At 60.2% G+C, this 92,665-nt stretch carries 83 protein-coding genes, 1 tRNA gene and 1 pseudogene; 39 read left to right on the top strand and 46 right to left on the bottom strand.

The window, feature by feature from the left end; all coding sequences use genetic code 11:
• Positions 1 to 511: 511 nt before the first annotated feature.
• Positions 512 to 1,069 (top strand): methyltransferase domain-containing protein, encoded by a 558-nt coding sequence (locus EDD52_RS24410; RefSeq protein ID WP_132247556.1) that lies wholly within the window; start codon positions 512 to 514, stop codon positions 1,067 to 1,069.
• Here EDD52_RS24410 and EDD52_RS18010 read toward each other — a convergent pair.
• Positions 1,066 to 2,478, bottom strand: a complete 1,413-nt coding sequence (locus EDD52_RS18010) for a hybrid sensor histidine kinase/response regulator (RefSeq protein WP_132247554.1) — start codon at positions 2,476 to 2,478, stop codon at positions 1,066 to 1,068. The genes EDD52_RS24410 and EDD52_RS18010 overlap by 4 nt on opposite strands.
• Positions 2,453 to 3,079 carry a hypothetical protein gene (locus tag EDD52_RS18005; protein WP_132247552.1) on the bottom strand — a complete coding sequence of 209 codons (627 nt, stop codon included), beginning with the start codon at positions 3,077 to 3,079 and terminating at the stop codon, positions 2,453 to 2,455. Before EDD52_RS18005 ends, EDD52_RS18010 begins: the two co-directional genes overlap by 26 nt.
• 271 nt (positions 3,080 to 3,350) lie before the next feature.
• On the opposite strand from EDD52_RS18005, the gene EDD52_RS18000 reads away from it, so the two are divergent.
• From EDD52_RS18000 to EDD52_RS17985, 4 genes are all read left to right on the top strand, one after another.
• A complete protein-coding gene (locus EDD52_RS18000) occupies positions 3,351 to 4,544 on the top strand; it encodes a tyrosine-type recombinase/integrase (RefSeq protein ID WP_132247550.1) in 1,194 nt (397 codons plus the stop codon).
• Entirely contained in the window at positions 4,483 to 5,181 is a 699-nt protein-coding gene (locus EDD52_RS17995) for a hypothetical protein (RefSeq protein ID WP_132247548.1), read from the top strand. The genes EDD52_RS18000 and EDD52_RS17995 overlap by 62 nt, the downstream gene beginning before the upstream one ends.
• A gap of 123 nt (positions 5,182 to 5,304) precedes the next feature.
• Positions 5,305 to 5,529 (top strand): helix-turn-helix transcriptional regulator, encoded by a 225-nt coding sequence (locus EDD52_RS17990; protein WP_132247546.1) that lies wholly within the window; start codon positions 5,305 to 5,307, stop codon positions 5,527 to 5,529.
• A gap of 22 nt (positions 5,530 to 5,551) precedes the next feature.
• Positions 5,552 to 7,324 carry a bifunctional DNA primase/polymerase gene (locus EDD52_RS17985; RefSeq protein WP_165907576.1) on the top strand — a complete coding sequence of 591 codons (1,773 nt, stop codon included), beginning with the start codon at positions 5,552 to 5,554 and terminating at the stop codon, positions 7,322 to 7,324.
• A 757-nt stretch (positions 7,325 to 8,081) separates the two neighbouring features.
• Here EDD52_RS17985 and EDD52_RS17980 read toward each other — a convergent pair.
• Complete coding sequence (locus EDD52_RS17980) at positions 8,082 to 8,312, bottom strand: hypothetical protein (protein ID WP_132247542.1); 231 nt, start codon at positions 8,310 to 8,312, stop codon at positions 8,082 to 8,084.
• Between the two features lie 419 nt (positions 8,313 to 8,731).
• On the opposite strand from EDD52_RS17980, the gene EDD52_RS17975 reads away from it, so the two are divergent.
• The 5 genes from EDD52_RS17975 to EDD52_RS17955 all read left to right on the top strand — a co-directional run bounded on the left by EDD52_RS17975 (position 8,732) and on the right by EDD52_RS17955 (position 12,496).
• Positions 8,732 to 9,307 carry a hypothetical protein gene (locus EDD52_RS17975; protein ID WP_132247540.1) on the top strand — a complete coding sequence of 192 codons (576 nt, stop codon included), beginning with the start codon at positions 8,732 to 8,734 and terminating at the stop codon, positions 9,305 to 9,307.
• Complete coding sequence (locus EDD52_RS17970) at positions 9,253 to 9,903, top strand: hypothetical protein (RefSeq protein ID WP_165907575.1); 651 nt, start codon at positions 9,253 to 9,255, stop codon at positions 9,901 to 9,903. The genes EDD52_RS17975 and EDD52_RS17970 overlap by 55 nt, the downstream gene beginning before the upstream one ends.
• 131 nt (positions 9,904 to 10,034) lie before the next feature.
• The gene (locus EDD52_RS17965) at positions 10,035 to 10,235 is read left to right on the top strand and encodes a hypothetical protein (protein WP_132247536.1); all 201 of its coding nucleotides are present in this window, start codon (positions 10,035 to 10,037) and stop codon (positions 10,233 to 10,235) included.
• A 103-nt stretch (positions 10,236 to 10,338) separates the two neighbouring features.
• Complete coding sequence (locus EDD52_RS17960; protein ID WP_243651999.1) at positions 10,339 to 11,412, top strand: DUF3800 domain-containing protein; 1,074 nt, start codon at positions 10,339 to 10,341, stop codon at positions 11,410 to 11,412.
• 289 nt (positions 11,413 to 11,701) lie between these two features.
• Positions 11,702 to 12,496, top strand: a complete 795-nt coding sequence (locus EDD52_RS17955; RefSeq protein WP_132247534.1) for a pPIWI-associating nuclease domain-containing protein — start codon at positions 11,702 to 11,704, stop codon at positions 12,494 to 12,496.
• A gap of 19 nt (positions 12,497 to 12,515) precedes the next feature.
• On the opposite strand, the gene EDD52_RS17950 is transcribed toward EDD52_RS17955, so the two are convergent.
• On the bottom strand, positions 12,516 to 14,525 hold the full coding sequence (locus EDD52_RS17950) for an ATP-binding protein (RefSeq protein ID WP_132247532.1): 2,010 nt from the start codon (positions 14,523 to 14,525) through the stop codon (positions 12,516 to 12,518).
• A 293-nt stretch (positions 14,526 to 14,818) separates the two neighbouring features.
• Positions 14,819 to 14,893, bottom strand: a tRNA-Phe gene (locus EDD52_RS17945).
• Between the two features lie 193 nt (positions 14,894 to 15,086).
• Here EDD52_RS17945 and mnmH point away from each other — a divergent pair.
• The gene (gene mnmH / locus EDD52_RS17940) at positions 15,087 to 16,163 is read left to right on the top strand and encodes a tRNA 2-selenouridine(34) synthase MnmH (RefSeq protein ID WP_132247530.1); all 1,077 of its coding nucleotides are present in this window, start codon (positions 15,087 to 15,089) and stop codon (positions 16,161 to 16,163) included.
• A gap of 6 nt (positions 16,164 to 16,169) precedes the next feature.
• Here mnmH and selD read toward each other — a convergent pair whose 3' ends face one another.
• From selD to EDD52_RS17885, 11 genes are all read right to left on the bottom strand, one after another.
• On the bottom strand, positions 16,170 to 18,332 hold the full coding sequence (selD, locus tag EDD52_RS17935) for a selenide, water dikinase SelD (protein WP_132247528.1): 2,163 nt from the start codon (positions 18,330 to 18,332) through the stop codon (positions 16,170 to 16,172).
• 66 nt (positions 18,333 to 18,398) lie between these two features.
• A complete protein-coding gene (locus EDD52_RS17930) occupies positions 18,399 to 18,593 on the bottom strand; it encodes a DNA gyrase inhibitor YacG (protein WP_132247526.1) in 195 nt (64 codons plus the stop codon).
• Complete coding sequence (locus EDD52_RS17925; RefSeq protein WP_132247524.1) at positions 18,594 to 19,610, bottom strand: ribonuclease E/G; 1,017 nt, start codon at positions 19,608 to 19,610, stop codon at positions 18,594 to 18,596. It abuts the gene before it with no gap.
• A complete protein-coding gene (locus tag EDD52_RS17920; RefSeq protein WP_132247523.1) occupies positions 19,607 to 20,185 on the bottom strand; it encodes a Maf family protein in 579 nt (192 codons plus the stop codon). The genes EDD52_RS17925 and EDD52_RS17920 overlap by 4 nt, the downstream gene beginning before the upstream one ends.
• Positions 20,186 to 20,196: 11 nt before the next feature.
• Positions 20,197 to 20,415 (bottom strand): translation initiation factor IF-1, encoded by a 219-nt coding sequence (infA, locus tag EDD52_RS17915; RefSeq protein ID WP_005978431.1) that lies wholly within the window; start codon positions 20,413 to 20,415, stop codon positions 20,197 to 20,199.
• 83 nt (positions 20,416 to 20,498) lie between these two features.
• On the bottom strand, positions 20,499 to 21,383 hold the full coding sequence (locus EDD52_RS17910) for a carbon-nitrogen hydrolase family protein (RefSeq protein ID WP_132247521.1): 885 nt from the start codon (positions 21,381 to 21,383) through the stop codon (positions 20,499 to 20,501).
• Between the two features lie 36 nt (positions 21,384 to 21,419).
• Positions 21,420 to 21,872: an arsenate-mycothiol transferase ArsC gene (locus EDD52_RS17905; protein WP_132247519.1), complete on the bottom strand. Its 453-nt coding sequence runs from the start codon at positions 21,870 to 21,872 to the stop codon at positions 21,420 to 21,422.
• A gap of 6 nt (positions 21,873 to 21,878) precedes the next feature.
• Complete coding sequence (locus tag EDD52_RS17900) at positions 21,879 to 22,358, bottom strand: UPF0262 family protein (protein WP_132247517.1); 480 nt, start codon at positions 22,356 to 22,358, stop codon at positions 21,879 to 21,881.
• Positions 22,359 to 22,548: 190 nt separating this feature from the next.
• Positions 22,549 to 23,853: a histidinol dehydrogenase gene (hisD, locus tag EDD52_RS17895; RefSeq protein ID WP_132247515.1), complete on the bottom strand. Its 1,305-nt coding sequence runs from the start codon at positions 23,851 to 23,853 to the stop codon at positions 22,549 to 22,551.
• Between the two features lie 221 nt (positions 23,854 to 24,074).
• Complete coding sequence (locus tag EDD52_RS17890; protein WP_132247513.1) at positions 24,075 to 26,102, bottom strand: S8/S53 family peptidase; 2,028 nt, start codon at positions 26,100 to 26,102, stop codon at positions 24,075 to 24,077.
• A 3-nt stretch (positions 26,103 to 26,105) separates the two neighbouring features.
• Positions 26,106 to 27,275, bottom strand: a complete 1,170-nt coding sequence (locus EDD52_RS17885) for a phosphatase PAP2 family protein (RefSeq protein ID WP_132247511.1) — start codon at positions 27,273 to 27,275, stop codon at positions 26,106 to 26,108.
• A gap of 201 nt (positions 27,276 to 27,476) precedes the next feature.
• Here EDD52_RS17885 and EDD52_RS17880 point away from each other — a divergent pair, with 201 nt between their 5' ends.
• Positions 27,477 to 29,105 carry an AfsR/SARP family transcriptional regulator gene (locus EDD52_RS17880; protein WP_132247509.1) on the top strand — a complete coding sequence of 543 codons (1,629 nt, stop codon included), beginning with the start codon at positions 27,477 to 27,479 and terminating at the stop codon, positions 29,103 to 29,105.
• A gap of 263 nt (positions 29,106 to 29,368) precedes the next feature.
• Here EDD52_RS17880 and EDD52_RS17875 read toward each other — a convergent pair whose 3' ends face one another.
• From EDD52_RS17875 to EDD52_RS17865, 3 genes are all read right to left on the bottom strand, one after another.
• On the bottom strand, positions 29,369 to 32,308 hold the full coding sequence (locus EDD52_RS17875; protein WP_132247507.1) for a beta strand repeat-containing protein: 2,940 nt from the start codon (positions 32,306 to 32,308) through the stop codon (positions 29,369 to 29,371).
• A 250-nt stretch (positions 32,309 to 32,558) separates the two neighbouring features.
• A complete protein-coding gene (gene scpB / locus EDD52_RS17870) occupies positions 32,559 to 33,155 on the bottom strand; it encodes an SMC-Scp complex subunit ScpB (RefSeq protein ID WP_132247505.1) in 597 nt (198 codons plus the stop codon).
• A 1-nt stretch (position 33,156) separates the two neighbouring features.
• Complete coding sequence (locus tag EDD52_RS17865) at positions 33,157 to 34,065, bottom strand: DUF1403 family protein (protein ID WP_132247503.1); 909 nt, start codon at positions 34,063 to 34,065, stop codon at positions 33,157 to 33,159.
• 227 nt (positions 34,066 to 34,292) lie between these two features.
• On the opposite strand from EDD52_RS17865, the gene EDD52_RS17860 reads away from it, so the two are divergent.
• On the top strand, positions 34,293 to 35,159 hold the full coding sequence (locus tag EDD52_RS17860) for a glutathione S-transferase family protein (RefSeq protein WP_132247501.1): 867 nt from the start codon (positions 34,293 to 34,295) through the stop codon (positions 35,157 to 35,159).
• Positions 35,160 to 35,234: 75 nt separating this feature from the next.
• Positions 35,235 to 36,749: a YifB family Mg chelatase-like AAA ATPase gene (locus EDD52_RS17855; protein ID WP_132247499.1), complete on the top strand. Its 1,515-nt coding sequence runs from the start codon at positions 35,235 to 35,237 to the stop codon at positions 36,747 to 36,749.
• On the opposite strand, the gene EDD52_RS17850 is transcribed toward EDD52_RS17855, so the two are convergent.
• The 4 genes from EDD52_RS17850 to rsmI form a co-directional block, all read right to left on the bottom strand.
• Entirely contained in the window at positions 36,715 to 37,629 is a 915-nt protein-coding gene (locus EDD52_RS17850) for an alpha/beta hydrolase (RefSeq protein WP_132247497.1), read from the bottom strand. The two genes, EDD52_RS17855 and EDD52_RS17850, sit on opposite strands and share 35 nt — an antisense overlap.
• Entirely contained in the window at positions 37,626 to 38,561 is a 936-nt protein-coding gene (gshB, locus tag EDD52_RS17845; RefSeq protein WP_132247495.1) for a glutathione synthase, read from the bottom strand. Before gshB ends, EDD52_RS17850 begins: the two co-directional genes overlap by 4 nt.
• A 75-nt stretch (positions 38,562 to 38,636) precedes the next feature.
• Positions 38,637 to 39,002 carry a YraN family protein gene (locus tag EDD52_RS17840; RefSeq protein WP_132247493.1) on the bottom strand — a complete coding sequence of 122 codons (366 nt, stop codon included), beginning with the start codon at positions 39,000 to 39,002 and terminating at the stop codon, positions 38,637 to 38,639.
• Entirely contained in the window at positions 38,980 to 39,858 is an 879-nt protein-coding gene (rsmI, locus tag EDD52_RS17835) for a 16S rRNA (cytidine(1402)-2'-O)-methyltransferase (protein WP_132247492.1), read from the bottom strand. Before rsmI ends, EDD52_RS17840 begins: the two co-directional genes overlap by 23 nt.
• Positions 39,859 to 39,951: 93 nt before the next feature.
• Here rsmI and EDD52_RS17830 point away from each other — a divergent pair, with 93 nt between their 5' ends.
• The 4 genes from EDD52_RS17830 to EDD52_RS17815 all read left to right on the top strand — a co-directional run bounded on the left by EDD52_RS17830 (position 39,952) and on the right by EDD52_RS17815 (position 47,036).
• On the top strand, positions 39,952 to 41,136 hold the full coding sequence (locus EDD52_RS17830) for a penicillin-binding protein activator (protein ID WP_132247490.1): 1,185 nt from the start codon (positions 39,952 to 39,954) through the stop codon (positions 41,134 to 41,136).
• A complete protein-coding gene (locus EDD52_RS17825) occupies positions 41,096 to 43,909 on the top strand; it encodes a [protein-PII] uridylyltransferase (protein ID WP_132247488.1) in 2,814 nt (937 codons plus the stop codon). Before EDD52_RS17830 ends, EDD52_RS17825 begins: the two co-directional genes overlap by 41 nt.
• 86 nt (positions 43,910 to 43,995) lie before the next feature.
• A complete protein-coding gene (gene murJ, locus EDD52_RS17820) occupies positions 43,996 to 45,540 on the top strand; it encodes a murein biosynthesis integral membrane protein MurJ (RefSeq protein WP_132247486.1) in 1,545 nt (514 codons plus the stop codon).
• Positions 45,541 to 45,548: 8 nt separating this feature from the next.
• The gene (locus tag EDD52_RS17815; protein ID WP_132247484.1) at positions 45,549 to 47,036 is read left to right on the top strand and encodes a phospholipase D family protein; all 1,488 of its coding nucleotides are present in this window, start codon (positions 45,549 to 45,551) and stop codon (positions 47,034 to 47,036) included.
• A 6-nt stretch (positions 47,037 to 47,042) separates the two neighbouring features.
• Here EDD52_RS17815 and EDD52_RS17810 read toward each other — a convergent pair whose 3' ends face one another.
• On the bottom strand, positions 47,043 to 47,732 hold the full coding sequence (locus EDD52_RS17810) for a rhomboid family intramembrane serine protease (protein WP_132247482.1): 690 nt from the start codon (positions 47,730 to 47,732) through the stop codon (positions 47,043 to 47,045).
• A 78-nt stretch (positions 47,733 to 47,810) separates the two neighbouring features.
• Between EDD52_RS17810 and trpS the strand changes: the two genes are divergently transcribed.
• The 3 genes from trpS (at position 47,811) to EDD52_RS17795 (ending at position 50,575) form a co-directional block, all read left to right on the top strand.
• Positions 47,811 to 48,857, top strand: a complete 1,047-nt coding sequence (gene trpS, locus EDD52_RS17805; protein WP_132247480.1) for a tryptophan--tRNA ligase — start codon at positions 47,811 to 47,813, stop codon at positions 48,855 to 48,857.
• A gap of 295 nt (positions 48,858 to 49,152) precedes the next feature.
• On the top strand, positions 49,153 to 50,019 hold the full coding sequence (locus tag EDD52_RS17800) for a branched-chain amino acid aminotransferase (RefSeq protein ID WP_132247478.1): 867 nt from the start codon (positions 49,153 to 49,155) through the stop codon (positions 50,017 to 50,019).
• Between the two features lie 100 nt (positions 50,020 to 50,119).
• On the top strand, positions 50,120 to 50,575 hold the full coding sequence (locus EDD52_RS17795; protein WP_132247476.1) for a universal stress protein: 456 nt from the start codon (positions 50,120 to 50,122) through the stop codon (positions 50,573 to 50,575).
• A gap of 395 nt (positions 50,576 to 50,970) precedes the next feature.
• On the opposite strand, the gene EDD52_RS23735 is transcribed toward EDD52_RS17795, so the two are convergent.
• From EDD52_RS23735 to EDD52_RS17740, 11 genes are all read right to left on the bottom strand, one after another.
• Positions 50,971 to 51,126: a hypothetical protein gene (locus tag EDD52_RS23735; protein WP_165907574.1), complete on the bottom strand. Its 156-nt coding sequence runs from the start codon at positions 51,124 to 51,126 to the stop codon at positions 50,971 to 50,973.
• Positions 51,127 to 51,267: 141 nt separating this feature from the next.
• Positions 51,268 to 53,103 (bottom strand): calcium-binding protein, encoded by a 1,836-nt coding sequence (locus EDD52_RS17785; protein WP_132247472.1) that lies wholly within the window; start codon positions 53,101 to 53,103, stop codon positions 51,268 to 51,270.
• A 58-nt stretch (positions 53,104 to 53,161) separates the two neighbouring features.
• Positions 53,162 to 53,941 (bottom strand): succinate dehydrogenase iron-sulfur subunit, encoded by a 780-nt coding sequence (locus tag EDD52_RS17780; protein ID WP_132247470.1) that lies wholly within the window; start codon positions 53,939 to 53,941, stop codon positions 53,162 to 53,164.
• 174 nt (positions 53,942 to 54,115) lie between these two features.
• Entirely contained in the window at positions 54,116 to 54,433 is a 318-nt protein-coding gene (locus EDD52_RS17775) for a succinate dehydrogenase (protein ID WP_132247468.1), read from the bottom strand.
• Complete coding sequence (gene sdhA, locus EDD52_RS17770; protein WP_132247466.1) at positions 54,433 to 56,241, bottom strand: succinate dehydrogenase flavoprotein subunit; 1,809 nt, start codon at positions 56,239 to 56,241, stop codon at positions 54,433 to 54,435. Before sdhA ends, EDD52_RS17775 begins: the two co-directional genes overlap by 1 nt.
• 22 nt (positions 56,242 to 56,263) lie before the next feature.
• Positions 56,264 to 56,635 carry a succinate dehydrogenase, hydrophobic membrane anchor protein gene (gene sdhD, locus EDD52_RS17765; RefSeq protein ID WP_132247464.1) on the bottom strand — a complete coding sequence of 124 codons (372 nt, stop codon included), beginning with the start codon at positions 56,633 to 56,635 and terminating at the stop codon, positions 56,264 to 56,266.
• Positions 56,636 to 56,646: 11 nt separating this feature from the next.
• Positions 56,647 to 57,036, bottom strand: coding sequence for a succinate dehydrogenase, cytochrome b556 subunit (sdhC, locus tag EDD52_RS17760; RefSeq protein ID WP_132247462.1), 390 nt, complete (start codon positions 57,034 to 57,036; stop codon positions 56,647 to 56,649).
• A gap of 220 nt (positions 57,037 to 57,256) precedes the next feature.
• Complete coding sequence (locus tag EDD52_RS17755) at positions 57,257 to 58,288, bottom strand: MaoC family dehydratase (RefSeq protein ID WP_132247460.1); 1,032 nt, start codon at positions 58,286 to 58,288, stop codon at positions 57,257 to 57,259.
• Positions 58,288 to 58,491, bottom strand: a complete 204-nt coding sequence (locus tag EDD52_RS17750; RefSeq protein ID WP_132247458.1) for a DUF1737 domain-containing protein — start codon at positions 58,489 to 58,491, stop codon at positions 58,288 to 58,290. The genes EDD52_RS17755 and EDD52_RS17750 overlap by 1 nt, the downstream gene beginning before the upstream one ends.
• A gap of 4 nt (positions 58,492 to 58,495) precedes the next feature.
• On the bottom strand, positions 58,496 to 59,041 hold the full coding sequence (locus tag EDD52_RS17745) for an NnrU family protein (protein ID WP_132247456.1): 546 nt from the start codon (positions 59,039 to 59,041) through the stop codon (positions 58,496 to 58,498).
• 35 nt (positions 59,042 to 59,076) lie between these two features.
• Positions 59,077 to 59,928, bottom strand: a complete 852-nt coding sequence (locus EDD52_RS17740; protein ID WP_132247454.1) for an HpcH/HpaI aldolase/citrate lyase family protein — start codon at positions 59,926 to 59,928, stop codon at positions 59,077 to 59,079.
• 269 nt (positions 59,929 to 60,197) lie between these two features.
• On the opposite strand from EDD52_RS17740, the gene EDD52_RS17735 reads away from it, so the two are divergent.
• The 11 genes from EDD52_RS17735 to EDD52_RS17685 all read left to right on the top strand — a co-directional run bounded on the left by EDD52_RS17735 (position 60,198) and on the right by EDD52_RS17685 (position 74,013).
• A complete protein-coding gene (locus EDD52_RS17735; RefSeq protein WP_207906049.1) occupies positions 60,198 to 60,512 on the top strand; it encodes a hypothetical protein in 315 nt (104 codons plus the stop codon).
• 265 nt (positions 60,513 to 60,777) lie between these two features.
• Entirely contained in the window at positions 60,778 to 61,740 is a 963-nt protein-coding gene (gene mdh / locus EDD52_RS17730) for a malate dehydrogenase (RefSeq protein ID WP_132247452.1), read from the top strand.
• 196 nt (positions 61,741 to 61,936) lie between these two features.
• Entirely contained in the window at positions 61,937 to 62,977 is a 1,041-nt protein-coding gene (locus EDD52_RS17725) for a glycosyltransferase family 2 protein (protein ID WP_132247450.1), read from the top strand.
• Positions 62,978 to 63,178: 201 nt separating this feature from the next.
• Positions 63,179 to 64,372 carry an ADP-forming succinate--CoA ligase subunit beta gene (gene sucC, locus EDD52_RS17720; RefSeq protein ID WP_132247448.1) on the top strand — a complete coding sequence of 398 codons (1,194 nt, stop codon included), beginning with the start codon at positions 63,179 to 63,181 and terminating at the stop codon, positions 64,370 to 64,372.
• Between the two features lie 628 nt (positions 64,373 to 65,000).
• A complete protein-coding gene (gene sucD / locus EDD52_RS17715) occupies positions 65,001 to 65,888 on the top strand; it encodes a succinate--CoA ligase subunit alpha (protein WP_132247446.1) in 888 nt (295 codons plus the stop codon).
• A gap of 74 nt (positions 65,889 to 65,962) precedes the next feature.
• Complete coding sequence (locus EDD52_RS17710) at positions 65,963 to 66,487, top strand: DUF805 domain-containing protein (protein ID WP_132247444.1); 525 nt, start codon at positions 65,963 to 65,965, stop codon at positions 66,485 to 66,487.
• The gene (locus tag EDD52_RS17705; RefSeq protein ID WP_132247442.1) at positions 66,484 to 69,447 is read left to right on the top strand and encodes a 2-oxoglutarate dehydrogenase E1 component; all 2,964 of its coding nucleotides are present in this window, start codon (positions 66,484 to 66,486) and stop codon (positions 69,445 to 69,447) included. The genes EDD52_RS17710 and EDD52_RS17705 overlap by 4 nt, the downstream gene beginning before the upstream one ends.
• A gap of 3 nt (positions 69,448 to 69,450) precedes the next feature.
• Positions 69,451 to 70,956: a 2-oxoglutarate dehydrogenase complex dihydrolipoyllysine-residue succinyltransferase gene (odhB, locus tag EDD52_RS17700; RefSeq protein ID WP_132247440.1), complete on the top strand. Its 1,506-nt coding sequence runs from the start codon at positions 69,451 to 69,453 to the stop codon at positions 70,954 to 70,956.
• Positions 70,957 to 71,530: 574 nt separating this feature from the next.
• Entirely contained in the window at positions 71,531 to 71,920 is a 390-nt protein-coding gene (locus EDD52_RS17695; RefSeq protein WP_132247438.1) for an MAPEG family protein, read from the top strand.
• 132 nt (positions 71,921 to 72,052) lie between these two features.
• The gene (gene lpdA / locus EDD52_RS17690; protein WP_132247436.1) at positions 72,053 to 73,441 is read left to right on the top strand and encodes a dihydrolipoyl dehydrogenase; all 1,389 of its coding nucleotides are present in this window, start codon (positions 72,053 to 72,055) and stop codon (positions 73,439 to 73,441) included.
• A 56-nt stretch (positions 73,442 to 73,497) separates the two neighbouring features.
• On the top strand, positions 73,498 to 74,013 hold the full coding sequence (locus EDD52_RS17685) for a hypothetical protein (RefSeq protein WP_132247434.1): 516 nt from the start codon (positions 73,498 to 73,500) through the stop codon (positions 74,011 to 74,013).
• 49 nt (positions 74,014 to 74,062) lie between these two features.
• Here the strand turns inward: EDD52_RS17685 and EDD52_RS17680 are convergent, their stop codons facing one another.
• Genes EDD52_RS17680 through EDD52_RS17665 form a run of 4 tightly spaced genes read right to left on the bottom strand, consistent with a single transcriptional unit; the run spans position 74,063 to position 76,976 of the window.
• Entirely contained in the window at positions 74,063 to 74,674 is a 612-nt protein-coding gene (locus EDD52_RS17680; protein WP_132247432.1) for a pyridoxamine 5'-phosphate oxidase family protein, read from the bottom strand.
• The gene (locus tag EDD52_RS17675) at positions 74,634 to 75,395 is read right to left on the bottom strand and encodes a lysophospholipid acyltransferase family protein (protein ID WP_132247430.1); all 762 of its coding nucleotides are present in this window, start codon (positions 75,393 to 75,395) and stop codon (positions 74,634 to 74,636) included. Before EDD52_RS17675 ends, EDD52_RS17680 begins: the two co-directional genes overlap by 41 nt.
• Position 75,396: 1 nt before the next feature.
• Positions 75,397 to 76,302 carry a cell division protein FtsX gene (locus EDD52_RS17670; RefSeq protein WP_132247428.1) on the bottom strand — a complete coding sequence of 302 codons (906 nt, stop codon included), beginning with the start codon at positions 76,300 to 76,302 and terminating at the stop codon, positions 75,397 to 75,399.
• Positions 76,299 to 76,976, bottom strand: a complete 678-nt coding sequence (locus tag EDD52_RS17665; protein WP_132247426.1) for a cell division ATP-binding protein FtsE — start codon at positions 76,974 to 76,976, stop codon at positions 76,299 to 76,301. Before EDD52_RS17665 ends, EDD52_RS17670 begins: the two co-directional genes overlap by 4 nt.
• Positions 76,977 to 77,134: 158 nt before the next feature.
• Between EDD52_RS17665 and EDD52_RS17660 the strand changes: the two genes are divergently transcribed.
• Positions 77,135 to 78,022 (top strand): zinc-ribbon domain-containing protein, encoded by an 888-nt coding sequence (locus EDD52_RS17660; RefSeq protein WP_132247424.1) that lies wholly within the window; start codon positions 77,135 to 77,137, stop codon positions 78,020 to 78,022.
• 52 nt (positions 78,023 to 78,074) lie between these two features.
• On the opposite strand, the gene EDD52_RS17655 is transcribed toward EDD52_RS17660, so the two are convergent.
• From EDD52_RS17655 to EDD52_RS17640, 4 genes are all read right to left on the bottom strand, one after another.
• Positions 78,075 to 79,346: a glycerate kinase type-2 family protein gene (locus tag EDD52_RS17655; protein WP_132247422.1), complete on the bottom strand. Its 1,272-nt coding sequence runs from the start codon at positions 79,344 to 79,346 to the stop codon at positions 78,075 to 78,077.
• Positions 79,347 to 79,350: 4 nt separating this feature from the next.
• On the bottom strand, positions 79,351 to 80,616 hold the full coding sequence (locus tag EDD52_RS17650) for an ABC transporter permease (RefSeq protein ID WP_132247420.1): 1,266 nt from the start codon (positions 80,614 to 80,616) through the stop codon (positions 79,351 to 79,353).
• Positions 80,613 to 81,419, bottom strand: a complete 807-nt coding sequence (locus EDD52_RS17645; RefSeq protein ID WP_132247418.1) for a taurine ABC transporter ATP-binding protein — start codon at positions 81,417 to 81,419, stop codon at positions 80,613 to 80,615. The genes EDD52_RS17650 and EDD52_RS17645 overlap by 4 nt, the downstream gene beginning before the upstream one ends.
• A 128-nt stretch (positions 81,420 to 81,547) precedes the next feature.
• Positions 81,548 to 82,555 (bottom strand): taurine ABC transporter substrate-binding protein, encoded by a 1,008-nt coding sequence (locus EDD52_RS17640; RefSeq protein ID WP_132247416.1) that lies wholly within the window; start codon positions 82,553 to 82,555, stop codon positions 81,548 to 81,550.
• 405 nt (positions 82,556 to 82,960) lie between these two features.
• Between EDD52_RS17640 and EDD52_RS17635 the strand changes: the two genes are divergently transcribed.
• Together EDD52_RS17635 and pdxR are read left to right on the top strand one after the other, a co-directional pair.
• Entirely contained in the window at positions 82,961 to 84,340 is a 1,380-nt protein-coding gene (locus EDD52_RS17635) for an aminotransferase family protein (protein ID WP_132247564.1), read from the top strand.
• A 111-nt stretch (positions 84,341 to 84,451) separates the two neighbouring features.
• Complete coding sequence (gene pdxR / locus EDD52_RS17630; RefSeq protein ID WP_132247414.1) at positions 84,452 to 85,906, top strand: MocR-like pyridoxine biosynthesis transcription factor PdxR; 1,455 nt, start codon at positions 84,452 to 84,454, stop codon at positions 85,904 to 85,906.
• A gap of 85 nt (positions 85,907 to 85,991) precedes the next feature.
• Here pdxR and EDD52_RS17625 read toward each other — a convergent pair whose 3' ends face one another.
• Positions 85,992 to 87,020, bottom strand: coding sequence for an NAD(P)/FAD-dependent oxidoreductase (locus tag EDD52_RS17625; RefSeq protein WP_132247562.1), 1,029 nt, complete (start codon positions 87,018 to 87,020; stop codon positions 85,992 to 85,994).
• A gap of 61 nt (positions 87,021 to 87,081) precedes the next feature.
• Between EDD52_RS17625 and mnmC2 the strand changes: the two genes are divergently transcribed.
• Together mnmC2 and EDD52_RS17615 are read left to right on the top strand one after the other, a co-directional pair.
• Entirely contained in the window at positions 87,082 to 87,780 is a 699-nt protein-coding gene (gene mnmC2, locus EDD52_RS17620) for a tRNA (5-methylaminomethyl-2-thiouridine)(34)-methyltransferase MnmC2 (RefSeq protein WP_243651998.1), read from the top strand.
• Positions 87,777 to 88,643, top strand: coding sequence for a DMT family transporter (locus tag EDD52_RS17615; protein ID WP_132247412.1), 867 nt, complete (start codon positions 87,777 to 87,779; stop codon positions 88,641 to 88,643). The genes mnmC2 and EDD52_RS17615 overlap by 4 nt, the downstream gene beginning before the upstream one ends.
• Here the strand turns inward: EDD52_RS17615 and EDD52_RS17610 are convergent.
• The gene (locus tag EDD52_RS17610; protein ID WP_132247410.1) at positions 88,608 to 90,569 is read right to left on the bottom strand and encodes a lytic transglycosylase domain-containing protein; all 1,962 of its coding nucleotides are present in this window, start codon (positions 90,567 to 90,569) and stop codon (positions 88,608 to 88,610) included. The genes EDD52_RS17615 and EDD52_RS17610 overlap by 36 nt on opposite strands.
• A 142-nt stretch (positions 90,570 to 90,711) precedes the next feature.
• Here EDD52_RS17610 and dapA point away from each other — a divergent pair, with 142 nt between their 5' ends.
• Complete coding sequence (dapA, locus tag EDD52_RS17605) at positions 90,712 to 91,587, top strand: 4-hydroxy-tetrahydrodipicolinate synthase (protein WP_132247558.1); 876 nt, start codon at positions 90,712 to 90,714, stop codon at positions 91,585 to 91,587.
• Positions 91,588 to 91,702: 115 nt separating this feature from the next.
• On the opposite strand, the gene EDD52_RS17600 is transcribed toward dapA, so the two are convergent.
• A complete protein-coding gene (locus tag EDD52_RS17600; protein ID WP_132247408.1) occupies positions 91,703 to 92,533 on the bottom strand; it encodes a VPLPA-CTERM sorting domain-containing protein in 831 nt (276 codons plus the stop codon).
• Between EDD52_RS17600 and EDD52_RS17595 the strand changes: the two are divergent.
• Positions 92,507 to 92,665 (top strand): annotated as a pseudogene (locus tag EDD52_RS17595) (IS5/IS1182 family transposase); the annotation flags it as partial. The gene EDD52_RS17600 and the pseudogene EDD52_RS17595 sit on opposite strands and share 27 nt — an antisense overlap.

The following is a 92,665-nucleotide window of genomic DNA, read 5'->3' as shown; positions in this document are numbered from 1 at the left end:
CCAAAACATTGACCGCGTCATAGACCACGACGCATAATTGAGAGTGGGTCAATTCTCGGTGAAAATACCGGGTCAGTTCTCAGTGACAATCAACAGTTAAGTGAACTGCACCGGGTGGACCCTAAGATATTGATTTTTATGGTGCCCGGGGGCGGAATCGAACCACCGACACGAGGATTTTCAATTAGTCTTGTGATCCGCACACGCCGTCTCAGGATCGCTCAACCCGTAACGTAGCGGCTTGATAACCTTGATCTTTGCGCATGGCAGATCGTCTCGGCGGGTCTCGTGCCGAAGCATTCAAGCAGGCCGCTCCTGCTACCCCAGCGATACCCAGCGAGAGGTGGGCGTTAAAAAACAAAAGGTCCAAAGAATTGGAGAGTGCGAACTTGACCTCCCGCCAACAGTAACCGAACATTCCCGTTCGGGGTAGAAGGCACAGGAATTGAGGGAAAATTGCTGCAAGGCAAGGGCCAAGCGGTAAAAAAGGAACTTGTTGAGAAGGTAGGGTTTGTTGTTAGGCAACATTGAATTGGATATCGGCTGCGGGAGGGGCACGTTTATTGCAAGAATTGCACGAGAAAAGCCAAACACGGTTTTTGTTGGCATCGACATAAACGAAGACAACGCCAATGCGTCCCAAGAGAGAATTGCCCGAGATTGCTTGAGCAATGCAATAATCGCCCATGACGAAGCAGAGAATTTCATAACACGTAATGTACAAGACGATTCACTAGCAGCGGCTCACATCTACTTTCCCACGCCTTACGTAACGGGGATTAAGCGGACAAACATCTTAGGATCACATCTATCTGGGTGGCTACTAACAGAGAGGTTTTTGTTACAACTTCACACAAAGTGTCGAGCAGGAGCCATACTACGCATAGTAACGGACCATCGTAGCTATTTCAAAAACATCGCGTCCTCAGTGGCGAGTTCGTCATTCGTAGAAACGCCTTGGGTGAATCCCATTCGGAGTTCGACATTCGACAACTTGGTGGGGACCGGCCTCGAAAAACGACAACGTTCTCGGGGGAAGTATATCTACTTTCTACAAGCGGTGGCCTAGGTAGTCGGTGTTGAAAGTCTTACAGTAAAAATATCCCGAGGACGCCTCGAATTCCCCGCCTCGCGAATTGAAATTGTCAGTTTGCCTCCCATTTCTTCCATGTGCTGTTTCGCAATTGACAATCCCATCCCAAAACCAAGCCTCTTAGCATTGCTCCCTCGGAAACCATTTGAGATCAAGTAGTCGCGCTCGTTACTAGGGAGTGGATCCCCCCAACTTTCCACTTCAACAACGACCATTTGATCGTCTTCAAACAACCTTACATCCACCCAAGCCCTTTTTCGACCTATTTCTCCGTTATATTTTACGGCGTTAGATAGAACATTGTAGAATGCCGAACGGAAACGGTTCAAATGCTCCCCTTGCAACATTTGGTCTGACCGAAGTTCCAACCTGACCTCCAAATTTCGGCTCGCAGCTTCGATTTGAAGGCTCTTTGCTTCGGCTTGGATGACAAAACGGAAAGCATCGTGTTTTTCATCCTTTCTTGGTACGCCGAGTAAGCTTGCTGTGTAGACTAGGTCACTAGCCTGTTGAGATATTGTTGCATAATTGAATAGATGAAGGATCCTATCTAAAGACGGTCCTATCACTGAACACTGTGGCATATTGGAGCGCCGGCAGGTTTTTGCGGCCTCAAACACTGCTTCTACGACCATCGTTTGACTGGCTACTAACCCATTTTTTTCAGCCTGACCTGCTATGCTGAGTAGGTCCTCGATGTTGTCAATGAACTCTGCGTGCTCATACGCATCGATTTCATCAAGCGTCCGAGATACTAGTGCAAATTCATTTCTGATGCATTTCTCGAAGTCTATGTCTATGGGGTTTTCAGCGCCCGAAATGCCAAGCATTCGGCTTGCAGATTGCGTCACACTTGCGATAACATTTGCCAATTGCAGCAAGCGTGTGCGCACATCATGAACTTTCTGACTATCCACCCCCAACTCAACCGAAGATCCCACTCTTTGAGAACTTGAATTAGCCAAGCCGAGCTCTGAAGCGAAGTTTTGTGGGCTAAGCAAAATAAGCGACTTGTTGACGTATTGATAAGCAACTTCGGCTCCCAGTGTTTGCGTAACAAAATCTGGGGCGTGCCCCGAACAGACAAATAGTCTAGGGCTTCCAAACTCCTCTTTCTTTTCGGACATGTACCTAAAAACAGCCGATCCAGCATACTTTGCATTCCCCACGCGGCACAAAAGCTCGTCTGGGTAATCGCACCCGGCTGACATTGGAACTCCAATATCGATCAGCATTAGTCCGTACTTTTCGCGTGTCGCTGCCTCCAAAAATTCCTCTATGGTAGGTTTAATCGTGACCCGTGCATTGAATTGCTTCTCCATAAAGTGGGCAATCGAGTGGAGCGTTTCTGGTTCGTCGTCAAGCCAGAGTAGTGAGTTTGACATCTTCAATTTCCGCCTCTCTTGTTGCTCTGTTCTGAAGGACAATATCGCGCAACTCCGATTGAGCGTCTTGCCCCTCCTCTAAAAGCTCAAGAATCCTTGAACGTAGCTCATTAATATCAACGTTTGAATTGTCATCGTCAAATAGCTCCAGCAGCGACGGTTGAGAACGTTGAGCGGCCCTTTTGAACGCGTGCAAGGTGGAAAAGTCATATGATTCAAGAAATTGCGAGAATACCGATTTGTGTGCGTCTTCAACTCTCGTCACGGCACTGTTCACTTGTGCCCCAAGATTGGGCGTTTCGTAGGTCCCAGCATCAGCGATGATAGCGTTTATTCTACGCAGCAGGTTCCGATGATCTTGAATGCTTTGTATTGCACCAGTCAAGGTATTGGTTTCCTCGTCGAGTCGCTTGTTGAGCAAAACAGCCTCATCACCCGTGCTCTTCAGGAAAGACTCGATTTGCTTCAATCTGGCTTGCGACTCGAAGTCCCCCATTGTTTTCTCCCGTTGGAGTACGCGAGAAGTGCGCCATGAGATCGCCGCAACAATTATTGCTACTGACGAGGCGAGTAACGGTATCCAAGTTGCAACAAACTCCATTTGCCTTTCCCCCAAGAAAAATATAGCACTGTCTAAGCGTAGCTGTTCAATGCTTCTTCGCAAAGAGCCTCAGGCACAATGAAAGAATTTCTGCGTGTCTTGAGTGAAATACGCATGGAAATGACAGCGCGTCATTCGCTCTTCAGGGTGGCATAGAAGACCACGCGTGTAAGCATAAGTGATTGAGAGTCGACACAGACCGATCCAAAATCCCGTGAACCGTCTAGACTTGTCCCTGACGAAGGATCGCCTGGTCTCTTATCATGACCTCATGACACATAAACTCACCACCAAGTTCATCGATACCAGAAATCCAAACCCAGCCAAGCGGGAAGACTATCGTGACACGGTGGTTCCCGGCTTGGTCCTTCGTGTGAACAAGTCCGGCACCAAGACATTCAGCTTTCACAAGCGCATAAACGGGAAAATGAAGCGACTGACCATCGGCCAGTTTGGGCCGTTTTCCCTTAACGACGCCCGGGAACGAGCGCGGCAAATCCTTTATGAAGTGGAAACAGGCAAGTTCGAACAGAACACCGGCATAGAAGTCAAGACGAAACCGACGCTAGGCGACGTGATCCCTGACTATATTGAGAAGTATGCCAAGGTTCACAACCGCGACTTCGAGCGCAAAGAAGCTCAGTTGGCTAAGTTCACGACCCTGCATGGAAAATGGATCAACGAGATCAAACGCGCAGATGTCGTGAAAGCATGCGACACAATTCAAGAGTCCGCGCCAATCGGCGTGAACCGTGCATTGGCCCATCTCAAGCATCTGATGGGCTGGAGTGTCGAGCGCGGCATTATCGACGCTTCTCCCATTGCCGGAATGAAACCTCCGTCGAAAGAAAAGCCCCGTGAGCGCGTGCTGTCGGACGATGAGCTAGGTGTGCTGTGGCAGGCCAGTGACGACGAAGGCTACCCATTTGGGGATTGCATGAAGCTGTTGATCCTAAGTGGCCAAAGGCGCGCCGAAGTCGCCGAGATGCGCTGGTCTGAACTCGACCTCGAAAATCGCCTTTGGACCCTGCCTTCGACGCGGGCAAAAAACGGCAGGCAGCATACCGTGCCGATCACCGACGCGATGCTGAATGTGTTGCACAGAATACCGAAGTTTATCGGTTCTGATTTCGTGTTCACTACGAAGGGAACTACGCCAATTTCTGGGTTTGGCCGGTTGAAAAAACGTCTCGATAAATCGCTTCCTAAGGATGCCGAACCTTGGACCCCCCATGATCTGCGCCGCACGATGTCTACCAACATGGCCCAACTCGGCGTGCCACAACCCGTGACCGAGGCTTTGCTCAACCACAAGACGGGTGTGGTCTCAGGTGTAGCTGCAATCTACAATGTCTATTCATATGCGGATGAAAAGCGCGACGCTCTTGAGCAATGGAATAGCCATGTCGGACAACTCACCAAACCAGCCCTACTACCTGAAATACCTCGAATTGGGTTGGCTTGAGAGGCAACTGCCGCCAGCGCCCGATTTTTTCTCTGAAAAGCTGATTGATAAAATTTGCCGAAGAGTTGGTAGCGAAAAGAAAATTGATCAAATGGCATTGGCCAAGGAACTGCGAGTCATTGCCGAGGCGTATTGGATTGCAGCGATGTCTTCGCCTCTTGGCATAGGCGATGGGCCAATACTACAGGGATCGGATGTTCGTAAGCGAACGATCCAAAGCTCGGTGCTGCACCCGGCCCAAAAACTTGCCGCAGCGCTTTCGGATGAAAATCTAGCCTTGCTTTCTGAGTGGCCAGACGGAGCAGTTTCCGCACCGCCTGATCGGAAAAAATTACTCAGAGAGCTTGAATTACTGGTTGGCCGCGTAACCGATTTGATAGCCGCAATGGAAGGGCGTACCCGCCGAGGCTCACCACTTTCGAACGAATTCAAAATAGATTTGGCGGAAGTTCTGACCGAGGTATTTCGTCAGTATTTTCCTGACGTGCCTGCGCGGCGCGGTGGATACGACCGGACAAAAACCGCCAGTAGCGAGTACACAAAGTTCATGGAAGCATGTGGTCTCGAGATATTCGGGCCTAGCTTTTCGTTTTCAGGGCAGGTGCTGGATGCCGCCACTTTGCCGCCAGAAAAGTAGGTATTGATAGTTACGCAAAACCTGCGCGGCCTTAGCTACGCCTCTGATATCAAACAGTTTCGCTCTGCCATATGCTGTCCTCACTTGGGGTCGACCCCTTCATTTAACAAATGGAGGCCCACTATGAATATCGAAGAAAACAACCCGCGACTTGCGACCCGTGATGACCTGAAGCGCATGGGCATAAAAGTCTCAAACACCACGAAATTGCGTTGGGAAGCCCAAGGGCGGTTCCCGAGGCGCATCCGTATGGGCGGCACCACCGTTGCTTGGTTCATGTCCGAGATTGAGGACTGGCTAACGGAACGCGATGCTGAACGTGCCCGGACTTTTTACGCAGACTACTGATCATCCAGAAAAGGAGAACGAGATGCCCAAAGCATTTCGCTTTGAGGATGACATGAAGTCGTCTTCTGCCACTAAAGCTGCGCTCGCATGGGCGCGGCAGGGTGCAAAAATTATTGCTCTACACGGTATCGGTGAAAACGGTGCATGCACGTGCGGTAAGCGCCAGTGCAGTAGCCCCGGCAAGCACCCAATCGCCGATCTTTTCCCAAAGGGTCAGCACAGTGCCACGAGTAATGCCGTCAAGATTCGTCGTGCATTCAAATCGTACCCAAACGCAAATCTGGGGGTGATCCTGCCACGCGGGTTGATAGCGCTTGATGTCGACGGCCCCGAGGGTGAGGAAACCTTTGACGGCTTGGACTTAAAGCCAACCTTGGCGGTTCAAACCGGCAGGGGTGCGCACCACTACTATCGGGCATCAGAGGCGCTGCCCAAGAAAAAAGTGCCCCTTGTAGGCATAGATATCAAAGATGCCGACAGCGGCTACATCGTCGTGCCTCCAAGTAGGCATCACAGCGGAAAGCCATATCGGTGGCGCAGGAACAGAAAAACGGCCGCTCGATTGCCCGCATCGTTTGTGCGGTCGCTAGAGCGCAAGGCCACCCGCACCGCCTGCTTTGAAAACGAGGCGGCATTCAAAGCCGGTGGTCGTAACAACGAGCTAACCAAAATTGCGGGTTCTCTCAGGTTCCGCGGCCTTGGCGAGACGGCGATTGCCGCAGCGCTTCGTGCCATCAACGGTGCGGCGTGCAGCCCTCCGCTTGACGGGGACGAAGTTGATCGCATTGCCGAGAGTGTCAGTAAATATGAAGCGAACCACGAGGAGGTGTTTGGCTGGCTTGATGATGTCGAGGAATCCGAACCGCAATTCCTTGCTTATCCCTACATCGTCAAGGGCGCGATCACTGTTCTTGATGGTAATATGGGCCAAGGGAAATCCACCTTCACTTGTGCCATTGCCGCCGCCGTCACGACTGGCGAACCGCCTCCCTTTGTCGATGAAATCGAACAGGGAACGGTGTTGTTCATGTCGGCGGAAGACGACCCCTCTAGGGTTCTAAAACCCCGGTTAATGAAGGCCGGAGCGGACGTGTCGAAGGTACGATATCAGGATGAGCCCTTCACACTTGATGAGCGCGGTCTGGCACTTGTCCGGCGCGAACTGACTGCCAACACTCCGGCGCTGGTCATCATCGATCCAATCATTGCGTTCATGCAGGAAGGTGCCAACGGCAACAACGCAACCGAGACCATGCACTTTATGATCGAGCTGGATCAACTGGCGCGGGATTTCGACACTGCGATCCTGATTGTAAGGCACCTGCGAAAGGCACGAGCTGACCATGCCATGCACCAAGGTATCGGATCGATTTCGATATCCGCACGGGTGCGCTCCGGGCTGATACTCGCGCCGCATCCCGATGATCCGCGCAAGCGCGCCATCGTACATGCGAAGTCAAACTATTCCGAAACGGGCCCGGCGATTGTCTTCGAAATGGAGAGCGAAGGGCCTCGTTCGCATCCCAAACTCGTCTGGGACCCGTGCGAACCGGATCTCACGGCAGCAGATATTCTCGCGCCACCTGAGGTAGAGCGTGGTCGCCCACCCAAGGCACGAGACACGGCAACGGCGTGGCTGGAATCCGTTTTGCGTCGAGGCCCGACCAAAAAGAAAATTCTGGACGGGATGGCCGAGGCAAACGGGATCACAATGGCCACCCTACGCCGTGCCGGGGACACGCTCGGGATCATCAAGTCGAAAGACGGGAAGGAGTCTGTTTGGTCTCTGCCATGAGGCCGCAGGCAACACATCATTCACTTGCTCAGAATTCGCACACGTATGTGATTATTGAGCAAGTGATCATCCGAAAGTCGGTTCAGCTCGACGCCAGATGCACGTCTGCGCCGAGGCTCGCTATAAACAAAAATGGAGAAATCACATGGAAGATCACGCCAAAATGCAAAACCGCCTAAAGTCCAAAATCAACAATGCGATACTGGACTGCGGCAAAGTCTAGGGGAGCGATGATATCGTCCTCACCAATACCGATGTCGTCGAGGCTCTCCTTGAAGTCACCGGGGTCTACGCATCGATCCACGGTTTCGAAACCTATACGCCGACCGATCTCGCCTTCAAACACGCGATGACCATCCAGCGGCACATCGAACAGTTTCGGGAGATGCGGAAGAAAGGGAAACTTCCCATGAAAGTCATCCCGCGCAACAAGGTGAACTGACCCAACGGCCAGTGGGGGTGGTGCAAGGCAGCGGCTAGAGGCCGAAAACCTCGGAAGTATGCATGACCACTTGTCTGCCCGCGAGACACGCGCCGTTAACAAAAAACACCTCCCCCCACCCCTCCGGCGTCAGCACCTCCGTGGGTGTCCAGCAGCCCCGTCTCGGGTGACACGAGGACTATGTATCAGACTGTCGGGGTTGCCTCGGAGCCAATTTGCTGAACCTTTTCATGCGGTCCGCAATAGCGCTGGGTTTCAGTGCCGCCCATCGGGTCTCACTCGGGTAGCAATCTACATGGTTGGACGCTCCGTGGATCATTCTTGAACCCAACCCTTCTTGTGGAAGTGTCGCGTGACGATAGCGCGATTGTAAAGTGGGAAGCCAATCCACAGGCCATTGGCTGTGATCAGCGACAAGATCGACCACAGGAACATCCCCTTGAACAAGTAGTACAGCGGACCGAACAGTAGGCACCACAGCCTGTGCCAGTTGCTGAGAATGACCTTTTCCTGCCCGTTAAACTTCCATGTTGCCCGAATGACCATTGTGGTCTCCTTTGCTGGTTGCGGCTGCAAAAGCGCAATAAGATCGAGCAGTGAGGGGCGTCAGGGTAAATCCTAGGTCATTGAATGTCTGCGCGGCACACAGGGGCCAGCATTGGCGTCAGCGGCTCTTTCGTCGCAACACTTCGTCGTCACGACAACGATGCCTTCTGGCTCAATGTAACGCCGCCGCGCGCGCCCTAGGCTCTCCGTCCTCGGGGTTAGTTACAGGTCACCGTGCAATCATTCAAAGACACACTGCAGGTGCTGCTTCCCGGTCCGCTACGACCTCATGACTAGATGCCAGATGGCAGAGGCAACCGAGAATGACATCGCAATAGTGCCAGCATAGAGTGCTACTTGAGTATTGATCAGGATCCAGAAGTCGCATTGAGCTCTCAAAGCGATACAGAAAGGCAAACATGCAGAAATCGGTGAAACTAGCGCTCAATAAATTCCCTGCGGTACCGGCATCTCTTGAGGACCCAGCAAAGCCCGGCAGCGCGGTGCCCGAAGTAACAGTCGAGCTTGCAGACCTCTACCATCATTATTATCTGCAGAGTTTCGATATTGCACCACCCGATCCTGATCCGGCACATTTCGAGCATGTACGACTTTTGGAGCCGATTACACCGTTTCGCTTTCAACACAATGGTCTCGGTGCAAATAAGACTAAGAAGCAAAACAACTCCAACGAACTGGGTGAAGCTTTCTGCCGCTGGTTTCTCGACAGGCATCTGGACATCAGTCATGTGGCCCGCATCGAAGACGTTCGAGATCATGGCGCGTTGGCTATGGCGCACGGTGTTTCAGTTGAAAAGGACACGACCGAGGAAGGGGACGCGCCCGACTACTTCTGTGTCGATTCCACTGGAGAGGTGTCTCTAGCAGAGGCAAAGGGCTCTATCGCCTCAGTAGGTTTCAATACGGTGCAATTCGCAAAATGGCGCAAACAATTGATCGCGTTCGTGTGCTGGATTCATCGGGCGACCCCATGAGCGTAAAGGGGTATATTGTTGCCATGCGGTGGGCGATTCACACGCACAGTGACAAGATATTTACGAAACTTTCGGCCGAGGACCCCCAGACTCCGGGTGAACGCCGGTTCTTTGACGAAAGCGGCGCTTTTTCTACCGCAGTGCGATCATTGCACTACGCGCCTAGCCTTGCGAAGCTGCGTCAACCCGTGCTTTCAGCGGCTCTTCAAACGGGTACGCTCGTTAGTCCTGAACTTGGTTTCTCAATTACCATTTGGGAGTGCTTGTTACCGGCAATGAAAGGGCTTCGTTTTATCGGTGGCTATTTTCCCTCTAACCATAACGGAACACTGCCTTATGATTTCGACAACGATAAGGTAATCATGAAGCCTAAGAACCCCTTCCGGCTCGATCAGACTTCTGGGACTTTTTTTGGCATCGAGGAGCAAGTTTTCCGACGCCTAGTCGATACATCACGTCAAGGGCCGGAGGTTCTAAGGGAGTTTCGCCGTTCAGAGCGCACGACCACAGGATACAGCGGTGTCAGTTACTTGCCCGACGGTCATATTCTCGGGCAGATCGAGTTGTTTCGTCCTGTTGCAACTGACATTGTTTAAGAGGGCCTTAGGATCCACCGAAACAAAATATTGAGCCACGGTCTAGCTACCTATTCGTAGGGCAAAGATTGTCCCTGACATGCCTGCTAGGCTCGTCTTATCGATCTGCATCAGCAACTTAGGAGATCGAAATGACCGATATCGTGACGCTCAAGGCCATCTGCGACGAACTCAAGATTGACCCGCGCGATGCTCGCGAACGCCTGCGCGCTGCGGCCAGCGACGCCAAGGCGAACCCTGAATTGGCGAAGGCAAGGAAGCCGCGCACCCCGTGGCAATGGGTGAAGGGGTCAGCCGCCGAGAAGGAAGCACGGAACGTTTTGAAGAAATAGGCATAGAATAAATACTGTATTTTGACGGGACCGTTTTTTGCGGCACTTTCTAATTGAAAATTGGTCGCTGTCCTGCAAGCACCGATCTGATAAAGTACTGCGTATGACAGATGACTTAGCGATGGAATGCTTTCGGATCGACGAGAGCGGCTACACAGGGTTCGACTTGCTCAACGCTGATCAGCGTTTTCAAGGAGCGGCGGCAATTGCTATCAGCGAGGACGACGCCGAGCGATTGATCAAGCAGCATTTTCCGAAGCTGAAAGCGCCTGAACTCAAGTATCGTGCGCTGTCTAAGCGAGCAAACAACCACCCCCGTCTGCTAGGGCTAATGCGCGACCTTCTCACCGATTTCAAATGTGTGACCTACGTCTGTGACAAGCGGTTCATGCTGACACTCATGTTCGTCGATTACGCTGTGGAGCCCTACTATTATCAGCGCAATATTGACTTTTACGCTGATGGCCAGAACTATGCGATGGCCTCAATGCTGCACATGGCTGGGCCAGCGATACTAGGTAAGCCACAGTTCATGGCGCTTATGGTTTCCTTTCAAAATGCGATGAAAGAGAAAACAGTTGAATCACTGAACGGATTGGTTGCAGCCGCGCAAGCGACGAACTGGGAGCAAATCCCGGAAGCTCTTGGGCCACTTGCAAAGTACGCCGCACCTGAGTGCCTGAACGCGATTGCAACCCCGGGACTAAGTACCGATGTTGCAATAATCGTTCTGCAGTCGCTTATCACCCGCATGGAAGTGATGGCAGATGGCCCTTATCAGGTAGAGCATGACCAATCCAAGAACCTCGCGACCTACAACGAACTTATCCAGCGGTTTATCGACCACACCGACACTGCGCGTTTCCGTTCGACCGAGATCACGACACTTAGCTTCCCTTTAAATCTTTCAAGCGTTAGCCAAGTGGATTCAAAGCAAAGCTCAGCGGTGCAGCTTGCAGACGTAATGATTGGAGCTGCTATCGAAGCTGGGAACAATCTGGCAGGATTGCGAACGGGTGGCCTCGACCCAGAGAAGCTACTGGCACTGTACGCCGACGAACAATTCATCCACATGCTGCCGTCTATCGATTTTGAAGAACAGCGAAGGTTTCGGCAGGGTACTCAAACGGGTGAGCTGATCGACTACTTTGCTACTAAGCTCATGGGACCGCCTTGAAAGCTCCTGTTATGTTCTTCAACGGAAGATCCTTTGATAGACGCTTCGCTTTAGTTGTGCTCCGCAGTCTGAAAGAATGGGCGCGAGGAGGTGCCAGGTCATGCCGCACTGAACGCAAATTTTCCTCAATATGCGCATTGTTCGATGTTGGGTCTGCGAAATATCAAGCGACTAGAAGTAATCTGGATCGCCAGCCTCTTTTCTGCAATAAAAACCTCAAATCATTGCACCTTTTAAAGGTTCGGCATCATTTATTGCCAACCTCCCCATTTATTTACAAGGAAATCTAGTGGCAATCGAGGATCGCCTTCCAGATCAGTTTTCCCGAAATCTGCTCTCCGGCAGCCTTATGGTTGCGAATGATAGCAGTAATCCGGTTCGGTTGCACCTTGCAGCAGCGGGGTTGCGGGAGCTGTTTGGCCATATCTTGCATTCAAACGCGCCAGATGAAGCCGTTCGCGCATGCTCATGGTTCAAGCAAGACCCAAACACGAGAACGGTAACGCGCCGCCAAAAAGCCATCTACTCTACCCAAGGCGGATTATCCGACGCGTTCGTGGAACAGCTAGGACTCGATGTCGAGGATTTGCACAAAGCCGCAATCCGCTCGATCGAGGTCCTGAACAAAGCGACGCATGTGCGGCCCGCAACGCTTGTAAGTGATGACAAAACTATACAGGCGTTTATCGATGAAGCCGTTACTGCACTCGATGGGCTTTTGGAGTCTTTTTACCACGGACGAAATGCCGTCAAAAACGCTTTGGTGGATGACGTGTACCGCGCAATGTCGGATGCTCTGATAGAACGTACCTTCGACGACATCGATATTCTTGCTGGAAAAGGATACGAAATTGACCCTTGGATCGATGACGCAGAAATTGAAGTCGAAGCGCTGTTGTCGGAATCTCTAGTCGTTCGATTTTCAGGTGTCGCGCATGTGACCTTACACTATGGCTCCAAACATGACGCCGCAGAAGTTCAACACGATTTTCCGTTTTGGCTAAGGTTTGAGGCACCGATCGATAAGCCCGCTAAGCTAGCTCTCATCGGCCATCGTTTTGATGACACTTCGTGGTACAGTTAGTAGCCGATACTATCAGCAATCATTCTGCAGCGACTTCTTCTTCCGAATCCATTGTCGAAATGCGTTCTTTGACTTCGTCGCTGAGGTAGTCGACGTTAATTGTGCGCAGGTATCGAAGCGCCTCCTTGTCGTTGGCCTGATACTCAAGGCGACGTTTGTAAAAGGTCAGCCGTCCTTCTGCTTCTTGGATGATCTCACCCCAAGTCTTTGCCCAAACACGGATTTTGATTGGATCATCAAGTTCGAGCACCAAGCCGCGTGGCTTGCCGGATTGTCGCGCTTCAAGCTCGGCGTCGTTAGTGAAACGGTTAGCAACGGCCACAAAGTCCCATTCGACACTTGAGTGCTTAAATCGATCATCGAGTGCGACAGCCTTGGCATATTTCTTGATCTGGTTGATCACATCTTCGTTGAGGCTCTGGCTCGGCCTTTTCAGTTCGACAACGAGATGTTTGCGTTCTTCGTCGGTCGCTGTCGGAACTCGGCAGGATAGCATCAGGTCAACGATTGCAGCTTTTCCGTTTGCGTCTAAGACAGGCTCTTTCGGCGCAAGCGAATCTCGTGGGGTGCTATCGTCGTTATCGCTCCCAAGCAACTTGAGATGACTGCGTAGAACAGCCGACAAATCTTCGTCGTCGTTCAATAGGTTAAACTGCTCGCCGAAAATCCACGTCTCTTGGGCAATGATACGGTGAAGTTGGGAGCGTTCGAGCAATTGGCGTTTGGAGTTTGGCTCAAACACCAGAATTTGTAGGGCGCGCAAAAACTCGAGGCGATCAGTTACACTCTTCGCTGCATTGATGATGGAAGTCAGCGAAGTTTTCCGGAGAAGCTCAGCTAGTTCCTCTTGCTTGGCCTTTGGAAGATCGACGACACTTTCAAGAATAGCTGGCAGAGCGCCGGGGCCGGACTCAATTGCTGCTTTGACGAGCTGAAGGATTAATTTCTGCTGTTTCGATGGAGCCTTCTCGAAGTCAGGGCTGTAGTCGGCCAGATTCAGAGCGACGACATCGAAGACCTGTCGCTCATTCATCTCGATGTGATCAGAAGGCTTACCCTCGTAGGGATAGATTTTATCTTCCTTCCATTCGTGAATCTTGCCACGGGAGCGCTCTGCTTCCCGTTCGCGGAAGTGTTCCCGCAACTTCGCTTTCGATGCCTCTACGAGTGCCATTGACGGCGGGTCGAGTTCAACCAGCCCTTCGGTGTTGTCGTCTGCGAGTGATTGGAAATGGTCGGCAGTCAAATAGGCAGTGAAGTCGAAACCACGCGCATGAATGCCCGGAGCAATTTCATTGAAACTAAAGCGGCCGGGAAGACAAAGCATTAGTTTCCGTTCAACTTTTCTCTTCCATTCGATGACTTCTAATGTCGCCTTGCATTCGTGACCGTCTTCGGTGATCGCAGTTACCTCATAGGGTGTCACATCTCTGATGGCTTCCCGTGCGTCGATATCCTCACCGTCATAGATGATACGAAAACTGGGGTCGTCAAAGAGTTGAAGTGCGAATACATCGCGCACCTGCTCAGCGAAACCGTCTTCGGTCCAAATCTCAAAATCGCGAACAACATTCTTAATCTCGACAGTGCAGCCTGAGTTTGTTGCTGGTACAGTTTCGGAAATCGAGAACCGTTTTAAGTTCGACTTGTCGCCGCTAATCGAGAATTTCTTTCCCGCATTGTGCGATATCCAAGTCACTCGCTCACCGAGAGCAAATGCTTTGAAGCGGCCCTGACCCTTTTCACCGTGGATCGATCGGCCACTACTGGTCTTGACCGCGCGTTTTTTCCACGAGCCGCCTAGCGACTGGAAGAACGTTTCTACTTCGTCTGCAGGAATTCCCGTCCCGTCATCGACAATTCGGATTAAGCCTAGCTTGGTAAGTTGCCCCTCTTCGAGTTCAACTTTTACTTCGCGCGCATCGGCATCATAGGCATTCCAAATGAGTTCTGAAATGGCGGCAAGCGGTTTTGCGGTGGTAATCCGCTGAATATGATCGTTTTCAACTTTAACTTCTATTTGCTGCACGGATGTTGCCTCGGTGAGCTTTCAATTCTTGGATTAGTCCCATGCACAGCAGACGTTTTCAACTGGAAAGGGTGCCTTGTCGGGTACCGCATGGAGATTATCACACTTCAAGCCATCGTTTCTGCGCGCTACTGGCCATCGCGAACAGACAACGAGCCTGAGCGGATGGCGCATCGCCTAGCATCAACGGAAATCGGCATACGAAACGCTACCCCAATGATACCCACAGCAAACCAAGCCAACGATACGCTATCACACGAACGTCGCAATCTTTTGTTTTCATTAAGTTTAAATGGTGCCCGGGGGCGGAATCGAACCACCGACACGAGGATTTTCAATCCACTGCTCTACCCCTGAGCTACCCGGGCATGGGGAACGTCTCGACGTTCGGGTGCACGCCTTCTAGACCTGTGAAACAGGCGTGTCCAGAGGGGAAGCGCGAAAAAACGGGCTCTAATGACAATGCCGCTTGGGAAGGTGCCTGTTGTTGCCCGAAACGGTGCTATGTTCTCAGGAAACTTCGGCCTTTCAGTGGCGTGGCATCTCGATATGATGCCGACTATGACGCAACAGTTCCATGATATTTCAGCATTTCTCCGGCACGGGTTCGATGACGTGATCGATGTGCGCAGCCCGGCAGAGTTTGCCGAGGACCACGTGCCGGGCGCGATCAACCTTCCCGTGCTTGATAACGAAGAGCGCGCGCGGGTTGGCACGATCTATGTGCAAGAGAGCCGCTTTCGGGCCCGCAGGGTCGGGGCTGCGCTGGTCTTCAGGAATGCGGCGCACCACATCGAGGGGCCACTGGCAGACCGGGGCCGCGATTGGCGGCCGCTCGTCTATTGCTGGCGCGGCGGGCAGAGATCAGGTTCTTTCGCCTGGATGCTGCGGCAGATCGGCTGGCAGGCGGAAACCGTGGATGGCGGGTATCGCAGCTATCGCAGGGCGGTGAACCAGATGCTGCACATCGATCCGCTGCCCTTCCCTGCGGTGCTGCTGGGCGGATTTACCGGCACTGCCAAGACGGAATTGCTGCACCGGCTTGAGGGGCGCGGGGTGCAAGTGCTCGACCTTGAGGGGCTCGCACAGCATCGCGGCTCCCTTCTAGGTGAAATGGCAGCTCCGCAGCCCAGCCAAAAGGGGTTCGAGACCCGTATCGCACAGGTCCTTTCGGGCTTTGACCCGGGCCGACCGGTGGTGATCGAGGCGGAGTCGAGCAAGGTCGGCGAGCGACTGGTGCCGCCAAGCCTTTGGGCCATGATGCGCGCAGCGCCTTGGATCGAAGTAACCGCACCGATTGAAGCCCGCGCAGCCTATCTGGACCGCGCCTATGACGATATCCTATCCAACACCAGCCGGTTGCGTGAGCGGTTGGCGCCGCTGAAGACCTTTCGCGGGCGCGAGACTGTCGAGAGCTGGTTCAGCATGATCGACGTCGGGGACAGGCTGGCACTGACGCGCGCGCTGATGGAACAGCATTACGATCCCGCCTATGCCAAGTCGCGCAGAGCCATCAACCCGCTGGTATTGGCAGAGGTCGCGATGGCGTCCCTCGATAGCGCAGCGCTTGACGACGCAGCAGCCCGGATTGAGGCGACGGTCCAAGACTGGAGCCTCTCTGGCGTGACGCCGGGATGACTCGGCCTAGCCGGAAATGAATCGGATAATCGGCGTGCCGGGGACCAATTGCCCGACGCGTACGGCCGGAAACCCTGCGGCCCGCAACTCCTGCAACACGGCAGCCACCTGCCCTTCCGGCACTGCGGCGAGCAGCCCACCCGCGGTCTGTGGGTCAAGCATGAGGTCAGTCAACGGCCCACTCTCCAGCCCTGGATGCATGGCGGCGTTTTGCGGATAAAGCGTGGAGCGTATGCCAGCGCGCGCCAGGTCGAGCGCGCCGGGCAGCAGCGGAACATGGCCTGTGAGCAATTCGGCAGCACAGCCAGAGGCCTGACATATATTCAACAGGTGCCCGGCCAGACCAAAGCCTGTCACATCGGTCATTGCATGCGCATTTCGTAAAACCCCCGAGGCTTCGCCCTGGGGGATCTGCATTTGGCGCAGGCATTCGGCCACCCAGGCCCCCTTTGCCTTCATCTGCATTTCCGCCGCCATGACCGTGCCGCTGCCAATCGGCTTGGTCAGGATCAAGACGTCCCCCGGGCGCCCGCCGCCCAGCGTGACAGGGTTTTCGCAAAGGCCGGTGATGGAATAACCGATCGTCAGGGCCGTCCCGACAGAGCTGTGGCCTCCGACGATATCCGCCTTGGCCGCTCGGATGGTTTCGGACGCGCCGGTCATGATCTCGGACAGGGTGCGCGTGGTCAGCGGTTCGGACAGGCGCGGAAGGATGACGGAGACAGTGGCGGCCTGCGGCTCCGCACCCATCGCCCAGATATCGCCCAAGGCATGGATGGCGGCAATCCGCGCCATCGCATAGGGATCATTCGTCAGGCTGGACAGATGGTCGGAGCTAAGAACCTGCTGTTGCCCCCCGACCACCAGCAGCGCAGCATCATCGCCGGGGAGCGCCTGAATGTCGCCCCGTGAGGGCGGCGGCAGGGTGTCCAGAACCCCGCGCAGCACGCCCCTGCCCAGTTTGGAACCGCAGCCACCGCAAAGCGGCTTTGGGCCCAACGCCTCGGCCATGTCAGCCACCCGATCTTTCGGCAACGGCGGCGGCGCCATCGGAGAAAGGTCACGAAACTGGTTCATGAACTTCTGGTCGATATAATCCTTCCAGCGCCACATCATCCGCCCTGACAAGGCAAACCCACCGCGTTCGGCAAGCGCGCGTTGCTCGCCCATGGAGACCAGCTTCAGGTAGTCCTTCTGAGGGCGGTACATGCTCAGGGGCTTGCCCTGCAGGCTGGCCCTCAGGTTGTGAACCAGAACCGGCGCCTGACGCACCGCGTAGACACCGGCTTTCGGGCGCGGATTGCGGGACATATGCGCACAATCCCCCACGGCAAAGACATCGGGGGACGAGGTTTGCAGCGCCGGGTTGACCTGAAGAAACCCGTCGGAGCAGTACAACCCGGTGCGGGACAGCCATTCGTAGGGTCGCGCACCCGCCGCACCGGCGGTGAAGTCGCTTGCCACGTGCCGTCCATCGGACAGGACAAGGTGATCGGCCTCCACGCGGGCGACCTCTGCCTTCTCTATGACAGTGACGCCATGCGCCTTCAGCGCCGCACGCATTTTCGAAACCGTCGCGCCGGCCATCCCCTTCAGGATCTCGCCCCGGTCGATCAGATGTGCCTGCGTCTCGCGCCCGCGGGACAGCAGCGCATGGGTCATCGCCAGGACAAGCTCGACCCCGGCGATACCGCCCCCGATAACCGCGATGCGTGCGGGCCCGTCAGCGTCGCGAAACTGCTGCCACCGCGCGGCAAAATCCGACAATGGCTTTGCGGGAATACCATGCTGCGCGAAGCCGGGAAGATCCGGCATTGCCGAGGTGATCCCGATATCGATCGAACACAGGTCATAGCCAATCGGCGGCCGTCCGGGCACATGTATCTGGCGTTGTTCGCAATCCAGATGATCCGCCGCCCCAAGGATCAGTCGCGCCCCGGCAAAGCGGGCGAGTTGGACAAGGTCGATATCCAGATCGTCCCGGGCGTAATGCCCGGCGACGAAACCCGGCAGCATTCCGGAATAGGCGGCGGTGGGATCGGGATTGATCAGTGTAAGGCGTGCACCTGCAACGGGCTTCATCCCCCACATGCGCAATGCCAGCGCATGGGTATGACCCCCGCCAATCAGGACGACATCGCGCGTCTGGATTAACGCATTTTCCTGCATGAGCCGCCCTCCTGAAGCATCCTAACGCCTAGGCTGCAATCGGTCGCCGGGCAAGGCCGCAGCCGCTTAATGCGGCTTTGGACCACGCTCCTCTTCGGCGTTTTCCAGCGCATCCTGCAACTCGTCAAAGTCGTCAGGATCGGTGGAAGGGATCGCATAGGCCCCCGTCAGCCACTTGGCCAGATCCAGATCTGCACAGCGCTTCGAACAGAAGGGCCTGTACTTGGGATCGGTCGGCTTTTCGCAAATCGGGCAGCCCATCTAGACCGTCCAATTCAGCGGCGCGCGGCCTCTTTGGCGTTGAAGCTCATAATTGCCAAGCGGCGTCCACCCGACCAGCGCAGTCTCGACACTATCCGCCCTGAAAGCTTTGCGGAGCGCCGCCTCGAACCCGCGGCGGTCTTTCTTAGGCATCGGGGCAAGGTCCAGAACGATCTGCCCGCCAAGGCCCCGCAGCCGCAAGGCACGCGGCAGCAGGCGCGCTGCGGCCATGTTCGCCTTCAACCCTGCAGCAGGCGAGGTATCGCCGCCAGTATTCACATCCACCGCGATCAGCGCGCGCGTGGGTTCTACATACATCTCGGCCCCGCCCCCAAGCGGGACACCGGGGCTGGCCAGCCGGTCGATCTGATCAAGCACATCCAACCGTTCGAACCCGCCGGGGTCGGTCTCGACATCCGCCGGGTCGGTCCAGTCGCGCCATGCAAGGGAATGCGGCCCGTCGCCCTCGACCAACAGCTCTGCCGGCCCGTCGATATCCGCCATGACCTGCGTTGAAAGTGCCAGAACCGACGCGATATCCTCGCCAATCTCTTCGGGGTCCGCATGCTCGCAGGCAGAGCGCAGGATCAGGCCATACGGCCCGTCCATCACCTCATGCGCGACTTCCAGGATCCCAACGCGCGCGTCTTCGTCGCGAATGCTGCGCGACAGGTTGATGCCCGGCGCGTCTGGCGTGACGATGGCGTAGCGGCTCTTGAACAGGATGCGCTGCGTCACTGGCAAAGCTTTGCCCGGCTCGGGGAAACCTGTCAGTTGTACCAGAACCGGCTGGCCTTGTCGCAGGCCCGATCCCTTGCGCAGGAAGGCCATGCCGTCAGGCGTTTTCAGGAACATCCCACCCATGCCCTTCACGGGCCGGTCGGCAATCGCGCGGTAGATCGTGCCGGGGCGTGGGCCTTCGGGTTCGACGAGCAGGTCGTCAAGAACGCCGTCCACGAGCAGCGCCGCCGCCTCGCGGTCGCCCAAAGTATCGAGGATGATCTGTCGGCCCTTCATGGCGCTTCCTTGAATAGGGGGTATCCGGCCGCCTGAAGCAGCCCGGCGGTTTCCGCCAGCGGCAATCCGACAACGGCCGAAAAGCTGCCAGAAATCCATGGGATGAACGCCTGCGCGGGCCCCTGGATGCCGTAACCGCCAGCCTTGCCGCGCCATTCGCCGGTCTGCAGGTAAAAGTTCAGCTCCAGATCGGAAATAGCCTTCATGCGGACCTGCGTGACCACGTCCTTTTCCCAGACACGGTCGCCGCGCCGGACGGCAACAGCGGTGATGACCCGGTGTCGCCTGCCCGACATGGCAAGCAGAAACTCGGCCGCTTCGCCTGCATCCCCGGGCTTGCCAAGAATGCGCCGCCCCAGCGCCACGGTCGTATCGGCGCACAGCACCAGATCGTCCGGATCCGCCTTTACGGCGCGCACTTTTTCGACCGCCATGCGCGCGCAATAGGGGCGCGGCAGCTCTGCTTTCAAAGGGGTCTCATCGATATCGGGCGGGCGAACGTCATCTGGCGTCAGCCCCAACTGCGCAAGCAGCTCCAACCGTCGCGGGCTGCCCGATCCGAGGATAAATTTCACTTCAAGTACAGTTACTTGAAGCGATAGTTGATACGACCCTTTGTCAGGTCGTAAGGTGTCATTTCCACCTGTACCTTGTCGCCTGCGAGGACACGGATGCGGTTTTTGCGCATCTTTCCTGCCGTATGTGCGATGATCTCATGGCCGTTTTCAAGCTCGACCCGGAACGTCGCATTAGGCAGGAGTTCCTTCACGACACCGGGAAATTCGAGCGTATCTTCCTTGGCCATGGTCTCTCCTGAGTAAACGACTCCGCCATTGTGCGAAGCGCGCTCTTAAATGGGCGCAAACCCCCAGATTTTCAAGGGCTATATCAGCGCAACTGTTCGATTGTGATAGATGCGTCGCGTCCGGCCTGCTCGGGCCAGTGGGCGCGGTTCAGTACAACGCCGTCCCGGCGGACATGAGCGATGGCAGCGGGGTCGACCTCGGCATAGGTCCATCCGGGATGATCCAACACGCCTTCGGAAATCTCTCCCGTTTCCGGAAACCCCACATCTGGCGGGCCGAAAACACCGCCCTTTCCGACACTTACATCCACCAGATCCGACCACGGAGCTTCACCAACAACGCAGGACAGGACCGAGACGCATTGCGATTCGAGCGCACGTGCCATGGCGCCGATACGCACGCGGGAATGACCGGAAAGCGCCTCTGTGCACGACGGCACCAAAAGGAGATCGGCTTCGGCGAGTGCCCGTCCCAGAAGGGGAAATTCCGCGTCATAGCAGATCAGGATGCCGATTCGCCCCAATCCCGTTTCAAACAGCCGTAAGGGACGACCGGGGATGATGTCCGCGACTTCGCGCTCATAGCGGGTCATGATCTGCTTGTCCTGCGCCGCCATGGCACCCGAGGGGGCAAAGAACCGCGCGCGGTTTACCGGACGGTTGCCCAATTCGGGGTCAAAGACGGGCGCAGACCCCGCCACGATATACACACCGTGCCGCCGCGCGAGATCACTGTGCAACGCATCCGCCTTGGGAACGAAATCTGACGCGGTCCGCAATGATGTCTCGAGATCCTTCAAACCTTCGGGTCCGGCCAAGGTGGCAAGCTCCATCCCGCCATATTCGGGAAAGACCAGCAACTCCGCGCCAGCCGCGACCGCCTTTTCGACCCAGCCAGTCAGCTTGGCGGCATAGGCATCCCACCCATCCAGCAGGTCCAGCGGGTAAGCGGCTGTGGCAATCTTCACGACATATCCTTGTGTAAAAGTATGGCGAGGCGTGGCCTAGTAACGCGGCGGGCCCCACTTGCGTTGCAACTGCTCCACGATCTGGTCGCGGGTCTGGCGGTAGGCGTTCAACTTTGCGTCGCGGGTTTCACCGATACCGGTCGGGTCCAACACAGGCCAGTATTCCACGGTCAGGTGATAGAACCGCGTCAGATCCAGCGCCCGCTTCTGCGACGCCGGCGACAGTGCCACGATGACATCGAAGGAGGAAAGCGTGTCGCCCATCTGCTCCATCTCGTCGAAACTCCGCGACCGATGGCGTGACAGTTCCACACCGATCTCGGCGCAAGCGGCGATGGCGAACCCGTCGATTTCCAGGTCATTCACAACGCCCACGGACTGGACATAAACATCCTGACCGTAGAATTGTTTCATGACCCCTTCGGCCATGGGAGAGCGGACCGCATTGTGGTCGCAGCAGAACAGCACAGATTGCGGCAGCTTCGGCATGCGCCGTCAGCCCCCGAAATGCAGGACGCAGATCAGTGTGAACAGGCGGCGTGCCGTGTCGGCATCCACCTCCGCCTTGCCCTCCAGACGTTCTTCCAGAATTCGGGCGCCTTCGTTGTGAATGCCGCGCCGCGCCATGTCGATCGTCTCGATCTGGCTGGGCGGCAGGGATTTCACCGCATCGAAGTAGCTTTTGCAGATCTGGAAGTAGTCTTTGACCACCTGACGAAAGGGCGACAGCGACAGATGAAACTCTGCGGCCCGCTCGTGTTGTTCCGTGTCCACGTCGAATACCAGCCGCTTGTCCCGGATCGACAGCCCGACATGATAGGGGCCAGCGGGTACGGGGCGGTCATCACGCGGTGGCAGGACAAACCGGTTGCTTTCAAGCAAATCGAACATGGCCACGCGACGCTCCTGCTCGATCTCCGGTGTGGGAGGCGGCAGATTGGCGTCATCCAGTTCAAGGTGACTGATGCGGGACATGGGCGCGTTTCCTGAAAAGTACGAGGGAAACAATATCAATTGCTGCGCTGCAGCACAATGCCACCAAGGAAGTAGCGCCGCGTCAGCCATAGGGTGTGACAAAATTCTTGCGGCGCCGTTTGCGGCGGAAATTGACGATTTTCCACGGCGATTTAACGCCTTACCCGACCGCACCCCATATGCGGACGCATCAGCCGTCGTTCAGCTTTTTCAGCCGCGCAGTGACCGACAGGCCATGCGCTTCGAGCGATTCAGACGTCGCGAGCCGTTCAGCGGCGGGTCCGATTGCGCGCAAGGCAGAGGGCGTCATCTTGGCCAGCGTCGTGCGTTTGATGAAATCCATCACCGACAGGCCGGATGAAAACCGCGCCGAGCGGGCCGTGGGAAGGACGTGGTTCGGCCCGCCCACGTAGTCCCCGATGGCCTCTGGCGTCCACTGACCCAGGAAAATCGCGCCGGCATGTGTGACCTTTTCGGACAACGCCTCTGGATTGGCCACGCAGAGCTCAAGATGTTCCGGCGCAATGCGGTCGGACAATGCGGCGGCCTCATCCAGATCCCGCACGACGATCACGGCACCGAAATCGCGCCAGCTTGTCCCCGCGATGGCCCGCCGTTCAAGCGTCTGGAGCCGGGTTTCCACCGCCTCTGCCACGCGCTGACCAAAGGCGGCATTGTCGGTGATCAGGATCGACTGCGCGCTTTCGTCATGTTCGGCCTGGCTCATCAGGTCGAGCGCGATCCAGTCGGGATCGTTCTCGGCATCTGCAATGACAAGGATTTCGGACGGGCCCGCGATCATGTCGATCCCGACCTTGCCGAACACACGGCGCTTGGCGGCGGCAACAAAGGCGTTGCCGGGCCCTGTAATCTTGTCCACCGGGGCGATGGTATCCGTGCCATAGGCCAGGGCGGCAATCGCCTGCGCGCCGCCGATCCGGTAGACCTCATCCACCCCGGCAAGCCTTGCGGCACACAGAACCAAAGGGTTCACGATGCCATCGGGCGTGGGCACGGTGATGGCCAGCCGCGACACCCCCGCCACCTTGGCAGGGATGGCGTTCATCAGGACAGAGGACGGATAGCTGGCAAGGCCGCCCGGCACATAAAGACCCGCAGCAGAGACCGGCGTCCAGCGCCAGCCAAGCGTGGCACCTTCGGGGTCTGTCCATTGCGCATCCTCGGGGATCTGGCGAACGTGATAGGCGCGGATGCGTTCGGCTGCGATTTCCAGCGCGCGGCGATCCTCGGGCGACACCTTGGCGCATTCCGCCTCGACCTCGTCCGGCGTGAAGGCCAGCCTGTCGGCTGTCAGCTCCAACCGGTCGAACTTTGCGGTCAGTTCCAGCACGGCCGCGTCCCCGCGCGCGCGCACATCTGCAATGATTGCCGCGACCACGTCATCGACATCCGGGCTGTCTTCGCGCTTTGCAGCAAGCACCGCGGCAAAGCGCGCTTCGAAATCCGGCTGTGTGGTATCTAGAAAAACGGGCATGACGGCTCCTGCGGACGGTTCCGGGCAGACATATCCGTCTGCGCGCAGAGCCTCAAGCGCCACACGTGCCGCAGATCAGAGGTTTGGCTTGGCGATCCGCTGCAACCACTGCCGGATCGACACAAAAGCGCCTGTCGGGCGTATGGGAACGCGCGCTTCGGCAGGGGATGCCGCCCCAATGCGATGGGCCAGCCTGCGCATGGGCCGAGCGTGTCGACAGGTCAGGACGCTCCGGATGCGAGTGCCGAACTGCCCGAAGTGGATTTTTCCCAATAGCGCTCCGGCGTGGATTCCCCCACCGGCAGGACAGGCGGCGGAATGGTATCATCGGGCGACCGCCGCAACAGGGGAACGCCACTCAGCTTCGGGCGCTCGTTCATCGGCCGCATCGCCTTTGCCAGCTCTCGTGACATGACCGGTGCCGCGATGGATGTACCCCCGACCCCGACGCGGCTGCCGCTGCGCGATCCTGCGGCGGAAATGAAGGCCCGCATACGCCGCATAGATGACGGCGCACTTGCATCCACGGCCCGCAGGCCCAGACCCTCCAGGCCGCCTTCGCCGGAATAATCCACCGGTTCCAGAGTATCCGCGTAGCACCCGCCCACGACCACGACCTCTGGCGCAGAGGCGAAGGCGTTGATGGTTCCAGCGCGCCGGACATGGGAATACGACCCGTCCGGGCCGGGTGCGTCCCGTGTCACGGTGACGCCTCGGTCATCCACCCGCGTGTATCGCGCATCGCGCAGGAAGGATTGCCGCCCCCCGCCGCGATATCCGGGGATCATGTCATCCCTTTGCACCACGAGATCGAGCGGCCAGCCCGCATCCGAGACATCGGCCATTTCGGACGTGATCAGCAGACGCCATGCCCCCGGTGTCGCGCAGGGGCGGCCCGGCTGGCCCGGCACAGTGGGCGGCAACGCCAGCGTCACGCGCACGCGTCCGGCAGAGGCAGGCCTGTCACTCCGTTGCGGAACCCATTGCGTATAACAGCGCGCAATCTGACGCCCCTCGTCAGTGAACAGATCGAAAACGCCATCAAGCGGCACCGTTTCCAACGCGGCGGCTATAGCGTGACCCGAGGGCTGAATGGCGACGTCAAAAGGCACATGCTGCGGCCTTTCGCGCAGAGGTGACGACCAGATTTCCAGAAAGCTGGGGGTGCGATCGTCGGGCAGGATCTGCCAGAAAAGCGGCGGCGCTGCCTCATCCAGCGGCGCTTCCAACACGGCATGCACCTGCGCTTGCCGAAAATTCCCGGCGGGCAGCACAAAGCGGATCGGGACCCGGTCGCGTGGGCGCTCAGCCTCTATCGCGGCGATGAACCTGTCCAGAAGGCTGGACCCGTCCCGTGGCCCGGCGGTCAGCCCAAGGCTGATATTGATGACAAGCGGATAGTCCCGCCCCTCGCGCTGGCTCCGCTGCTCTGCATGATCGACAAGGCGCAGGATGCCGAGGATGATGAATATCTCGGCGAAGGTTCCGGACGTGTCCATCACCAACCGCTCCGGCAGCGAGACGATGGCCAGATCGAACGCATCCGGCGCAATCTCCATGAGGTTTCGGGAAGGCTGCGGCGCCGCGTCGGCGGGGACATGTGCGGCGCTGAACCCACCCGCAAGGTCGGCGACAGCCGTTCCGTGACTTGCAGCGCGGGCAAGCGACTGAGGCGTCCCGCGCCCCATATCGAGCGCCCCGGCCGCACGGTAGAGGCCCTCTTCGTCGACGATTTCACCGCTTCGCCCCCTGCGAGATCGGTCGATCAGCTCTTCGACACCATGCCTGTCGAACTCCTTGCCAAAGGGGGTGGCGCGCTTACCCGGATCATGCGGCGCGCTTTGCAGCCAAAGATAGTCGACCCGGCTCTGCCCGTCCGGCAGTCTGAAACGTTCATGCGCAAAGGCGGTCGCGTCATCAATGATGCCTAAAATAACCGTATCCGTCGCCACGGGAATGCGGTGCACGACCCCGGGGGTTTCCTCCTGCGCTGCGCCTTCGGTCTTTTCCGTGGACGGAAGGGCGTGATGCGGCAGGACGTTGTGCAACAGCCGGGCCCAGGGCTCCGCCGCATCGCCAAGCGATTTGCGGATGGCACGGGCCAGCCACGGGCAATCCGTCTGCAACAGATCCTGCGCGGCAAGCGCGTCCCCCATATGCGACCACGCGGATGTCCAGTGAATATACGGAGAGATGCGCCCTCCCGGCGGCAGCGATTCGATATGCGTCCATTCGGCGTGTCGTGTCATGGCTCAACCTCCCGATGGCAGATGCTCTGCCGCCGCCTTCTTCCACAGTCTGGACCACAGGTCATCCGGCGCGCGCAGCGCATCGTCCTTGCCCCGTGTCACCGCCGGATCCTTGCCGGATGACGCGGCCTGCGCGAAATCCGATACGACACCGTGATGAAAATCCCTGTTGTCCCAGGCGGTGCCATCAAAGCGCCAATTGCCCGGCGCGGGCCCGTCAACCCCGGCCACGGCCGCCAGATGCTCCCCAAGAGCCAGGCCAAGAACGGAGCCTGCGGCGCTATCGATAGGGAAATGCACACCGGCCACTGTCCGGTTCGCGGCGATCCGGGCGGCAAGGCGAAAGCGCTGCGCCATATCTGCCGCGGCGCTTGTTGGATCGCCGCCCCGCAGAAGCGTCAGGATAGCGGCCATCATGAAGGCCTCCGTCGCATGCCCGCTTGGCAATGTCCCATGCGTCGGCGTGGCGATGATCGGCTGGACCTGCATCGAAAACTGAACGGGGCGCGGCGCATCGAAACCCAGCTTGATGCGCTGGATGAGCCCGCCCGCGAAGCCGGTCGCGGCATCAAGCAGCAACAGCGTGTAAGGCGTGCGCTCCGTATCAAGCAGGTCGCCGGACGCGAAAAAGGAAAGGATGTCGCCAAGCTGTACGATGATCTCTGGCATACGTTCGTCGCGCAGATCGGCATAGCTTTGGACGAAGGGCACTTGTTCGGCCAGATCGTCGATGTCCGGGCAGGTCATCTGCATGAACGGCTCGCCCGAAAACCCCTCGGCCAGCGCGCCGCCCTTGCCGGAAACCCGCGCGTGCAGGCTCGCCTTTCCCTCGCCAAGATCGACCCGGGTGGACTGGATAAGCCCCGATACGACCGACTGAAGAAAATACGGATCGGCGGGCCGTCGTGGCAGCTCGCTGTCGTCGGAGGCAAGCAATCCGTGCAGATCGGTGCGGGCCGATTTCAACAGCGCGCTCTTGTGCTCGATCTCGGCGAAATCCAGAACCTCGGTCGCCGCGATACCGTCATGGCTGGTTGCAAGCGCCGCCGACAAAAGCGGGTTGGCGTCGCCTGTGACGACCCCCCTCGCCTGAGTGGATTGCGTGGACTGAGTCGACTGGGTCGACTGAGTGGATTGGGTTGAAACGAGCGTCTGGACTGATTGAACCGACATGGGAATATCCTGCCTTTTTCAAAGGTATACTATATATCTTCTGGTTATTCTTGGTCTGAATCCGAACCACGTCAATGCTGGTATCCCTGCCCATGTGGCGGGTGGGAGCTATGGAATTCCTTACTTTCGCCCCCATTCAACAAGGGCTAGGCTCAAATCCATATCACGTAAATTTACATATATGGGTGGTCACGAAAAATGATGTCATCCTCCCACGATTTCATTCTCAAACTGGCCGGGCCGGTGCGCCTGATCCGGTCCGACGGGCTGGACATCACACCGAAAGCGGCCAAGTTGAAAGCGCTGCTCGTGCTCATTGGCACGGGCACCAGCATGTGCCGTCCACGGGCGTTTCTTCAGGACATGCTGTGGAGCAGATCCGACCCCGAACGTGGCGGCGCCAGCCTGCGGCAGGCGCTGAGCGCGGCGCGCAAACTGCCCGGAAGCGTTCCGGACCTGTTGATCATCGATAACGGCTCTGCCGCGCTGAATCCGGCGCGCATCAGGATCGACCTTGCCTTGCCCCGCAACTGCATCGAGATCCCTGAATTCGCGGAAGGGCTGGACGTGGCCGATCCGGAATTCGAAGACTGGCTGCGCGACCGCCGGTCCGAATTCGCGGATGCCTGCGAAAAACTGCCTGCATCGGCATCGGCCATGCAGGTTCTTGCAGAACGCGTTGCCCCACCCAAGGTGATCGAGGCGGCGCGCCCTGCCATAGTGATCTGCCCGCCGGTTTGCGATGATCCGTCTGTCCGCGCCCATGCGGAAATTCTGTCGGCCGATGTCGCGACCCATATCGCACAGATTGGCGACGCCGACGTGCTGCTGGACCACAGAACACCGGGCCACGGAAAGCGGCTCGCCGTCAAGGTGCGGGCCATGCGGCAGGGACCGGGCATGAGTTTTCAGGTCCAGCTTTCCGAGGTTGACGTGCCCAGAGCCATCTGGTTCGGCGATGTTGCCTGCCGGAACGCGCCCGGCGTGAACCAGAATCCGCAGTTTGACCGGCTCCTGATCGAGGCCGCGGCGGCGTCCAGCGCCTATTTCGGCCAGCTCGGCCCTGAAGGCGAGCCCGATGACGCGATGCTGGCCTATCAGATGTACGCGCATTTTCCATTTCAGGCCGGGCCCAAGCTGGAACGGTTCGAAGCATGGTTCAGCCGGCATGCCGACACTGCGCAGACCCGCGCCATTCAACTTGCCTGGCGCGCCCGCCTGCGGCTTGTGTCCCTGTTGGAAAACGCGCGGCCGGACAATAATGCCTTTGGCGAGGCGACCGAGTTCAGCCGGGCCGCGATTTCGCTGTCCACGGACGACCCCGTCGTCTCGGCCATCGCGGCAGAAGTGGCGCTGCATGTCGAAGGCAAGGTCGAGCTGGCGGGTGAGCTGGCACGGCTTAGCGCCGAGAGACGGCCCAGAAATCCGTTCATTCAGGCGATCTATGCGCAGGCGCTTGCCCGCAGCAACCGCCCGAAGCAAGGCTACGCCGTTGCGCAACGGGCGCTGCATCTCGCCGCCGGGCAACCCAACCTGAGCTGGTGGCACGCCATCTGTGCCTCGACCGCCATTCAGCTGCACCGGTTTTCCGAAGCTCGCAAACATGCAGAGCTTTCGCATTTTCTGGCCCCGACCTTCAGGCCACCGCTGCGCTTTCTCAGCGCGCTGCGGTTCCATGACGGGGACGAGATAGGCGCGGCGCGGGCGTTGTGCACGCTCCAATCGCTGGAGCCCGGTTTCAGCCTGCAACGCATGGCCGACAGGAGCTATCCCGTGGCATCGCTGCGAGGCACGAAATTGCTGGCGGTGACCGAAAGCGGCCTGCTCTAGGGTTTGCATCGGGTCGCGGCGCACATCGCCGCGTCCCACCCAAGCAACTGACAAGCACCCCTTCACCACATCTAAAACTTCATAGGATGCCGACGGGACGCCCCTCAGGCCCCTCGCCGGTGCAAGATCGGCAGTGCCCGTGTGAACTGGCGACGCCGGGTGGCGCGATCTGCAACCCGGGCAACGGGCTTCGGGGGACGGCGATTGCTCGCCGCCCCCCTGTTTTTTCTCCTCGAGACGAGGATCTATGGCACACGCCATGATCATAGGACGAAGTCGCCACCCCAGTAGTCGCTCGCGACGGTCGCGCCGTCCTGAATGCGGATGGCCAGTTCCCATGTCGCGTCGGCATCGGTGTTCCCGATCACCCAGGTCTCTGTACCGACATTGATCACGCCAAGCTGCCCGGCAGACAGGGTCGAATCGACGCCCTGCCACGAGAAGGCCTGATTGCCCGCAACCAACGTGTTGGCATCGATTCCGGACAGGTCGATCTTGTCTTCGGTCGCAAAGGTGAACTGGATACCGGCCCCGTCGAAGCCCTGGATGATATCGCGGTTCGCACCACCGGACTCGGATGTCGAGTAGTAGACAAACGTGTCTTCACCGCTTCCGCCGACCAACAGATCCGCACCGTTACCGCCGCGCAACCGGTCATCACCGGAGTCGCCGATCAGGGTGTCGTTGCCGTTGTTACCAGAGAGGTAATCGTTGCCGCTATCCCCATCCAGCCAGTCGTTGTCGTTACCGCCATAGAGGTTATCATTGCCACTGCCACCATAGACAGTGTCCTCTCCGTTACCGGCAACAAGGTTGTCATTGCCGCCAAGACCATAGATCCGGTCATCGCCGTTATTGCCGTAGATGCGGTTGGCGCCATTCGTCCCGGTCAGGTTGTCATCGCCCGAACCCGAATACAGGTTCTCGAAGTTCACGAAGCTCTCGCCCGGATAGTTGGTCGCGCCCGTGCCCATGTTGATCGTGTAGTTGCCCGACCAGGCTGTGGTGTTCAGCCAGTCCGTGCCGCTGCCGCCATCAAGGATCTCGGCGCCGCCATTGCCGGCATAGATGTAGTCATTGCCGGACTGACCATAGTAACGACCGTAACCCGACGAGGTGATGTTGTCGTTGCCGCTGCCGCCATAGACCAGGTTTGTGCCCGACGTATCGACAATGCGGTCATTCCCTGCACCTGCGGACACGGTGTCGTTGCCTGCGCCGCCATCAATGGAGTCGTTCCCATTGCCGCCAGACAGGTAGTCGTTCCCGGCAAGCCCGTCGATCGTGTCGTTGCCGTTATTGCCGTAGATACGGTTGTCACCCGCGGTCCCGGTCAGGTTGTCATCGCCCGAACCCGAATACAGGTTCTCGAAGTTCACGAAGCTCTCGCCCGGATAGTTGGTCGCGCCCGTGCCCATGTTGATCGTGTAGTTGCCCGACCACGCCGTGGTGTTCAGCCAGTCCGTGCCGCTGCCGCCATCAAGGATCTCGGCGCCGCCATTGCCGGCATAGATGTAGTCATTGCCGGACTGACCATAGTAACGACCGTAACCCGACGAGGTGATGTTGTCGTTGCCGCTGCCGCCATAGACCAGGTTTGTGCCCGACGTATCGACAATGCGGTCATTCCCTGCGCCTGCGGACACGGTGTCGTTGCCTGCGCCGCCATCAATGGAATCGTTCCCATTGCCGCCAGACAGGTAGTCGTTCCCGGCAAGCCCGTCGATCGTGTCGTTGCCGTTATTGCCGTAGATACGGTTGTCACCCGCGGTCCCGGTCAGGTTGTCATCGCCCGAACCCGAATACAGGTTCTCGAAGTTCACGAAGCTCTCGCCCGGATAGTTGGTCGCGCCCGTGCCCATGTTGATCGTGTAGTTGCCCGACCACGCCGTGGTGTTCAGCCAGTCCGTGCCGCTGCCGCCATCAAGGATCTCGGCGCCGCCATTGCCGGCGTAGATGTAGTCATTGCCGGACTGACCATAGTAACGACCGTAACCCGACGAGGTGATGTTATCGTTGCCGCTGCCGCCATAGACCAGGTTGGTGCCCGACGTATCGACAATGCGGTCATTCCCTGCGCCTGCGGACACGGTGTCGTTGCCTGCGCCGCCATCAATGGAGTCGTTCCCATTGCCGCCAGACAGGTAGTCGTTCCCGGCAAGCCCGTCGATCGTGTCGTTGCCGTTATTGCCGTAGATACGGTTGTCACCCGCAGTGCCGGTCAGGTTGTCGTTGCCCGACCCCGAATACAGGTTCTCGAAGTTCACGAAGGTCTCAAACGCGAAATTCGTCGCCCCGGTGCCGAGGTTGACGGTATAGTTCCCCGAATAGGATGTGGTGTTCAGCCAGTCGGTGCCGGTGCCGCCATCCAGATACTCGGTTCCGCCATTGCCGGCATAGATGTAGTCATCATCCGACCCGCCATAATAGCGGCCATAGCCCGACGACCGGATATTGTCATTGCCAGCATCGCCATAGACCAGATTTACGCCCGACGTATCGACAATGCGGTCATTCCCTGCGCCTGCGGACACGGTGTCGTTGCCTGCGCCGCCATCAATGGAGTCGTTCCCATTGCCGCCAGACAGGTAGTCGTTCCCGGCAAGCCCGTCGATCGTGTCATTGCCGTTATTGCCGTAGATACGGTTGTCACCCGCGGTCCCGGTCAGGTTGTCGTTGCCCGACCCCGAATACAGGTTCTCGAAGTTCACGAAGGTCTCAAACGCGAAATTCGTCGCCCCGGTGCCGAGGTTGACGGTATAGTTCCCCGAATAGGATGTGGTGTTCAGCCAGTCGGTGCCGGTGCCGCCATCCAGATACTCGGTTCCGCCATTGCCGGCATAGATGTAGTCATCATCCGACCCGCCATAATAGCGGCCATAGCCCGACGACCGGATATTGTCGTTGCCAGCATCACCATAGACCAGATTTACGCCCGACGAATCCACGATGCGGTCGTTGCCATTGCCACCGTAGATCGTGTCGTTGCCGTTGCCGCCATCGAGCGAGTCGTTGTCATCCATCCCGCTCAGCAGGTCGTTGTCGTCACCGCCGAAAAGGGTGTCGTTACCGTCATAGCCATACATGCGGTCATTGCCGGCGTACCCGTATGCGCGGTCATTCCCCGCATAGAGGTAAAAATAGTCGTCCAAAGCGCTACCGTAGCGTACGTCAGCTCCGCTTGTTCCAATATAAGTCGGCATAATTGCTCTCCTGAAAATTCAGATCCGTTCGAATCAACGGAACGAGCCAAATAGACCGCCCTAGCGTCAAGCCGCTGTGAATGGGCGTTAAAACTCTGTTATCATTTAGCTTTCCAACTCGAACACACCCATTTCCGCCAGTGGCGCGGCGTACGGGGAGTCGCTGTACGGGGTCGGCATATCGTGAGGGGACGGCTCCGCTCGCGGTTGGTCGAGACGGGCTTTCGGGAAATCTTGGCGCGTTGCCGTCTCAGGACCGCGAAACGATGCCGACATCCTCAAGCTGCTCTCTGTCAGGCAGGTCGCGAAGGCTTTCCAGATCGAAGGCCAGCAGGAACTGGTCCGTCGTGACAAATGTATAGGGTGCCCCTCTGCGGGGAGATCTGGGACCTGTCGCGATAAGCCGTCTTTCATTCAACCGACCGATCAGATCGCGACTGATTTCTTTCCCGAAAATATCTTTCAGCTCGTTGCGCGTGATGGGCTGGTGATAGGCAATCGCGGCCAGGACGGCGACGTCGAATTCGTTCAGATCCAGGCTCTGTTCGCCAAAATCCGCCGCGGCGCGAATGGTCGGCGCATAGGCCGGGCGGGTGCGCAAAATCCAGCCATCCGCAACTGTGGCAACCTGATAGGGGCGGTCGGCCAAATCCGCGCGCAGGTCGTCAATCAACAGATCGACAGACGCGCTCTTGCCAACCACACGCGATAAATCCTCGCGCTCGACAGCGACGGAAGACGCGAACAGAACGGCCTCGATCCGGCGCATCCATTCGCGCCAGCGAAGCTCGGGGGGGAGGTCACCAAGCTCGCGGTCAAATTGCGGTTCCGTGCGTTGCTTGCCCATTTCAAACCCCGTAAAGGCGAAAGCTGTCGCGGCCAGTCAGTTCGACAACGGCGCCGAGGTCCACCAATCTGTCGCAAAGCCGCCGTGCCGCGCGGTCGGACATGCCGATCCCCAATGCCGGGTCTGTCAGGGCGATGGAAGGGGACAGCGCATCATGCGTCAGGAACAGCTCGACCGCTTTGGCCGCGCCCTTTGCGCGCAGCTTTGGCGCAACGGCCCGCATCCGTGCGGCGCGGCGCGCAAGCTCTGCCGCCATCACCGTTGCATCCCGGGCGGCCGTCCAAATGGCCTTGTGGCAGGCAAGCCGCAATGCATCGTCGCTTTCTTTGAGCGCACGGCCGGGCAGCCTTGCCGCCAATAGTGGCACGATGCGATCCCATCCCAATGCCCGCGCCAATGCGGCATCCGCAAGTATGAACGCAGCCATCTCGGCCCGTGGGTCAGCCTCCAACACAGCTTGCAGCGTGGCAGAGGCGCGCCCGACCGGCCCACCCTGCCCGGCATCCAGCCAGGCGGCGATGTCCTCCGCGGCAAACCCGGAAAGCGTCTTGGCCAATCCCCTGACTGAGATTGGCCGCGATGCGGCTTCGCGCCATTGTTGAAATACGGCCCCGCCGGGCCCCGGCGTTTCGCCCCGCCGCAGAAGATGCACCTCGTCGCGCAACTCCTTCGCCCGTTCCGGCCGCCCGGACAGCGAAACGCAGGCCTCCGCCGCGCCAAGCGTCAGCCGTTCGCGCAGCAAGGCGAGCGGAACGCTCTCCTGCTTCAAGACGACATGCAAATGCGCAAGCGCCGCGCCGGAAAGAAACGCTGCCTCTTCCAAGGTTTCGCCGCGCCCCGACAGGGCCCAAGGCGGCATCCTCGGCAAAGGGTCATCTGAGTGTGCAAGGTCTGGTCGCGCAGGTTTCATGCCTGATTCCTACCCCGTCACGGCGCTTCTTTCCACAGCTTACTGCACAAACCGCCGCGCCGGTCAGCCGAGCCTCGCAGGAACTCTAATGGCGGCATACCCGGCGACCACAATTCCCAGCGGCATCCGTCACAAACCTCAAAGCCATGCAGAAAATCAGCCTCTCATGTGGCCAGAACGCAAATTTTGAATACCGCAATGAGCCGTCAGGCCCTATTGCTATGTGCATGGGATACACGCTTCATATCGGCAATCGCGCCTATTCCAGCTGGTCGCTGCGCGGCTGGCTGCTGTTCGAACGTTTCGGCCTGCAAGTCACGACCCGTAACGTGGAATTCAAATCCGGCCCGGTAGGCCAGCAGCTGGCGGCATATGCGCCCGCCGCCACCGTGCCGACGCTGATTACCCCGGAAGGAACGGTCGTCTGGGATTCGCTGGCCATTGCCGAGGAACTGGCGACGCGACATCCCCGGGCCGGGCATTGGCCCGTCGACCCGGCAAGACGCGCCACCGCCCGCGCCCTGACGGCAGAGATGCATTCCGGCTTTTCCACCTTGCGAACCGTCTGCCCCATGAACCTTCGCGTGGCGCATAAGGGCACCGCGATGACCGACGCCCTGCGCGCAGATCTTGACCGGCTGGAGGTTATCTTTGCCCATGCCCAACGCGTTGTCGGAGAACCCGCGCAATGGCTGTGCGGCGAGTATTCGGTCGCGGATGCATTTTATGCGCCGGTCGCCGCGCGAATTGCGGGCTACGGGCTGCCTGTCGGACCTGTGACCACTGCCTATGTCGCATCACATCTGGCAGAGCCTGCGTTTCGACGCTGGCGCGCCATGGGGCTGGTGCGTGGTGAGACCCTGAACCGCTATGCGCAGAACCTTCCGACGACGGATTGGCCCGGCCCGGAGCCGCTTCGCGCCGAAGCCGTGGATACGGGCACGCCCGAGAATGCGACCTGCCCCTATTCGGGCGACCCGGTAACGCATCTGGCGCGGATCGATGGGCGTGTCTTCGGCTTTTGCAATGCGTTTTGCCGCGACAAGACGGTTGCCGATCCGTTGGCCTGGCCGAAATTCGCGGCGCTGCTCTGACGCGCGGCACTTGCATTAACCATTCCTAAACCGCGCCCCGACTAGCGTTAACCAAATTCGCCGGGATGAGACGGAATGGTTGCACACGCCTATACAGTCGCCTTCGAAGGGGTCGAGGCGCGCACCGTCGAGGTGCAATGCGCTGTCACGCCCGGCCTGCCCGCCTTTTCGATCGTGGGCCTGCCGGACAAGGCCGTGTCCGAGGCGCGCGACCGGGTGCGCACGGCGCTGGCCTCCATGGCGATTGCGCTGCCCTCCAAGCGCATCACGATCAACCTGTCGCCCGCCGACCTGCCCAAGGAAGGCTCGCATTTCGACCTGCCCATCGCATTGGGGTTGCTCGCGGCGTTGGAGATTATCCCCCATGACGCTGTGGCCGGGATCGTATCGCTGGGCGAGCTGTCGCTTGACGGATCGCTTGTGCCCGTTCTGGGCGCGCTGCCCGCCGCCATGGCCGCAGCGGAGGATGACCGCGCCTTGCTGTGCCCGCGTGCCTCTGGGGCAGAGGCTGCCTGGGTCGGGGGCTGTCAGGTCATCGGGGCAAACTCCCTGGCCGATGTCGTGCGTCATTTTACCGGTCAGTCGCCGCTGCCGCCCGCCGAACCGGGCGAGGTGCAACTGCCCCCCACTGGCCGCGACCTGCTGGACGTACGCGGCCAGGAACGCGCCAAACGCGCATTAGAGATTGCCGCAGCGGGTCGTCATCACCTGATGCTTGTGGGCTCTCCGGGATCGGGCAAGTCGATGTTGGCCAGCCGCCTGCCGGGAATCCTGCCGCCGCTCAGCCCCACAGAGGCGTTGGAGACCTCGATGATCCATTCCCTCGCCGGGCTTCTGGACGAGGGCGGCATCTCGCGGCATCGCCCGTTCAGGGAACCGCATCACACCGCCTCGATGGCAGCGATAGTAGGTGGCGGGCGCAGCGCGAAACCCGGCGAGATCAGCCTTGCGCATAACGGCGTGCTGTTCATGGATGAATTCCCCGAATTTCCGCGCAACGTGTTGGAAACCCTGCGCCAGCCCATCGAGTCCGGCGAGGTCATGATCTCGCGCGCCAGCGCCCATGTCCGGTATCCGTGCCGTTTCATGCTGGTCGCCGCCGCCAACCCGTGCCGGTGCGGCCATCTAAGCGAACCTGACCGCGCCTGTTCGCGCGCCCCGGCTTGTGGCGAAGACTACATGGGCCGGATCTCAGGACCGCTGATGGACCGGTTCGATCTGCGGATCGAGGTGCCACCCGTAGCGTTTACCGATCTGGACCTGCCCCCCTCTGGCGACAGCTCGGCCGAGATCGCGGCACGCGTGTCCGCCGCGCGCGATATTCAGGCCGCGCGGTTCGAAGGCCATGCCGACATGCGCACCAATGCCGATGTCGCAGGTGCGGTGCTGGAGGAAATCGCGCGCCCAGATGCCGAGGGCAAGGACCTGCTGGGCCGTGCCGCCGACCGGATGGGGTTGACCGCGCGCGGCTATCACCGGGTGATCCGGGTGGCGCGGACCATTGCCGATCTGGATGGCTCGGCAGAGGTGCGCCGCCCACATGTGGCAGAGGCGATCAGCTATCGGCTGACGGTGGCGCGAGACGCCTGATCCATTGCCCCAGCCGCTGCAACGTGGTCCTCGCTTCGGGGATCATTCCGTGAAACAAGGGCCAGACATGCGGAAGATCCGGCTCTATCACCATCTCGACCTCAACGCCCTGCGCGCGCAGAACATCCGCCATGCGGCGCGTGTCATCCAGCAGGATCTCGGTATCGCCTACGGTAAGCCAGACCGGACCAGAGCCCGTAAAGTCCCCATGCAGCGGCGAAGCGCGCGGGTCGTCCGGATCGGCACCGTGAAGGTACATTCCCGCCATGTCTGCGGCCCGATCCGCAGGCAGAACGACATCGCTTTGCGCGTTGTTGCGCATGCTTTCGCCGGAAAACCGCAGATCGGTCAGGGGCGAGAAGGCAAAGCAGCCCGCGGGTCGCGGCAAATCCCTGCGGCAGATTTCAGCCAACAGCGCCAGCGCCAGACCGCCGCCCGCGCTATCGCCGCCAAGAATGATGCGGTCCGGTGCGGTGCCCCCTGCAAGAAGATCACAGTAGACGGCCAGCGCATCGTCGAACGCTGCGGGAAAGGGATGTTCCGGTGCCAGACGATAGTCCGGCAGGCAACTCCAGGCACTGCACAGGCTTGAAAGCCTCGCCAGCATGGCCCGATGTGTCCGGGGCGAACCGAAGACATAACCGCCGCCATGGAAATACAGGATCACCAGATCATCATCGGCTTCGGGTGCGGATACCCAAAGCACCGGAACCTCTGCCACGGATCCGGGCTGGAACGCGCAACCCTTGGGCGCCCGAAACAGCAGCCGCGCCTTACGCTCAAAACTGGCCCGCAGCGCCTGTGGGGATTTCGCCCGCGCAAGATGCGGTTTTTCCGTCAGGCGCAGCCAGTGATTGAGGGCCGCACTGCGAAAGCTCATGCGCGCCGCGCCTCGATGGCTTCCCAGATCTTGCCGGCGATATTCACGCCATCAAAACGCTCCAGCTCCTGGATGCCGGTGGGCGAGGTCACGTTGATCTCGGTCAGCCAGTCACCGATCACATCGATGCCGACGAAAACCTGTCCCTTTTCGCGCAGTACCGGCCCGATCCGGGCGCAGATTTCAAGGTCCCGCTCTGTCAGCGCAACCTTTTCGGGGCGGCCGCCGACATGCATGTTGGACCGGGTCTCGCCCTCGGCAGGGATGCGGTTGATGGCGCCGACCGGTTCGCCGTCCACAAGGATCACCCGCTTGTCGCCCTTGGACACAGCAGGCAGGAATTTCTGCACGATCAACGGTTCGCGGCTGAATCCGGTGAACAGCTCGTGCAAAGAGGTCAGGTTGCGGTCATTGGCGTCCAGCCGGAACACGCCCGCGCCACCATTGCCGTAAAGCGGCTTGAGGATCACGTCCCCATATTTCGCCTTGAACGCCTTGATCGTGGCAAGGTCGCGGGCAATCGTGGTAGGCGGCGTCAGGTCCGGGAAGTCCAGCACCAGCAGTTTTTCCGGGTAGTTTCGCACCCAGAACGGGTCGTTTACGACAAGCGTGCCGGGATGAATCCGGTCCAGAAGATGCGTCAGCGTGATGTAATGCATGTCAAAGGGCGGGTCCTGGCGCAGCCAGACCACGTCGAATTCCGCAAGGTCCACTTCCCGCATCTCGCCCAGCGTGGCATGGGCGCCCTGCTTGCGCTGCACTGTCAGCGACTGACCGCGCGCGGTGATGCGCCCCTCCTGGTAGGCCAGTTGGTCGGGCAGGTAGTAAAACAGCTCATGCCCGCGGGCCTGTGCCTCTTCGGCAAGCCGGAACGTGCTGTCGGCCTCGATGTTGACGGACTCGATTGGATCCATCTGGAACGCGATTTTCATGCCTGCCCCCTGCTTGCGGTGTCGGGAACTACATGCCGCAAGGCGCAGGGTTAGGCAATGGCCGCCCGACGCCGCCTACTGCCCGAAGGCATTCTCGATCACGTGAACATGCGCCTGTTCATCCACCAGCGCGACGTCCACCCGACAGTCTGCCAGCAGGCCCCGTGGATGACCGGCAAGATATTCCTCTGCCGCAGCTGCGATGCGCTGTTGCTGCGCCGCGCTGACATGGCTGGCGGCACGGGCAAAGCTGCGGCTTTTCTTGACCTCGACAAAGACAACCGTGTCGCCGTGGCTCAGGATCAGATCGATCTCCCCGCCCGAACCCCGCCAGCGCCGTTGCGCCAACTGGTAGCCGCGCCTTTCATAGTCGCGGGCGACCGATAGCTCTGCCGCGTCGCCTGCATGGTAGGATAGCTTACCCTTCGTCTTCCGGTTCATCACCCTGCCCCAGCTTCAGCGCCATCTGGTAGACCTGCCGCCTTGGCGCGCCAGTGCCCTCGGCGACAAGATCGGCAGCGTCACGCACCGACATCGACTTCAGCGCGTCTTGTAGCATCTGGTTCATTACCGTTTCGCTAACGGCTTCCGCCTCTCCCCGGCCGATCACGATCACCACCTCACCCTTGACCGGCCCGGCGGCGATTTCCCCGGCCAGTTGTGCAAGCGGTCCGCGCTTACACTCCTCGTACCGTTTGGTCAGCTCGCGGCACATCGCGGCGGGGCGATCTGCGCCCAAGACCTCTGCCGCATCAGCCAACATCGCTGCGGTCCGCTTGGGTGATTCGTAGAACACCAGGGTTGCCTGCACCCCAGCCAGCGCCTTGAGCGCGGATTTCCGCTGACCCCGCGCATTGGGCAAAAACCCGGCAAACAAGAACCGATCGGTTGGCAACCCGGCCATAGTCAGGGCGGCCAGAACGGCGGATGCCCCCGGCAGTGAATGCACCGGCAGGCCCTCTTCGGCCGCTGCCCGCGACAGATCGAAACCGGGGTCGGAAATTAGCGGCGTGCCTGCCTCAGACGCATAGGCCACGGATTTTCCTGCCGCGATTTCCGCCATCAGACGCGGACGCATCTTTGCGCCATTGTGATCGTGATAGGCCAGAAGCGGCCTGTCCCCGACGCTGAGACCGTGGATTTCCATCAGTTTGCGCAGGCTGCGCGTGTCTTCTGCCGCCAACACGTCGGCCGAGGCGAGCACATCAAGCGCCCGCAAGGTGATGTCACGCGCGTTCCCGATCGGGGTCGCTACGAAGTACAGGCCGCCTGCCAGATTCTGCGGTTGGGAATTCATTTCTGGACCCTCTCTGCGGGACGTCTATGATTGGTTGAATACAATGGCACGCCCGGTATCCAGGGCACGCGTCAACGAGGGAGTCTCTATTTCATGTTTGCCGTTTTCACCCCTGTCCGCAAGACGATGGCCAAGATAGCCGCCGTGGTCTCTGTCGTGGCCCTGGCGGGCTGTTTCCCGGAGGGTGGTCTTTCGATCTCGGGCGGCGGAGGAGGTCAGAAGATCGACCCCAACGCACCGATTCCCGTGGCCCTTCTGGTCCCCAAAAGCCATTCCGGCGCTGGTCCGGTTGGACGCAGCCTGGAAAACGCGGCGCGTCTGGCTGTGTCGGACTTGAACGGCGTGCAAATCGATCTGCGGGTCTATGACACGGCCGGGAGCGTGACGCAAAGTGCAGCCCAGGCGCAGCGTGCGGTCGATGAAGGCGCGAAGATCATCCTTGGTCCGCTATTTGCCGACAATGCCGTGGCAGCAAGCAAAGCCGTCGTTGATGAAAACATCAATGTTCTGGCCTTTTCCAACAACAGCTCGATCGCGGGTGGCAACCTGTTCATCCTTGGTCAGACCTTTGACAACGTTGCCGACCGGCTGATGGGCTTTGCCGCGCGGAAGGGCAAGCGCAATGTCGTGATCGTGCATCCCGACAACACCGAGGGCGCCTTTGGCCGCAACGCGATACAGCAAGCCGCAGCACGTAACGGTGTGAAAGTGGCTGCCGTCGAGAGCTTTGCGTTTTCGCAGGCCGCGGTGGCTGCCGCGGCGCCCAAAATCGCGGGCACTGTCAGATCGACAGGTGCCGACTCGGTCTTCCTGACCTCGACGCCTGCGGGGGCGCTGCCGCTTTTGTTGCAGCTGATGCCAGAGGCTGGTGTCGCCACGACCTCCACACAGTATATTGGCCTGTCCCGCTGGGACGTGCCCGCCCAGACCACGCAATTGAAAGGCGCACAGGGGGGCTGGTTTGCCCTGCCCGACCAACAGGCGCTGGCTGCCTTCGAGCGCCGTTATTCAAGTGCGTTCGGCAGCGGCCCGCATCAGCTTGGCGGTCTGGCCTATGATGGGGTTGCCGCAATCGGCGCGCTGGCCGCGCGTGGCAAACAGGATGCGCTCACGGGGCGCGCGCTGACGCAATCGGCTGGCTTCCAGGGAACGACCGGTGTATTCCGCCTGAAAGCCGATGGCACCAACGAGCGTGGACTCGCCGTCGCAACGGTGAGTAACAACCAGGTGGTGATCCTTGACCCTTCCCCAAGAAGCTTCGGCGGCGCCGGATTCTGACCTCACGGTCGTCACGAACTCTGGGATGCCGGACGATCTGATCTGCCCGGCATCCGAAATCTGCGATCCCGCTGTCCTGCGCACGAAACTGAACGACGCGCTGGACGGTGTGGAAAACGGGCAATCCGCGCGGGCGGCTCTTGTCAGCGTTCTGGCAGAGGTCCAGAAACAGGGCCGCACCGCAATTGCCGACGCACTGCGGGCCGAGCCCTTCAAGGCCCGCGAAACCACCCGCGCCTATTGCTGGCTTACCGATTGCATCATCACCCAGACCTGGGCCATCGCCACCGAGCGGCTGTACCCCAACCCCAATCCCACCGAAGGCGAACGCGTCGCCGTGTTGGCAGTTGGCGGGTACGGTCGAGGCGAGATGGCACCGCATTCGGACGTCGATCTGTTGTTTCTGACACCCTACAAGGTAACGCCCTGGGCCGAGAGCGTGATCGAATCCATGCTCTACATCCTTTGGGACCTGCGCCTGAAAGTCGGCCATTCCTCCCGCACGGTGAAGGACTGTCTGCGCCTGGGGACCGAGGATTTCACCATCCGTACCGCGATGCTGGAACAGCGCTACATCTGCGGCGACGTGGGCATTGCCGAACAACTGGAAGAGCGGCTGTGGTCTGACCTGTTCAAGGGCACCGCCCGTGAATTCGTGGAGGCCAAGCTTTCCGAACGCGATGCGCGCCACGAAAAGCAGGGCGGCCAGCGCTACATGGTCGAACCCAACGTCAAAGAGGGCAAGGGCGGGCTGCGGGACATCCAGTCGCTTTACTGGATCGCGAAATATGTTCACCGGGTCGACACGACGGCAGAGCTTGTCGACAAGGGCGTATTCCGCACTGAGGAATACCAAAGCTTTGTCGTCGCCGAGCGGTTTCTCTGGGCCGTGCGCTGCCACCTGCATCTGTTGGCGGGGCGGCCGATGGAACAGCTTACTTTCGACATGCAGGTCGAGGTCGCCGAAGCCATGGGCTATACCGACAAGGGCGGGCGCCGCGCGGTGGAATGGTTCATGCAGGACTATTTTCGCCACGCCACCACCGTCGGGGACATGACGCGCATCTTCCTCACCTCGCTGGAGGCCGATCAGGACAAGAACGCCCCGCTGCTGATGCGTATCTTCACACGCCAGCCCAAGGTAAAGGACGGCTATGTCGTCGTGAACAACCGGCTTGGCGTGGTCGATGAAGAGGCATTCCTGAAGGACAAGGTGAACCTGCTTCGGCTGTTCGAGGAAGCGTTGCGCACGGGCCTTCTGATCCACCCGGATGCGATGCGGCTGGTGGCGGCAAACCTTCGTCTGGTCGATGACGAGATGCGCAACGACAAGGAAGCGCGCCGGATCTTCATGGATCTGCTGCTGAAACACGGCAATCCCGAACGCGCGCTGCGCCGGATGAACGAGCTGGGTTTCCTTGCCGCCTTCATCCCGGAATTCGAACCTATCGTGGCGATGATGCAGTTCAACATGTATCACCATTACACGGTGGACGAGCATACCATTCAGTGCATCTGGAACCTGTCCGAAATCGAAAATGGCCATCTGATCGAAGCACTGCCCGTCGCCTCGTCGATCCTGAAGCACGGCATCAACCGCAAAGTGCTGTATGTCGCGCTTCTGCTGCATGATATCGGCAAGGGCCGGGATGAAGATCACTCCGTCCTCGGCGCACGGATCGCGCGCAAGGTGGCGCCGCGGCTTGGTCTGAACAAGGCCGAATGCGCGACCGTCGAATGGCTGGTGCGCTATCACCTTCTGATGTCCGACATGGCGCAAAAGCGTGACATCGCCGATCCGCGTACTGTCCGCGACTTTGCGAAAGCCGTGCAGACGCGGGAACGGCTGGACCTGCTGTGCGTTCTGACGGTCTGCGATATTCGCGGCGTCGGACCTGACACCTGGAACAACTGGAAAGCGGCGCTGCTGCGGGCGCTTTACCGGCAAACCCGCCGGGGGCTGGAAGGCGGGCTTGAACAGCTCAACCGCGAAAACCGCGGCGCGGAAGCGAAAAAAGCCCTGCGCGAAGCGCTCAAGGATTGGGACACAAGGGACCTGCGCACCGAAACGGCGCGGCACTACCCCCCCTATTGGCAGGGCCTGCACGTCACCGCGCATGTCATCTTTGCCCAGCTTCTCAAGGGGATTGGCGATGATGAAATCCGCATCGACCTGCACCCGGATACTGACCGCGATGCGACCCGGGCGTGTTTCGCGCTTGTCGACCATCCCGGCATCTTCAGCCGCCTTGCCGGGGCGTTGGCGCTGGTCGGTGCGAATGTCGTGGACGCGCGGACCTATACCTCCAAGGACGGCTATGCCACTGCGGTGTTCTGGATACAGGACGCAGAGGGCCACCCGTTCGAGGAATCTCGCCTGCCGCGCCTGCGCAAGATGATCCACAGGACCCTGCTGGGCGAGGTCGTCCCGCGTGACGCCATCAAGGATCGCGACAAGCTGAAAAAACGCGAACGCGCCTTCCGGGTGCCGACCTCCATCACTTTCGACAACGAAGGGTCAGAGATTTATACGATCATCGAGGTGGATACCCGCGACCGTCCGGGGCTGCTTTATGATCTTACCCGGACGCTGGCGAACCAGAATATCTACATCGCCTCGGCCGTGATCGCGACCTATGGCGAGCAGGTGGTCGACAGCTTCTACGTCAAGGACATGTTCGGGCTGAAGTTCCATTCGGTTGCAAAACAGAAGTCACTGGAAAAGAAACTGCGCGAGGCGATCGAGGCGGGGGCAGAGCGCGCCCGGTCCTGAGCCCGCCGATCATGTGGGCTCTTCCGCCCTTCTGCGGGATACGGTAAGGCAAGCAAAACTCCGGGCACGCAAAGGGCCGAGCAGACATGAAACCCATCCGCCTGATGTCCGGCGTCCTGACCGTCGGGTTCTGGACCCTGATGAGCCGCGTTCTGGGCGTGGTTCGCGAAATCATGATCCTGGCCTTCATCGGCCCCGGTCCGGTCATGGATGCCTTCGTGGCGGCCTTCCGGCTGCCAAACATGTTTCGCCGGTTCTTTGCAGAAGGCGCCTTCAACGCCGCCTTCGTGCCGATGTTTTCCAAGAAATACGAGGCCGACGAGGACCCGATCAAATTCGCGCGTGACGCGATGAACGGCCTTGCACTTGTGGTGCTGTCGCTGACCGCATTGGCGATGATATTCATGCCAGCCCTTGTCTGGGCAACGGCGGGTGGTTTCGAAGGGTCCGAGCGGTTCGATCTTACCGTAGGATTCGGGCGCGTCGTCTTTCCCTACATCCTCTTCATCTCTCTGGCCGCGCTGTTTTCAGGTGCCCTGAACGCCACGGGCCATTTCGCCGCCGCAGCCGCCGCGCCAGTCCTTCTGAATATCTTTGTCATCGCCGCCATGGGCGCCGCCAACTATGCGGGGGGCAACGTGGTGACAGCGCTTGTCTGGACCGTGCCCTTGGCGGGTGTCGCGCAGCTTGCCCTGGTCTGGGTGGCGGCAGGACGCGCCGGAGTGCATCTGCGCCCCGCCCTTCCACGGTTTACCCCCGACATGCGCCGCCTGGTGGTTGTGGCCGTGCCCGCAGCTTTGGCCAGTGGCGTCATGCAGATCAACCTGCTGGTCGGCCAACAGGTGGCGAGCCATTTTGAAAAGGCCGTGGGTTGGCTCTATGCCGCCGACCGCCTGTACCAGCTGCCGCTTGGCGTGGTGGGCATCGCTGTCGGTATCGTGCTTTTGCCCGATCTGTCCCGGCGGCTGAAGGCCGAGGATGACACCGGCGCGCGCGCGGCCTTTTCCCGCGCCGGAGAGGTCAGCATGGCCTTGACCATCCCTGCCTCCATCGCGCTGGTCGTGATCCCGCTGCCGCTGGTGTCGGTGCTTTTTCAACGCGGTGCCACCAGCGCTGATGACGCTGCCGCCATGGCCGTTGCGGTGGCGATCTACGGGTTGGGTCTGCCCGCTTTCGTCCTGCAGAAACTGCTGCAACCGCTGTTCTTCGCGCGCGAGGATACACGCTCTCCCTTCCGCTATGCGGTCTGGGCGATGATCGTGAACGCCGCGCTTGCAATCGGGCTGGCACCGGTCATTGGCTGGATTGCCCCGGCCATCGCCACCACCGTGGCCGGTTGGGTCACCGTGTTCTTGCTGGCGCGCGGCGGGCGCCGGTTGGGCGATGTCGCGCGGTTTGACGACCGGTTTCGCAGGCGAATCTGGCGTGTCTGCGTCGCTTCGGTCATCATGGGCCTGGTGCTTTGGGCAAGCATGCTGCTGATCGGGCCGCTTCTTGGGATGGCCGGGCTGCGCTATATCGCGCTTGTCCTGCTGATAATCATCGGGGCGGTCAGCTATTTTGCAACCGGACAGGCCATTGGCGCGTTTCGTCTGTCAGAGTTCAGAAACGCAATGCGACGAGGAAACTAGGAACCACGATGCCAACGCTGACCCCGCTCATCACGGCCTCCGAAGGCTTTCCAGAGCTGGAGAGGCTGGCATTGGGGGCAGAGCATGAATTTGTCATGTCCTTCCGCATCTTTGATCCCGCAACGGGCCTGCGCAGCGCCGAGGCGCGGGCGCTTGGGTTGAAGAACTGGTCCGACCTTCTGGCGCATCTCGTGGACAAGGGCATTGCCCAGCGTATCGTGCTGTCGGATTTCGACCCGATCTTTGCAGAGGAATTGCACAATCACGCGTGGCGTTCTGCAGAACATCTCAGGCACAGGTTGGCCAAGGGCGATGTGCATCTTGTCTGTGCGCCGCATGGTCAGGTCGCGGGCGGGCTGTGGCGTTTGCTGATGCGTCGCCGGATCGCGGGAAAGCTTCAGGACTGGCGCAAACGCGACCACAAGGATCTGACCCCGGTGCAAAAGGCAATCCTTGCGGCCGCTCCGTATCTTCGCCCCGTCACGATTCACCAGAAATTCGCGATTGCCGACAGCGCGCGGGCGGTTATCGGCGGGCTTGATGTGAACGAGCGCCGTTGGGACGACAACGCGCATGACCTGCCCTCGGACGAGACCTGGCACGATGTCAGCATCGCCGTTTCCGGGGCGTTCTGTACCGAGCTGCGCGCGCATTTTGTCGACACTTGGAACGAGGCGCTGGCCTGCGGTGCGCCGGTCCTGCTGGGTGACCCCACGAACGAGCCACCGCGGCACGTAACCCCCAGCGAAAACATCCGGCTGGTGCGTACCATTTCCCGCCCCAGCCTGGGCCCCACTGCTCTTGGCCCGTCCCCCAGCGTGACTGAACACGAAGAAACGCTGATGCACCTCTTCGAAGAGGCCCGCGATTTTGTCTATATCGAAACGCAGTTCTTCCGGCATGCGCCCATTGCGGACGCGCTGGTGCGAGCGGCGCAAGCCCGCCCGGATCTACAGCTGATCATCATCATGCCGACAGAGCCGGACAGGATACTGTTCGACGGCGATACAAGCTGGAACGCGCGGCACGCGCAATATTTGCAGATATCGGTGCTGGAACGGTTGCATCGCGCCTTTGGCGACCGTCTGGTCACCCTCTCCCCGGCGAAGCTTGAAACCAGCCCGAAAGGCGCGGATGGCCGGATACATGCGGCCGGGCCGATCTATGTGCATTCCAAGGTGCTGGTGATCGACGACGCAGTCGGGATGGTCGGGTCTGCCAATCTTAACGGGCGGTCGCTGCGCTGGGACACCGAAGCCTCTGTCATGTTCCGAGATGCGGAAGCCGCGCGTAACCTGCGTCTGCGCCTTGCCGAAAAGTGGCTGGGCAAGGGGCACGGGCTTGATACCAGTCGCAGCAAGGCGTGGCGCGATGTGGCCGAACAGAATGCCGGGCGCACGCCCGAGGACCGGCAGGGGTTTCTGCTGCCCTACCCTTACAAGCGCAACAAACGGTTCGCGCGTGGCCTGCCGTTTTTCCCCGACGACATGTTCTAGGACGCGTCAATCCTGCTGGCGCAGCTTGCGCAGGATACGCGCCCAGCCCCCCGGCACAAGAAAGACGATCAGAACAAACCCGGTGGCGAAGCCGCCCAGATCGGCCACCCAATCGTCGCTTGCCCCGAACAGCAGGCCAAAGACCAGTTGGACCCCAAGCAGGATGCCGATCAGGTTGAAAGCCCGGATTTGGCTTCCGCCCATCTGTCCCAGCCTGAGCCACAGAAGATAGGTAAAGGCCCCGATCATCCCGTAAACCGGCGGAAAGGCACCGATAAGCGGCGCGCCTGTATCAAGAAAGAGCGCATAGCTGAGCGCGCCATCGATCCCCGAGATGACGAAGATCACAAGCGTGCGCAGGTTGCCGATAACCTCTCCGACCATCTTGCCAAGTGCCAGCAACATGACGGAAGCGAAAAGCACATGGGTGAAGGACGCGTGGACAAACGGGTAGGTCACAAACCGGATCACGTGCTGCAACGGGTATTGCCCGGTCGCCATCATCCAGTCCAGAACCTCGCCGGAAAAGCCAAAGCGCTGCACGGCAGCCAGCCGCCAGCCAACGGCATCCGGCCCGCCAAGAATACCGCGCGCACCCAGCGAGAAGGCCGCCTCGATCCCGATGATGAACAATGCCAAAGCAACAATTACTGGCGGCAGCGGGTTCACGGGGCTGCTGTCGTCTGGATGTGCCATCTGTCCTGACCTTTGCTTGACGGGGCTTGACCCCGTGGGTAAGCCAGCCGGACCAATTAATCCAGATGGAGAATAGCCATGACCGAGGGGGTCCAAACTCCTCCCGCCGCCAATGCGGGTTTCACGCCTCGTGTGTTTTCGGGCATCCAGCCTTCGGGCCGCCTGACATTGGGCAACTATCTTGGCGCGCTCAAGCGGTTTGCCGATGCCCAGGACCGTGGGGTCCAGTCGATCTATTGCATGGTTGATCTTCATGCGATCACCGTCTGGCAAGACCCGGCGGCCCTGCGCAACGCGACGCGCGAATTGGCGGCAGGCTTTATCGCCAGCGGCATTGATCCCGAAAAATCCATCCTGTTCAACCAAAGCCAGGTGCCCGAACATGCGCAACTGGCTTGGGTGTTCAACTGCGTCGCGCGGCTTGGCTGGATGAACCGCATGACCCAGTTCAAGGACAAGGCGGGCAAGAATGCCGAAAAGGCCAGCCTTGGCCTTTATGCCTATCCCGCGCTGATGGCAGCGGACATCCTGATCTACCACGCCACCCACGTACCCGTGGGCGAGGACCAGAAACAGCATGTCGAGCTGACGCGTGACATCGCCGCCAAGTTCAACCACGACTACAAGACAGACTTCTTTCCGATGCCGGAACCCGTCATCGAAGGCGCGGCAACCCGCGTCATGTCCCTGCGCGACGGGTCCAAGAAGATGTCGAAATCCGATCCGTCCGATGCCAGCCGGATCAATATGACCGATGATGCCGATACGATCGCGGCCAAGATCCGCAAGGCCAAGACCGACCCGGACGCGCTTCCGTCCGAGTCAAAGGGACTTGAAGGCCGGGCTGAGGCGCGCAACCTCGTCAACATCTATGCCGCGCTGTCCGATTCATCCGTCGATGCCGTGTTGCAGGAATTCGGTGGCCAGCAGTTCTCGGCCTTCAAACCGAAGCTGTCTGAACTTGCCGTCGCGCGTCTTTCGCCCATCTCGACCGAGATGGCCCGCCTGATGGAGCATACGGATGAGATCGACGCGATCCTGACCCGCGGCGCAACACGCGCGCGCGAAATCGCCACGCCTGTGCTGCGCAACACCTACGAAATCATCGGAATGGTCGGAAGCTGAGAGGAGCTGCAGCGTAGCCGACCTTCACAACTACGCAGCATCGCCAACAAAGACGACGACCCGCCCCGGCCCCAGAGCCGGGGCCTTTCGTTTGGCCGCCCTGCCCCGCACCTGTCACACCTGTGTCACACCACCATGACACCGTACGATCATCCCCAATGTGGCCGTGTCCCGCCTTGCGGCTCGCCAAGTCCCAAACGCTCCCCGACCACAAACCAGGTCGGGGAGCATCTGCTCTGGACCTCTGCCACGCCTCACAATACGCTCCGCCCGCGATAGCAAGGAGCACCCGGACATGGCGACAGGCAAGAACATCCGTACCTATTTTGACGGACAGTGGCATGATGGCGATGTCATGATCATGCAGGCCGCCGATCACGGCGCCTGGCTGGGGTCGAGCGTCTTTGACGGTGCCCGCATGGTGAACGGCCTTACGCCGGACCTGCGCGCCCATTGCGCCCGCGTGAACCGCTCTGCCGAGGCGCTGATGCTGCGCCCGACCGTCACAACCGACGAGATGCTTGAAATCGTCGCCGAAGGCCTTTCCGCCTGTGCTCCCGATCAGGCGGTCTATATCCGACCGATGTATTGGGGCATTGACGGCGACGCCACCGCCATCGTGCCGCAGCCCGACAAGACCGGCTTTGCCATCTGTCTCGAAACCATCCCGATGGCCCCCGAGGATGCCGCAGTCACCCTGACCCGCACCCGGTTCCGTCGTCCCGTCCTTGAGGATGCCGTCATCAACGCCAAGGCAGGGTGTCTTTATCCCAACAATGCCCGCATGCTGGCAGAGGCCCGCAGCAAGGGGTTCAACAACGCGCTTGTTGCCGATGCCCTTGGGAACGTTGCCGAAAGTGCGACCGCAAATGTCTTCATGATCCGTGATGGCGAGGTGTTTACCCCGATCGCCAATGGCACCTTTCTGGCCGGCATCACCCGTGCACGGCACATGGCCAACATGCGAGCCGATGGCATGGCCGTGCATGAATGCGTCCTGAGTTTCGAGGATTTCCACGATGCGGACGAGGTCTTCCTGTCGGGCAATATGAACAAGGTGACCCCGGTCAAGGCCTTTGACGACCATCACTACCAGATTGGGCCAGTCACCCGGCGCGTCCGCGAAATGTACTGGGACTGGGCTGCGTCGGAAAAATCCTGACACATGTCGGCCCTGCAACACGATAAGAACTCGAAACTCGCCTGCTTTATTGCACGTCTCAATTGCATCCGTCATGATCGGCCACGAGGGAGAAACCACAATGCGTAAGTTCCTGGTCGTGCTGGACGACAGCCGCGAGTGCCTGAATGCCTTGCGATTCGCAGCCATGCGCGCAGCGAATTCCGGCGCCGGGGTCGCCGTGCTGTCCGTCATCCCGCCCGACGAGTTCAATCACTGGATCGGCGTCGGTGACATCATGCGCGAAGAGGCCCGCGAGCGGATCGAGGCGCATTTCGAGGTCTTTGCCAAATGGATGCGCGACAAGCAGAACGTCGACCCCGAGTTGGTGATCCGCGAGGGCGAGGCCGTCACCGAGATCATGGCGCAGATCAATGACGATCCCGAAATCGGCGTGCTTGTTCTGGGGGCGGGCACCAGCAACAAAGGCCCTGGCCCGCTGGTCACGCAGTTGTCCCGCAATGCCGGCTCGCTGCCAATCCCGATCACGATCGTTCCGGGTGACCTGTCCAAGGAACGGCTGGAAGCCATCACCTGACAGGCCGGTCAACGCGCGCAGCCTTCCCGGGTGCGCGAGACGAGGTATCCGTGGCCATGGTTGTCGATCACACGCCGTTGCCTTCAAGGCAGGACGTTTTCGGACCCTAATGTTCACTTTTCGGGACGGAAACAGATCCTGGGCGGCTTCCCACGCGGCGCGGAGGTTTCAGCGCCGCAAAAGACGCAGACCCAGCGGCTCTCGTCCGAATCGGGGTATTCACGCCAACGACAGGTACGGGTCCTGCGGTTGGAGAAGACCGCGATCAGAATGAACGCCACGACAAGGCCGATTACGACAATCATAGCGCGCCTGCGCCTTGTTGCAGGGCATCTTTGGGAAAGGGCCTCTCCCGCCCGCCTCGCCCAACGGACACGGGCAGGAGAAGCATTGGCTCAGGCCGCTTCGTAGTAAGGGAACCAAGAGGCCGGGGCTTCCTGGACCTCATCCTTCGTCGGCACAGGCTCGGCGCTGTAATAGGCAAGCGACGCTTCAAGGATCTCACGGGCTTCTTCTGCGGTGAATTGGCGGGGTTTCGACGGGTTTGACATAACTGCCTCACGATAACTGTTGTCCCCTCCGTACGGTGCAACATGGACCTTTGCGGCGCGATGTGCACCCGCCAAAGGTGCAGCCCCGCCATGCTGCAAATGCAAGACCACCCTGTAATCCGGTACGCTGCGAAACGTAACTCAACCCAGAAGGTCGAACGCCTGCCCACCGGACTGAAGCTGGATAGCCGCCTCATCTGCGCCATCGACAAGTACCCAGATGATCTGCCGACTGGGCGTATGGACCACGAAAGCCTCCTCGACGCTGGCACTGCCCACACCGGGCGTGTGCGCCAGCCGGATTTGGAAGTTACTGGCGTCGGCAGACAACCCGAACACCAGCCGGTCGCCTTCAGCATGGCTGAAATCCGCAATCCAGTCAGTGCCGTGGCCTGTCACTCCCGCATGAAAGAACCTGTCCGCACCATCCTGACCGCGCAACCGGTCAGAGCCAAACCCGCCATTCAGGAAATCATCCCCCTCATTTCCGAACAGACGATCTGCATAGGCCGAACCCGCCAGAATATCATTGCCGCTACCGCCGAGTATGGTGTCAGCGCCGAACCCGCCCGAGATGGTGTCGTCCCCCGACTGTCCGCGCAATTCGTCATTGCCGTACCCGCCGTCGATCTGGTCGTTGCCGTTACCGCCATAGACCACATCGCGCAGGTCAGCCCCATCGCCGCCGCCAAAGATGAAGTCGTCGCCATCGCCGCCAATAAGGGTGTCCGCGCCGTTGCCGCCTGTTATTGTATCGGCTCCGGTATCGCCGAAAAGTCTGTCGTTGTCTGAATAGCCTTGCAGTACATCGTTGCCCGCGCCGCCGCCGAAATCGTCATCTTGCGCCGTACCAAACAACATATCGTTCTCTGCCGTTGCAATTGGCTTAAAGGCAAGGAATTGGGCCTCTGTTGTGCCGACGCTCCGATCTGTGAAATCGGGCCAAACTACGACCGCTCCATTGCCTTGCGTTTGTACGATCTGAGGGTAATAGAAAATCCTTTCGTCTGCACCGATAATGATCTCGGCTCCAGATGGAACGCCCTGTGCATCAATATGACGAGCACGCAGTTCGCCGTCCGTTCCCCCACTCAACCAGCTGACAACTGCGCTACCATCCGCAAGCGCGATGAGGTCTGAACCGTTCTGGTCCCCAAGTGTTTCAAAATTCACCCGGAATTCATTGCCCTGAGCCCGACCTTGGGTATCGAATAGACGCGCATAAATGCCATCGTCTGACCCGTCTTGACCATCGGAAGTCCACGTCGCGAGGATGAGGTCGTTGTTCAGCGCAACGATAGCAATTTGGTGTTGCTGGCCACTGCTGTATTGGTTCAAGCGAATCTGGTCGGTTCGCGGTGTGCCATCCGCATCAAAAATCCGCATCATGGCAGCGGACACGCTGCCGTCGACGTTCCTTGATGAGAAAGCCACGGCGATGCCGCCGTCGTCCAACGCAACCGTTCGTCCGGAGTTTTGGTGGCCTTCAGTGGTCTGATTGACCAACTGATCAGCGCCACGCGACGTGAGATTTACATCAAAGATCTGCAAATGCACACTTCCACGCGATCCGTCGCGCCCCGTCCCTCGGTAGGTCGCCGCAAAGCCCCCGTCGGCCAAGGCCAAAAGGTTCGGAAAATAGTTGCTCTCACTGCTAGCATTGTCGGACTGCAAGAATGCGGCATCGCTCAGGGTCTGACCATCAGAGTTGACCCGCATTGCCTTGATGCCGTCGTAATCCACCCATGCGGTAACGATCGATCCGTCGGACAACACAACGACGGAAGGGTTAGTACCAGCCTGTCCGAGTGGAAACTGATTCACCTCGCCGCCGTATGCGTCAAAGATTGTTACATAGATCTGGCGAGATTCGATCCAAGCCAACACAAATCCGCCGCCGGGCATTCCATCGATAGACGGGTGATCTACTCCCTCGTCCAGTAGCGTTCGGACCGGGCCAACTAGATCCAGAGTCATTCGCTTATCCTAAATCCTGAACCCAAGCGGCACACGCGTCTACCGTTCTAGCACCAAGTCACACCGCGCGTTCGACCATCATTTGTTTGATCGAGGCGATGGCCTTGGCCGGGTTCAGGCCCTTCGGGCAGGTCTTGGTGCAGTTCATGATCGTGTGGCAGCGATACAGTTTGAACGGATCTTCAAGCTCGTCCAGACGCTCGCCCGTGGCCTCGTCACGGCTGTCGATGATCCAGCGATAGGCGTGCAACAGGGCTGCCGGCCCAAGGTAGCGGTCGGAGTTCCACCAGTAGGACGGGCAGGCCGTCGAGCAGGAGGCGCACATCACGCATTCATACAGACCGTCCAGCTTCTTGCGGTCGTCGATTGACTGGCGCCACTCTTTCGCGGGCCGGTTCGTCTTGGTTTCCAGCCAGGGCATGATGCTGGCATGCTGGGCATAGAACAGCGTGAGGTCGGGGATCAGGTCCTTGACCACCGGCATGTGCGGCAGCGGGTAGATCTTGATATCGCCGTCGATCTCGTCCAGCCCGTAGATGCAGGCCAGCGTGTTGATCCCGTCGATATTCATCGCGCAGGACCCGCAGATGCCTTCGCGGCAGGACCGGCGGAAAGTCAGCGTGGGGTCGATCTCGTTCTTGATCTTGATCAGCACGTCCAGAACCATCGGGCCGCAATCATCCAGATCGACGAAATACGTGTCCAGACGGGGGTTTTCGCCGTCATCCGGGCTCCAGCGATAGATCTGGACCTTGCGGGCATTGGCGGCGCCTTCGGGCTTGGGCCATGTCTTGCCGGTCTTGATGCGGCTGTTCTTGGGAAGCGTCAGTTGTACCATGTCTCTACCCCGTGCGATGAACCTGGGCCCCGGTGGGCCGTTCGTGAAGGAAGGGAAGCGCGGACAGGGCCCGCGCCGATGTATCGTGTTGCAGGCAAGGCTGCCCGCGTGCCATGCTGCCAGCCGCTGCTGTCACCCCAGAAGGGGCCAAGCGCGAAAGGCTGCGGGCACAGATCATAGGAATTTACCCAGTGCTGCCTTGGCGATGCAGTCCACGGAGTCGGGACGTTGCGCGATGGTCAGCACCTTGGAAACCGTGGAATCGGTCACACCCGTTGCCGAGGCAGCGGCGATGTCCAGAATTTCGGACGCCGAGGCCGCATCGATGATGCAGTCCGTTACAGGTGCCACGTCAACGCCGGGCAGTTGGTCCGCGACCACACCGTTGACGACCGATTTGGCCCGGTCGCGCGCCAGCTGATCGGCCACGTCATTGGCGACCGAACAGCCCGCAAGCCCGACAGCCAGCGCAAGAAGCACACCGGCCCGCATCAGAACGTCCGTGCCTTGGGCGCGATACGCTTGAGCGCGATGCCGCCTTCGTCTTCGGTGGTCAGCGGATCGACGACAACCGGACGGTGGCTAAGCTCGACCTTGTTGCCATCGATGCGGCTGATCGTGTGCACGCGCCAGTTTTCGTCGTCACGGGTGCTGAAATCCTCGTGCGCGTGGGCGCCGCGGGATTCCTTGCGCGCCTCGGCGCCGACGATGGTGGCCAGCGCATTGGGCATGAGGTTGGTCAGCTCCAGCGTCTCCATCAGGTCAGAGTTCCAGACCAGCGAGCGGTCGGTGACCTGAAGATCGTCCAGCTTGGCGGCGATGGCCGTCATTTTGTCGACACCTTCGGCCATTGTCTTGGCGGTCCGGAAGACGGCAGCGTCGGCCTGCATGGTCTTTTGCATTTCCAACCGCAGCTCTGCGGTGGGTGTGCCGCCCTTGGCATTGCGCAGCCCGTCAAAGCGGTCGAACGCCTTGTCGATCGCAGCCTTGTTCAGCACCGGGTTGGCGGCCTCTGGATCAACAACCTTGCCAGCACGGATCGCGGCGGCACGGCCAAAGACCACGAGGTCGATCAGAGAGTTTGAGCCAAGACGGTTGGCGCCATGTACCGATGCACAGCCCGCCTCGCCTACGGCCATCAGGCCCGGCACGACGGCATTGCCGTCTTCTGCGGTCGGGTTCAGCACTTCGCCCCAATAGTTCGTGGGGATACCGCCCATGTTGTAATGCACCGTCGGGATGACCGGGATCGGCTCTTTGGTAACATCGACGCCCGCGAAGATACGCGCGCTTTCGGAAATGCCGGGCAGGCGTTCGGCCAGCGCCTCTTTGGGCAGATGCGACAGGTTGAGGTGGATATGATCCCCCTCTTTGCCGACGCCGCGCCCTTCGCGAATTTCCATAGTCATGGAGCGGGAGACGTAATCGCGGGGCGCGAGGTCCTTATACTGGGGCGCGTAACGCTCCATGAACCGTTCGCCTTCGGAGTTGGTCAGATAGCCACCTTCGCCGCGCGCGCCTTCGGTGATAAGGCAGCCGGACCCGTAGATGCCGGTTGGGTGGAATTGCACGAATTCCATATCCTGAAGCGGAAGACCCGCGCGCGCCACCATGCCGCCACCGTCGCCGGTGCAGGTATGGGCAGAGGTTGCCGAGAAATAGGCGCGGCCATAGCCGCCCGTCGCCAGGACGACCATCTTGGCGTTGAAGACATGCATGGTGCCGTCATCAAGCTTCCAGCAGACCACGCCCTGACACTGCCCATCCTCGGACATGATGAGGTCGATCGCGAAATACTCGATGTAGAATTCAGCGTTGTTCTTCAGCGATTGGCCGTAAAGCGTGTGCAGAATGGCGTGGCCGGTCCGGTCAGCCGCGGCGCAGGTGCGCTGCACGGCGGGGCCTTCGCCAAACTCTGTGGTGTGGCCGCCAAAGGGACGCTGGTAGATCTTGCCCTCTTCGGTACGGCTGAAGGGGACGCCGTAATGTTCCAATTCGTAGACTGCCTTGGGGGCCTCGCGCGCGAGGTATTCCATCGCATCCGTATCGCCCAGCCAGTCCGACCCTTTGACGGTATCGTACATGTGCCACTGCCAGTGGTCCGGCCCCATGTTCGACAGCGAAGCGGCAATACCGCCCTGTGCTGCAACGGTATGCGACCGGGTCGGGAAAACCTTGGTCACGCAAGCCGTGCGCAACCCCTGTTCGGCCATGCCAAGTGTCGCGCGAAGGCCAGCACCGCCCGCCCCCACGACCACGACGTCATATTCATGCGTCTCGTATTCGTATGCTGCTGTCATTGTTCTTGTCCTTGGCGCGCGATTACAGGGCGAGTTTCACGAGGGCAAAAAGCCCTGCCGCGATCAATGTGTAGCTGAAGGCCGTCACGGCGACGGATGCCAGCCGCTCGGGGACGCCGTGCATATAATCCTCGATCGCTTCGAGTGTCTCATTCTTGAAGTGGTTGACGCCGACGACCAGCATCAGCCCGGTGATGATTGCGGGGAACGGGCGAGAGAAAAAGGCCAGCACGTCTGCGTAGTCGCGGCCCAGACCCGATCCGAAGGTGAAAATGAAAAGCGGCACAAGGATGACCAGGCAGATGGAGCTGACGAGCATCTGCCAGTGGTGATGCGTGCCGCTGCGTCCGGAGCCCAGTCCCTGCGCGCGTTTGCGATCGGTGAGGTAGCGCATGCGATGTCTCCTTAGACGATGATGGCGGTAAGAAGTGTGAGGACGGTGGCACCGATGAACATGCCCTTGCCCATCAACTCGGCTGTCTCGATCTCAAGCCCGTAGCCGAAATCCCAGATCACGTGACGCAGGCGCCCCAGCATGTGATACCAGATCGCCCATGTGGCCAGCAGCAGGATCACATCACCGATAAAGCTGGTGAGGAACCAGTCGACCTTTGCAAAAGCTGTCTCGGAGGTGGCGGCCGTCAGAAGCCACAGTACAAGTAGAAAAGCAGTGCCCAGCGAGGCGATCCCCGTGATACGAACCATGATCGAGGAGATCGATGTCATTTGCGGGCGGTAATACTGCCCGATCATGAACGGTGAAAGAGGGCGGTTGCCTTGGTTCGCGTCAGCCATGAAGCTCGTCCTTTCGGTTACCTTGCCCTTTTGATAGTCTTTTTTGCGCCGCTGTCACCTGTCAAGCGCAGCCCGAGACGTGGTTTTTTGGCGCATTTGGGCATTCGCGCCGGATTTGTGATCACGCCATTGGCGGCTGTGATCACAGTTTTGGCGCTAACGGGATTGTCTGGTGCGGCACACGCCCCAGATGATTCTGCACCTGCACGATTGCTCCGCCTCAGACGGGCATCAGCGCCCAATAGTCGAGGTCAAGAAGCACGTGCGGCAGGTATTTGCCATCCCCGCCTTTCAGGGTGAAGGGCGCGCCGCCGCGGGTCGCGACCAGACGCAGGCGAATGGCACCTACGCCGGGGGCAGAGGTTTCGGCCTTGTCCAGAACCTCGGACCAGGCGCGCACGGTGTCGCCTGCGAAGCATGGGTTGGCATGTGCCCCGCCATTCAGACCGACGATCATCTGTGCATTCGCCAGCCCGTTGAAGCTGAGCGCGCGCGCCATGGAAATGATGTGCCCGCCATAGATCAGTCGTTTGCCGTCTTCGCGGAACGTCGCGTCGAAATGCACCTTGGCGGTGTTCTGCCACAGGCGTGTGGCCATCATATGTTCGGCCTCTTCGATGGTGACGCCATCGACATGGTCGATCTGCTCGCCGATTTCATAGTCCGCCATCCGGTGCGGCTCGCCCGCGAGGGTGGTGTCGTAACCGGTGAAATCCAGCCCTTTGGGGATGGTCAGATCCTCGACGCCAAGCGCGGGTTTCAGATCCGGCACCACGGTGTCAGGCGCTGGGGCATCCAGGTCGCCCTTGCGCACCATGACCCATCGAACATAGTCGATCACCGTTTCGTCGTGCTGGTTCAGCCCGCGCGTGCGCACCCAAACCACCCCGGTCTTGCCGTTGGAGTTCTGCTTGAGCCCGATAACCTCGCTTTCGGACGTGATCGTGTCGCCGGGCCAAAGCGGGGTCAGCCAGCGCCCTTCAGCATAGCCAAGATTGGCCACCGCATTCAGCGACACATCCGGCACGGTCTTGCCGAACACGGTATGAAAGGTCACCAGATCATCCAGCGGGCTGAATGGCAGACCGCAATCCTGCGCGAACTGGTCAGACGAATGCAACGCGTGGCGGGCGGGGTAAAGCGCATGGTACAATGCGCGTTCCCCCATCTTGATGGTGCGGGGCACTGCATGGCGGATCACCTCGCCAAGGGTGTAATCTTCGAAGAACCGGCCCGGATTGGTCTTGGCCATCAGTGCTCTCCCAGCTTGGTGTCGGGGGTGTAGGTGCCGTCGGCCTCCTTCACCACGGCCTGACCGCAGCGCATGACGCCGTTGGCCGCGTCGAACGCATAGGTCGGGTCGCCGTGCAGCGCCCAGCCCTTGTTCAGCGCGGCAGTGACCTTGTGGCAGAAGGCAGACGTGTCGTCCGCAGTCAGAAAACGATAAAGTTTCATGGCATTATCCGAAAACAGGGTAGCCCAGAAGGCCGTGAATGTAGCCGATCACCAGCAGCAGAACGACGCTGGCCCCGATGAAGATGAAGTCCTTGGAGATTGGCCCGGGTACGGGCGGGGTCCAGTCCGGCTCTGCCCGGTTGATGACGACGATCTCGGCGATGGCCCAGACCAGCAGCCCGCCGAACAGGATGAAGGACGGCACGTCACCGTTCACCAGCAGATGCGCGACCGCCCAAAGGGCAAAGCCGGTCAGCATCGGATGGCGCATTCCTGCAAGAAGTTTGCCCTTCCTGGGCGCGGGGCTCATCATGTAAATGGCGACCAGCACCAGCAGGTTGTTGATGCCCACCGTGGCCGGACGACGGCCCCAGAAGACTGCGCCATCGGCCATGCGGTAACCAAAGACCATCAGGACGACCGACACGAACAGGGCGAGCGCAACCATCCCCTTGCCCTTTTCGCCAAGGCTGGCGCGAAGATCGGGGGCGGCGCGTTTGAAGAAATGGGCGGCAACCCAAAGCAAAACCCCCAGGATAAGCAGAAACATACGTGGCCCTTTCGTCAGCTGCGGTTGCGATATTGCTAGCCGTTCAGCGACGCGATTGCATCCGCTTTCGCAAGGATCTCGCGTGCGGTGACAATGTGCAAGTTCTCGACGATCTTGCCATCGACCACAGCCACGCCCTGCCCTGCGGCATGCGCCTCTTCAAAGGCGGCGATCTGGCGGCGGGCGAGGTCAACTTCGTCTTCGGAAGGCGCGAAAGCCGCGTTTGCAATCTCCACCTGTGCGGGATGGATCAGTGTCTTGCCGTCAAAGCCCATGTCGCGGCCCTGTTCGCATTCGGCGCGCAGCCCGTCCTCATCCTTGAAGGCATTATAGACACCGTCAACAATGATCGTGCCCTCGGCCTTTGCGGCCAGCAGACACAGGCCCAGCGATGTCGCCAAAGGCAGACGGTCCGCGCGAAAGCGACATTGCAGTTCCTTCGCCAGATCATTGGTGCCCATGACCATGCCCGCAAGCTTTGGATGGGCGGCGATGGCGGCTGCGTTCAGCATGCCGCGTGGCGTCTCCATCATCGCCCAGAGCGGTTTGTCAGTGAGGGCAGCCAGCGCGTCGAGCTGCGCTGTGGTTTCAACCTTGGGCAGCAGAACCGCATCGCAATCCATGTCATTGGCCGCCTTGGCGTCCGCTTCGCCCCATTCGGTATCAAGCCCGTTGATCCGCACGATCCGCATCCGTTGGCCGTACCCACCCTGCGCGAGCGCTGCCGTCAGCGTGGCACGCGCATTTGGTTTTTCGTCGATGGCAACGGCATCCTCCAGATCAAAGATGATGGCGTCGATCGGCAGGTTGCGGGCCTTGTCCAGCGCCCGATCCTTGGAGCCGGGGATGTAGAGTACCGATCGGTAGGGGCGTGCGCGCATGTCCATCTGAGTATCCTCGCGAAATAAAGTTGCGCAGAAAGGGGCATTTTTTGTCGATAAGTGCAAGCCTGATTTTGCCGCGTCGCAGAATTTCCGCCGTTGCGCAGCGCCGCGGGCGCATCGTTAATGCCTCGTTCAGCAAGTTGGGCGCATGATTTCAATGCCTGGGAAGGGATCTGTTCCTTGCCGGGCCGACACAAAAGATTGGCGCGAGAGGCCAGAAGGCGCGCGCCGGACAACTGAAAAGGCATGTCCATCGTAGAAAGGGTTTCAAAATGAAGGACGCATTTCTGGTAATGACGCTAAGCATGGGCCTTCTTGCCGTGGCAGCAACACATGCTCATGCTCAGCAGGACCGCTGCGCGACGCGTGAGGGCGTTGTCAGCCGCCTGTCGGAGAAATATGGCGAGACACGGCAATCGATCGGACTTGGCACCAACAACACAATGGTCGAGGTGTTTGCCTCTGGCGACACCGGCAGCTGGACCATCCTTGTCACGGACGCGCGCGGGATCTCTTGTCTTGTTGCCAGCGGCCAAGCCTTTGAGACGCTGGCAGAGGCCGCACCCATCCCTGAAAAAGACGCCTGACTGACAGCCGACAGGTTACGTGACCAGGCTCCATCCCGCCTGATGCAGCGTGTTACAGCCCCGTTTCGAAGGTAAACGATTCGGATTTTCGAACGAAATCGCTGCAAAAAATGATTGCGCGGGCATCAACGAATTCCGGGTTTTGCTGACTGCTAGCGCTAGCAATTGCCCTTTGCGTAAACATGCCGCGATGCCGCACCCTTGCCAGCCCGGTCCGAAAGTTCTACGCCAAGCGGGAGATTTCAACGGACCGGAGAGACCTTCCATGGCCAGACCCAAGATCGCGCTGATCGGCGCGGGACAGATCGGTGGCACGCTTGCACACCTCGCTGCACTCAAGGAACTGGGCGACGTCGTCCTTTTCGACATCGCCGAAGGAACCCCAGAGGGCAAAGCTCTCGACATCGCTGAATCCGGCCCGTCCGAAGGGTTCGACGCCGCGCTTTCCGGCACTCAGTCCTACGAAGACATCGCAGGCGCCGACGTTTGCATCGTTACCGCAGGCGTACCGCGCAAGCCGGGAATGAGCCGCGACGACCTGTTGGGCATCAACCTGAAAGTCATGAAATCGGTCGGCGAAGGCATTGCCGCCAACGCTCCCGACGCTTTCGTGATCTGCATCACCAACCCGCTTGACGCGATGGTCTGGGCACTTCGCGAATTTTCCGGCATGCCGCACAACAAGGTTGTCGGCATGGCCGGCGTGCTCGACTCGGCGCGTTTCCGTCACTTCCTGAGCCTTGAATTCGGCGTCTCGATGCGCGACGTCACCGCCTTCGTTCTGGGTGGCCACGGCGACACGATGGTGCCGCTCGCGCGTTACTCCACCATCGGAGGCATCCCGCTGCCCGACCTGGTGAAGATGGGTTGGACCACGCAAGAGAAGCTTGACGCGATCATCCAGCGCACCCGCGACGGCGGTGCCGAGATCGTTGGCCTGCTCAAGACAGGCTCTGCCTTCTACGCGCCCGCCACGAGCGCCATCGAAATGGCCGAAGCCTACTTGAAGGACCAGAAACGCGTTCTGCCCTGCGCCGCTTATTGTGACGGTGAATTCGGCCTGAACGGTTTCTATGTCGGCGTGCCGACCGTGATCGGCGCGGACGGTATCGAGAAGATCATCGACATCAACCTGTCCAAGGACGAGCAGGCGATGTTCGACAATTCCGTCAACGCCGTGAAAGGACTCGTCAAAGCGTGCAAGGAAATCGACCCCACGCTTGCCTGAGACCTGACTGAATTGCCGTCGGCGGCGCGTTTCGCCGACGGCCCACCTCTTCGTGGTATATCTTACGGCGCCATCCCCACCGGATTGGCGCGATGAGACCTCAGGGTTCTGCCCGGCCTGTGCGTCGGATGATTGGCTCCCCCAGATTTCCTGTTAGACTTGTCCGACCGACCAATGGCAGGAACAGGCACTCACGATGACCGAAATCAGCTGGGCGGTTGTGCTGACTGCGGATGAGCCTGCGTCGCTTGTACAGGCGAATATCGCATGGCATCTGGGCACAGGGGCTACAGAGGTTCATCTCTACCTTGACCGCCCGGACGATCCGGTTGCATCCCACCTGCCCGATGACCCTCGCCTCTTTGTGACGCTTTGCGACAAGTCCCATTGGAAAGGTGCGGCCCCGCGAAAGCGGCGCCCCGACGACCAGATGCGTCGGCAATCGCTCAACGCGAACCATGCGGCGGCCCGCAGCAGCGCCGACTGGATGCTGCACCTCGATGCCGACGAGTTTCTTTGGCAGGATCGACCGCTGGCCGAAGAACTGGACCTGATCCGGGATCTGGATTGCGAGATTGCCCTGCCGGTCGCGGAACGCTGCTACGAGACGCCTGTCGAAGCTACTGCGTCCATGTTCGACGGGCGGTTTCGCCTGTCTACCCGCTACCGGAAGGGGTTCGATAAACACATCTTTGGCGATGCGCTGCCGTTTTTGCATCGCGGCTTGCGGGCCCATTCCGCAGGCAAATGCGCAGCGCCGCTCCGCAAGGGGTACAGCCTGGGGATCCACTGGTCCTACCGAACCGAGGATGGGGCGAGGGTGCGATCCCCGCGCTACCAGTCAAGCTTTTCGCGCGTGCTGCATTTCGACGGGCTTACCCCTTTGCATTGGCAGGTCAAGCTGCTGCGCTACGCGGCGCATGACGTTGACACGCTTCGGAGGCTCCTGCCAAAACATCGTTTGGCGCAAGTCAGAACCCTTTTGGAAAATGACGGGGACGCCGCTGGCGCGAAGGCCCTGCATGATCGGCTGCGCATCCTGCCTGCAAATGAGATTTCCCGGCTGGACGGGTTCGGGCTGCTCTTGTCTCGCCGCTACGACCTTGTAAAAGAGCTTCGGCGCGTCTGGCCGCACCCCGCCGATCTGAGCGTGGGCTCATTTGATGCCGGTCTGGCCCGGCGCTACCCGGAAATCGTGGCATATCTCGCCCCGGGCGACCCTTTGACAGCCGATTGACGCCCGTGGGTTGATTCTCTCGCAGATGTTTTCGCTACCAAAAACACGGGCGGGCGGATTTTGTGATCACACCTTTTCTGGCTGTGATCACAAAAGGCGAAAAACTGCACCAAATGGTGGGAATCCCGAAGAAATCGCTTAATTGCCGAGAAAGCCTGTGCCAGTAACAGTGCAATCGCAGCAAGACGGGACGGTTTATCAATGAACATCCACGAATATCAGGCGAAGGCGCTTCTGCGCAGCTACGGGGCCCCGGTTTCGGACGGCCGCGTTGTTCTGCGCGCCGAAGAGGCCAAAACCGCAGCAGGCGAAATGGACGGCCCTCTTTGGGTGGTCAAGGCGCAGATCCACGCGGGCGGCCGCGGCAAGGGCTCTTTCAAAGAGGCCGACGCCGGCGAAAAAGGCGGTGTCCGTCTTGCCAAGTCGGTCGAAGAGGCCGCCGAGGAAGCCAAGAAGATGCTGGGCCGCACGCTGGTCACGCATCAGACCGGCCCGGCGGGCAAGCAGGTCAACCGCATCTATATCGAAGACGGTTCCGGCATCGAGACGGAGCTTTATCTGGCGCTTCTGGTGGATCGCCAGACAAGCCGCGTATCCTTTGTCTGCTCGACCGAGGGCGGCATGGATATCGAAGAGGTCGCAGCCGCGACCCCCGAAAAAATCCTGTCCTTCAGCGTCGATCCGGCCACCGGCTATCAGGCGTTCCACGGCCGCCGCATCGCCTTCGCGCTGGGTCTGACCGGCAAGCAGGTCAAGCAATGCGTGGGCCTGATGGGTCTGCTCTACAAGGCGTTCCTTGAAAAAGACATGGAAATGCTGGAGATCAACCCGCTGATCGTGACCGATGGCGGTGATCTGAAGGTTCTCGATGCCAAGCTCAGCTTTGACGGCAACGCGGTCTACCGCCACCCTGATATCGCAGAGCTGCGCGACACGACCGAAGAAGATGCCAAGGAACTCGAAGCGTCCAAATATGACCTCAACTATATCGCGCTGGACGGCGAAATTGGCTGCATGGTCAACGGCGCGGGTCTGGCGATGGCGACGATGGACATCATCAAGCTTTATGGCGCAGAGCCTGCGAACTTCCTCGACGTTGGTGGCGGTGCGACCAAGGAAAAGGTGACCGAGGCGTTCAAGATCATCACTTCTGATCCGCAGGTCAAAGGCATCCTCGTGAACATCTTCGGCGGCATCATGCGCTGCGACGTCATCGCCGAGGGCGTGATTGCCGCGGTGAAAGAGGTGGGCCTGAAGGTTCCGCTGGTCGTGCGCCTCGAAGGCACCAATGTCGAGAAGGGTAAAGAGATCATCAACAATTCCGACGTTGACGTGATCGCCGCGGATGACCTGAAAGACGGTGCCCAGAAGATCGTGAAGGCGGTTAAGGGCTAAGTGATGCACGTCGCACCGTTTGTATTTGTCGCGGCCATGTTAGGGCTGGCGGGATGCCCAGGGATCCCACCAGTTAACACGGCGACGATCAGTCAAACCCCTGCGAGCAATCGGCTATTTGCGCAGGCAAAGGAAGCCGTCAGGATTTGCTCGAAACTACCTGACTGGAAGGCTGTTTATTCAGCCTTTGGCGCCGCAGGATACGAGATTAGAACGTTAGATGCCCTTGGGCAGGACGGGCGCGTTGTGCAACGAACACACTTTGTCAATGGAGAAGACGCCGAGATCTTTCTAATCGCCACACCGAGAGGCTGTACTGTCGGGATAGAAAATATGACCCCTGCTCAATCATTCGAGCTGGCGCAGCCTTGGGTGAAAGCTTTCGGTGCCAAAACTAATGCTGAATTAGGGCAAGGGTTGTCTCCACATGTCGTACAAGCGTGGAGATCAATTCGGGATGACCGCCACGTTTACATTGCAGCTCACAAAACCTGGCCTGCAGACAACTATGTGTTTCCGGACGTTCCGGGAGCAGCGGCAACCCTGAAAGTTTTTCGGCGCTAGAAGAAATCAAAGTCGAGCGTGAGACCCCTCTCGCCAAACCACATCAATAATTGGAGAGCCCAACATGGCCGTTCTCGTAGACGAAAATACCAAGGTGATCTGTCAGGGCCTTACCGGCTCGCAGGGCACATTCCACACTGAACAGGCAATTGCCTATGGCACCAAGATGGTCGGCGGCGTGACCCCCGGCAAAGGTGGTCAGACCCATCTTGACCTGCCGGTCTTCAACTCGGTCCATGAGGCCAAGCATGTGACAGAGGCGAATGCCTCGGTGATCTACGTGCCGCCGCCTTTCGCTGCGGATTCGATCCTGGAAGCGATCGATGCCGAGATGGAGTTGATCATCTGCATCACCGAAGGCATCCCGGTTCTGGACATGATGCGCGTGAAACGCGCGCTGGAAGGGTCCAAATCCCGCCTGATCGGGCCGAACTGCCCCGGTGTCATCACGCCTGACGCCTGCAAGATCGGCATCATGCCCGGCCACATCCACAAGCGCGGATCCTGCGGTGTGGTCTCGCGGTCCGGCACGCTGACCTATGAGGCAGTCAAGCAGACTTCTGACCTGGGTCTTGGCCAGTCCTCGGCTGTCGGTATCGGCGGCGACCCGATCAAGGGAACCGAGCATATCGACGTGCTGGAGATGTTCCTTGCCGACCCCGAAACGCAGTCGATCATCATGATCGGTGAAATCGGCGGCTCTGCCGAAGAGGATGCCGCGCAGTTCCTGGCCGATGAGAAGAAGAAGGGCCGCTGGAAGCCGACCGCTGGCTTCATCGCCGGTCGCACTGCTCCTCCGGGTCGTCGCATGGGCCACGCGGGCGCAATCGTCGCCGGTGGCAAAGGCGGTGCCGAGGACAAGATCGAAGCGATGAAAGCTGCTGGCATCGTCGTCGCCGACAGCCCCGCCACGCTTGGCGAGGCCGTTCAGGAAGCGATCAACAAAGGGTAGCGATACCTGTCCCGGGCTTGACCCGGGACCTTGAACAGGAGGCCCCGGGTCAAGCCCGGGGCGCGTAGTCCGGGATGACAATCGCGCGAACAATCCTGAGTGAGGCGTCAAGATCCTTCGATCTTGGCGGCCGGACCGCACGTGCCGATTACCTGTGGTTCTTGTTTTTCTCCGTTGTGGCCTTCGCAGCGAGCCTCGCCCTGTGCATTCGCTTTCTACCCGCCGATCACATCGCGGCAGGCATCTACACCGTCACGGCGATTTTCTACCTTCCGATTACCGCCGCTGGCGTACGCCGGCTGCATGACGTGGGCGAAAGCGGAAAGCTGATGCTTGACCCTTTGAAACCCGCCATGGCGCTTGGCGTCGTGCTGCTTTTGGTGGCGCTGGCCGCCGAAAGCAGTTCGGCTGTCCGTCTCATTGCGTTCATAGCGGCGTTTTTCTTCGGAACAATCGTCGTCGCCTTACTCTTGATAGCCTCCTTGACGGTGACCATCATGACGCTCGCTTATTTCTCGAACACCATGGGCATGCTCTTGCTGCCCTCTCAACCCGGTCCTAACAAATACGGTCCCAACCCGAACGAGGTCCCCCAATGACCGACCAAAGCCCAAACGACCAATTCCACGCTTCCAGCTTCATGCAGGGGCACAACGCGGAATATCTTGAACAGATGTACGCGCGTTATGCCAATGACCCGAACGCTGTCGATGACGCTTGGCAGGCCTTTTTCCGACAGTTGGGCGATGATGACCTGAGCGTCAAGGCAGAGGCCGCAGGCCCGTCCTGGGGGCGCGCCGACTGGCCACCGATGCCGGGCGACGAGCTGACCTCTGCCCTGACGGGCGAATGGCCCGAAGTGGCAGAGGTCAAAGGCGCGGGCGACAAGATCAAAGCCAAGGCCGTTGATGCCGGTGTTGCCGTTTCAGACGATGCGATCAAGCGCGCCGTTCTGGACAGCATCCGCGCGCTGATGATCATCCGGGCCTACCGGATCCGCGGCCATCTTGCCGCAGATCTGGATCCGCTGAACATGCGCGACCCCACTCCGCATCCCGAGCTTGATCCAAAGACCTACGGTTTCACCGAGGCCGACATGGACCGGCCGATCTTCATCGACAACGTGCTGGGGCTTCAGATTGCCTCGCTGCGGCAGATCCTCGACATCGTGAAGCGGACTTATTGCGGCACGTTTGCGCTGCAATACATGCACATTTCGGACCCTGAGCAATCTGCCTGGTTGAAAGAGCGGATCGAGGGCTTCGGCAAGGAAGTCCACTTCACCCGCGAGGGGCGCAAGGCCATCCTGAACAAGATGGTCGAGGCCGAGGGCTTCGAGAAATTCCTGCATGTGAAATACATGGGGACCAAGCGGTTCGGCCTTGATGGCGGCGAGTCGCTGATCCCTGCGATGGAGCAGATCATCAAGCGCGGCGGCGCGCTTGGGGTTCAGGACATCGTCATCGGCATGCCCCACCGCGGCCGCCTGTCCGTGTTGGCCAACGTGATGGGCAAGCCGTACCGCGCGATTTTCAACGAATTCCAGGGTGGTAGCTTCAAGCCCGAGGATGTCGATGGGTCGGGCGACGTGAAATATCACCTCGGCGCATCCTCTGACCGTGAGTTTGACGGCAACAAGGTGCACCTGTCGCTGACCGCCAATCCCAGCCATCTGGAGGCGGTGAACCCGGTCGTTTTGGGCAAGGCCCGGGCGAAACAGGACCAGTTGAACGACGCCGAACGCACCGCTGTTCTGCCGGTTCTTCTGCATGGTGACGCGGCCTTTGCCGGTCAGGGCGTCGTGGCAGAGTGCTTTGCGCTGTCGGGCCTGCGCGGACACCGCACTGGCGGCACGATGCATATCGTGGTGAACAACCAGATCGGCTTCACCACCGCGCCGCATTTCAGCCGCTCCAGCCCCTACCCCACCGACAACGCGCTGGTGGTCGAGGCGCCGATCTTCCACGTGAACGGTGATGACCCCGAGGCCGTGGTTCACGCCGCCAAGGTGGCCACGGAATTCCGCCAGAAGTTCCACAAGGACGTCGTTCTGGACATCTTCTGCTATCGTCGCTTCGGTCATAACGAAGGCGACGAGCCGATGTTCACCAACCCTTTGATGTACAAGAAGATCAAGGGCCACAAGACGACGCTCAGCCTGTATACCGAACGTCTGGTCAAGGACGGCCTGATCCCCGAGGGCGAGATCGAGGACATGAAGGCCGCCTTCCAGGCGCATCTGAACGAAGAGTTCGAGGCCGGAAAGGATTACCGCCCCAACAAGGCCGATTGGCTGGACGGGCGCTGGTCGCATCTCGACAAGCAGAAAGAGGGCAAATACCAGCGCGGCAAGACGGCGATCAAGGAAAAGACATTTGTCGAGATCGGCGAGGCCCTGACCCGGGCGCCCGACGGCTTTACCATGCACAAGACCGTGGGCCGTCTTCTGGACGCCAAGAAGGAAATGTTCGCGACCGGCAAGGGCTTTGACTGGGCGACGGGCGAGGCGCTGGCCTTTGGCTCGCTTCTCTCCGAAGGCTACCCGGTGCGTCTGGCCGGACAGGATTCCACACGCGGCACGTTCAGCCAGCGCCATTCCGGTTTCATCAATCAGGAAACGGAAGAGCGTTACTACCCGCTGAACCATGTCCGCGAAGGACAGGCCCAGTATGAAGTCATCGACTCGATGCTGTCGGAATACGCGGTTCTGGGCTTCGAATATGGCTATTCGCTGTCCGAGCCCAACGCGCTGACCCTGTGGGAGGCGCAGTTCGGCGACTTTGCCAATGGCGCGCAGATCATGTTCGACCAGTTCATCAGTTCGGGCGAATCCAAATGGCTGCGCATGTCGGGCCTCGTTTGCCTGCTGCCGCATGGCTATGAAGGCCAGGGGCCGGAACACTCCTCCGCGCGTCTGGAACGCTTCCTGACGATGTGCGGGCAGGACAACTGGATCGTGGCGAACTGCTCTACCCCGGCGAACTACTTCCACATCCTGCGCCGACAACTGCACCGCAGCTTCCGCAAGCCGCTGATCCTGATGACGCCGAAGTCGCTTCTGCGGCACAAGCTGGCAGTCTCCACGAAGGAGGATTTCATCACCGGGTCCAGCTTCCACCGGGTGCTGTGGGATGATGCCCAGCACGGCAATTCCGAGACAGAGCTGGTTGCAGATGACAAGATCAAACGCGTCGTGATGTGTTCCGGCAAGGTCTATTACGATCTTCTGGAAGAGCGGGACGCGCGCGGTATCGACGACATCTATCTGCTGCGGATCGAACAGTTCTATCCGTTCCCGGCCATGAGCCTCGTTCACGAGTTGGAGCGTTTCAAAGGCGCGGAAATGGTGTGGTGTCAGGAAGAGCCCAAGAACCAGGGCGCCTGGAGCTTTATCGAACCGAATATCGAATGGGTGCTGGGCCGGATCAAGGCCAAGCATCTGCGTCCCGCCTATGTGGGTCGTTCGGCAACAGCCTCGCCCGCCACGGGTCTGGCAAGCCAGCACAAGGCACAACAAGCAGCGCTCGTCGATCAGGCGCTGACCATCGAAGGGAAATAACCGATGACGACTGAAGTACGCGTCCCTACCTTGGGCGAATCCGTGACAGAGGCCACCGTCGCCACCTGGTTCAAGAAACCTGGCGACAGCGTCGCAGTTGACGAGATGCTGTGCGAACTGGAAACCGACAAGGTGACCGTGGAGGTGCCCTCGCCCGTCGCAGGAACACTGGCCGATATCGTGGCCGCCGAGGGTGAAACGGTGGGTGTCGACGCGCTTTTGGCCAATATCGCCGAAGGTGGGGAAGCATCCGCCAAGCCCGCCGCAAGCAGCGCGCCAGCAGCAGAAGTTGCGGCTGATCCCGCGCCAAGCGGCAAGAGCGTTGACGTCATGGTGCCCACGCTGGGCGAGTCGGTGACCGAAGCGACGGTTTCGACATGGTTCAAGAAGGTGGGCGACACTGTCGCGCAGGACGAGATGCTGTGCGAGTTGGAAACCGACAAGGTATCCGTCGAAGTGCCAGCACCTGCTGCCGGCGTTCTGTCGGAAATCCTGGCGCCCGAAGGCACCACGGTTGACGCCACTGCGAAGCTGGCCGTGATCGGTGACAGCGCGGGGGCGGCTTCGGCCCCTGCGGCTGCGCCCGCGGCCGAAGCGCCTGCAGGCGGCGGCAAGGATGTCGAGGACGCACCTTCTGCGAAGAAGGCCATGGCAGAGGCCGGCATCAGCCGTGATCAGGTGTCCGGTTCCGGCCGCGATGACCGCGTGATGAAGGATGATGTGGCGAAGGCCGTTGCCGCTGCGGCATCGGCCCCGGCGCCTGCGGCGGCCCCGCCCGCCCCGCGTGCCCCGGTCTCTGCCGACGATGCGTCGCGCGAAGAGCGGGTGAAGATGACCCGCCTGCGCCAGACCATTGCCCGCCGTCTCAAGGACGCGCAGAACACCGCCGCCATCCTGACCACCTTCAATGAGGTGGACATGACAGAGACCATGGCGCTGCGCAAAGAGTACAAGGAGCTCTTCGAGAAGAAGCATGGGGTCAAGCTGGGCTTCATGTCCTTCTTCACCAAGGCCTGCTGCCATGCGCTGAAAGAGGTCCCCGAGGTCAATGCAGAGATCGACGGCACCGACATCGTCTACAAGAACTTCGTGCATATGGGCATCGCGGCCGGCACGCCGCAAGGTCTGGTTGTTCCGGTGATCCGGGATGCCGACCAGATGTCCTTTGCAGAGATCGAAAAGGCGATTGGCGAAAAGGGTAAGCGCGCCCGTGACGGCAAGCTGTCGATGGCAGAGATGCAGGGCGGCACCTTCACCATCTCCAACGGGGGTGTTTACGGCTCGCTCATGTCCTCGCCGATCCTGAACCCGCCGCAGTCGGGTATCCTTGGCATGCACAAGATCCAGGACCGCCCGATGGTCATCAACGGCGAGATCAAGATCCGCCCGATGATGTATCTGGCGCTGTCCTATGATCACCGCATCGTCGACGGCAAAGGCGCCGTGACCTTCCTCGTGCGCGTCAAGGAAGCGCTGGAAGATCCGCGCCGGTTGTTGATGGATCTTTAAGAGGCTGTGTTAAGAGAGGCCAGAATATCAAGAATGGAGCCGGGTCACCTTGGCTTCATTTCGCGAATTCTGAAATTCCGTTGCCCAACCTGTGAAGAGGTTCAACCGTACAGTGACGTCTTAGGAACGGTCAGGCCGCGGGATGCATCAGAAGCGCATCAATGTGCGAAATGCGGCGACATGCTCATTGGGCGGCTGCCGTTTTTGGTGCAACTTCTGGCCTTCTTAGTTTTTATCCGACCGGTCTTCATGACGTCGGAATCTATCGGGTTTGCCGTCCTAAGTGACGTTCCATTGATCAGCCATTTTCACGAAGGCAGAGGGTATCTAGAGGTAAATTTTGTTGGGTTTCTAATCGTGGTTTCTCTTTTCGTCTTCCCAGCATCTTTCGTAGCTCAGCTCATATCAGCACGCGTAATCACAAAAATCGAAGTGGACAAAGGATGGCGTCGCACATGAGCACAACACTTCTTGATAGCTTTGCCTGCATTCCAGACGCCACCGAGATGGCCCAGGATCCTGCAACCGAGTGCAAAGTCGAGGTCCCGGGTCAAGCCCGGGACGGGTGGCAAAAATGACCCCCGAACTCACCGCCCTCACCCTCGCAGCCCTGCTTCAGGTCGTGCACTTCGTGATCTACTCGGTCAGCGCGCAGAAGCAGGTTGGCAGCGATTACGCGGCCTCGCCTCGGGATGAGCCGCGCGCGTTGACCGGCTTTGCAGGCCGCGCCCAGCGGGCGATGAACAATCATTTCGAGGGGCTGATCCTCTTCTCCATCGCCTGTCTGGTCACGACCTATGCCGACAAGGGTGGCAAGCTCAGCGCCCTCTGCGCGCTCATCTATCTGGCGGCCCGCCTGCTCTACATCCCCGCCTATCTTTTCGGGTGGAGCCCCTGGCGGTCCCTGATCTGGTTCGCAGGCTTTCTGGCCACCACCATCATGCTCGTGGGAACTTTGCTATGATCCCGCGCACGCGACATACGAAAACCCTACCAACCGACACACCTTCTTCTTTGCCAAAATACTCCGGGGGACGGCGCCGCAAGGCGACCGGGGGCAGCGCCCCCTTCCCCCAACACACGAAAGGAACTTCCCATGGCGAATTATGATGTCATCATCATCGGCTCCGGCCCCGGCGGCTATGTCGCGGCCATCCGTGCGGCACAGCTGGGCCTGAAAACGGCCTGCGTCGAAGGGCGCGAGACGTTGGGCGGCACCTGCCTGAATATCGGCTGCATCCCGTCAAAGGCGCTGCTGCACGCCACGCACCAGCTGCATGAGGCAGAACATAACTTTGCCAAGATGGGCCTGAAGGGCAAATCGCCTTCGGTCGACTGGAAGCAGATGCTCGCCTACAAGGACGAGGTCGTGACCACCAACACCAAAGGCGTCGAGTTCCTGCTCAAGAAGAACAAGGTCGACTGGCTGAAGGGCTGGGGCTCTATCCCGGAACCGGGCAAGGTCAAGGTCGGCGACGAGGTTCACGAGACCAAGAACATCATCGTGGCCACCGGATCGGTGCCAAGCAGCCTGCCGGGTGTCGAGGTGGACGAAAAAATCGTCGTGACCTCTACCGGCGCGCTGGAATTGCCGAAGATCCCGAAGAAGATGGTCGTGATCGGCGCGGGCGTGATCGGGCTGGAGATGGGTTCTGTCTACGCGCGGCTTGGCACAGAGGTCACGGTTGTCGAATATCTGGACGCGATCACCCCCGGCATGGATGCCGAGGTGCAAAAGCAGTTCCAGAAGATCCTGACCAAGCAAGGTTTGAAGTTCATCATGGGCGCGGCCGTTCAGGGTGTCGAGGCGACGAAAACCAAGGCCAAGGTCAGCTACAAGCTGAAGAAGGACAACAGCGAGGCTGTGCTGGACGCCGATGTCGTGCTGGTTGCAACGGGCCGCAAACCTTACACCGGCGGTCTGGGGCTGGAGGCGCTTGGCGTCGAGATGTCAGAGCGCGGCCAGATCAAGACCGACGCGCATTGGCAGACCAACGTCAAGGGCATCTACGCGATTGGCGACGCCATCGCCGGGCCGATGCTGGCGCATAAGGCCGAGGATGAAGGCATGGCAGCGGCCGAGACCGTCGCGGGCAAGCATGGCCATGTGAACTATGGTGTGATCCCGGGCGTTGTCTACACACACCCCGAGGTGGCCACCGTTGGTCAGACCGAAGAGCAGGTGAAGGAAAGCGGCCGCGCCTACAAGGTCGGCAAGTTTTCCTTCATGGGCAATGGCCGCGCCAAGGCCGTGTTCGCGGCGGATGGTTTCGTCAAGCTGATCGCGGACAAGGAAACCGACCGCATCCTGGGCTGCCATATCATCGGGCCGGGCGCGGGCGACCTGATCCACGAGATCTGCGTTGCGATGGAATTTGGTGCCAGCGCCGAGGATGTGGCGATGACCTGCCACGCCCACCCGACCTTCTCCGAAGCCGTGCGCGAAGCCGCTTTGGCCTGCGGCGACGGTGCGATCCACATGTAAGACTCTGGTTGGCCTGCCGCTTTACAGCGGCGGGCCAACCGATTTAGCAACCCGTAATGAAAAAGAAGATCCTTCTTCCGGTTATTTTATGTGGGTTCTGCTTAGGATTGGGCGGAGCTTCGTTACTCTGGCCTAAGCAAACGCGCCCTGAACGCATCGCTCAGCTATTCGAAGATATCTGTATCAAGCGCGCCAAGGGCATTGCTGTCAGCCCAGCAGCGTTTGGCGTGGCGGAATATGCTCTGTCATATACCAATTGGATTGACCCACTGTCGAAGACGTTCCTTGATGTCGACAACGAAAGTTGCAGCATCACGACCTTTTTCCCAGAAGCTCTGTCCTTTGATGACGCAATGATATTGAGAGATCTCATAACCCAACAGAAGGCCAAGCATTTCCCCGAACTGCAATTCGATCCAAACGCTCAAATGGGTTCGCTCTCTGTGGGTTGGTTTCTTGGGGAATGGGGCAGCAAGCAACGTTGGGGTATACATCTCTTTGCATATCCAGATCGGGGCGAAGACGCGAGAAGCAGTTTAACAATCCGCAATCCGCCTTCTTTCGACGCATAGTTTGCGACGGTGCCGAGTGTTCCGCACCATGGGTGGCACAGCAAAAGCGCTACCACATGTTTGGCATGGCACGGTCATTGTAGGTGGCGTCATAGGTTGCGCCGCCCTCTTCGCCCTCGGTCATTTCGGCAAGGATTTGGCCGGTCGTTGGAACCTCTGCCGCATCATCCCGCCCCCACAGGTCTGATCTCATGATCGCCTTGGCGCATTGCGTATAGACCTCTGAGATGGTGATGACGATCACGGTGGCAGGATGCTTGCCGCGCTGGTCGAACCGGGCGCGCAGATCGACGTCATCGGTCAGAATGGCCGCGCCGTTCACCCGCACGATGGTCGCAGATCCCGGCACCATGAACATCAGCGAAACCCGCCCGTCAGAGACGATATTGCGCAGCGAATCCAACCGGTTGTTTCCACGCCAATCGGGCATCAGCAGGGTCTGCTGATCCAGAATGGACACAACAGGGCCATCATCGCCGCGCGGGCTTCCATCGGTTCCTTCGGGACCGACCGTGGTAAGCACGCAAAACCGCGAGGCCATGATCCAGTTTCGGTAAAGCGGCGTCAGCTGCGCCGCGACCTTGCGCAGGGAGGCGCTGCCGGGTTCGCCGTAAAGCGCCTCAAGCGCTTCTGTCGTCTTGATCTTGGGAAAGTCGTGCATCGAATCCTGCCTCTGCCATCAGTGCAATGGAACGGGTTTCGATCTCATTCTCAAGCCGCGCCATGAAGCTGTCATTGTCCAGCCCCGGGCGGATCGGGTCAAGGAACTCGACAACAGCCAGACCGGGCTTGCGGTAGATGCCGGTGCGCGGCCAGAACACGCCCACATTGGTGGCTGCGGGCACGCAATCCTGCCCGGTTTCGCGGTAAAGCACCGCGGTGCCGATCTTGTAGGGTCGCTTCGCTTCCGGCGCGACGCGCGTACCCTGCGGGTAGATGATAAGCTGCCCGGCGGGCGCATCCCCGTGGCTCACCTCCTGGATCATCTGGCGGATCGCTTCGGCCCGCTTGCCGCGATCCACGGCGACACACCCGATGCGCTTGGCGTACCAGCCCAGAATGGGCGCGCGGCGCAAGGACGCCTTCATTATGAACTTCGGCTTTGGAACCACGCTGACGATGATGATGATATCGAAAAAGCTTTGATGCTTGGCCGCGATCAGCACTTCCTCGGTGGGGACGGTGCCGCGCACCTCGCTATGCAGCCCGCACATCCATTTCGCGGACCAGCGGACATAGCGGCAATAGGTGCGCACCCCCGCATAGGCCCCGCGCCGGTCGAAAATCGCCCAAGGAGTGAAATAGACCGCCAGCACGGCCATCATCAGGTACATCTGACCGACGAAGAAAAGCGAGCGAAGCCATTGGATAGTGTAGCCCATGTCAGTCAAGCTCCGTCAAGACGCGGCGCGCAGCCGCCTGAGTGGCCAATAGCGCCACGATCGCAGCGAAAGGCGGGATCAGCAATGGCAGCACCCAATGCATGCCGCGAAAGCCCAGCCCGGTCAGTACGCCGCCCGTGTCACCGATCGACGGCAAGGCAATGATCGCAAGAAGGCCGATCAGGGTTCCCACCCCGGCCCCCGTCAGGGCCCGCAATGTGAAACGTCGCACGAATGCGTCTGCAATGTAATCATCCGTCGCCCCGACCAGACGCAGAACCGAGATCACCCGCGCGTTGGCGGCAAGGGCCGCATTGGCGGCGAGGGTGATCATCGCGCCCACGGCCCCGACGATCAGCAGGATGCAGACCCAGCCCATCAACCGCAGCCGAGAGGCCGCCGCAATCATGGGACGCCGCCACCGGGTGTGGTCGTCCAGCACCGCATTGGGCACCTCTGCGGCCAGACGCAGGCGCAGGCCCTCTGCGTCAAAGCCGTCCTCTGTCTCTGTCACCTCGATCAGCTGCGGGATGGGCAGATCCTCGACCGGCAGATCCGGGCCGAACCAAGGCTCCAGCAGGGCGCGTTGCTCTTCATCATCCAGCGCCCGCGCCGCAGCAACGCCCGGTGTTGTTTCCAGAACGCGCAAGGCGGCTTCGGTCTGGGCGGACAATTGCTCTGTCGGGGCGGTAATGCGGATGGTGGAGGTGCGGGCGAGCTCCTCTCCCCAGCGGTCCGCAAGACGCCCGGCAGCAAGCGACAGGGCCAGTGCAAACACCGCAAGAAACGCCATCGCGCCCGCGGAAAACAGCGTCAGACGTGCGGTTGTCCCCGTCGGCGGCACCACCCGGTCAGCCGCCGCATCACGAGTGAAAATGCGTTTGAGAATCGCGACATAGGATTTCACAGATCCGCTCCCGCCAATTGCATCCGCCGGTTGGATATCCGCAGCACCCGGCTCTGGACATGCGCCTTGGTGGCACGGATCAGGCCAAGGTCGTGGGTCGCGATGACGACCGTTTTGCCCATGCGATTAAGCTCTATCAAGAGCCGCATCAGCCGTTGGGACATTTCCCAATCGACATTGCCCGTCGGTTCGTCCGCAAGGATCACTTCCGGTGACATGATCAGCGCCCGTGCCAATGCCACGCGCTGGCGTTCTCCGCCCGAAAGCTCGGGCGGCAGGGCGTTGGCGCGTTCGGTCAGCCCGACCCAGGACATCAGGTCCGTCAGGTTGGCCAGCTCCTCCGGCCTGTCCTGCCCAGATACGGTCAGCGGCAGGGCGACGTTTTCGGCGACGGGCAGATGATCAAGGAACTGGCAATCCTGATGCACGACGCCAATGCGACGACGGCAAAGCGCCACGTCATCCCGGCTCATGTCGCGCAGATCGGCTCCGAAAAGGCGCAGCTGACCGTCTGTTGGCTGCAGCGCGCCGTAACACAGCTTCAGGAATGTCGTCTTGCCTGCACCAGATGGCCCCGTCAGGAAATGAAACGATCCCGGGGCCAGCTTCAGCGAGATCTCAGAAAACAACTCGCCGCCGCCATAGCTGTACGCGACGTTCTCCAGCTCGATCAAATTGTACCCTCTTTCACGGCCCGTCTCGAAAGGCCTTGTTGTGCCTGAGCATCGAAACGGTTTCAATGCGTCACGGGGATAGTTCGGCCTTTTCCATGGGCGTCGGCGGCCTTATGCTGCAGAATGAAGGGTCCGTAAAGGAACGAACAGGGGTAACGATGCGGCTAACATGCCCAAATTGCAGCGCGCAATACGAGGTTCCAGGCGAGGTCATCCCGCAGGACGGGCGCGATGTGCAATGTTCCGATTGCGGACATACCTGGTTTCAGACCCGTGCCGAGACGAACGCCCCCGCTGAGGACAGCGCCGATCAGGCGCCGGATCTGGACGCAGCCGCTGCCGCTGCGTCTGAACAGTCGGCCGAGCCCACGTCAGAGGGCGATGCCAAAGAACAGCTGACCGCTGACACATGGGCCGAGGATTACGAAGACGAGCCAGCCGACGTTGATACCGCGCCTCTGCCCCAGCCCGCGCGGCGCAGCCTGGATCCGGGTGTGGCCGATGTTCTGCGCGCCGAGGCCGAGCGCGAATCGCGTGTGCGCGCAGCCGAGGGCAGTCTGGAAAGCCAGCCGGAGCTTGGGCTCGACAGTGCCACTCATGATGATGCGGCAAGCAGGCGGGCGCGTCTTGCACGCGAACGCATGGCCCGCATCCAGTCGAAGGACCGCAGCGCCGGAGCGGCGACCGCAGCAGCGGCGGGCGCGGCCGGTTCTGCGGCAGAGGCGGCCGACCTGCCGGATATCGAAAAGATCAATTCCACCCTGCGCGCAAGTTCGGAACCACGCGCCCTTGAAACCCCGCAAGGTGGTTTGAAAGAGGGCGGATCGGGCTTTGCGCGCGGCTTTGTGTCCATGCTGCTGCTCATGGCCGTGCTGATCGGGATCTACGTGATGGCCCCGACGATCAAGGGTTGGGTACCAGAGCTGAGCGGCCTCATGGATAGCTATGTGAGCGAGGTCGACAAGCTGAGGCTCTGGCTATCCGGCGTCACGCAGAGCATGCTGACCTGGCTGGACGGCATGTCGTCAGAGACTGCCACCCAGTAGCCCACTCACATATCAGCTTGCCCGTTTGGGCGCGCGCCAGTCGCGCCGACCTTCACGGCAGCTCACCGATCAGGATTGCCCTGAAATCATTCACATTGGTGCCGGTCGGGCCGGGTACGAACAAGCTCCCCGCTGCGTCAAAAGCGCCCCAGGCATCGTTGCGCGATAGCATTTCAGCAGGATCGGCCCCCGCTGCACGAATGGCTGCGGCCGTTTGGCCGTCAGCAAACGCGCCCGCGTTATCCTCTGACCCGTCAATCCCGTCCGTGTCGGCCGCCAGCGCCGATATCTGCGTCTTTCCGTCAATGCACAGCGCAAAGGACAGCAGGAATTCCGAATTGCGCCCGCCGCGCCCCTTGGCCCGCAAGGTCACCGTGGTCTCACCGCCGGACAGCATCACGACGGGCGGCGGAAATGGCCGGGATTTTGCCGCGCATTCCAGCGCCATGGCAGCATGCATCCGGGCAATCTCGCGCGATTCCCCTTCGATGGCATCGGAGAGGATCACCGCCTCTACGCCAGCGGCGCGTGCGGCCTCTGCCGCGGCCTCCAGCGACAGCGCAGCCGAGGCGATCACGCGAACCTCGTTGCCTTCGAAACCGGGATCATCGGGCAGTGGCGGCACGTTGCTGTCGCCCTCAAGAAACGCCGCGATCTTTGCAGGCAAATCGATGCCATAGGCCCGGACCGCAGCCTTTGCCGCCTCTCGCGTGGTCCGGTCAGGCACTGTGGGCCCAGAGGCCACCTGCGCCGGATCATCCCCCGGCACATCCGACACGACCAGCGACACGACCCGCGCAGGCGCGGCTGCCAGCGCAAGGCGCCCGCCCTTCACGCCGCTGATCTGCTTGCGGATCATGTTCATCACACCGATCGGCGCGCCAGAGGCGAGCAGGCATTCGTTCAGCGCGATCTCGTCTTGGAAATCCAGCCCGTCTGCCGGGCAGGGCAGCAGCGAAGACCCCCCGCCACAGACCAGCGCGACCACCAGATCATCCGGCCCCAGCCCCGCCACCGCATCGAATAGCGCCTTGGTCGCCGCAAGGCCCGCAGCGTCCGGCACAGGATGGGCCGCTTCCATGACGCGGATCTGCCGGCACGGCGCGGCATAGCCGTAGCGGGTGACGACAACCCCTTCCAGCGGGCCGTCCCAAAGCTGCTCGAACGCCTGCGCCAGCTGCGCGGCGCCCTTGCCAGCACCGATCACAACGGTTTTGCCTTTCGGACGTTCCGGCAGAGCGCGACTTAGCGCGCGCTTTGGGTCGGCAGCGGCGACAGCGGCCTGAAACAGGCCGGTCAGAAATTCCTCAACACGTTCTTTCATAGTCTCAGCTTCGGCCCTTCCACGGCACCAGAATGCTCTCGACCTTGCGCATCAGAATGTCGATGCCGAAGCCGATGACGCCAATCAGGATAATCCCCATCAGGACGATATCGGTCAGCTGGAATTTCGACGCAACCATGATCATCATGCCGGCACCCTTTTCCGCCGCCACCAGTTCTGCCGCAACCACAGTGCCCCAGCAGACCCCCATGGCCACACGTGCGCCGGTAAAGATCTCTGGCAGGGAATTGGGCACGATCACATGCCGCATGATCTGGAACTTCGACGCGCCCAGCGAATAGGCGGCGTGCACCTTCGTGATATTCACCCCGGACACGCCCGCCCGCGCTGCGATTGCCATGATCCAGAGCGCGGCAAGAAACAGCAGGATGATCTTGCCGGTCTCGCCGATGCCCGCCCAGATGATGACAAGCGGGATCAGTGCAAGCGGTGGCACCGGGCGCATGAATTCGACAATCGGGTCAAACCAGCCACGGAACCAGTCCGACAGACCCATGGCATAGCCCAGCGGGATACCGATCAGCGCGCCAAAGAAGAAACCCACGATCACGCGGAACAGCGAGTAGCCCAGATGCTCCCACAATGTGCTGTCGCGATAGCCATCCTTGGAAATGTCGATCAGCCGGGCCATGACCGCTTCGGGCGGGGGCAGCCAGATCGGCTCCATCTGCCATCCCTTGGCAGGCTCGAAATTCAGCGTGCCCTTCGGGCTCATCCCGACGCGGCCGAAATCCGTCTCCACGCTTTGACCGGGGGCGATAGGCTGGCCGTTGACCGCGACAACCGTGTGGCCCGCGTCCCGGCCCAATTCGTCGTTCTGATCGACGCGGATCAGACCGCTGCGCCATGCACCGACCGTGGCCGCGTCGTTCTTGGCAAACCCGTCGCCCGGCTCGACCTCGGGGTCGGTCGCTTCCTCGCCCACCGGATGGACCAGAACCCTGACCAACGCGTCATCGGTCTGGCCGTCCGCCTCGGCGGTATAGGTGAATTCTGCCACACCGGTGAACGGCCCCGGCGCATGCAAAAAGCCCGGCACCCATTTGGACCCGGTGAAAGAGCCCCACAGCAGGAAGATCGTCAGCACCGACACGACAGAGGCGATGCGGTTCGGCGTGACCGTGCTTTCATCGCCGAAGGTCACGGTCTTGAGCGAGGTATAGTCGGTTTTGGCCGCTTGCTGGGCCACGAATTTCACGACAAAGAAGGTCACCACGAAGATGGCGACATATATCAGCAGAATGATCATTTCGTCTCCTCCGCGCGGCCCATAATTTCTTCTTCCATGTCCCAGATCATCGAAAGGATCTCTTCCCGGCGCTCGCCGAAATCGGTGCGTTTCTTGACCTCCCGCAAATCGCGTCCCACGCCGTCATCGGCAAAGGGCAGCCGGTATTCCTTGTGAATGCGGCCGGGGCGCGGCGCCATCACCAGAAGACGCTCGCCCAAAAGCAGTGCCTCTTCGACCGAATGGGTGATCAGGATGATGGTCTTGCCGGTCTCTTTCCACAGTTTCAGCACAAGGCTTTGCATCTTTTCGCGGGTCAGAGCATCAAGCGCGCCCAAGGGTTCGTCCATCAGGATCACGTCCGGGTCGTTGGCAAGGCAGCGGGCCAGGGCCACGCGCTGCTGCATCCCGCCCGAAAGCTCGTAGATCGCCTTTTCCTTGAAATCGTGGAGGCCGACGACATCCAGCAGATGATCGACATGCGCGCCATAGTCCTTTTCGCGCTGGCCTTTCATGCGGGGGCCAAAGCTGACGTTCTCGCGCACGTTCATCCATTCGAACAAGGCGCCTTGCTGGAACACCATTCCCCGCTCTGCGTCCGGGCCGGTGACAGGATGGCCGTTCAGCACGACCTTTCCTTCGGTCGGGGCGAGAAAGCCCGCAACGATGTTCAGCAACGTGGTCTTGCCGCAGCCAGACGGCCCCAGCACCGACATCAGTTCCCCTTCTTCAAGATGCAGCGAGACATCTTTCAGCGCCTGGACTGACGTGCCGTTGGGCAAGTCAAAACGCATTGAGATTTTGTCCAAGCTAAGTCCGTTCATGAGACCATCCAGTACGCATTGATCGCGCGAAAGATTTTCCGAAAATTCTTGGCAAAGTTCTTTGCAAGACCCTTAGATCGTGCCCCCGGCCCGGATCGCAACCGACCGGGCCGGGGGCTTTGTGCAAGTTACATGTCGCCCGCGCTGCTCAGCGGGCCGGTATTGATCGAATCGGCATAGCTTTCACGTGCAGCGTCGATGCTGCCTGCCTCGACGAACACATCGGCCACGCCTTTCATGAACTCCTGCGCGCCGCCGCCCAGCCATTTCTCGCTGAGCTGATCCTCGATCGACGGGAAGACGAAGGTCGAGATGGTCGCCATCGTCGCGTCCTCGTCCATGCCCGCATCCTTGGCGATGACCGGCAGCATCTCCGCATGGTTGGCCTCATCCGCCCACATAGCGTTGGCGTCGGCAGTCACTTTCAGGAACTTGGCAACCGTGTCGCTGTTTTCCGCAACCCAGCCCGCCGGGCCAGAGGTGACGTCGAACACAAGAATGCCCAGCTCTTCCTTCTCGGCGCCGGTCAGCAGAACGTTGCCATGTTCCAGCATGCGGCGCAGCGAGCCACCCCAGCCACAGGCCATGTCGACAGACCCTTGCGCAAGTGCGGCAGCCCCGTCTGGCGGCGCCATGTCCACGACTTCCATGCTGGAGACGTCAACGCCGAAATGGCTCATCTGCTTGAGAAAGCCGTAATGCGCAGCGGTGCCCAGTGGCACGGCGACCTTCTTGCCCGCAAGCTCGCCCGCGCTGCCCTGATCAACCTCCAGCGCCTCGGCGACCACGCAGTTGTCATTGTCGGAATAGCTGACCGCGACATCCAGAACCTGGATATCCTGCCCGGCACTGGCGGCAACGACGAAGGGCGGCACGCCCTGGCTGACCGAAAGTTGCACATCGCCAGAGGCCATGGCCGCGCTCATCGCGGTGCCGGTGTCGAAGGACACCCAGTTCACCGTCATGCCAAGCGCTTCGTCGTAGGTGCCCATCTGCTTTGCGTATTCAAAGGGCATCGGCCATTCGAGGAAATAGCCAACGGTCAGTTCGGCATGGCTTTCGGCAAATGCCGCCTGACCACCTGCAACCAGCGCAAGCCCGGCAGCGGCACTCTTCAGCAAAACTCTTTTCGACATATTTGAAACTCCCGTGTTGATTTGCATGCCCCGGCCCGGCGCACGCATTTATGTACGGACGGTTTTCCGCCTCGTTTTACCAGACTGCGCCAAACGCTCATCCGATGTGCTTGATCCGAGCGGAAAATCCCCGGGCAATCAATGGTTTTTCGGGCAGTCTTGCCGGTTTTTGTTCTCCGTCCGAGCGGCAAAGCGCGGGTCGATCCGCTTTAGCTGCTGAAAACTTTGAATAATCGCCGGGCCGCGAAAACAAGCGTTGCGAATGCTGGTCTTACTGGCACTATACAAGCAGTAAATCTGGCCCTATCGCTGCTGACAATAGAGGCATTTGATGATGCCTTGACCCGATGCTTGAGTCTGTCCGCCGCCAGCTGTGCGCGCGGGCAAGAAAGGATGGAAATCGCTATGGACGGCACCTACAAGGACAATGACATCAGCCATGTGGTTTCGGCCGACAAGGCCCATGTCTGGCACCACCTTATCCAGCACAAGGCGTTCGAGACCAATGATCCGCGGATCATCGTCGAGGGCAAAGGCATGCGCGTCTGGGACCAGCATGGCAAAGAGCATCTGGATGCGGTCTCTGGCGGTGTCTGGACAGTCAACGTGGGCTATGGCCGCGAAACCATTGCTGACGCGGTGCGCGACCAGCTGGTCAAGCTCAACTATTTCTCCGGTGCGACGGGTTCGATTCCGGGCGCGCTGTTTGCCGAAAAGCTGATGGAAAAGATGCCGGGGATGAGCCGCATCTACTACACCAACTCCGGCTCCGAGGCGAATGAGAAGGCGTTCAAGATGATCCGCCAGATCGCGCATAAGCGGTATGGCGGCAAGAAAACCAAGATCCTGTACCGCGACCGCGATTACCACGGCGGCACCATCGGCACGATGTCGGCTGGTGGTCAGGATCAGCGCGTCGAACATTACGGGCCGCTGGCACCCGGTTTTGTCCGCGTGCCGCATTGTCTGGAATATCGCGCCCAGTGGGATGTCGAAAACTACGGCGAACGCGCGGCAGAGGCCATTGAAGAGATCATCCTGCGCGAAGGCCCCGACACGGTCGGCGGGCTTTGCCTGGAACCCATCACCGCTGGTGGCGGCGTCATCGTTCCGCCCGAGGGCTACTGGCAGAAGGTGCAGGAAATCTGCCGCAAATATGACATCCTGCTGCATATCGACGAGGTCGTCTGCGGCATCGGCCGGACGGGCACATGGTTTGGCTACCAGCATTACGGGATCGAGCCTGATTTCGTGACCATGGCCAAGGGTGTTGCATCCGGATATGCGGCCATCGGCTGCTGCGTGACCACCGAACGCGTTTTTGAGATGTTCAAGGATGACGCCGACGACCCCATGAACTTCTTCCGCGATATCTCGACCTTCGGTGGCTGCACGTCCGGGCCGGCCGCAGCGCTGGAAAACATGCGCATCATCGAGGACGAGGGCCTGCTGGACAACACCGTGGCCATGGGCGACCGGATGCTTGGCAACCTTCGCGCCATCATGGACAAGCACCGCGTCGTCGGCGATGTCCGCGGCAAAGGCCTGTTCCTCGGGGCGGAACTGGTTGCCGATCGCAGCAGTAAAGAGCCTGTGACCGAGAAAGAAGTCGGCGCCGTGGTTGCCGCCTGCAACGCGCAAGGCGTCATCATAGGCGCGATGAACCGCTCTGTACCGGGGTTCAACAACGTGTTGTGCTTCTCTCCGGCATTGATCGCCACGCCCGACGATATCGACCAGATCACCGTCGCGCTGGACAACGCGCTGACCAAGGTCTTCGGCTAAGTCTATACAACTGCGGCCCGCCCGGCGGTGGGCCGCAAGCACCGCACCGGGCCCATTGGCTGCGAATAGGTCCAGATTGCGCCCGCCATGATGCCAGCATAGACTGGCGACATGGCCATCCCAGTCGAAACATTCTTCCTTTCCCCCGACGCGCAGGGCACGCTTCAGGCGCAGATCCAGCAAATGGTCGCCGAAGGCATCCTGTCGGGCCGGTTCCAGCGCGGCGAACAGTTGCCCTCGACCCGCGCGCTTGCAAAGCATCTCGGCGTCAGCCGGATTACCGTGACCCTCTCCTATACCGAGCTTCAGTCGAATGACTATCTGACCTCGCGCGGCCGGTCAGGGTTTTACGTGTCCGACAACGCGCCTGAACCGCCAAGCTTCAAGACCCCCGCGCGAAAGAAGGATACCGTGGAATGGGCGCGTGCGATCGGCCAGCGGTTTACGGGTGGCGTCACGCTGCGCAAACCCGCCGACTGGGCGCGCTATCGCTACCCGTTCATTTACGGCCAGACGGACCCTACGCTTTTCGATCACGCCAATTGGCGGCTCTGCGCGGTAAAGGCCCTGGGCGCGCGCGACTTCAGCGCGTTGACCACCGATTACTACGATCAAGACGATCCGGACCTGATCGAATTCATCGCCCGGCACACCCTCCCCCGCCGCGGCATCATCGCCAACCCGGACGAGATACTTGTAACGATGGGGGCGCAGAACGCGCTTTGGCTCACGACCCAGATCCTGCTGACGCCGCGCCGTGCTGCCGCGATCGAAATGCCGTGCTATCCGGCGCTGAGAGACATCCTGACCCAGTCACGCTGCCGCCTTGCGCCGGTTGCGGTAGATGCCCACGGCCTGCCCCCTGACGACGTGCCGGATGGGGTTGATGTGATCTTCACCACGCCCAGCCATCACTGCCCGACCTCCGTCACCATGCCGCTGGAGCGGCGCCACGCCCTGCTTGACCGCGCGCGGGCGCTGGATGCGCTGATCGTCGAAGATGACTACGAATTCGAAACGGCCTTTCTTGCGCCGCCCAGCCCGGCGCTGAAATCGCTCGATACCGATGGGCGGGTCATCTACGCGGGCAGCTTTTCCAAGTCACTCTTTCCCGGGTTGCGGCTTGGCTATCTGGTTGGCTCGGCAGAGTTCATTCGCGAGGCCCGCGCCCTGCGCGCCTCTGTCCTGCGGCACCCGCCGGGGCACATGCAGCGTACCGCCGCCTATTTCCTGCGGCTGGGCCATTATGATGCGCTTATCAAACGCTCTGCCAGGGCGCTCAATACGCGGCGGCAAGTGATGGAGACCGAATTGAAGCGCCACGGGTTGCAGATCGCCGGGCAAAGCCCGCATGGCGGATCAAGCATCTGGGTGGCGCTCCCCGAGGGCACCGATGCCATCCTTCTGGCCGAAAGGCTTGCCAGCCGGGATGTCCTTATCGAACCGGGGCAACCCTTCTTTTTCGGGGCCGAAACCCCGATCAACTTTTGCCGCCTTGGATATTCCTCGATCCCGTCCGAGCGTATCCCCGAAGGCATCAAGCGGATTGCCGACGCCCTGCGCTGACCCCGCAGACACGCCTCCCCTTGGCACGGTGGTCTGACCCGCAAGGGGGGTGCGGACGCTACAGGCAAGGGTTCGACTGCAAGCGCTACAGGGATGCCTCCACGCGGAATCCCACCGGAATACGGTCATTCCCGTCCAGCATGAGATCTGCCATCACCTCTGCCACGGCGGGCGTCATCCCAAAGCCGATCTTGAAGCCGCCATTGGCAATGAACGCGCCTTCGTGCATCGGGTGTCGTCCCAGCATCGGGGCGCGGGACCGCGCGCGGGGGCGCACCCCGGCCCAGCGTTCCAACACTTCCGCATCCCGCAAAAGCGGCAAGGCCTCGCGGGCGCGTGTCAGCAAGGCATCGCATTGCGCATCCACCGATGAGGGATCGGAAAACTCCCGCTCCGACGTGGACCCAATGGCAACGGTGCCGTCCGCATGCGGAACGATATGAAGCCCGTCCACGAAGAGCTGCGGCGCATTGCGGGCATCATGGCGCAGCAGCACTGCCTGCCCCTTCACCCCATTGCCAACCGGGCGCGCCAGTGCCTCGGACAGGGCCTCCAGCCCGCGCCAGCCTGTGGCCCAGAGCACATGACCCTCGTCTGGCGCCTCTGCCTCGATCTGCCCGCCCAAAGCCACCACAGCGAGGGCCAGCGCCTCGCAGGCGTTCCGGGGATGCAGCCGCGCAGTCAGCGTGTCGCGGATGACCCACCCCGTGGGCGAGGAAGGCGCCCAACCCTGCGCGCCACGCTCCAGCGTCCATTCGGCAAAGCCCTGCCACAGGTCTGCGGCGCTGATCGCGCGGGCCTGCGCCAGCCCCAATGCGGCCTCGTCCGCCACGGGTTGCAAGCGGCCGGTGCGGGCATAGCCCGGATTGCCACCACCAACATTCGCGACCTCTGCCCAGAACGGCTCTGCCATGCGCAGGCTTTCGAATTGAAATGCCTTTTTCTCGTTCCAGTTCTCGGGCACATGCGGGGCCAGCGCCCCGACAATGCCACCGCTGGACCCCGCCCCGACACCATGCGGATCGACCACGCGGACCGACGCCCCGCGCTTTGCACAGGCCCAGGCGCAGGCCAGCCCGAAGATACCCGCCCCCCGAATGGTGACATCTACCATTGTCAATCCGCCGCCCTTCTGTTTCATCTCCGTTACGGGCCATGTCTTAGGGCAGGAAACCATGCAGAACCAGAGCGACACCCCAGACAACATGAATGACACCGCGCTCAGCTGGCGCGATGGCGATATCCCCGTGTCGACACGGTTCGACGATCCCTATTATTCAATCGAGAACGGGCTGGCAGAGACGCGATACGTCTTTCTTACCGGCAACGGGCTGCCGGAAAGGTTTCGCGACGGGTTCCGGATCATGGAGCTGGGGTTCGGCACAGGGTTGAACCTGCTCGCCACGCTGGAACTGTGGCGCATGTCCGAAACGCCCGGTCGGCTGCTTTTCACCACGTTCGAGGCCTTCCCGTTGTCGGGTGAGGACATGCGCCGCGCGCAGGCCGGGTTTCCGGAACTTGCGTCGATCGCGGCAGAGCTTGCCCCTTTCTGGCAAAAGGGCGCCCGCGCCTTTGACCTCCCCGATCTGAGCTTTCGCATGATCGAGGGCGATGCGCGAGAAACCCTGCCACAGCTGGACGTGCAGGCCGATGCATGGTTCCTCGACGGTTTTTCGCCCGCCAAGAACCCCGAGCTTTGGGAGCCGGAGCTGTTGCGCGGTGTCGCGGCGCATACGGCACCGGGCGGGACGGCCGCAACCTACTCGGCGGCCGGGGCGGTGCGGCGGGCGCTGGACGCGGCCGGGCTTGTGACGGAACGCGTGCCGGGTTACGGCCGCAAGAGACATATGACCATCGCACGGAAAGCCCAATGACGCGGAACGACACGACCCTCGGCATTTGGTACATGGTCGCCACCACTCTGGTCTTTGCCGTGCAGGATGGCATCTCGCAGCATCTGGCGACCGAATATAACGTCATCATGGTGGTGATGATCCGGTATTGGTTTTTCGCGGCCTTCGTCATCACGATTGCAGGGCGACAGGCGGGCGGGTTGCGCGCTGCTGCGGCAACGAGCCAACCGCTGGTTCAGGGGTTTCGCGGGTTGCTGCTTGCCGCGGAGATCTGCGTCATGGTCGCGGCCTTCACCTATCTGGGTCTGGTCGAAAGCCATGCCGTCTTTGCCTGTTACCCGCTGCTGGTGGCCGCGCTTTCCGGGCCGGTTCTGGGCGAATCCGTAGGCTGGCGCCGCTGGACGGCCATCGGCATCGGTTTTGTCGGGGTGCTGATCATCCTCGAACCCGGATTTGGCGTCTTTTCACCTCTGGCGCTTATCCCGCTGGCCTCGGCCACCATGTTCGCGCTTTACGGGCTGCTGACGCGCTACGTTGCACGGGCGGATACCGCCGCGACCAGTTTTTTCTGGACCGGGATGATGGGCGCCATTGCTATGACGGCTGCGGGGCTCTGGTTCTGGGAACCGATGACCGCGACGGATTGGGTCTGGATGGGCGCATTGTGCCTGACCGGAGCAGGCGGGCACTGGCTGCTGATCAAGACCTACGAATCCGCCGAGGCCAGCGCGGTGCAGCCCTTCGCCTATCTGCAACTGGTCTTTGCGTCCGCGATCGGGCTTGTGGTCTTTAACGAAACCATCCGCCCCAATGTGGCCATCGGGACGGCCATCATCGTGGCAGCGGGCCTATTCACCCTCTGGCGTGCGCGCCAGAAGAGTTGAGCCCACCAGCTCCGTGCTGAACGGGACCGGGTGCGGGTCCTTGCCCAGCCGGGCGCGGTAGACGGGCAGGCTTTCCGTGACCCGCATCACGTAGTTGCGGGTTTCGTCAAAGGGGATCATCTCGATCCAGTCGATCACATCGACCTCGCCCGCCAGCGGGTTGCCATATTCCTTGATCCAGCGCGTCGGACGCCCCGGCCCGGCATTATAGCCTGCCGACATCATGACGGGGTTGCCATCGAACTGCCGGGACAGCCAGGACAGGTATTCTGCTCCAAGCAGGGCATTGTGCTTCCAGTTCCGCGTCAGCATCTCTGTCTGGTGCGCAATTCCCAGCTGCGAGGCCACGGCCTGCGCCGTGGCGGGCATCACCTGCATCAAACCGCGCGCCCCGGCACCGCTGACCACTTGCGGATTGAACTCGCTTTCCCGGCGCGCAATTGCCAGGACGATCTCTGTCGGGACCGGGTAGTCTGACTTCACCAGATCGTGCAGGGCGTAATAAGGGCGCGGAACCTCGATGCCATATTGGGCGGCGCGTTTACCAAGCATCACCTGGATATGCGGGCGGTTGAACTCTTCCAGCATCGCGCCCATCTGCGCGATGGCTTCCGGTGACTGGCTTTCGGCCAGATGCGTCAGAAACCTTTCACCCAGATCATCCTCGCCAGCGGCAAGCAGAAGCATCGCCGCCTTGAAGACAGAGCTTTGGGTGAAACCCGCGCCGCGCCATTCCGGCATATCCCCGCCCGTCAAAGCGGCGTTGAACGGCACGCTACCACGCTCTGCCGCCAGCAATCCGTAAAAGCTTGTCTGGTATTGTGCGCCCTCGGCATAGGCATTTTGCGCCGCGGCCTTGTCGCCTGTAGCCTCGTAGGCGCGTCCCAGCCAGTACCCGGCGCGACCAAGCGAAATCGGCGTGTCCACGCCCGACTTCAGGTTGAAGAAATGCTGGGCAGCCACGCCGGGGCGGTTGCGTTTCAGCGCGGCGTAGCCCGCGATCCATTCAAGCTCTGCAAAGGCGCTGCCCTCTTCAAGGTGATGGCTGGAGGCGACCTCATAGGCGCGGTCCCAATCGGCGGCCCGCAGCAACCCGCGCGCCAACAGGCGCCGCCGGTTCGCCCAGGCCCAGGGTTCCCCCAGCGACGCGGCACTGACCGAACGTTCCAGCAATAGCTCTATCGCGGCGTCGTCGCGCCCTTTTCGCGCCCGCCAGTCAAAGCGCGCATGCGCCAGCCCCGGATCGGACTGCAACGCCTCTGGCACCCGTTCGATCAGCGTATCCACGGCCGGGCCAAGCGCGTAAAGCGCCATGCGGGCATCGGCCAGTTTCTGTCGGTCTTCGCTGACCAGCCGGCGCATCATCTTTGCCGTGCCGTCCCATCCATGCCACAGGGCCATATCCATACGCGCCGCGTGATGGGGTTTGAGGATATCGCCATATTGTTCGAGAAAGGCCGAATGCTCGCTTTGCGACAGCGCAAGTGTGCGCCACGCCATGACGATGCCCGCCTCGGCGGCACCTTGTTCACCGCGCGCTATCTGTGCCCGCGCCAGCGCGAGCGCGCCGGTCCCTGTCTGTGGCAGATCCTCCGCAAAGAAGGCCAGCACCTCGGCATGGCTGGCCTCTGCCATCGCCTCTTCGCTTTTCTTGCGCAGGTAGGCCAGGCCGGGCCAGTCGGCATTGCGATCAAGGAAATCCTGCACCTCGGCAGCGCTGCCATTGCCGGCCCGCAGGTTCAGCCAGTTGATGATGTCCAGCGCCTCTTGCCCCTCGCGGCGCGCGGCGATCCGGGCTTCGGCCCAATTGCCGCTGCGCATCGCGTCCATGGCAGCCTGCAAGGGGCGTGCGCCCCCCGGCGTCTGCGCCAAGGCCGGTACCGACATGTACACGATAGTCACGACTGTCAGGAGAATGCGCCACATGATCTTGCAATTTCCCTGCCGAGAACGGATAGAGCTTCGTCAGGATAGCGTGCCACCGGGGACCTGCAACTCACATTCCCGGTAGGTGACGTTCCGGAACCAGTCAATGATGACGACAATGGAAAAGAAAGAGGAGCGTGTCATGTTCAAGGGGTCAATGCCTGCCCTGGTCACGCCGTTCAAGGACGGCGCAGTGGATATGGTGACGCTCAAGAAACTTGTTGATTGGCATGTGGATGAGGGCAGCCATGCACTGGTGCCTGTGGGCACCACCGGCGAAAGCCCGACGCTTACACATGAAGAACACATGGCAGTGGTCGAAGCCGTGGTCGAGGCCTCTGCCGGGCGTCTGCCCATCATTGCCGGGGCCGGATCGAACAATACGGCCGAATCACTGCGCTTCATGCAGCATGCCAAGTCAGTGGGCGCGAGTGCGGCACTCGTCGTCACGCCCTATTACAACAAGCCCACGCAGGCCGGGCTGATCGCGCATTTCACCACCCTGCACGACGCGTGCGAGCTGCCGATCATCATCTACAACATCCCCGGCCGGTCCGTTGTGGACATGAGCCCGGCCACGATGGGTGAACTTGCAAAACTGCCGCGCATCGTGGGCGTGAAGGATGCCACCGGCGATCTGGCGCGTGTCTGCGCCCAGCGGATCACCTGCGGGACGGACTTCATCCAGATCTCGGGCGAGGATGCGACCGCACATGGCTTCAACGCCCAGGGCGGTGTTGGCTGCATTTCCGTCACCGCCAATGTGGCGCCGCGGCTGTGTTCCGAACTGCAAGAGGCGACCCTGGCCGGCGACTACGCCAAGGCGCTGACGATACAGGATCGGCTGATGCCGCTGCACAGCGCCATCTTCAAAGAGCCTGGCGTTTGCGGCGTGAAATACGCCATGTCGCGTCTGGGCCTGTGCGGCGAAGAAGTGCGCTCGCCTCTGGTGCCGCTGACCGATGGCACGAAGGAACTGGTCGATCACGGGTTGCGCCACGTCGGCTTGTTGAACTGATTGCTGGCTGAACAGACTGGCATATTGAACCTGCCAATGCCGTTCGCTTTGAAGACTTAAGAAGAAAAGAGCGCCAAACTGGCGCTCTTTTTTCGTTTAAGCCTAATTCGCAGGGTTATCCCCTGCGGCGACGCATGAAGCCGAGGCCACCCAGAGCGGTGAACAGCAGCACGGCGCCAGCTGGAAGCGGAACCACATTGACGGCTTCGAACTCGATCGACGCGATACGGACCTGATCGGAATTGTTGCCGTTAGGGCCGAAATCAAAGATACCCACCCCGAAATTCAGGATGCCTTCGAAAGCTGCGTTGCCTGCCAGACTGATCACGTCACCGGTCGGCCCACCGCTGAGTGAGGAGGTATCGCGCAGAACGAGCGCGAGTGGAGAGCCTGCATAAAGATCAACATCGTCATTGTTATCGTTCTGATTGAACGTCACTGAAAGGATATTGACCGCCTTGGAAAAGGCAAAACTGGCGAGCTCCGGACCACCATTGTTCGAAACCGCGTCAACCAATGGCTGGCCACACGACACAAGGGCGCTCGAACTTGGGCTTAGATCATCACAAACGCCCAAACCCTGATTGCCGATGATCACGTCGGCTTGGGCACCAAGAGTGACCGTCGAACCGATCGTTGAAGTCGGCGTGTAACTGAAACCTGTCGCGGTCAGCGTAACGCCATCGACCGTCTGGCTAAGGGACGGCCCTTGAACCGCAGGCGATGCTGAAAAGTTGACTGTCGCAGCCGTCGCGCCGGATACGACACCCACTGCCAAAACGGCAGATGCAACTACTGCGTTCACATTGAACAACGTCCAAGCTGCTGATTTTACGTCATAAAGCGCTGATTTCTTTGGCTTTGAACTGCAGGGTTTCATAGGATTCCACTGGAAACCCTGCAATTTCGGACCCGCCCCATGAAACACCGCGACCGTGTACCACAACAGGACGATCTCCTGCGGCCTCGGCTGGTCGACATGATCGACATGCGCCACGAACTGGTGAAGCTCGCGGCCCTGATCGACTGGGAGTGGTTCGAGCGGGAATGGGCCGGGTTCTTTCCATCCAAGGAGGGG

Origin of the sequence: Primorskyibacter sedentarius (assembly GCF_004342065.1) — a bacterium.
GTDB lineage: Bacteria > Pseudomonadota > Alphaproteobacteria > Rhodobacterales > Rhodobacteraceae > Primorskyibacter > Primorskyibacter sedentarius.
Note: the sequence above shows the minus strand (reverse complement) of the source record. Positions and strands in the feature narration are given on the sequence as shown.

Excerpts from the sequence above, each read along its gene's own strand:
- EDD52_RS18010 (WP_132247554.1), bottom strand. The coding sequence starts at position 2,478 with ATGTCAAACTCACTACTCTGGCTTGACGACGAACCAGAAACGCTCCAC.
- EDD52_RS18005 (WP_132247552.1), bottom strand. The coding sequence starts at position 3,079 with ATGGAGTTTGTTGCAACTTGGATACCGTTACTCGCCTCGTCAGTAGCA.
- EDD52_RS18000 (WP_132247550.1), top strand. The coding sequence starts at position 3,351 with ATGACACATAAACTCACCACCAAGTTCATCGATACCAGAAATCCAAAC.
- EDD52_RS17995 (WP_132247548.1), top strand. The coding sequence starts at position 4,483 with ATGTCGGACAACTCACCAAACCAGCCCTACTACCTGAAATACCTCGAA.
- EDD52_RS17990 (WP_132247546.1), top strand. The coding sequence starts at position 5,305 with ATGAATATCGAAGAAAACAACCCGCGACTTGCGACCCGTGATGACCTG.
- EDD52_RS17985 (WP_165907576.1), top strand. The coding sequence starts at position 5,552 with ATGCCCAAAGCATTTCGCTTTGAGGATGACATGAAGTCGTCTTCTGCC.
- EDD52_RS17980 (WP_132247542.1), bottom strand. The coding sequence starts at position 8,312 with ATGGTCATTCGGGCAACATGGAAGTTTAACGGGCAGGAAAAGGTCATT.
- EDD52_RS17975 (WP_132247540.1), top strand. The coding sequence starts at position 8,732 with ATGCAGAAATCGGTGAAACTAGCGCTCAATAAATTCCCTGCGGTACCG.
- EDD52_RS17970 (WP_165907575.1), top strand. The coding sequence starts at position 9,253 with ATGGCGCAAACAATTGATCGCGTTCGTGTGCTGGATTCATCGGGCGAC.
- EDD52_RS17965 (WP_132247536.1), top strand. The coding sequence starts at position 10,035 with ATGACCGATATCGTGACGCTCAAGGCCATCTGCGACGAACTCAAGATT.
- EDD52_RS17960 (WP_243651999.1), top strand. The coding sequence starts at position 10,339 with ATGACAGATGACTTAGCGATGGAATGCTTTCGGATCGACGAGAGCGGC.
- mnmH (WP_132247530.1), top strand. The coding sequence starts at position 15,087 with ATGACGCAACAGTTCCATGATATTTCAGCATTTCTCCGGCACGGGTTC.
- selD (WP_132247528.1), bottom strand. The coding sequence starts at position 18,332 with ATGCAGGAAAATGCGTTAATCCAGACGCGCGATGTCGTCCTGATTGGC.
- EDD52_RS17930 (WP_132247526.1), bottom strand. The coding sequence starts at position 18,593 with ATGGGCTGCCCGATTTGCGAAAAGCCGACCGATCCCAAGTACAGGCCC.
- EDD52_RS17925 (WP_132247524.1), bottom strand. The coding sequence starts at position 19,610 with ATGAAGGGCCGACAGATCATCCTCGATACTTTGGGCGACCGCGAGGCG.
- infA (WP_005978431.1), bottom strand. The coding sequence starts at position 20,415 with ATGGCCAAGGAAGATACGCTCGAATTTCCCGGTGTCGTGAAGGAACTC.
- EDD52_RS17905 (WP_132247519.1), bottom strand. The coding sequence starts at position 21,872 with ATGCCGAAGCTGCCGCAATCTGTGCTGTTCTGCTGCGACCACAATGCG.
- EDD52_RS17900 (WP_132247517.1), bottom strand. The coding sequence starts at position 22,358 with ATGTCCCGCATCAGTCACCTTGAACTGGATGACGCCAATCTGCCGCCT.
- hisD (WP_132247515.1), bottom strand. The coding sequence starts at position 23,853 with ATGCCCGTTTTTCTAGATACCACACAGCCGGATTTCGAAGCGCGCTTT.
- EDD52_RS17890 (WP_132247513.1), bottom strand. The coding sequence starts at position 26,102 with ATGACACGACACGCCGAATGGACGCATATCGAATCGCTGCCGCCGGGA.
- EDD52_RS17885 (WP_132247511.1), bottom strand. The coding sequence starts at position 27,275 with ATGTCGGTTCAATCAGTCCAGACGCTCGTTTCAACCCAATCCACTCAG.
- EDD52_RS17880 (WP_132247509.1), top strand. The coding sequence starts at position 27,477 with ATGTCATCCTCCCACGATTTCATTCTCAAACTGGCCGGGCCGGTGCGC.
- EDD52_RS17875 (WP_132247507.1), bottom strand. The coding sequence starts at position 32,308 with ATGCCGACTTATATTGGAACAAGCGGAGCTGACGTACGCTACGGTAGC.
- scpB (WP_132247505.1), bottom strand. The coding sequence starts at position 33,155 with ATGGGCAAGCAACGCACGGAACCGCAATTTGACCGCGAGCTTGGTGAC.
- EDD52_RS17865 (WP_132247503.1), bottom strand. The coding sequence starts at position 34,065 with ATGAAACCTGCGCGACCAGACCTTGCACACTCAGATGACCCTTTGCCG.
- EDD52_RS17860 (WP_132247501.1), top strand. The coding sequence starts at position 34,293 with ATGGGATACACGCTTCATATCGGCAATCGCGCCTATTCCAGCTGGTCG.
- EDD52_RS17855 (WP_132247499.1), top strand. The coding sequence starts at position 35,235 with ATGGTTGCACACGCCTATACAGTCGCCTTCGAAGGGGTCGAGGCGCGC.
- EDD52_RS17850 (WP_132247497.1), bottom strand. The coding sequence starts at position 37,629 with ATGAGCTTTCGCAGTGCGGCCCTCAATCACTGGCTGCGCCTGACGGAA.
- gshB (WP_132247495.1), bottom strand. The coding sequence starts at position 38,561 with ATGAAAATCGCGTTCCAGATGGATCCAATCGAGTCCGTCAACATCGAG.
- EDD52_RS17840 (WP_132247493.1), bottom strand. The coding sequence starts at position 39,002 with ATGAACCGGAAGACGAAGGGTAAGCTATCCTACCATGCAGGCGACGCG.
- rsmI (WP_132247492.1), bottom strand. The coding sequence starts at position 39,858 with ATGAATTCCCAACCGCAGAATCTGGCAGGCGGCCTGTACTTCGTAGCG.
- EDD52_RS17830 (WP_132247490.1), top strand. The coding sequence starts at position 39,952 with ATGTTTGCCGTTTTCACCCCTGTCCGCAAGACGATGGCCAAGATAGCC.
- murJ (WP_132247486.1), top strand. The coding sequence starts at position 43,996 with ATGAAACCCATCCGCCTGATGTCCGGCGTCCTGACCGTCGGGTTCTGG.
- EDD52_RS17815 (WP_132247484.1), top strand. The coding sequence starts at position 45,549 with ATGCCAACGCTGACCCCGCTCATCACGGCCTCCGAAGGCTTTCCAGAG.
- EDD52_RS17810 (WP_132247482.1), bottom strand. The coding sequence starts at position 47,732 with ATGGCACATCCAGACGACAGCAGCCCCGTGAACCCGCTGCCGCCAGTA.
- trpS (WP_132247480.1), top strand. The coding sequence starts at position 47,811 with ATGACCGAGGGGGTCCAAACTCCTCCCGCCGCCAATGCGGGTTTCACG.
- EDD52_RS17800 (WP_132247478.1), top strand. The coding sequence starts at position 49,153 with ATGGCGACAGGCAAGAACATCCGTACCTATTTTGACGGACAGTGGCAT.
- EDD52_RS17795 (WP_132247476.1), top strand. The coding sequence starts at position 50,120 with ATGCGTAAGTTCCTGGTCGTGCTGGACGACAGCCGCGAGTGCCTGAAT.
- EDD52_RS23735 (WP_165907574.1), bottom strand. The coding sequence starts at position 51,126 with ATGTCAAACCCGTCGAAACCCCGCCAATTCACCGCAGAAGAAGCCCGT.
- EDD52_RS17785 (WP_132247472.1), bottom strand. The coding sequence starts at position 53,103 with ATGACTCTGGATCTAGTTGGCCCGGTCCGAACGCTACTGGACGAGGGA.
- EDD52_RS17780 (WP_132247470.1), bottom strand. The coding sequence starts at position 53,941 with ATGGTACAACTGACGCTTCCCAAGAACAGCCGCATCAAGACCGGCAAG.
- EDD52_RS17775 (WP_132247468.1), bottom strand. The coding sequence starts at position 54,433 with ATGCGGGCCGGTGTGCTTCTTGCGCTGGCTGTCGGGCTTGCGGGCTGT.
- sdhA (WP_132247466.1), bottom strand. The coding sequence starts at position 56,241 with ATGACAGCAGCATACGAATACGAGACGCATGAATATGACGTCGTGGTC.
- sdhD (WP_132247464.1), bottom strand. The coding sequence starts at position 56,635 with ATGCGCTACCTCACCGATCGCAAACGCGCGCAGGGACTGGGCTCCGGA.
- sdhC (WP_132247462.1), bottom strand. The coding sequence starts at position 57,036 with ATGGCTGACGCGAACCAAGGCAACCGCCCTCTTTCACCGTTCATGATC.
- EDD52_RS17755 (WP_132247460.1), bottom strand. The coding sequence starts at position 58,288 with ATGGCCAAGACCAATCCGGGCCGGTTCTTCGAAGATTACACCCTTGGC.
- EDD52_RS17750 (WP_132247458.1), bottom strand. The coding sequence starts at position 58,491 with ATGAAACTTTATCGTTTTCTGACTGCGGACGACACGTCTGCCTTCTGC.
- EDD52_RS17745 (WP_132247456.1), bottom strand. The coding sequence starts at position 59,041 with ATGTTTCTGCTTATCCTGGGGGTTTTGCTTTGGGTTGCCGCCCATTTC.
- EDD52_RS17740 (WP_132247454.1), bottom strand. The coding sequence starts at position 59,928 with ATGGACATGCGCGCACGCCCCTACCGATCGGTACTCTACATCCCCGGC.
- EDD52_RS17735 (WP_207906049.1), top strand. The coding sequence starts at position 60,198 with ATGAAGGACGCATTTCTGGTAATGACGCTAAGCATGGGCCTTCTTGCC.
- mdh (WP_132247452.1), top strand. The coding sequence starts at position 60,778 with ATGGCCAGACCCAAGATCGCGCTGATCGGCGCGGGACAGATCGGTGGC.
- EDD52_RS17725 (WP_132247450.1), top strand. The coding sequence starts at position 61,937 with ATGACCGAAATCAGCTGGGCGGTTGTGCTGACTGCGGATGAGCCTGCG.
- sucC (WP_132247448.1), top strand. The coding sequence starts at position 63,179 with ATGAACATCCACGAATATCAGGCGAAGGCGCTTCTGCGCAGCTACGGG.
- sucD (WP_132247446.1), top strand. The coding sequence starts at position 65,001 with ATGGCCGTTCTCGTAGACGAAAATACCAAGGTGATCTGTCAGGGCCTT.
- EDD52_RS17710 (WP_132247444.1), top strand. The coding sequence starts at position 65,963 with ATGACAATCGCGCGAACAATCCTGAGTGAGGCGTCAAGATCCTTCGAT.
- EDD52_RS17705 (WP_132247442.1), top strand. The coding sequence starts at position 66,484 with ATGACCGACCAAAGCCCAAACGACCAATTCCACGCTTCCAGCTTCATG.
- odhB (WP_132247440.1), top strand. The coding sequence starts at position 69,451 with ATGACGACTGAAGTACGCGTCCCTACCTTGGGCGAATCCGTGACAGAG.
- EDD52_RS17695 (WP_132247438.1), top strand. The coding sequence starts at position 71,531 with ATGACCCCCGAACTCACCGCCCTCACCCTCGCAGCCCTGCTTCAGGTC.
- lpdA (WP_132247436.1), top strand. The coding sequence starts at position 72,053 with ATGGCGAATTATGATGTCATCATCATCGGCTCCGGCCCCGGCGGCTAT.
- EDD52_RS17685 (WP_132247434.1), top strand. The coding sequence starts at position 73,498 with ATGAAAAAGAAGATCCTTCTTCCGGTTATTTTATGTGGGTTCTGCTTA.
- EDD52_RS17680 (WP_132247432.1), bottom strand. The coding sequence starts at position 74,674 with ATGCACGACTTTCCCAAGATCAAGACGACAGAAGCGCTTGAGGCGCTT.
- EDD52_RS17675 (WP_132247430.1), bottom strand. The coding sequence starts at position 75,395 with ATGGGCTACACTATCCAATGGCTTCGCTCGCTTTTCTTCGTCGGTCAG.
- EDD52_RS17660 (WP_132247424.1), top strand. The coding sequence starts at position 77,135 with ATGCGGCTAACATGCCCAAATTGCAGCGCGCAATACGAGGTTCCAGGC.
- EDD52_RS17655 (WP_132247422.1), bottom strand. The coding sequence starts at position 79,346 with ATGAAAGAACGTGTTGAGGAATTTCTGACCGGCCTGTTTCAGGCCGCT.
- EDD52_RS17650 (WP_132247420.1), bottom strand. The coding sequence starts at position 80,616 with ATGATCATTCTGCTGATATATGTCGCCATCTTCGTGGTGACCTTCTTT.
- EDD52_RS17645 (WP_132247418.1), bottom strand. The coding sequence starts at position 81,419 with ATGAACGGACTTAGCTTGGACAAAATCTCAATGCGTTTTGACTTGCCC.
- EDD52_RS17640 (WP_132247416.1), bottom strand. The coding sequence starts at position 82,555 with ATGTCGAAAAGAGTTTTGCTGAAGAGTGCCGCTGCCGGGCTTGCGCTG.
- EDD52_RS17635 (WP_132247564.1), top strand. The coding sequence starts at position 82,961 with ATGGACGGCACCTACAAGGACAATGACATCAGCCATGTGGTTTCGGCC.
- pdxR (WP_132247414.1), top strand. The coding sequence starts at position 84,452 with ATGGCCATCCCAGTCGAAACATTCTTCCTTTCCCCCGACGCGCAGGGC.
- EDD52_RS17625 (WP_132247562.1), bottom strand. The coding sequence starts at position 87,020 with ATGGTAGATGTCACCATTCGGGGGGCGGGTATCTTCGGGCTGGCCTGC.
- mnmC2 (WP_243651998.1), top strand. The coding sequence starts at position 87,082 with ATGCAGAACCAGAGCGACACCCCAGACAACATGAATGACACCGCGCTC.
- EDD52_RS17615 (WP_132247412.1), top strand. The coding sequence starts at position 87,777 with ATGACGCGGAACGACACGACCCTCGGCATTTGGTACATGGTCGCCACC.
- EDD52_RS17610 (WP_132247410.1), bottom strand. The coding sequence starts at position 90,569 with ATGTGGCGCATTCTCCTGACAGTCGTGACTATCGTGTACATGTCGGTA.
- dapA (WP_132247558.1), top strand. The coding sequence starts at position 90,712 with ATGTTCAAGGGGTCAATGCCTGCCCTGGTCACGCCGTTCAAGGACGGC.